Source organism: Rathayibacter sp. AY1F8, from assembly GCF_002932165.1.
GTDB lineage: Bacteria > Actinomycetota > Actinomycetes > Actinomycetales > Microbacteriaceae > Rathayibacter.
Genome location: NZ_PSVB01000012.1, coordinates 1 through 92567, shown reverse-complemented (window position 1 = coordinate 92567; position 92567 = coordinate 1). Strand labels below are relative to the sequence as shown.

Sequence of the window (92567 nt, the reverse complement as noted above, 5' to 3'; positions counted from 1 at the left end):
ACCCGGCAGGGGAGGCCCCGCCCTCGTCGCGAAAGCCCTCCGCCGTGTCCGCTCCCGCCCTCCCGTCTCCCGGCGCCCCCGCGCAGAAGCGCCCGAGCACGCTGCAGACCCTGCTGCGCCTCGTCCCCTTCGTCGGCGACTCCCTGCCCCGGCTGGTCGGCGGCATCGCGGTCGCGCTCGTGGCGAGCCTGGTGTCGCTGGTCATCCCGATCGTCCTGCAGCAGCTCGTCGACGGGCCGCTGGGGGACGGAGCGGCCTCCGCCGGCTCCGGCGACCTCGGGCCGCTGATCGGCCCGGTCGCCGTCATCCTCGTGCTCGGCGTCGTCGAGGCCGGTGCCATCGCGCTGCGGCGCCGGATGGTCCTCACCCCCAGCACGCGGATCGAGGCGCGCATGCGCTCGGCGCTCTACAGCCGCCTGCAGGACCTCCCCGTCTCGTTCCACGACCGCTGGCAGAGCGGGCAGCTCCTGTCGCGGGCGATGAGCGACCTCAGCCTCATCCGCCGCTGGATCGCCTTCGGCTTCGTCCTGCTCGTGGTCAACGCGCTGACGATCGTCGTCGGCTTCGGCGTCCTCGTCTACTGGAACCCGATCCTCGGCGTGCTCTTCGTCGTGTGCTCGATCCCGGTCTGGATCTACGGGTTCGCGTTCGAGAAGCGCTACTCGAGCATCGCGCGCCGCAGCCAGGACCAGGCGGGCGACCTCGCCACGACCGTCGAGCAGTCGGTGCACGGCATCCGCGTCCTCAAGGCCTTCGGCCGCCACCAGCACGCGCTGGAGAACTTCGCCGGCCAGGCCGAGAAGCTCCGCGGCACCGAGATCGACAAGGCCCGCGCCATCGCCGGGATCTGGCTCGTCCTGCTGCTGGTGCCGGACATCGCGTTCGCGCTCTGCCTGCTCGGCGGGGTCTGGCTCGCCGCGGCCGGCCAGCTGAGCGTCGGCGAGCTGTTCGCCTTCTTCGCCACCGCGACCGTGCTGCGCTGGCCGGTGGAGTCGATCGGCTTCCTCCTCTCGATGACCTTCGACACCCGCACGGCGGTCGACCGCTACTTCGAGGTGATGGACAGCCGGAACACCATCACCGACCCGGAGGACCCCGACACGATCCTCGAGCCGCGCGGTCGGGTCCGCTTCCGCGACGTCCACTTCCGCTACCAGGACGCCCCCGAGCGCTACCGCGACCTCCTCGACGGCGTCGACCTCGAGGTCGAGCCGGGCGAGACGATGGCACTGGTCGGCATCACCGGCTCCGGGAAGACGACGCTCACCGCGCTGCTCCCGCGCCTCTACGACGTGACCGGCGGAGCCATCGAGCTCGACGGCGTCGACATCCGCCGGCTCCGCCGCGACGAGCTGCGCACGCACGTCGGCATGGCGTTCGAGGACGCGACGCTCTTCTCCATCAGCGTGCGCGAGAACGTCCTCCTCGGCCGACCCGACGCGACCGAGGAGGAGTTGCTCGAGGCCCTCGAGATCGCGCAGGCCGACTTCGTCCACCGCCTCCCCGAGGGCCTGGACACGAAGGTGGGCGAGGAGGGGATGAGCCTCTCCGGCGGCCAGCGCCAGCGCCTGGCCCTCGCCCGCGCGGTGGCCGCGCGTCCGGCGGTGCTCGTCCTCGACGACCCGCTCTCGGCGCTAGACGTCGACACGGAGGCGCGCGTCGAGGCGGGGCTGCGCCGCGTGCTCGGCGACACCACGGCGATCATCGTCGCCCACCGCCCCTCGACGGTGGCGCTCGCCGATCGCGTGGCACTGATGGAGGAGGGCCGCATCACCGCGGTCGGCACCCACAGCGAGCTGCTCGCGAGCAGCCCGCACTACCGCTTCGTCATCTCGAGCCTCGAGGAGGACGAGCTGACCCGGCCCGCCGGGACCGAGCGCATCGGCTCCCGCCCCACGACGACCCACCAGGAGACGCGATCATGAGCACGCTCGGTTCCTCCGAGGAGCGCGACGACCTCAGCAGAGCGGAGTCGGCGGCCCTGCGCCGGCGCTCGCTGCGGCTGCTCGGCTCCCTGCTGCGGCCGCTCCGGCTGCGGCTGGTGCTCACCGCGGTCGTGGTCGTCGTCGCGACCGCTGCCCAGGTCGCGGGACCGGCGCTGATCGCGGCGGGCATCGACAACGGCCTGCCCGCGGTCCTCGCGGGGAACGCGGTCCCGCTGGCGGTCACGGTCGGCGCCTACATCCTCACCGGACTCGTCGGCGCGCTCCTGGTCGCCTGGTACACCGTGCTCTCCGCGCGGGTGAGCCAGGCGATCCTGATCGACCTGCGCAAGCGGGTCTTCCTGCACACCCAGAAGCTGAGCCTGGAGTTCCACGAGAACTACACCTCCGGCCGGATCATCTCGCGCCAGACCAGCGACCTCGACTCCATCCGCGAGCTGCTCGACTCCGGCATCAACCAGCTGGTGCAGGGTGCGCTCTACATGGGCTTCGTCGCGATCGCTCTGGTCTCCCTGGACGGCGTGAGCGGCATCGTGCTCGCCTGCGCCCTGGTGCCGCTCGCGCTGCTCACCCGCTGGTTCCAGAAACGGTCGCAGGCGCTGTTCCGCGGCACTCGCGTCGCCTCGTCGCGGCTCATCGTGCAGTTCGTGGAGTCCATGACCGGCATCCGCGCCGTGCAGACCTTCCGCACGCAGAAGCGCAACGAGTCCGTGTTCGGCGGGGTCGTCGAGCAGTACCGGCTCGCCTACAAGCGCGTCTTCGGGGTGTTCGGCACCTTCGACCCCGGGCTCGTGCTGATCGGCAACGTCACCGTCGCCGTGGTGCTGTTCATCGGCGGCGTCCGCGTGCTCGACGGCGGGCTCGAGATCGGCGCGCTGCTGGCGGTCCTGCTCTACACCCGGCGCTTCTTCGACCCGGTGCAGGAGATGGCGATGTTCTACAACTCCTACCAGTCGGCGGCCGCCGCGCTCGAGAAGATCTCGGGCGTGCTGGCCGAGGAGCCGAGCGTCCCGGATCCGGCCCGCCCGGTCGACCTGCGCCAGGCGCGGGGCCGCCTCGGCTTCGAGGGCGTCCGCTTCGCCTACACCGCCGACCGCGAGGTGCTGCCGCGCTTCGACCTCGACATCCCCGCCGGGCAGACCATCGCCCTCGTCGGGTCCACGGGCGCCGGCAAGACGACGCTCGCCAAGCTGATCTCGCGCTTCTACGACCCGAGCGACGGCGTGGTGACCCTCGACGGCGTGGACCTGCGGCAGCTGCACCCGAAGGACCTGCGGCGCGCGATCGTGATGGTCACCCAGGAGGCGTACCTCTTCTCCGGATCCGTCGCCGACAACATCGCGATCGGGCGGCCGACCGCGTCCTACGACGAGATCGTCCGGGCCGCGCAGGCGGTCGGCGCGCACGAGTTCATCCAGGCGCTGCCGGACGGCTACGACACCGATGTGAACAAGCGCGGCGGCCGCGTCTCGGCCGGTCAGCGCCAGCTGATCTCGTTCGCCCGCGCGTTCCTGGCCGACCCGGCGGTGCTGATCCTGGACGAGGCGACCTCCTCCCTCGACATCCCGAGCGAGCGCCTGGTGCAGCAGGGCCTGCAGACGCTCCTGGCGGACCGCACGGCGGTCATCATCGCGCACCGCCTCTCGACGGTCGCGATCGCCGACCGGGTGCTGGTGATGGAGCACGGCCGCATCGTCGAGGACGGCACTCCGGAGGCGCTCATCGCCGGCGAGGGCCGCTTCGCCACCCTGCACGCGGCCTGGCGGGACTCGCTCGTCTGAGCGGCTGCCGCTCGCGACTGACGCACTTGAGCCGATCCCGGCTCAGGGGCGCCAGCGTGCGCTGCGCACGTCGACGCGCCAGCCGCCCGGCGTGACGACGAGGGGCGTGCCCTCGCGCTCGTACTCCCGGCGGGCGCGCTCCTCGTGGCCGACCGGGGGCGCTCCTCCCGCGCGGACGACGCGCCACCAGGCGGTGTCGGAGCCGTAGCGGGCCATCACCGTGCCGACCGCGCGTGCCGCACGCGTGCCGAGGACCGCGGCGATCTCGCCGTAGGCCATCACGCGGCCGGGCGGGATGGAGGCGACCACCTCGAGGACGGCGGAGACGAAGTCGGCCGGCTCCGCTGCCTCCGGCGCCGCGCTCAGAGCGTCAGCGCCCCGATGTTCTCGCCGTACTGCGTCTCGCCGACGACCTCGAAGCCGATCCAGCGGAAGAACTGCTCCGGGCCGTCCTCGCCGGACTCCCAGATCACCGTGAGGGTGTCGAAGCCGCGGGCGCGCGCCTCGTCGGCGGTGGCGCGGACGGCGAAGGTGCCCACGCCGCGGCCCTGCTTCGCCGCGTCGATGTTGATGCGCCAGATGCAGCTGCGGAACTCCTCCGCCGCCTCCGGGTCGAAGTGCGCGTGGATGAAGCCGACCAGCTCGTCGCCGTCCATCACGGCCCGCTGCCAGGAGGCGCCCGGGTCGATCACCGCGGCGGCGGCGGAGTAGGAGACCGGCGCGATGAACTGCTCCTGGCCGGGTTTGAGGCTCAGACCGTTCACGGCGGAGATGTTCGAGGCGGACAGCTCTTCCAGGCGGAGGTCACTCATGCCGTCACTGTACCGGCGGCGCAGGACGGCGGGCATCCTCCTGTCGGGCGACGTGCGCCGGCCCCGGCGCGGACGATCGAGAACTGTCTCGACATCGAGACAGTTCGGGCCTCGGGTAGGCTGGCGGAGGCCATCCGGAGCGGTGCAGAGCCGCCCGTCCCGCACAGGTGCGGGGTCATCGACACCATGGGAGAGCAATGTCCAAGATCAAGGTTGAGGGAACGGTCGTCGAGCTCGACGGCGACGAGATGACGCGCATCATCTGGCAGAAGATCAAGGACACCCTCATCCACCCGTACCTCGACGTGAACCTCGAGTACTACGACCTCGGCATCGAGTACCGCGACGAGACGGACGACCAGGTCACGATCGACGCGGCGCACGCCATCCAGAAGCACGGCGTCGGCGTGAAGTGCGCGACCATCACCCCCGACGAGGCCCGCGTCGAGGAGTTCGGCCTCAAGAAGATGTGGAAGTCGCCCAACGGCACGATCCGCAACATCCTCGGCGGCGTGATCTTCCGCGAGCCCATCATCATCTCGAACATCCCGCGCCTGGTCCCCGGCTGGAACAAGCCGATCATCATCGGCCGCCACGCGTTCGGCGACCAGTACCGCGCCACCGACTTCGTCTTCAAGGGCAAGGGCACGCTGACCGTCGAGTTCACGCCCGAGGACGGCTCCGAGCCGATGAGATTCGAGGTCTACAAGGCCCCGGACGACGGCATCGCGCAGGTCCAGTACAACCAGGACGCGTCGATCCGCGACTTCGCCCGCTCGTCGCTGAACTACGGCCTCTCGCGCAACTACCCGGTCTACCTCTCCACCAAGAACACGATCCTCAAGGCCTACGACGGCCGCTTCAAGGACATCTTCGAGGAGATCTTCGAGACCGAGTTCAAGGAGCGCTTCGACGCCGCGGGCCTCACCTACGAGCACCGCCTCATCGACGACATGGTCGCCTCGGCCATGAAGTGGGAGGGCGGCTACGTCTGGGCCTGCAAGAACTACGACGGCGACGTCCAGTCCGACACCGTCGCGCAGGGCTTCGGCTCGCTGGGCCTGATGACCTCCGTGCTCTCCACGCCCGACGGCAGCGTCGTCGAGGCGGAGGCGGCGCACGGCACCGTCACGCGCCACTACCGCCAGCACCAGGCCGGCAAGCCCACCTCGACGAACCCGATCGCCTCGATCTACGCCTGGACGCGCGGCCTCGCGCACCGCGGCAAGCTCGACGGCAACCAGGAGCTCATCGACTTCTCGCTCACCCTGGAGGACGTGGTCATCAAGACGGTCGAGTCCGGGAAGATGACGAAGGACCTCGCCCTGCTCGTCGGCCCCGAGCAGGGCTGGCAGACGACCGAGGAGTTCCTCGCGACCCTCGATGAGAACCTGAAGGCCCGCATGTCGGCGTGATCTCCGGCTTCAGCAGACGCGTCCGGCCCGCACGATCCACGGATCCTGCGGGCCGGAGGCGTATCCGGGCCCGGTGAGACGCGCCCTTGCCGAGCGCCTCAGAGCGCCCGGGCGAGCTCCTCCATCGCGTGGAGCGGATCGGGCCCCGACGGCATCAGCACGACGCTCGACGCACCGGCCTCGTGCAGCAGGCCGATGCGGCGACGAGCGTCCTCGGGGGTGCCCACGACGGCCAGTTGGTCGACCCAGGCGTCGGGCAGGTCGCGGACGAAGGCGGCGCGGTCGGCGCTCTCGGCCCGCAGGCGGGCGAAGTCCTCCGCGAAGGGGAGCGGCTCGATGTGCGGCGCCCAGTCCGGCTCGCCGATCCACTCGAGTCCCAGCCGGACCGCGTCGCGCGCGGCGGCCGCGTCGTCGTCCACGGCGGCCACGTTGTAGGCGACGATCCGTCCGGTGCCGCCGAGGTGGCCGCGGGCCGCCGCGAGGTACTCCGGAGTGACGGGCTCGGCCAGGACGACCCCGTCGGCGATCCGGCCCGCGAGCGCCAGCGACTTCGGTCCGCGGACGCCGGCCAGCAGCGGCGGCACGACGGCGGGCGGCGACTCCAGGACGAGGCCGTCCACGTGCACGTAGCGGCCGGAGCGGTCGGTGCGCTCGCCGGAGAGCAGCGAGCGGATCGCGTCGAACTGCTCCTCGAGCAGGGTGAGCGGGCTGCGCGGCCAGACGCCGAGGCCGCGCAGCCAGTGCGGCATCCCGTGCCCGATGCCGGCGTGGACGCGGCCGGGGAACAGCTCGGCGAGAGTGCCGAGCTCCATCGCGGTGAAGGCCGCCGTGCGCACGGCGGCGGGCAGGATGCCGATGCCGACGACGATCCGCTCGGTGGCGGCGAGCACCGCGCCGGCCTGGGCGATGCCGCCGCGGAAGCCGAGGTCCTCGACCACCCAGAGCTCGTCGAAGCCGAGCTCCTCGGCGCGGCGGGCGTAGACGAGCACCTCGGAGGCGGGGAGATCGCGGGGGAGCAGGACGCCGACAGCGGTGTCGGAGGAGGAGGCGCGCATCCGGCCAGCGTAGGGCGTGCGGACACGCGGAGGGCCCGCCCGCACGATCGCGGACGGGCCCTCGCTCGTCGTCCTACTCGGCGGCCGCCTCGCCGATCCGCACCTGCTCGGGGCGGGTGGTCGAGACGACCTCGATGCGGCGGGGACGCGCCTTCTCGCTGACCGGGATGGTCACCGAGAGCACGCCGTTGTCGCAGGACGCGGCGATGCGCTCGGTGTCGACGCCCCGGCCGAGGCTCAGCTGGCGGACGAAGGTCGCCGACTGGCGCTCCCGGGTGATCCAGGTGACGTCGTCGCCGCCCGCGACGGTGCGCTGGGCGCGGATGGTGAGGAGCTGCCCGTCGACGTCGACGTCGACGGACCCGGGGTCGATGCCGGGGAGGTCGGCGGTGAGGACGTAGTGGTCGCCGTCCCGGTACAGGTCGATCGGCATCCGGCGGGGCCCCTGGCCGGAGCCGAGGAGGGCGGTGGCGAGGCGGTCCAGCTCGCGGACGGGGTCGTAGGTGACAGCCATGAGATCACTCCATTCAGTCGTGCAACGAAGAGTTCCAAGAGTTGAGCCGACCCGGCTCAATGCGAATAAATTAGCACTCGCGGAGGGAGAGTGCCAACGGATCGGCCCCTTTCGGCGTCAACTTCGTTACCCGTTCGTAACAAAGCTGGGCAATCGAGTTCGTAGGGTCGTTTCTGTGTGGAAACCGATCCGGTTCCCAGCGAATGTGAGTAAGGACATCGATTGCCGATCCACCTGTCCCACCGACCACCCGTCCGCCGCGCTGAGAGGCGCATCCTCGCGGGCCTCGCCGTCCTCGGAGTCGCCGCGACCGCGGCCTTCGCCACCACCGGCGCCAGTGCCGCCCCTCTCGCCGGCAGTGCCTCGCTCGTCGGCGGGCTCTCCGTCGGCCAGAGCTTCGACGACGGCGACTACGTCGTCACCCTCGTCGAGCCCTCCGCGGCCACCTACCAGGGCAGCGATGCCCGTTTCGCCCGCACCGCGCCCGTCGACGGTGCGCAGCTGCAGGCCGCCTCGGCTCCGGTGGAGGACTACTCCGCCCACCTCGAGCAGCGCCAGGAGGACGTCGCCTCCGCGGTCGACGCCGCCATCGGCTACCACTACACCGTCGCCCTCAACGGCTTCTCCGCGACCCTCTCGGGCGAGCAGGCGGGCGAGCTCGCGAGCCGCCGCGACGTCGCGCAGGTCCGCAAGGTCGAGGACCTGAAGGTCGACCGCGCCGCGCAGGCCTCGCCGCTCGCCGCGGCCGCCGCCGGCACCCCGGTGCCCGACACCGGACAGCAGCGCTCCACCGACTTCCTCGGCCTCGAGGGCGAGAACGGCGTCTGGCAGAAGCTGGGCGGCATCGACAAGGCGGGCGAGGGCGTCGTCGTCGGCGTCATCGACTCCGGCATCGCGCCCGAGAACCCCTCCTTCGAGGGCGCGCCCCTGGCGACCTCGCCCGGAGCGGCCCCCTACACGGACGGCACCACCACCTCCTTCGTGAAGTCGGACGGCGGCACCTTCGTCGGGTCCTGCTCGCCGGGGCTCCCCGCCTCCGAGCAGTGGGACGGCGACGAGTGCAACCAGAAGCTCATCGGCGCACGCTGGTTCCTCGCGGACGAGGAGGTCGGCTCGACGGACAACCCCGAGTACCGCTCCCCGCGCGACGCCGACGGACACGGCTCGCACACCGCGAGCACGGCAGCCGGCAACAACGGCGTCGAGGCGAGCGTCGACGGCTACGACTACGGGAAGATCTCCGGAGTCGCCCCGGCCGCCAAGGTCGCCGCGTACAAGGTCTGCTGGAACGGACCCGACGAGGGCACCGACGACGACGACTTCTGCTCCGGAGCGGGCATCCTCGCGGCCATCGACGCCGCGACCAAGGACGGCGTCGACGTCATCAACTTCTCGATCGGCGGCGGCTCGGCCACCTCGACCCTGACCGCGATCGACGAGGCGTTCCTCAACGCCGCCGCCGCGGGCGTCTTCGTCGCGGCCTCGGCCGGCAACTCGGGTGCGGGCGCCTCCACGCTCGACCACGCGTCGCCCTGGTACACCACGGTCGCCGCGTCCTCCATCCCGACCTACACCGCGACCGCCGCTCTCGGCGACGGCCAGAAGTTCGTCGGAGGATCCATCTCGGTCCACGAGGACGTCACCGGACCGCTGGTGAACAGCGCCGACGTCGTCCGCTCGGGCGCCGAGAACCCCGCCATCTGCGAGACCGGCACCCTCGACCCCGACAAGGTGAAGGGCACGATCGTCGCCTGCACCGCGGGCGTCACCGCGCGCGTCTCCAAGTCGGCCGAGGTCGAGCGGGCCGGCGGCATCGGCATGCTGCTGCTCAACCCGACCCCGAATGCCCTGCACGTCGACGACCACTCGGTCCCGAGCATCCAGATCGACTCGCAGGCCTACCAGGCGATCACGACCTACGCCGGTACCGCCGGTGCGACCGTGACCCTCTCCGAGGGCAACTCGTCCGGAGCCTCCATCCCCGTCCCGCAGGTCGCCGGCTTCTCGTCGCGCGGACCCGCTGAGGCGGACGGCGCCGACGTGCTGAAGCCCGACCTCACGGCGCCCGGCGTAGCGATCCTCGCCGACAGCTTCAACGCCGAGGGCGACGACCCCGCCTTCGCGTTCGAGTCCGGCACCTCGATGTCGTCGCCGCACGTGGCGGGCCTCGGCGCGCTGATCCTCGGCGCGACCCCGAAGGCCTCGCCGTCCGCGGTGAAGTCGGCCATGATGACCTCCGCCTACGACAGCGTCGACCAGTCGGGCGCCGCGTCCGAGGACGTCTTCGCCCAGGGCGCCGGACACGTCGACCCGGCCGCGTTCCTCGACCCCGGACTGCTCTACCAGAGCGGCACGGAGGACTGGATCGCGTTCCTCAAGGGTGCGGGCTACGTCTTCACCTCGAACCCGGTGATCGACCCGATCGCCGCGATCGACCCGTCCGACCTCAACCAGGCCTCGATCGCGATCGGCGCCCTCGCGGGCACGCAGACCGTGACCCGCACGGTCACCTCGACCGGCGCGGGCACCTACACCGCCTCGGTCGACGGCCTCGCCGGGATCGACACCGTCGTCTCGCCCTCGACCCTCTCCTTCACGGGTGCGGGCCAGACGGCGGAGTACACGGTCTCCTTCACCACCGGCTCGGCGGCGCTCAACCAGTTCGCCACCGGCTACCTGACCTGGGCGAGCGCGGAGCACGACGTCCGCAGCCCGATCGCGGTGCGCCCCGTCCTGCTGGACGCGCCCTACGAGGTCTCCGGCACCGGCTCGACCGGCACCGGCACGGTGACGGTCACGCCCGGCATCACCGGCGCGCTGCCGCTCACCGCGAGCGGTCTCGCCGAGGGCGTCCTCGCCGAGGACGCCACTGCCGCTGACGGCCACTCGGCGACGCTCCCCACGGGGAAGTCGCTGACGACCACCGTCGTGGTGCCGGAGGGCGCCGAGTTCGCCCGCTTCGATCTCGACTCGCTCGACGACGCGGCCGACCTCGACCTCACCGTCACCAGCGAGAGCACCGACAAGGTCTTCACCTCGGCGACCGGCTCGGCCGACGAGCGCGTCGACATCGCCGACCCCGCTCCGGGCGAGTACACGGTCCAGGCCGATGTCTACTCGACCGCTCCGGGATCCTCGACCGTCACGTTCGACTTCCGCAGCTTCGTCATCACTCCGGAGAACGGTCTCGGCTCGCTGAGCACCGACCCCGCCGTGGTCGACGCCGTGCAGGGCGAGCCGATCGCGTACGCGGTCTCCTGGTCGAACCTGGCGGGCCCGGCCCGCTACCTCGGCCGTGTCGCCTACACCGATTCGGGACTCGCGACGCTCGTGAGCGTCGACGTCACCGAGGCGGTCACCCCCACCCCGACGCCGACCGCGACTCCGGAGCCCACGGGCACCCCGGAGCCGACCGCGACGCCGACGGCCGGCCCCACCGCCGGACCGGGGGAGCCCACCTCCACGCCGACCGCCGGACCGGGCGCGCCCGGCCACGGCGCCGGCGGCCTCCCGTCGACGGGCTTCGACGGCGGTCTCCTCGGAGCCGCCGCCCTCGCCCTCCTCGGTGCAGGTGCTGTGATCACCGGCCTCCGACGCCGCGCCCTGGCGCAGCGTGAGGCGGGCGCCGCGGAGTAGTCCTCCGCGACCGCCGCGAACGGCCGTCCCCCTGCTCCTCCAGGAGCGGCGGGGGCGGCCGTTCGCCGTTCCCGGGCCGGGGAGGCGGAGACGGGGCGGCTCGTGGTGCGTGCCGGGAGCAGGACCGGCCGGGCTGCGTGGGGAACGGCTCGAGAGGGAAGGCGGGAGGGGGTCGGGGGAGAGAGCGGCGATCAGGCGGGGCGGAGCACCTTCGACTGCGGGCCCGGCGGCGCGATCGGCCCTGGATCCCGCTGCGGTAGCGCATCGACGGCGGCGCATCGACGGGAGAGCGCAGTGGCGACAAGCGGCTGCGAGCCTGGACGACGCGTTCGGTTCCGCTCCGGGGCCGCGGCGAGCGCATGGGGACAGTGGTGCCCGCTCGGGGACAGCGGTGCCCGCTCGGGGACAGCGGTGCCCGCTCGGGGACAGCGGTGCCCGCTCGGGGACAGCGGTGCACGGCTCCGGGCGAGCGCCCCTCGGCCTGAGCGGCCGCCGTCAGGATCAGAGGGAGCGGCGTCCCGCGATGACGCCGGAGACGACGGCGAGGACGCCGAAGACGATCGCGACGACCGGCTGGCCGAGGTCCAGCCACGCCAGCGCGGCGGCGCCCATCACGAGCAGCTCGATCAGCGAGCGGCCGTAGACGTCGATCGCGAGGACCGCGCGCGGCGAGAGGAAGAGCGCCCAGATCAGCGCGGCGACCACCGGAGCGCCGATGCCGAGGACGATGTTCCACGGGAGGTCCCACGACGCGAAGCCCCAGAGGGTGAAGGTCGCCAGCGCGACGAGCTCCAGGAGGAACCGGAGGATCGCGTTCGGGCCGATCCTGATGTCGGTGCCCGCGGTGTCCGCTCCTGCTCGATTCACGCCGACCATGCTAGCCGCCGGAGGTCAGCGGAAGATGATGGTGCGGGCCCCGTCGAGGAGCACCCGGTCCTCCGCGAACCACTTGACCGCCTGCGTGAGCGTACGGCTCTCCTCGTCCTGCCCGATCGCCACGAGCTGGGCGACCGAGTGCGAGTGGTCCACGCGCACCACGTTCTGCTCGATGATCGGCCCCTCGTCGAGGTCGCTGGTGACGAAGTGCGCGGTCGCCCCGATCAGCTTGACGCCGCGGGCGTGCGCCTGCTTGTAGGGGTTCGCGCCCTTGAAGCCCGGCAGGAACGAGTGGTGGATGTTGATGGCGCGGCCGGCCAGTCGCGCGCAGAGCTCGGGGGAGAGGATCTGCATGTAGCGCGCCAGGACCACGAGCTCGACGTCGTGCTCCTCGACGACCTCCAGCACGCGCTCCTCGAACCCGCGCTTCGACTCCGGCGAGACCACGGGTCGCGACTCGAAGGGCACGCCGTAGAACTCGGCGAGGTCGCGAAGGCTGCCGTGATTGGACAGGATCATCGGGATGTCCACCGCGAGCTGCCCGGCGCGCTGGCGGAAGAGCAGGTCGTTGACGCAGTGCGCGGCGGTGGAGGCGAGGACGAGGGTGCGCAGCGGCCGGCCGACGACGTCGAGGCGCCAGGTCATCCCGTAGTGCTCCGTGATCGGCAGCAGGGCGGCGGCGAACTCCTCGCGGCTGATGGGCGACTCCACCTGCAGGCGCATGAAGAAGCGGCCGGTGTCGGCGCTCGAGAACTGCTGGCTCTCGGTGATGTTGCCGCGGGCCTGGACGACGGCACCGGACACGGCGTGCACGATGCCCGGCTGGTCGGGGCAGGCGAAGGTCAGGGTCCAGTGGTTTCCCGCGGGCCGGGCGCCGGACCACGCGGCGTCGCTGCCCGTCGGACGGGTGCTCACGGGGGCGGGCCGGGGAGTCGCGGACGCGGCGGGTTCGGGCTGCATCCGCCCAGGATAACGGTGGGGCACGGGGCGGTCCGCGCGCCTCAGCCCGCATCGACGGACACGGCGGCGACGGGTCCCGTCCGCCCGTCCGGGGAGGAGTAGCGGACGCCGATCGTGTGCCTCCCGGGACCGACCTCCAGGGTCGCGGCGAGGACGGGGGCTCCGGGAGCGAGGGACCGCACCTGCTCGCCGTCGACCAGGAGGTCGAGGCCGTCCGCGTCGGGGTCGGCGAGCACGAGCACGCCGACCGCGCCCCCGCTCGACGCGGCCCGGGCGAGGAGCACCGGAGCGCGCAGGTCGACCGTCTCGGGGGCGCTGACTCCTGCGGCGGTGCGCGCCAGCACCGTGGTCGTGCCCGCGGGGAGGGGGAGCGCCGGCGCGGTCCAGGAGCCGTCGGCGTTGGCGGTGGCGGAGCCCACGCGGCGTCCGTCGGAGGCGTCCTCGAGGAGCACCGCGGCGCCGGGCGCGGCGGTGCCCCGGGCATCGGGCAGCAGCCGGCCGTCGGTGTCGAGCGCGAGGGTCGGTGCGGCCGGAGCGGGAGGTGCGGCCGGAGTGGGGGTCGTGACCGGCGCGGGAGTCGAGACCGGAGCGGAGGTGCTCGGCGCCCCTGTAGGGACCGGCGCCGGAGTGCTCGGTGCGTGCGTCGCTGCCGGAGCCGGAGTGTCCGGTGGGGGAGTCACGGTCGGAACAGGAACAGGAACAGGAACCGTGACCGGAGTGCTGGGTGCGGGGGTCGGGACCGGAACGGAGGGCAGGCCCGGGCCGTTGCCGATCGGGCCCGGCGCGGAGCTCCCGGTCGTGGTCCCCGGCGGCCCGGAGGGGGCCGGAGCCTCGGTGACGGCAGGGGAGGGCGCCGGTGCGGGGCTGCCGGTCACGGCAGGGCGGGACGGGGCGGGCTCGGCGGCAGGAGTCGGGGAGGCGGTCGCCTCGATCCCTCTCGACGCCGGTGCGCCGACGGGATCGTGGGACGGCTCCTGTTGCGGCGGGCGTCCCGTCCTCCCGGGGGTCGCGCGCGTCGCTCCGGCATCGTCCGACGCGGCCCGTCCGGCCACGGCCGGCACCGTGCTCCTCGGAGCGGCGCCGGAACCCCTGGACCGCCCCGCCGGATCGCCGTCCGCTGCACTCGTCCGGTCCGCGGCCTCCGGGTCCGTCTCCGGTCGGTCGGCGCTCGCCGTCGCTCCTCCGCTCGACGCCGGCGCAGCCGCCTCGGCCGTTGCGCGCTCGTCCACCCGCGCGGAGGCGTCCTCCGCCGCCACGAGCGCGCCGCCCCCGTTCCCGGACAGCAGCACCACCGCGCCGACGACTCCCGCGACCGCGAGTGCCGCCGCAGCGGACGCGGCGACGACTACTCCTGTTCCGCTGCCCGCTCTCGACGCTCGGACCGCTCTCGACGCTCGAACCGCGCTCGACGCCCGGACCGCGCTCGGCAGCGGACCGGAGGCCGCGCCAGAGCCCCCGCCCGCCGCCCAGGCTGCCGCACCGCTCACGCCGGCCGAGAGCGGCAGCAGCACCGACGCGAGGCGGCGCGCAGTGCTCTCGGCCTCCGCCAGCGCCTCCCGGCAGGAGAGGCACCCGTCCAGGTGCCGGTCGATGCGGTGCCTGTCCCGGACGGGGGCTCGTCCTCGCGCGTACGTCCCCGCCCGCTCGAGCACCCACTCGCACTCGCCCGTCGCCGAGGCGTCCGCCACGTGCTCCCGGATCCACGCGGAGCGCAGCCCCTCCCGCGCCCGCACCCCGAGCGCTGCGACCGCGTTGGGCCGCAGGCCCATCAGCGGTGCGGCGGCGGCGGGGGACAGGCCCTCCACCTCCGTGTACCAGAGCACCTCCTGCCAGCGCGGCGGCAGCGCCCGGAACGCGCGCGCGCCCAGGTCGCGCTCGAGGGCGGCGAGGGCGTGCGCCTCGGGATCGGGGCCGGCAGAGGGGAGGGCGCGGTCGGCCTCGTCGAACGGCCGCTCGTGCCGGTCCCGCCGGGCCCAGGATCCCGCGACGTTGCGGACGGTGGTGAAGAAGTAGGGGCGGAAGGCGCCCTCGGGTCCGCCGCCGCGCTCGATCGCCCGCAGGACGCGGAGGAACGCCTCCGAGACCAGGTCGTCGGGGTCGGAGCTGCTCGCCCACGCCCGGGCCACGGTGCGCCCGGCCGAGGAGTGGCGGCGCCAGAGCTCGGAGACCGCGTCGGTGCGGCCCTCCCGGACCAGCGCGACGAGCTCCTCGTCGCTGCGGCCGTCGATGCGCTCGGAGCGGCGTCGAGGACCCACGGCGACGCCCTCCCTCCCGGTCCCGCGCCGGGACCGCCCGAGGGATCGTCGCACGATCGCGCGTGCCCGCCCCCGACTGGCGCGACTCCCGCGCCACCCGGCCCGCTTGCTAGAGTGAGCCCGCCGCGACTGGCGTTCGGATGGGTGACCATCAGGGAGCGGCACCTCCTCCGGGGCAGCGCCCCGGACACTTTTCCCGCCGCACGCCTGGGCTGGAACGGATACCGTAGATCGGGTCGCCCGAACGAGCCGTGTCGCGCCGCAGCGACCTGCCGGGCCCCTTCCGTTTCCCAGCCAAGGAGCGTCCGTGTCCTCTTCCCCCGCCAGCCCCGGCGTCGCCGCCTCGTTCGACCAGCCCGTGTCGGTGGTCGACCCCGAGATCGCCGCCGTGCTCCAGCAGGAGCTCGACCGCCAGCGCGGCTACCTCGAGATGATCGCGAGCGAGAACTTCGTGCCGCGCGCGATCCTCGAGTCGCAGGGCTCCGTCCTGACCAACAAGTACGCCGAGGGCTACCCCGGACGCCGCTACTACGGCGGCTGCGAGTACGTCGACATCGCCGAGCAGCTCGCGATCGACCGCGCCAAGGCCCTCTTCGGCGCCGAGTTCGCCAATGTCCAGCCGCACTCCGGAGCCTCCGCCAACGCCGCGGCGCTCGCCGCGCTCGTGCAGCCCGGAGACACCATCCTCGGCCTCGAGCTCGCGCACGGCGGCCACCTGACCCACGGCATGAAGCTGAACTTCTCGGGCAAGCTCTACAACGCGACCGCGTACGGCGTCGACCCGCAGACCTTCCGCATCGACATGGACGCGGTCCGCGAGAAGGCCCTCGAGGTCCGTCCGCAGGTGCTCATCGCCGGCTGGTCCGCCTACCCCCGTCAGCTCGACTTCGAGGCGTTCCGCGCCATCGCCGACGAGGTCGGCGCGAAGCTCTGGGTCGACATGGCCCACTTCGCAGGCCTCGTGGCGGCGGGGCTGCACCCGTCGCCGGTGCCCTACGCCGACGTCGTGACGACCACCGTCCACAAGACGCTGGCCGGCCCGCGCTCGGGGCTCATCCTCGCGAAGCAGGAGTACGCCAAGAAGCTGAACTCGGCCGTCTTCCCCGGCCAGCAGGGCGGCCCGCTCATGCACGTGATCGCCGCGAAGGCGACCGCGTTCAAGCTCGCCGGCGAGCCCGAGTTCGCCGACCGCCAGGCACGCACCATCCGCGGCGCGCAGATCCTCGCCGAGCGCCTCACGGCGGCCGACTCGAAGGCCGAGGGCATCGACGTCCTGACCGGCGGCACGGACGTCCACCTCGTCCTCGCCGACCTGCGCGACTCGCCGCTGGACGGCAAGCAGGCCGAGGACCGCCTCCACGAGGTCGGCATCACGGTCAACCGCAACGCCGTGCCGTTCGACCCCCGCCCGCCGATGGTCACCTCGGGCCTGCGCATCGGCACGCCGGCGCTCGCGACCCGCGGCTTCGGCGACACGGAGTTCACCGAGGTCGCCGACGTCATCGCCGAGGCGCTCAAGCCCTCGGCCGACCTCGAGGCGCTGCGCGGCCGTGTCGCCCGCCTCACCGACGACTTCCCGCTCTACCCCGGGCTGTAGTCGATCCGCTGCACCACCCGCGCGGCGGAGGCCGGGGCACCGTCCCCCTCCGCCGCGCAACGACCGAGGAGCCCGAGATGACGGCACAGGTACTCGACGGCGTCGCGACGGCGACGGCGGTCAAGACGGAGATCGCGGAGCGGGTCGCCGCTCTGCGCGAGCGGGGCGTCGTGCCCGGGCTCGGAACGCTGCTGGTGGGGGACGATCCCGCCTCCCGCTCGTACGTCGCGGGCAAGCACCGCGACTGCGCGGAGGTCGGGATCGAGTCGATCCGCGTGGACCTCCCCGCGACCGCGTCGGCGGACGACATCCGCGCCGCCATCCGGCAGCTCAACGACTCGGAGGCCGTGACCGGGTACATCATCCAGCTCCCGCTGCCGAAGGGCATCGACGAGAACGCGATGCTCGAGCTCATGGATCCGGACAAGGACGCCGACGGCCTGCACCCCACCAACCTCGGCCGCCTGGTTCTCGGCGTCGAGGGCGAGCTGGACAGCCCGCTGCCCTGCACGCCGAACGGGATCGTCGAGATGCTGCAGCGCCACGGCATCCCGACCTCGGGCCGGCATGTCGTCGTCGTGGGCCGCGGGCTCACCGTCGGCCGTCCGCTCGGGCTCCTGCTCACGCGGAAGGGCCTCGACGCCACCGTGACCCTCACCCACTCCCGCACGGCCGATCTCGCCGCGGAGGTGCGCCGCGCCGACATCGTGGTGGCCGCCGTGGGCGTGCCCGGGCTCATCCGCGCCGACTGGGTGAAGCCCGGCGCCGCCGTGCTCGACGTGGGCATCACGCGGGTCGAGAACCCGGAGACGGGCCGCGCGAAGCTGACCGGCGACGTCGCACCGGAGGCGGCGGAGGTCGCGGGCTGGCTGTCGCCCGTGCCCGGCGGAGTCGGCCCGATGACGCGCGCGATGCTCATCCACAACGTGGTGACGGCGGCCGAGCGCGCCCTGCGCTGACCGGTCCCGCGCCACAGGACCCGCGCCGGACCGCGCTCGGGGGCGACGTCCAGTCGCCTGCCGGTAGCGTGGCCCGGCGCTCTCGCGTCCCCCACCCCGTCGGACACGTCCTCGGAGCGCGCCCCGCCCCACGAGGAGAACCCATGCTCACCGTCACCGCCTACGCCGCCCCCTCCGCGACCGAGCCGCTCGTCCCCACCACCATCGAGCGCCGCGACGTCGGACCGCACGACGTGCTCATCGAGATCGCCTACTCCGGCATCTGCCACTCCGACATCCACACCGTCCGCGGCGACTGGGGACCGGTGGCGTACCCGCTGACCGTCGGCCACGAGATCGTCGGCGTCGTCGCCGAGGTCGGCTCCGAGGTCACCAAGCACTCCGTCGGCGACCGCGTCGGCGTCGGCTGCATGGTGAACTCCTGCCGCGAGTGCGAGAACTGCCTCGCGGGCGAGGAGCAGTACTGCCTGAAGGGCAACACCGGCACCTACGCCTCCGTCGACCGCGACGGCACCATCACCCAGGGCGGCTACTCCACGCACGTCGTCGTCGTCGAGGACTTCGTGCTCCGCGTGCCGGAGTCGATCCCCTACGAGGCCGCCGCTCCGCTGCTGTGCGCGGGCATCACGACCTACTCGCCGCTCTCGCACTGGGAGGCGGGCCCCGGCAAGCGCGTGGCCGTCGTCGGCCTCGGCGGGCTCGGCCACATGGCCGTCAAGTTCGCGCACGCGATGGGCGCCGAGGTCACCGTGCTCTCGCAGACCCTCAGCAAGAAGGAGGACGGCCTCCGCCTGGGCGCCGACCACTACTACGCGACGCGCGACGAGGCGACCTTCACCGATCTCGCGAACACCTTCGACCTGATCGTCAACACGGTCAGCGCGCCCCTCGACCTCGACGCCTACCTGGGGCTCCTGCGCCGCAACGGCACGATGGTGAACGTGGGCGCTCCGGCCGAGGCGCTGCCGCTGCACGTCTTCACGCTCTTCGGCGCCCGTCGCTCCTTCGCGGGCTCGGGCATCGGCGGCATCCGCGAGACCCAGGAGATGCTCGACTTCTGCGCCGAGAAGGGCATCGCGAGCGAGGTCGAGGTCGTCTCGGCGTCGCAGATCAACGAGGCCTACGAGCGCGTCCTCGCCTCGGACGTCCGCTACCGCTTCGTGATCGACGCCTCCACGTTCGAGAAGTGAGGGCGGCCGGGGCGCTAGCCTCGGCGGCATGAGCGAACGGAGCCACCCGGCCGTCGACCGCGTCCTCGCCGACCTCGACCGGCACGGCGTGCACCCGACCGTGCGCTGGCTCGATTCGGCCGCGTCGACGGCGGCACTGGCGGCCGAGGCGCTGGGCGTCGACGTCGGCCAGATCGCCAACTCGCTCGTGTTCCTGATCGACGGTGCGCCGCTGCTGGTCCTGACCAGCGGCGGCCACCGCGTCGACACCGCCTGGCTGGGCGTGCAGCTGGGCGGATCGATCACCCGGGCGCCGGCCGCGGAGGTGAAGTCCGCGACGGGCCAGACGATCGGCGGGATCGCGCCGGTGGGCCATCCCGCGCCGCTGCGCACCGTGGTCGACACGGCCCTCGCCGCCTACGACGTGGTCTGGGCTGCGGCCGGGCACGCGCACACCGTCTACCCGACGAGCTTCGCCGAGCTGGTTCGGGTCACCGGGGGAGAAGGGCGCGCCGTCGTTCCGCCGGATCCGGCGCCGTAGCGGCTGGACGAGGAACGCCCCCTGCGACGCGAGGTCGCAGGGGGCGTCGACGGAAGCAGAGGTCAGAGCACCCGACCCGCGCCGTCGGCGGCCGTGACCAGGAAGAGCTCCGGAGTCGTGAAGCCCTTCTCGGCGAAGGCGGCGAGGACCGCGGCGCGGACCTCCTCCTCCTTCTCCACCGGGGTGAGGGCGATCGCGGAGCCGCCGAAGCCGCCGCCGGTCATCCGGGCGCCGATCGCTCCGGCGCCGCGCGCCGCCTCGACGGCGGTGTCGAGCTCGGGCACCGAGATCTCGAAGTCGTCGCGGAGGGAGACGTGGCCGGCGTCGAGCAGATCGCCGATCGCCCGGGGACCGTGCTCGCGCAGGGTGCGGACGGTCTCGAGCACGCGGACGTCCTCGGTCACGACGTGCTTCACGCGCCGGTAGGTGACGTCGTCGAGGAGCTCCTGGGCGCGCGGCAGGTCGTCGACCGTCAGCTCGCGGAGCGACGGCACGCCGAGGGTCGCGGCGCCGAGCTCGCAGGAGGCGCGCCGCTCGGCGTAGCCGCCGGTGGCGTGCGCGTGCTCGACGCGCGTGTCGACGACGAGCAGGACGAGGCCGGCCTCCTCGAAGCCGAGGGGGACGACCTCGGTGTCGAGGCTGCGGCAGTCCAGGAACACCGCGGCGTCGCGCTTCCCGAAGAGGGAGGCGGACTCGTCCATGATCCCGGTGGGGGCGCCGACCGCGACGTTCTCGGCGCGACGGCCGACGCGGGCCATCGTCGCGCGGTCGAAGCCGAGGTCCCAGAGCTCGTCGAGGGCGACGGCCATCGCGCACATCAGCGCCGCCGAGCTCGAGAGCCCCGCGCCGACCGGCACGTCGGAGTCGACGTACGCGTCGAAGCCCGAGCGGGAGCCCAGGTCGACGCCGTACTCGGTGAGCGCCCAGACCACGCCGAGCGGGTAGGCCGACCAGCCGGTCACGGCGCCGGGGCCGAGCTCGTCGAGAGCGACCTCGACCACCTCGGGGGAGAAGGCGCTGCTGATCCGGATCAGGCGGTCCTCCCTCGGAGCGACGGCCATCGCCGTGGCGCGGTCGATCGCGAAGGGGAAGACGAAGCCGTCGTTGTAGTCGGTGTGCTCGCCGATCAGGTTCACGCGGCCGGGGCCGGCCCAGACGCCCGCGGCGGGGCGGCCGAAGGTGCGCTCGAAGGCGGCGGCCGCGCTCTCGGCGACGGCGGTCAGGGATGCGGGAGCGGCGGTCATCGGTTCTCCTCGGCGATGTCGGCGGCGGTGGTGGCGGGAGTGGCGGCGCCGCCGGGAAGCGAGTCGTCGCTGTGCGCGGCGACCGGCAGCGCCGCGTCGGGGCGCTGTGCGATCCCGGCCTCGAGCACGGCCGCTTCGGCCCGCTCGATCGCCGCGCGCAGGGCCGCGGCGCTCGTCTCGGGGGCGATGTCGCCGATCCAGGCGCCCATCGCGGCCTCGCTCCCCGCGAGGTACTTGAGCTTCGTCTCGGCGCGGCGGGGCGAGGTGATCTGGAGCATCAGGCGCACCTCGTCGCGGCGCTCGTGCACCGGGGCCTGGTGCCAGGCGGCGATGTAGGGCGTCGGGGTGTCGTAGAGGGCGTCGATGCCGCGGAGCAGGCGCTGGTACATCACAGCCAGCTCGTCGCGCTCCTCCGGGGTCGTCGCCGCCAGGTCCGGGACGTGGCGGTGCGGCAGGAGGTGCACCTCGACGGGCCAGCGCGCGGCGAACGGCACGAACGCGGTGAAGTGCTCGCCGCGGAGTAGGACGCGCTCGCCGGCCTGCTCGAAGGCGAGGACGTCGGCGAACATCGACGGCCCGTAGCTGTCGAGCGAGGCGAGCAGGCGGGTCGTGCGCGGCGTGACGTAGGGGTAGGAGTAGATCTGCCCGTGGGGATGGTGCAGCGTGACGCCGATCGCCTCGCCGCGGTTCTCGAACGGGAAGACCTGCTGCACGCCGGGAAGGGCCGAGAGGGCGCCCACGCGGTCGGCCCAGGCCTCGACCACGGTCCGGGCTCGGGAGGCGCTGAGCGTGGCGAACGAGCCCTCGTGCTCGGGGCTGAAGCAGACGACCTCGCAGCGGCCGACGCTGGTCAGCGTCCGGCCGAGCCCGAGAGTGCGCAGGTCCTCCAGGGAGGCGGGCGCGTCCGCGTCCTCGAGGAGCGGGCCGAAGGAGGGGGAGCGGTTCTCGAAGACGGCGACGTCGTAGCGGCTGGGCACCTCCGACGGGTTCGTCGGCGACGCCGGGGCGAGCGGATCGAGCTCGGCCGGCGGCAGGAACACGCGGTTCTGGCGCGACGCGGCGATGGAGACCCACTCGCCGGTCAGCACGTCCTGGCGCATCCGCGCGGTGGCAGGGCGGGGGTCGAGGTGGCGGGCGTCGGCGGCGCGCTCCGGGGGGAGGGTCGTGTCGGCGTCGTCGAAGTAGAGGAGCTCGCGGCCGTCGGCCAGCGTGTGCGGGCGCTTGACGACGCCGGCGGAGAGTGTGATCGCTTCGTTCATGGCAGGAGTCAGACTAGGGCCGCACCTTCGAAAAGGAAAGCTCGTTTTCCCTTTGACAAGTCCACCGGCCCGCGGGCACGATGGGCGGATGAGGACGGACGGCGAGCAGGAGTCCACGTCGGCGATCGAGCGCCGGCTGCGGCTGCGTCTGGCCGCCGAGAGCTCGGGCTTCGTCGGGGTCGCCCCGATGGCCGACATGCTCGGGGTCTCGGTCGTCACGGTCCGCTCCGATCTCGCCCTGCTCGCGAGCGAGGGCGTCCTCCAGCGGGTGCGCGGAGGGGCGATCCCGGCGCCGAGGCCCACCGGTGAGCGCTCGCTCGAGGAGGGCCTGAGCGCCGCCTCCGACGAGAAGGCCGCGATCGGCGAGGAGGCCGCCGCCTCCGTCTCCTCCGGGCAGAGCATCGTGCTCGACGTGGGCACCACCCCGCTCGCCATCGCGCACGCGCTCGTGGCGCGGGAGGAGCTGCGCGACGTCACGGTGATCACGAACGGCCTCTCCACGGCGCTGGCGCTCGAGCCGGCCATCCCGCGCTTCACGGTCGTCGTCACCGGGGGCACTCTGCGGCCGCTGCAGCACTCGCTGGTCGAGCCGCTCGCGTCCGAGCTGCTCGAGCGGATCCGCGCCGACATCGCCTTCATCGGCTGCACCGGCGTGCACCCCGATGCCGGCGTCACCAACGTCAACCTCCCGGAGGCGACCCTGAAGCGCCGGATGCTGCAGGCGGCGACCCGCCGGGTCGTGGTCGCGGACTCCTCGAAGCTCGGAGTGGTCGACCTCGGCCGGGTCGCCGCTCCCGACGAGTTCGACCGTCTGCTCACGGGGGCGGGCGCCGCCGACGGACTCATCGCCGCTCTGGAGGAGGCGGGGCTCGCGGTCACCCGCTGCCGGACGCTCGGCGAGCGCGTCAGTCCGTAGGATCGAGGAATGGCCGACTTCACCCCCGCCCCCGCCACCGGGCGCCAGTTCTCGCTCGACCTCACCGCCGAGGGACGCACCCTGCACGCCGTCGTGACGGAGGTGGCCGCAGCGCTGCGCCACCTCTCGGTCGACGGAGTGGAGATCACCGCCTCCTACCCGGAGAGCACCGTCCCGCCGTTCGGCTCGGGCATCGTCCTGATGCCCTGGCCCAACCGCGTCAAGGACGGGCGCTGGCACCACCGCGGCGAGACGCTCCAGCTCGCGATCACCGAGCCGAAGTACCACAACGCCATCCACGGCCTCCTGGTGAGCACCCCGTACCGCCTCGTCGACCAGGGCCCGTCCTTCGTCGAGCTGGCCGCGCCGGTCGTGCCGCAGGCGGGCTACCCGTTCCACCTCGAGACCTCGGTCCGCTACGAGCTGCAGGCCGACGGGCTGAAGGTCGTCCACCGCGTCGTCAACGTCGGAGCCGACGAGGCGCCCGTCGCCATCGGCACGCACCCCTTCCTCGCCATCGGCGACGTCCCGACCGACGAGCTCGAGATCACCGTCGACGCGGCGGTGCACATCGAGGTCGACGAGCGCCTCAACCCCACCGTGCAGAACCCGGTCGAGGGCACCGAGTGGGACCTCCGCTCCGGCCGCCGCATCGGCGACCTCGAGCTCGACGACGCCTGGGCCGACGTCCGGATGGTCGACGGCGAGAGCGTGCACGGCCTCCGCGCCGCGGACGGCCGCCGCGTGCTCCTCTGGGCCGACGCCTCGCACAACTTCATCCAGGTCTTCATCACCCGGATCTTCCCCGACGGCGACGACGTGAAGACCGCGATCGCCGTGGAGCCGATGACCGCTCCCGCCGAGGCGTTCAACAGCGGGCAGGGCCTGCGCTGGCTCGAGCCGGGCGAGGAGTGGACCGTCGCGTGGGGCATCCGCCACGAGGGGTTCCCCACCGCGTCATGACCACCCTCGCGGCGGTCGGGCGCGACGACGAGGCCAAGCGCGTCGCTCTCGTCCGGATGAAGCGGCTCGCCACGGGCCTGCTCGTGGTGATGGCCGTCGTCTTCGCCGTGTCGTTCGCCCTGCAGGAGCGCTACCCGTGGCTGCAGTGGGTCCGGGCCGCGAGCGAGGGCGGGATGGTCGGCGCGCTCGCCGACTGGTTCGCCGTGACCGCGCTGTTCCGGCGGCCGCTGGGCCTGCCGATCCCGCACACCGCGATCATCCCGACCAAGAAGGACGAGATCGGCGCGAGCCTCGCGCAGTTCGTCGAGGAGAACTTCCTCCGCGGCGCCATCGTGCGCGAGAAGCTCGACTCCTTCGGGATCGCCCGGCGGGCGGGGCTGTGGCTCGCCGAGCCGGAGAACGCGCACCGGGTCGGCGGCGAGAGCGCCGCGGCCGTCCGCTCGGCGATCGCCCTGCTGGACGACTCCGACGTGCAGCGCGTGATCGAGGCGCTGGCACGGCGCCACCTCCTCGACCCGCAGTGGGGCCCGCCGCTGGGCTCGCTGGTGGGAAGCGTGGTCGAGGCCGGCCACCACCGGCGCCTCGTGGACACGCTGGTGGAGCAGGCGGAGGCGTGGCTGACCGCGAACCCGCAGAGCTTCACCCGCATGGTCAGCGGCCGCCTGCCGAGCTGGCTGCCCTCCGCGGTCAGCCGAGCGGTGGACGAGCGGCTGTACCGCGAGGCGCTCGTCTTCGTCGCCGCGGTGCGCGAGGACCAGGTTCACCCGTTCCGGATCGCGATCGACGGCTACCTCGCCACGCTGGCGCAGGATCTGGGCACAGACCCCGACCTGATCGCCCGGGTCGAGGAGATCAAGAACCGCGCCTTCGACAGCCCGCGCGTCCGCGAGCTCGCCGGGGACGCCTGGGAGGCGACGAAGGCCTCCCTCCTCGGCGCGATGGACGACCCGTCGAGCCCCCTCCGCGGCAGCATCGAGTCGATCGTGGTCGATCTGGGCCGCCGGCTCTCGACCGACGCCGGTCTCGCGGCGACCGTCGACTCCTGGATCGGATCGGTCGCGGCCAACCTGGTCGACCGCTACCGCACCGACATCGCCAGCATCATCGGCGACACCATCCACCGCTGGGACCCGCGCGAGACGTCCGAGAAGCTCGAGCTGCAGGTCGGGAAGGACCTCCAGTTCATCCGGATCAACGGCACCGTCGTGGGCTCCCTGGCCGGGCTGGTCATCTTCACCGTCGCGCACGCGCTGCTCGGCTCGTGAAGCGGGGCGCCCGGGCCCGCTCCGCAAGCCCTCGTCGGCGTCGGTGGTCGGGCGTACGGTCGCACCATGAGCGATGACAACACCACCGATCCCGATGTCAAGACCGAGGGCGACGTCCTCGGCGCCCGTGCCGACGACGGCAGCGACACCAGCGCCAGCAAGGACCCGTCCGACTGGGTCACCGGCGACGAGCCGATGACCGGCCCGCAGCGCAGCTACCTCGACACCCTCGCGCGCGAGGCGGGCGAGACCCTGCCCGCCGACCTCACCAAGGCCCAGGCCTCCGAGCACATCGACCGCCTGCAGTCCTCCACGGGCCGTGGCGACGGCAGCAACGGGCACGACTGATCCCGCCGGGGCGCCCCGGGGCTGAGCATCAGTCCCCGTCGGCGCCCCCGTCCGGGGCGCGCACACCGCGCCCCGGCGTCCCTAGGGTTCCGTCATGGCGATCTCCCGCACCACGCGCAACGCCCTCGACCTCATCGACGCGATCCGGATCCCCGGCCGCATCGATCCCCGTCTGGCCCGGCAGGTGACCCTGTCCCTCCGCCAGCTCCTCGAATCCGGAGCCTTCGGCCCGAGCGAGCGGCTCCTCCGCCGCCGCGCGAGGAGGCTCCGCTCCCGCACCCGCGAAGCGGCCGCGTTCCGGCAGACGCGCTCGGCCGGCTGCACCGTCCAGCCCTGAGTCCGCTGAACGGAGCCGCTCCGCTGTGACCGGCGACGGGACAGACACCGTTCGCGCGGTCGTCTAGAGTTCCTGGCATCCGGTCCGCCGGATGCCCGCCGCAGTCTCCCGGCCGGTCGACAACGGAGTCGTCCCGGTGCGGGTCATCCCCCCGTTCGCGCGTCGAACGCCCCGCTGGTTCCAGCACCCCGCTCCCTCCTCGAGAAGGGACTCCCGCGATGACGACTCGCGTCTCGCACACCGCGACGACCGTCCGCCTCGTCCGCTGGTACCGGATCGACTCCGACTGGCTCTCGGAGGTCGTCACCGGCCGCCTGCTCGAGCACCAGGACGGCCGCTGGCGCCTGCTCGTCGGCGAGAAGGTCCGCGACTACCCGGACGAGGTGTGGTCGCTCTGCCACGAGTGACGCCGTCGCGGAGCACCGCGGCCCGGACGAGCCGTCAGAGGTAGAGGTAGTACGTCTTCGCGCAGTCCATCGAGCAGAACGGGTCACGGCGGCGGGCCGGCCGGAAGCGGCACGCCTCGCACAGCCGAGGCCGGCGCAGGAGGACGCGGAGGACGGTCAGCACCTCTGCACGGTAGTGCGGCGACGTGGCTGCGCCCTGGCACTGTCCGGAAAGCGCGACCAGGCGGTCGTGTGGTGGGCCCCGTCGGGCTCGAACCGACGACCCGCGGATTAAAAGTCCGCTGCTCTGCCAACTGAGCTAGAGGCCCGCGCGCTCCAGGGTAGCGGGCCGTCGACGCCCCCGGAGCAGGTGCGGCCCGGAGCAGGTGCGGCCCGGAGCGCGGACGATCCCGGAGCGGACCGCGTCCTCCGCGCGGGCATACCCGCCCAGCCGCGGGCGTTACCCTCCTCGAACCCCCTACGGAGCGCGAGCGCGAGAGCGTCCGCGCGCACGACCGCGGAAGGCGGCCCCATGACAGACGGCTTCCACAAGCCGACCAAGTTCCCCTCCCACGTCTTCGAGGCGTTCCAGGGAGGAGAGGACCCGGCGCAGATCAGCCGCGTCGCCCACGAGACCGCGATCGCGCTGCTGAGCCGTGTCCGGAACGACCCCGACCCGGTGGTCATCGACCGCCTGGTCGAGTACACCGACCACAACGGCATCGACGCGCTGGCCGAGCTCTGGGCGCGCTCCAGCGCGGCGAGCCTGCCGGGCGCCCTCTGGCGGATCTACCTGCTGCGGCTGGTCATCCGGCAGGACCCGGAGAGCACGAGCTTCCTCTACCAGCGCGGAGTCGAGCTGTCCGCCACGATCGACCCGGTGGTCGCCGGAGCCAGCACTCCCACGGGGCCGGCCGAGATCACCGAGCTGGCCGACCGGATCCTCCGCGGCGTCTTCGACGGCGACTTCGCGGTGGCACTGGACCGCGCCGCGGCGTTCTGCCGCGTGAGCGCCTCCGGAGCCGTCTCGGTCGCCGACGACGTGGAGCCGGTGAACCCCGCCCGGGCGAGCGAGCTGACCACCCGCGCCCTGCGCCTCTCGACCACCGCGGCCGAGCTCGTGAGCTGCGCGCGGCTGTGGCGGAGCGACTCCTTGGAGTGACGCGCAACCCGCGTTCACCCACTGCGAACGCCGCTCGCCGCCACCGCGGAGGCCTTTGGTAGACTGGCGGAAGCCGGATCGCAGTAACCCCGGGCTCCACTTATAGCCGCTTCGAGCGGCCTCGCGCCGAGAGGCGTTCCTGCGGTCCGGCCCCTTCTCTGCTCGCATCGCCGCCACGGTGCGCGAGGCGAGGGCCCAGGAGGAGTCGATCCTCGCCCGAGTCCCCACAGACAGGCGCCAGCGGAATGAAGAACAGCAGAGCTCTCCGGATCGGCGCGCGCGTCTGGGCGGGGGCGGGGCTGCTGGTCGTCGCCGCCCTCTACCTCCTCGCCGCCCCGAGCGTCGACGACGCGGAGGGCGCCCAGTTCGCCGCGGGGGTCTCGCTCTCGCAGGGCACGGTGATGCGCGTCCTCGCGGTCCTCGACGTGCTCGCCGGGCTCTGGGTCCTCATCCGCCCGCGCAGCTATCCGGGCATCACCGCTGCGGCGGTGGCCGTGATCTCGCTCTGGCTGGCCCCCCGGCTGGGCGACCCCGCGCTCGTGCCGATCGGCACGTTGGCGCTGGATGTCCGATTCGTGACGCATCCGATCGAGGTGTCGGTCGTCGTTGCAGGCCTGGCCGTGACAGCCTTCTGGATGACGCGGAATCTTTCAGCCCGGGCGCGGGCGAGGCGGGGCTGATGACGGACGACACCACAGCGGAGGCGGCTGTCCTCCTCGAGCGCATCGCCGGGGGAGAGCAGGCCGCGTTCGCCGCGCTCTACGACCAGATGGCCGGCCGGGTCCTCGGCCTGATCATCCGCGTCCTCGTCGACCGCTCCCAGTCCGAGGAGGTAGCCCAGGAGGTCTTCCTCGAGATCTGGCAAACCGCTGGGCGTTTCGCTCCGAATAAAGGAAGCGCGACGACCTGGATCCTCACGATGGCACACCGCAGGGCCATCGACAGGGTCCGCGCGGCTCAAGCCGGCCGTGATCGGGACATGCGCATCGGAATCCGAGACCTCGGACGCGACTACGACCAGGTCTCCGAGCAGGCGGAGGTGTCCCTCGAGCACGAGAAGGTCGCGGCCGCCATGGGCCGCCTGACGGAACTGCAGCGGCAGGCGCTGCAGCTCGCTTACTACGGCGGATACTCGCACAGCGAGATCGCGGGGATCCTGCAGTGCCCCGTGGGAACCGTCAAGACGCGCCTGCGTGACGGAATGATCAGACTTCGAGAAGAGATGGGGGTGGCCCTGTGAACGATGTGCGACTCCCCGACGGGATGGACGATCCGCGCGATCTCGCGGCGGGTCACGCACTGGGCATCCTGACGCCCGAGGAGCAGGAGCGCTACGAGCGCTTCCTCTCCGAGCACCCGGAGGCGCGCGGCGAGGCCGACGCGTTCGCCGAGGTGGCGGAGGCGCTGGTCGCCGACGCACCCGCCGTGGAGCCCTCGCCGGGCTTCAAGGCCGACCTGATGGCGCTCATCGCCACCACTCCGCAGCTGCCGCTGGAGGAGCCCGACGAGGACCACGAGGCGCCCGCCGCGCCCCGTCTGGTCCCCGTCGCCTCCGAGGGCGAGCGGAGCGGTCCGACGGCTCGCCGGGACGGTGGCGGCAGCGCCGCGAACCGCGCCCGGAGCCGCTGGTTTGCCCGCCCCGCGGTCTACCTCTCGGCGGCCGCGGCCGCCGCGGTGATCGTGGTCGGCGGAGTGACCCTTCCGCCGCTGCTCTCGTCCGGCCCCGGCCAGACGCAGCAGCAGACGGCTCTGGAGCAGATCCGCAGCGCCCCCGACGCGCAGGAGACGACCGGCACGGTCGCCACCGGCGAGCAGGCGACGCTGGTCTGGTCGAGCTCGCTCGGCCGCTCCGCCCTCGTGGTGGACGACCTGGCGCCGCTGCCGGAGGACAAGACCTACGAGCTCTGGTACATCGGCTCGTCCGGTCCGGTCGCCGCAGGGACGTTCGATGGGGGAGAGGGCAGCACCGTGGCCCCGCTCGAGGGGAGCCTGACCGAGGGCGGAGTCGTCGCCGTGACGGTCGAGGACGCCGGCGGCTCGCCGACTCCGACCACCGATCCGATACTGGCGATCGACATCGCCTGACGGCCCGAGCACGAGAAGAGCCGCACTCCCCTCACGGAGTGCGGCTCTTCTCGTTCCCGGAGGGCACGCGGTGGAACGAGAGCGAGCCGCGACCCCGGAGGGACGCGGCTCGCTCTCGCCTGCGGCGGATCAGCCGAAGCGGCCCGAGACGTAGTCCTCGGTCGCCTGGACGGACGGGCGCGAGAACATCGTCGCGGTGTCGTCGTACTCGATGAGCTTGCCCGGCTTGCCGGTGCCCGCGATGTTGAAGAACGCGGTGCGGTCCGAGACGCGCGAGGCCTGCTGCATGTTGTGGGTCACGATGACGATCGTGTAGTCGTTCTTGAGCTCCTCGATGAGGTCCTCGATCGCGAGGGTCGAGATCGGGTCGAGGGCCGAGCAGGGCTCGTCCATCAGGAGGACGTCGGGGGAGACGGCGATCGCGCGGGCGATGCACAGACGCTGCTGCTGGCCGCCGGAGAGACCGGAGCCCGGCTTGTCGAGGCGGTCCTTCACCTCGTTCCAGAGGTTCGCGCCCTGGAGCGAGCGCTCGACGAGCGCGTCCGCGTCCGACTTCGAGATGCGGCGGTTGTTGAGCTTCACGCCGGCCAGCACGTTGTCCCGGATGGACATCGTCGGGAACGGGTTGGGGCGCTGGAAGACCATGCCCACCTGCCGACGGACCTGCACCGGATCGACGCCCGGGCCGTACAGGTTGTTGCCGTCGATCAGGACCTCGCCCTCGACGTGCGCGCCGGGGATGACCTCGTGCATGCGGTTGAGCGTGCGGAGGAAGGTCGACTTGCCGCAGCCGGACGGGCCGATGAAGGCGGTGACCGTGCGGGGCTCGATGGCGAGCGAGACGCCCTCCACCGCGAGGAACTGGCTGTAGTAGACGTTGAGGTCGTTGACCTCGATGCGCTTGGACATTGCTTCCTTCGGGGATTCCGGCCGGAGCCGAGTGGTGGGTGTCAGCGGCCGAGCTTGGGGGCGAAGATCTTCGCGATCAGGCGGGCGACCAGGTTCAGCGCCATGACGATCAGGATGAGGGCCAGCGCGCCGGTCCAGGCCCGGTTGAGGAACGCCTCGGCGTCGGGGCCCTGGTTCGCGTACTGCGTGTAGACGAAGACCGGGAGGGTCATCATCCGCTCGCTGAAGAGGTCGTAGTTCATCGACGCGGTGAAGCCGGCGACGATGAGCAGCGGGGCGGTCTCGCCGATGACGCGGGCGATCGCGAGGGTGATGCCCGTCGTGATGCCGGCGATGGAGGTCGGCAGCACGATCTTGACGATGGTCAGCCACTTCGGCACGCCGAGGGCGTAGGACGCCTCGCGCAGCTCGTTCGGGACCAGCTTCAGCATCTCCTCCGACGAGCGGACGACCACGGGGATCATCAGCACGGCGAGGGCGATCGAGCCGGCGAAGCCCATCCGGACGCCGGGGCCGAGGAGCAGCGCGAAGAGCGCGTAGGCGAACAGGCCCGCGACGATGGAGGGGATGCCCGTCATCACGTCGACGAAGAAGGTGATCGCCCGGGCGAGGTGGCCGCGGCCGTACTCGACGAGGTAGATCGAGGTGAGCAGGCCGATCGGCACCGAGATCAGCGCGGCCATGGCCGTGATCTCGAGCGTGCCGATGATCGCGTGGAGGGCGCCGCCGCCCGCGTCGATGACGTTGCGCATCGACGAGGAGAAGAAGAGCGGATCGAACCGCGCGACTCCGTTGGAGACGACCGTGTAGAGCAGGGAGATCAGCGGGAGCAGCGCGATGATGAACGCGGTCGCGACCAGCGAGGTCACGAGGCGGTCGACAGCCTTGCGGCCGCCCTCGACCAGGCGCGAGACCACGTAGATGGCGACGTCGAAGAGGACGGTGCCCCAGAAGATCGCGCCGACGAGGCTGAAGTCATTCATCATGCCGGCCGCCTGGAGGATCAGGAAGACGGCGGCGAACACGACCCAGCTGCCGACGAGCAGCATCCAGGGGGTGCCCTTGGGCAGCTTGCCCGCCTGCAGCGAGAAGGGCATCGACGAGGTGGCGGCGGACATCAGTTGGCTCCCGAGAAGGCCTTGCGGCGGTTGACGATGAACCGCGCGACCGAGTTCACGACGAGGGTGATGACGAAGAGGATGAGGCCCGAGGCGACGAGGACGTTGACGCCGACTCCGCTCGCCTCCGGGAACTGCAGCGCGATGTTCGCGGCGATGGTGTTCGAGTTCTGCGAGGTGAGCAGGAGGAAGGAGACGACCGTCGCAGGCGAGAGCACCATCGCGACGGCGAGCGTCTCGCCGAGGGCCCGGCCGAGGCCGAGCATGGCGGCCGAGACGATGCCCGGGGCGCCGAAGGGCAGGACGGCCATGCGGATCATCTCCCAGCGGGTCGCGCCGAGCGCGAGCGCCGCCTCCTCGTGCAGGCGCGGGGCCTGGAGGAAGATCTCGCGGCAGACCGCGGTGATGATCGGGATGACCATGACGGCCAGCACCACCGAGGCGGTGAGGATCGTCTTGCCGGTGCCCGACGCCTGGCCGCCGAAGAGCGGGAACCAGCCGATGTTCACGTTGAGGAAGAGGTAGAAGGGCTGCACCATCGGCGCCAGCACGGTCGCGCCCCAGAGGCCGAAGACCACCGAGGGGACGGCGGCGAGGAGGTCGACCACGTAGCCGAGGGCCATCGCGATGCGGCGCGGCGCGTAGTGCGAGATGAAGAGGGCGATCGCGATCGAGAGCGGCAGGGCGATCACCAGGGCGATCACCGCTGACCAGACCGTGCCGAACACCAGGGGGCCGACGTAGGCCCAGAAGCTCGTCGCGTCGCCGGGGAGGCTGCCGGCCGGCGCGGTGAACGCGGGGATCGACTGCGCGATGAGGAAGATCGCGACGGCGGCGAGGACGAGGAGGATGAGGGAGCCGGCGGCGACGGTCGAGATCGAGAAGACCCGATCTCCGACACGCACCTTCGCCTTCGGGCGGACGACGGTCTCAGTTGCCATTCCAGGGGACTCTCTTCAGACGAGGGGGTTCGGCGGGGCGCACAGGGAGATGCTAGGGCTCGGAGGGGCGTCCGGTGGGTCGAGCCCGGCACAGGCGGGGCCCGTCCCGCGGATCGTGCTGCGAGACGGGCCCTGCCGGTGGGACTACTTGATCGACTCGATCGCGGTGGCGACGGTCGAGGCGAGCTCGGAGCTCAGGGGAGCGGAGCCGGCCTGAGCGGCGGCGGCCTCCTGGCCATCCTCGCTCGCGACGTAGGAGGCGAAGGACTTGACGACCTCGCCCTTGTCGGCGTCCGCGTACTCCTGGCACACGATGAGGTAGCTGACCAGGACCATCGGCCAGGCGTCCGCCTCGGTGCCGGTGCGGTCGATCTTGATCGCGAGGTCGTTGTCCTCGCGGCCGTCGGCGATGGGCGAGGCGGCGACGACCGCCGCGGCTCCGTCGGCCGAGATGGTCGAGAACGCGTCGCCGACCTTCAGCTGGGCCATGTCCATGCCCTGGGCGCCGGACTCGTCGGCGTAGCCGATCGTGTTGGTGCCGTTCTTGACCGCGTCGACGACACCCGAGGTGCCCTTGGCGCCGTCACCGCTCTGGTACGGGAAGGTCTGCGCGGCGGGAGCGTCCCAGACGTCGCTCGCGGTGGCCGCGAGATAGTCGGTGAAGTTCTGCGTGGTGCCCGAGTCGTCCGAGCGGTGCACGGAGGTGATGTTCGCCGACGGGAGGGTCGCGTCGGGGTTCAGGGCCTTGATCTCCGGGGCGTCCCAGGAGGTGATGGTGCCCTTGAAGATGCCAGCGATGGTGGCCGCGTCGAGCTTGAGCTCGTCGACGCCCTCCACGTTGAAGATGACCGCGATCGGCGAGATGTAGACCGGGAGGTCGATCGCCTTGGTGTCGGGGGCGCAGGCGGCGAAGGTGCCCGCGAGCTCCTCGTCCTTGAGCGCGGAGTCGGAGCCGGCGTAGTCGGCGGCGCCGTCGATGAAGTTGGTGCGGCCGGCGCCGGAGCCCTGCGGGTCGTAGTTGACCGTGACCTCGGGGTTCGCGGTCTGGAACGCGGCGGCCCAGGTGGTCTGCGCGGTGCCCTGAGCGGACGAGCCGATCCCGGTGATGGTGCCGGAGAGCGTGGAGGTGGTGGCGGAGCCGGAGCTGCCGCCTGCGGCCGGTGCCTCGTTGGCAGCGCAGGAGGTCAGCGTGATCGCTGCGACGGCGGCGACGACGGCCGCCTGGCCGAGACGCGAGAATCTCACAAGTATCCCTTTCGGGTAGGAAAGCGTGGAAAACAGAACAGGGCCTGGTGCAGCCCGCGAGCGAGAGTACGGAGGGGTCGTGTCCTGGCACCGACCGCTCGGTGAACGCGCGGTGAACGGGTCCGCCTCGGGGATTGCGGAGCGACGGGGCGGCGGGGAAGGCGCGGTGCGTCGGGCGCGTCCCGGCGGCGCGACCGGCCCGGTCCGGAGGGACCCGTCGAGCCGGCCGCGCAGCGCCCGGGCGGGTCAGGCCAGCGGCGTGTGCGTCTCGATCGCGACGATGCCGGAGCCGGGGTGACCGGTGGAGAGGTGCACCACGGCGAAGCCGCCGGTCGGGAGCGCTGCCGCCTCGTCGAGGTAGGCGCCGAGAGGGGTCGCCGTGGCGAGGGCGATCTCGCGCAGGATCTCGGGGATCACCGGTCGGTGGCTGCAGAGGACGGCGGTGCGGCGGGCGCGGACCCGCTTGCCGACGAGGGCGCGGACGTCGGCGGTGCCCTGCTCGTGCGCCTCCTGGCTGAGGTCGTCGCGCAGCTTGACCGGCTTCCTGACCAGACCGGACAGCGGGGCGATGGTCGACCGGCAGCGCTTGGCGGTGCTCGAGACGAGGCGGCGCGGGCGCCAGGCGGCCACGGCCTGAGCGGCGGCAGCGGCCTCGACCCGGCCGCGCCCGGTGAGGCGGCGGGTGGAGTCGCGGCCGTCCCAGGAGGAGGCGGGCACCGCCTTCGCGTGCCGCAGGACCACGATCGCGAAGGTCTCGAGCGCACCGCGTGCGGCTATCCGGGCGAACTCGTCGACGATCGTCACGTCGTGCGGATAGGTCAGGTAGCTCCGGGCCCGCTTGAGCGTCACCCACTCGAGCGCCTCGACCTCGTCGTTCGGGAGGAAGTCGGACGCCAGGACGGCCTTCTCGGTCACCTGCGCCGCCCAGTAGTAGACGGCCTTCGGGCGCCCACTCGGCAGCGTGTACTCGGTGCACCCCAGCGGCACCCCGAGCGCCACCGAGAGCCCGGTCTCCTCGCGGATCTCGCGCACCGCGGTCTCCGGGAGGGACTCGCCCGCGTCGACCTTGCCCTTGGGCAGGCTGACGTCCCGGCGGTGCGGCCGGTGGATCACGAGGATGTGCGGGCGGCCCTCGATGATCCGCCAGCACACCGCTCCTGCTGCGTAGACGGTGCCCGTCACGGGCGTCAGCGGCTGGAGGCCCGGTTGGCGGACCGTGTCGCCGCGCGCTTGCGATGGGTGATGTGCTGCATCAGCTGGTTCTGCAGGTCGGCGAGCGGAGCGCCCTCCTCATCGAGGTGGTGCCGCGTCCAGTCGCCGTCCGGGCCGAGCCACCAGGAGGCGGTCCGCTCGTCCATCGCCCGCTCGAACATGTCGTCGATCTCGCTGAGGTGCGCCGGCTCGACGATCCGCACCAGAGCCTCGACGCGGCGGTCGAGGTTGCGGTGCATCATGTCGGCGCTGCCGATGAAGACGTCCGGCTCGCCGCCGTTGACGAAGCTGAAGATGCGGGAGTGCTCGAGGTAGCGGCCGAGGATCGAGCGCACGCGGATGGTCTCGGAGAGCCCCTCCTGGCCGGGCTTCAGCCCGCAGATGCCGCGCACCCACACGTCGACCGGCACGCCGGCCTGGCTGGCGCGGTAGAGCGCGTCGATCACGGACTCGTCGACGATCGAGTTGACCTTGATCCGGATGCCCGAGGGGCGCCCCGCGCGGGCGTTCTCGGTCTCGGCGGCGATCCGCTTGAGCAGGCCCTTCCGCAGGTGGCGCGGCGCGACCAGCAGGCGCTTGAACTTCTTCTCGATCGCGTAGCCCGAGAGCTCGTTGAACAGACGCGTGAGGTCCTTGCCGACCTCGGGGTCGGCCGTCAGGAGTCCGAGGTCCTCGTAGATGCGCGAGGTCTTCGGGTTGTAGTTGCCGGTGCCGATGTGGGAGTAGTGGCGGAGCACTCCGCCCTTCTCCTGGCGGATGACGAGCGCGAGCTTGCAGTGGGTCTTCAGCCCGACGAGCCCGTAGACCACGTGCACGCCCGCCTTCTCGAGCTTGCGCGCCCACGAGATGTTCGCCTGCTCGTCGAAGCGCGCCTTGATCTCGACCAGGGCGAGCACCTGCTTGCCCGACTCGGCCGCGTCGATGAGCGCCTCGACGATGGGGGAGTCGCCCGAGGTGCGGTAGAGCGTCTGCTTGATCGCGAGCACGTCCGGATCGGCCGCCGCCTGCTCGAGGAACGACTGCACGCTCGTCGCGAAGGACTCGTAGGGGTGGTGAAGGAGCACGTCGCCGCGGGAGACGGCCTTGAAGACGTCCTGCCGCTGGTTGGGCTCGCTGGGCGAGAGCTGCACCGCCGTCGTCGGGACGTGATTGGGGTACTTCAGGTCCGGGCGGTCGATCTTCTGCAGGCTGAAGAGCCCGCTGAGGTCGAGCGGGGCCGGGAGCTTGTAGACCTCCTGCGTCGTGATGTCGAGCTCGCGGACCAGCAGGCCCAGCGTCTCGTCGTCCATGTCGTCGGTGACCTCGAGGCGGATGGGCGGGCCGAACCGGCGGCGCAGCAGCTCCTTCTCGAGGGCCTTGATCAGGTTCTCGGTCTCGTCCTCGTCGACCTCGACGTCCTCGTTGCGCGTCACCCGGAACACGTGGTGGTCGAGGATCTCCATGCCGGGGAACAGGTCGTCCAGCTGGTTGGCGATCAGGTCCTCGAGCGAGATGAACCGCATCGGCTCGCCCGGCGCCGCGACGCCGGCGATCCGCACGAAGCGGGGGAGCATCTGCGGCACCTTGAGGCGCGCGAACTCGACCTTCTGCGTCTTCGGGTTCCGCACCCGCACCGAGAGGTTGAGCGAGAGGCCGGAGATGTAGGGGAACGGGTGCGCCGGGTCGACCGCGAGCGGCATCAGCACCGGGAACACCTGGGCCGAGAAGTAGTCGTCCAGCACGGTGCGCTCGGCGTCGCTCAGCTCGTCCCAGCGGACGAGGTCGATGCCGCCGTCGCGCAGGGCGGGCTCGACGAGCTCCTTGAACGCTCGGGAGTGGCGCTGCTGCAGCAGGTGCGCCTTCTCCGAGATGTCGGTCAGCACGTCGACCGGCACGCGCCCGATGTTCGTCGGCAGGGCGAGCCCCGTGAGGATGCGGCGCTTGAGGCCGGCGACCCGGACCATGAAGAACTCGTCGAGGTTGGACGAGAAGATCGCGAGGAAGTTCGCCCGCTCGAGCGCCGGAACCAGCGGATCCTCCGCGAGCTCGAGCACGCGCTGGTTGAACGCCAGCCAGCTCAGCTCCCGGTCGAGGTAGCGGTTGTCGGGGAGGAGCGGGTCCGAGTGCTCCTCCTCGTCGTCGAAGTCGTCGTCGAGGTCATCGCTGAGACCGTCTTCGAGAAGCAGGTTGTCGCCGTCCATGCGACCATCCTGGCACCGCGTCCGTCCGCTCCGCGCCGCCGCTCGTGAATGCCGGATGAACGGGGCCGGGGGATGCCCTGTGGAGGAGTGCCGGTTCAGCGCAGCGGCGCAGCCCGCTGCAGGTACTGCACGTCGACGGAGGCGTCCGTGAACCCGAGCGAGCGGTAGAGCGCCACCGCCGACCGGTTCTCGGCCTCGACGTAGAGGTCGGCCGTGGTGCAGCCGCGCTCGAGCATCCGCGCGAGCCCGGCGTTCAGCAGGGTGCGGCCGAGTCCCCGTCCGGCCGCCTCGGGGGCGACCCCGAGGACGTAGATCTCGCCGGTCGTCGATCCGGGCTCGATCTTGAGCCAGTCGTAGCCGAGGAGCGTGCCGTCGGCGTCGCGGAGCAGGAGGAAGTCGCCCTCGTCGAACCACGGCTCGGCGCGGCGGGCCGCCAGGTCCTCCTCCGTCATCCGCCCCTGCTCGGGGTGCGCGGCGAAGATCCGCGCGTTCAGGGCGATCCACTCGGCCGGAGCGAGGTCGCGGGCGTCCGAGAGGACGACGCCCTCGGGGACGCGGACCTCGGGGGCGGCGAGCGGCTCGAGCTCGAGGTGCAGGAGGGTGCGAACCGGTGCGAAGCCGTGGGAGGCCGCGAGGGCCCGGGCGGCGGGGTGGTCGCCGTGCGCCCAGGCGAGCAGGCCCGTCCGGCCGCTCGCGAGGACCTGCTCCAGGGTCGCGGTGCCGAAGCCGACCCCGCGCCACTCCGGATCGACGACGAACTCCAGCTCGCCCTGCCCGAGGATCGCCGCCGCCACGACCACGTCGGCGCGCAGCCCCACGAGGAGGGTGCGCGAGCCGGCCCGGGCGTCGACGAGCGTCTGGTCGCTGAAGGGGGGCTGGTGGTCGAACCAGGCGGCGCGCCCGATCAGGTGCTCGAGGCCGGCCGCCACCGCGGGATCGGCCAGGTCCTCAACGGACAGGTTGAGCGACTCGCTCATTGTCCTCTTCGTACACGTTGAAGCGGTATCCGACGTTGCGGACCGTGCCGATCAGCGACTCCAGGTCGCCGAGCTTCGCGCGGAGGCGCCGCACGTGCACGTCGACCGTGCGGGTGCCGCCGAAGTAGTCGTAGCCCCACACCTCGCTCAGCAGCTGCTCGCGGGTGAAGACGCGCGAGGGGTGCGTGGCGAAGAAGCGGAGGAGCTCGAACTCCTTGAAGGTGAGGTCGAGCGGGCGCCCGTGCACCTTGGCGGAGTAGCTGGCCTCGTCGATCACGACGCCCGACGCCTGGATGCGCGAGGTCGACTGCTCCTGCGCCAGTCGGCCGATCACCAGGCGGATGCGGGCGTCGACCTCGGCGGGGCCGGCCGAGTCGAGGATGACGTCGTTGACGCCCCAGTCGGCCGAGACGGCCGTGAGCCCGCCCTCCGTGAGAATCAGGATGAGGGGGACGTTGATGCCCGTGGTCGTGAGGATCTTGCAGAGCGACTTGGCGCTGGCGAGGTCCTGCCGCGCGTCGACCAGGATCAGATCGCAGCTCGGGGCGTTCACGAGCTGGGCGGGCTCCGCGGGGATCTGCCGGGTCCGGTGGCTGAGGAGCCCCAGTGCGGGGAGCACCTCGGCGCCTCCCGCCGAGGTCAGTATCAACAACTGCGCCACGGATCCTCCAGAACTGGTCTGCCCGCAATACTAGCGGCGGGCCGGGAGGGGCGTCCGCCTGGGGCACAATTGTCGGATGGGCAGGGATCGGGTGGGCATCGGAGTCGTCTGGGCGCTCGCACTCGCGGGCTCCGTGCTGACGCTGGCGATCGCCGCTCCGGAGTCCCGGCAGCTCTGGCTCGCGCTGACGTTCGGCGGCTGCCTGCTCGCGACCTTCGCGGTGCAGCTCGCCGTGGCCCGCGCCGAGGGGTACCTCCTCCGCGCGATGACGAGCATCGTCGGAGCGATGGCCGTGGTCGCGGTCGCGAGCGGGATCGCCCTCCTCCTCCCCGCCTGAGCAGTCGCGCCCTCCCGTCCCGAGCGCCCGGATCCGCACCGCCTGAGCGGTCGCGTCCGCCCCGCCCCTGCGTCGGAGGCGGCGGGTAGGATGAGCGCATGCTTCTCGCCCTGGAACTCTTCTACCTCGGTCTGCTCGGGCTCGCCTCCCTCGCCATCGCGTGGGTCTCCGGCGTGGTCGTCTACAAGCTCTACCGCGGCCAGCGCTAGCCGCCGCCGGAGCCCGAGTGATCTCGCTTCCGTCGGGCCTGCCGCCCGAGCTCGTCCCCCTGTCCTGGCTGCTCGGCGTCTGGGAGGGCTCGGGCGTCATCGACTACACGATCGGCGACGACTCCGTCCAGGCCGAGTTCGGCCATCGCATCAGCTTCAGCTACGACGGCCTCCCGTACCTCAACTACAACTCCTACACGTGGCTGATCGAGGAGGGCGCCGAGGAGGCGCCCCGGCCGCTGGTCACCGAGACCGGCTACTGGCGCCTCAGCCGCGCTCTGACCGACTCCGACGCCGGCCCGGGAATGCTGCCCGGCCGCGGCGCACCCGCCTTCCCCGACGCGGAGTCCGTCGAGACGCTGCGCAACGCCGCCGGCGGGTTCGACATCGAGGTCTCGCTCGTGCACCCGGACGGGGTCAGCGAGCTCTACCTCGGCCAGGTCAAGGGGCCGCGGATCGACCTCGCGACCGACGCGGTGATGCGCACCGCCGCGGCGAAGGACTACGCCGCCGCCACGCGCCTCTACGGCCTGGTCGACGACCACCTGCTGTGGGCGTGGGACATCGCCGCGCTCGGCCAGGGCCTGCGGACCCACTCCTCCGGACGGCTCGCCCGTGTCGACTGACGCGCTCTCCCCGCTCCTGGCCGCCCCGGGCGCCGTCGCGACGACGAGCGCCGCCGAGCCCGGCGTCGCCGCCCACTACGGCGAGCCCTTCCGCGAGCAGCGCGCTCTCGCCGCGGGCACCGCGCTCGTCGACCTCTCCGGCCGCGGCGTCGTGACCGTCACGGGGCCGGACCGCCTCACCTGGATCGACTCGCTCACCAGCCAGGCCGTCTCGCGCCTCGCTCCCGGCGCGTCCGCCGAGACGCTCCTGCTCGACCCGACCGGCCGGATCGAGCACGTCATCCGCCTCGTCGACGACGGCGAGACCGCCTGGCTCCTGCTCGACCGCGACGAGACGGCCGGCCTGGCCGCCTGGCTCGACCGGATGCGCTTCATGCTCCGCGTCGAGGTCGCCGACCGCACCGACGACTTCGCGACCCTCGCCGCCCTCGGCGACGGGCCGGCCCTGACGCTCGCCCTGTCCCTGGCCGAGGAGCCCGTCGTCTGGAGCGACCCGTGGTCGCAGGTCCAGCCGGGCGGCTGGCAGTATGCGCTGACCACAGAGCACCCCGGGGCCTCCTGGGAGCTCCGCGAGGTCCTGGTCCCGCGAGCGGCCCTCGAGGCCCTCGCGGAGACGGCCGTCGGGGTGGGAGTGGCCCTCGCGGGAGTCGACGCCCTCGAGGCGCTGCGCATCGCCGCCTGGCGCCCGCGCCACGCGACCGAGGTCGACGAGCGGTCCATCCCGCACGAGCTCGACCTCCTCCGCTCGAGCGTGCACCTCGCCAAGGGCTGCTACCGGGGCCAGGAGACGGTGGCGAAGGTGCACAATCTCGGCCACCCGCCCCGGCGCCTGGTCCTGCTGCAGCTCGACGGCTCCGACTCGGTCCTCCCCGCCCACGGCGACGTCGTCACGGCGCTCAAGGGCGGCGAGCCGGTCGACGTCGGCACGGTCACCTCCAGCGCCTGGCACTACGAGGACGGACCGGTCGCTCTCGCGGTCGTCAAGCGGAGCGTCCCGGTGGATCTCGAGCTGACCGTGCTGGCCGGCGACTCGCGCGTGGCCGCGGCCCAGGAGGTCGTGGTCCCGCCCGGAGCCGGAGCGGAGGCGGGAGTGCCCCGCCTGCCCCGCCTCGGGGCGACGACCAGGTAGGCCACGCCGTGGTGGCCGCACGTCCCGCCGAGCGGGGCCGGGCGGCCGAGCGGCTGCGCGATCTCGTCCGGACCCCCGAGCTGAGTCCCGCGCGCGCCCTCGCCCGCGCGGGGGCGTCGCTCCCCGCCGTGCTGCAGATCGTGCTCGCGGCGACCCTCGCCTACTCCGTCGCGCACTTCCTCCTCGGGCACCCCGCGCCGGTGCTGGCGCTGACGGCCACGATCTCGAGCCTCGGCATCGCGCGCGACACCCGCCCCAAGCAGGTGGCCGAGACAGCGACGGGGATGCTCATCGGCATCACGGCCAGCGAGGTCCTGCTCCTGCTGTGGGGGAGCGGCGTCTGGCAGCTCGCCGTCGTCCTCGCGATCGTCTTCACGCTCGGCCGGGCCCTCTCGCCCTCGCCGGGGTTCGCGGTGGCCGCCGGGACCCAGGCGATGCTGGTGATGGTCCTCCCTGCGCCGGACGGAGGCGTCTTCACCCGGAGCGTCGACGGCCTGATCGGCGGGCTCGCGGCGCTGCTCTGCACGGCGATCGTGCCCCGCCCGCCGCTGCGCACAGCGCGGGCCGAGGCGCACCGGCTCCTCACCGCGCTCAGCCGGACCGTGGAGGAGCTGGCCGAGGCGCTCCGCCGGGGCGACTCCTCGGCGTCCACCGCAGCCCTCGAGCGGATCCGCGGGACGCAGCCGGTCATCGACGGCTGGACCGCGGCGCTCGACTCCGCGACCGGCGTCGCCCGGATCTCGCCGTTCGTCCGCCGGCACCGCGGCGAGCTCTCCCGCCAGGCCGTGATGCTGTCCGCGCTGGACCTCGCGACCCGCAACCTGCGCATCGTCGCGCGCCGCACCGACTTCCTCGTCCGGGACGGCGCCCCGCGGCCGGAGCTCGCCGGAGCGGTCGCCGCCCTCGGCCCGGGCATCGCGCTGCTCGGCCGCGCGGTCGCCGATCCGTCGGTGCTCGCCCTGGCGCGTCAGGACCTCGTGCTGCTCGCGACCACGCTCGACCCCCAGCGGCTGATCCCGGAGGCGCGCCTCGCCGAGAAGACGGTGCTCGTCCTGCTCCGCCCGCTCGTCGTCGACCTGCTCACGGCGACCGGCGCCGCTCCCGCCGAGGCGCGGGCCGCCCTGCCCCCGCTCGCCTAGGGCTCAGGAGGTCCGGTGCTCAGGTCCGGTGCTCAGGCCCGGTGCTCAGGCCCGGCGCTCAGGAGGAGGGGGCGACCGCCTCCCACGCGACCGTCACCTCGCCCAGGCGCCAGCGCCGCGGCCCGCCGAGGACCGGCCACTCCGGCCGGAGGTCCCGGACCGCCGCGATCCAGCGCTGACCCGGACCGTAGACGGCGAGAGGGGCGTTCAGCGTCCACGCCCGCTCGAGGGAGGAGAGGAAGGCGTGCACGCCCTCGCCGGGCACGTTGCGGTGGATGAGGGCCTTCGGCAGGCGCTCGGCCGCCGTCATCGGCGAGGGGATCGCCGCGAGCCGGAGCGAGAGGGTCAGCGAGCGCGGGCCCTCCCGGCCGACCTCGATCCAGGTGCAGATGCGGCCGATCTCGTCGCAGGTGCCCTCGACCAGGACGCCGTCGGGCTGCAGACGGTCCGTCATCGTCGCCCAGGCTCCCTCCACCGCGTCCTCGTCGTACTGGCGGAGCACGTTGAAGGCGCGGATGACGCCCGCCCGCCGCCCCGCGGGCAGGGGCACCTCGAAGCCGCCGCGCTCGAAGCGCACGCGCGCGTCCGCGGGGAACGGCGTGCCGCCCTCCCTCACCCGGGCGAGCTGGCGTCGAGCGGTGTCGACTCGGGCGGGCTCGATCTCGAGGCCGAGCACCTCGACGTCGGGCGCGGCCCGGACGAGCCGGCGGTGCAGCTCGAGCGTGGTGACCGCGCTCGCCCCGAAGCCGAGATCGACGACGAGCGGGGAGGCGGTGCTGCGCACTACGGGCAGCTCGGCGAGCCGGCGGTCGACCCGGCGGAGGCGGTTCGTGCCCGTCGTTCCGCGGGTGACGGCTCCGATGGGCATGCTCTCCAGCGTATCCGCGGGCGAGGGGGCCGCCTCTAAGCTGGACGCATGTCCGAGACCTACACCCTCATCCTCGTGCGCCACGGCAACAGCGAGTGGAACCAGAAGAACCTCTTCACCGGCTGGGTCGACGTGCGCCTGACCGAGCAGGGAGTCGCGGAGGCCACCCGCGCCGGCGAGCTGCTGACCGACGCGGGCCTGCACCCCGACATCGTCTACACGTCGCGCCAGACGCGCGCGATCCAGACCGCCAACATCGCCCTCGAGGTCGCCGACCGCCTGTGGATCGACGTCAAGCGCTCCTGGCGCCTCAACGAGCGCCACTACGGCGCCCTGCAGGGCAAGGACAAGGCGCAGACCCTCGCCGAGTACGGCCCCGAGCAGTTCCAGACCTGGCGCCGCTCCTTCGACGTGCCGCCGCCCCCGCTCGACGACGACGACCAGTACTCGCAGGCGCACGACGAGCGCTACGCGGACCTCGGCGACGCCCTGCCCCGCACCGAGTCGCTGAAGCTCGTGATCGAGCGGATGCTGCCCTACTGGGAGTCCGACATCAAGCCGGACCTCGCCTCGGGCAAGACCGTCATGATCACCGCGCACGGCAACTCCCTCCGCGCGCTGGTGAAGACGCTCGACGGCATCTCGGACTCGGACATCGCGGAGCTCAACATCCCGACCGGGATCCCGCTCGTCTACGAGCTGAACGAGGACTTCGAGCCCATCGGGGAGGCGCGCTACCTCGACCCGGAGGCCGCGGCCGCCGGTGCCGCCGCCGTCGCCGCCCAGGGCGCCAAGAAGTAGCACCGACCCGCACGCGCGAACGGCCCGCCCGAGTCCTCGACTCCGGCGGGCCGTTCCCGTCCGCAGCTCCGACGGGGACGGCACGGACACGTCCGGCCCGCAGGAGACGATCGTTCCTGCGGGCCGGACGGTGAGACGGGCCGGAGCCCGCGGTGTCGACTAGGAGTAGTCGCCCGAGATCAGGTACTGGACCTTCTTGGCGATCGACACGGCGTGGTCGGCGAAGCGCTCGTGGTAGCGGCTGGCGAGGGTCGCGTCGACGGTGTCGGCGGCCTGGCCCTTCCACGCCTCGCTGAGCACCTTGTCGAAGACGCTGACGTGCAGCTCGTCGATCTTGTCGTCCTCGTCGCGGATCTCCTCGGCGATGCGCGGGTCCTGCGAGCGGAGCAGGTCGGTCAGCTTGTGCGCGACGACCACGTCGAGGCGGCCCATCTCGACGAACGTCGGACGCAGGCTCTTGGGGACCACTTTGTCGGGGAAGCGGTAGCGCGAGAGCTGGGCGATGTGCTCGGCGATGTCGCCCATCCGCTCGAGCGACGCGCTGATGCGCAGCGCCGAGACGACGATCCGCAGGTCGCGGGCGACCGGGTTCTGCCGGGCGAGGATGTCGATCGCGAGCTCGTCGAGGCTGATGGCCAGCTCGTCGATGCGCGCGTCGCTCGCGATGACCTCCTCCGCGAGGGTGACGTCGGAGTGGTTGAACGCCTGGGTCGCCTTCTCGATGGCGATCTCGACGAGTCCGGAGATCTCGACGAGTCGTTCCTGGACCTCGGCCAGCTCCTGCTGGAAAACTTCGCGCATCTGTGTTCGACCCTCTCTACGGCGCGCGCGGACGACGGCGCCGGATCTGCGGCGAGCACCTCGCACGCCGCTGCGACTGCACTCCGTGGGCGCAGGCGCAGTCATGATGACCACGGCAGGTTAACGAACGGTGCCGGGCGTTTGAACAGTACTCGACCCCCGGAGGATCGACGGGCGTCCGGTAGGGGGACGCCCGGTGGATGGTTAGCCTGGGTCCGTGGATTCGGGCTTGATCGTGGTTCTGTCGCTCGTTCTCGGTGTCGCGATCGGGATCCTTCTGACGACCGTGCTCACGCTCGCCGCCCGCCAGGGCCGCATCGCGCAGGACGTGATCTCGGTCGGGCTCCCCGAGGGGATCGAGGCGATCATCGACGCCGTCGGCTCGCCCGCCTTCGTGACCGACCCGTCGCACAACGTGCTGAAGGCGTCCACCCGCGCCGTCGCGCTCGGCCTGGTCTCGCAGGACACGCTGCTCCACCCCGACCTCGCCGCCATCGTCGACCGCGTCCGCCGCTTCGGCGACGACATCGTCCAGGACCTCGAGCTCGCGACCAGCCCGCTCTCCGACGCCGCCGTGACGCTCGTCGTCCACGCGACCCGCCTGGGCTCCCGCTACGTCCTCGTCATCGCCGAGGACCACACCGAGGCGCGCCGGCTCGAGGCCGTCCGCCGGGACTTCGTCGCCAACATCTCCCACGAGCTGAAGACCCCGATCGGCGCCGTCGGCCTGCTCGCCGAGGCCCTCGACTCCGCCGCCGACGACCCCCAGCAGGTGCGCCGCTTCGCGCACCGGCTGACCCAGGAGTCGCACCGCCTCGCGAAGATCACCCGCGAGATCATCGAGCTCTCCCGCCTCCAGGCCGCCGACGTCGCCGGCTCCGCCGAGATCATCCGCGTCGACGACGTCGTCACGGCGGCGCTCGAGACCACCCACGTCATGGCGGAGTCGCACGACGTCACCCTGGTCAAGGGCGGGATGAAGAAGGCCTACGTCGTGGGGCAGGAGAAGATGCTCGTCTCGGCGCTGCACAACCTCCTCGCCAACGCCATCCAGTACTCGCCCGCCGGCTCCCGCGTGGGCATCGGCGTCCGCTCCACCGGCGGCGTCGTCGAGATCGCCGTCACCGACCAGGGCATCGGCATCCCTGAGGAGGACCTCGACCGGGTGTTCGAGCGGTTCTACCGCGTCGACCAGGCCCGCTCCCGCCACACCGGCGGCACCGGCCTCGGCCTCAGCATCGTCAAGCACGCCGTGCAGAACCACGGCGGCGACGTCCGCGTCTGGTCCAAGCCCGGCCGCGGCTCCACCTTCACCATCCGGCTCCCCGAAGCCGACCCCGCCCGGACGCCCTTCGCGGCGACCGCCCCGATAGGAGAACACGCGTGACCAGCATCCTGCTCGTCGAGGACGAGAGCGCCCTCAGCGAGCCCCTCAGCTACCTGCTCGAACGCGAGGGCTACGACGTCACCGTCGCCGAGGACGGCAACCGCGCCGTCGCCGCCTTCGACGAGGGCGACTACGACCTGATCCTCCTCGACCTCATGCTGCCCGGCATGCCCGGCACCGAGGTCTGCCGCGAGATCCGCACCCGCTCCTCCGTCCCGATCATCATGGTCACCGCCAAGGACTCCGAAGTGGACATCGTCGTCGGCCTGGAGCTCGGCGCGGACGACTACGTCACCAAGCCCTACTCCACCCGCGAACTGCTCGCCCGCATCCGCGCCGTCCTCCGACGCCGCACCGAGGAGCCCGGCGAGGAGCGGATCGTCGTCGCCGGCCCCGTCCGCATGGACATCGAACGCCACACGGTCGAAGTCGACGGCGTCGAGACCCCGATGCCCCTCAAGGAGTTCGAGCTCCTCGAGATGCTGCTCCGCAATGCGGGCCGCGTCCTCACCCGCGGCCAGCTCATCGACCGCGTCTGGGGCAGCGACTACTTCGGCGACACGAAGACCCTCGACGTCCACGTCAAGCGCATCCGCTCGAAGATCGAGAAGACGCCGAAGGAGCCGGTGCTCCTGGTTACTGTCCGCGGCCTCGGCTACCGCTTCGACGCTTGATCGCGGGCCCTGGCGGGGCGATCTGCGGCGTTGTCGTCGGTTGCGATACCGCTGGTATCGCGCCCTCCTCCGCCTTGCAGCTCACCCCGCCAGGACCCGCGATCAACCCTGTGCTGGAGGGGTGAAGTGCGGGGCCGTCGCTGCGCGACGAGCCGCGGGGTGGGGCCGTCGCTGCGCGACGAGCCGTCGATGGTGGGGCCGTCGCTTCGCGACGAGCCGGGCGGGGGCGTCGCTCAGGGCGTGGTGCTCGAGTGGTCGGCGTATCAAGACCCGCGCAGCCGGACGTCGCCCGCCTGGTGGTCGAGTAGCCGGCGGAGCGGGTGTGTCGAGACCTGCGGGGACGACGAAGGGCCGCCCGCCGGGGCGGACGGCCCTCGAGGGCGGAGGGGGCTACTCCGCGGTGGGAGCGTCGACACCGGGCTCGGCGGTCGGAGTGGGGAGCGCGGTCCGGGCGGGGTCGGCCGTCGGGGTGACGGTCGGCGTCGCGGAGGGCGCGGGGGTCAGCGTCGAGTAGGCCTCGAGGGCGTTCGTCAGGACGGGGACGAGGAGCTCCTTGCCCTGCTCCGAGCCGTACTGGAAGTAGACGGGGAGCAGGCCGCCGGGAATCGTGTCGATGTCGTCCATCTGGACGGCCTCGGTGCTGTCGGGGCGGACCTCGGTGCGGCCGGGGACGGCGTCGACGGTGTCGCTGGTGCGGCCCGCGGAGCCCTCGTACTGCACCTCGACGCTCAGCGCCTCATCGGTGGAGTTCACGAGCGTCACGATCAGAGTGCCTGCCTCGCCGTCGTCCGAGACGATCATCGCGTTGCGGATGGCGAGATCGCCGATCGTCGCGCCGACTCCGTCGCTCGGGTCGTAGATCTTGCGCGTCGCCTGCGGGGCGACGAGGTTGCAGCCGGCGGTAGCGAGGGCGACGCCGACCGCGAGAACGACGGATGCAGCGATACGCGCCTTCACAGGAACCTCCAGATCGTCGGCCCCGCTCGCCCCGGACAGGGCGACTTCACTGTGCACGAGCCGACACCAGGCTAGCGTAGCGAGCACCGCGGCTCCGCCCGTCCGGACTCCCGTCCCGCTCGGCGCGCATGGTAATCTTTCCGCCGCTGAAAGGACGTCGCATGCAGTTCGAGGTCGGAGAGACGGTCGTCTACCCCCATCACGGAGCCGCCACGATCGCCGAGGTGAAGACCCGGACGATCAAGGGCCAGGAGAAGACGTACCTGAAGCTCCGCGTCGCGCAGGGCGACCTCGTCATCGAGGTGCCCGCCGACAACGTCGACCTGGTCGGCGTCCGCGACGTCATCGGCCGCGAGGGCGTCGAGCGCGTGTTCGAGGTCCTGCGCGCCGAGGTCGTCGAGGAGCCGACCAACTGGTCGCGCCGCTACAAGGCCAACCTCGAGAAGCTCGGGTCCGGCGACGTCGTCAAGGTCTCCGAGGTCGTCCGCGACCTCACCCGCCGCGACCGCGACCGCGGCCTCTCGGCGGGGGAGAAGAGCATGCTCGCCAAGGCCCGCCAGATCCTCGTCTCCGAGCTCGCCCTGGCCGAGAAGACCGACGAGGACGCCGCCTCCGTGCTCCTCGACGAGGTCCTCGCATCCTGAACGGTCCGGCCGGCGCGCCGACCGCGGCCGTCGTCGTCGTCGCCGCCGGCAGTGGCACGAGGCTCGGCCGCGAGCGCCCCAAGGCCTACGTCGACTGCGCGGGGCGGACGATCCTCGAGCGCAGCCTGCGCACGGTGCTGCTGCTCGCGGAGCCGGTCCAGATCGTCGTCGTGGCTCCCGCCGCCCTCCTCGAGGAGACGGCCGCTCTCGCGCACGCCGCCGGCGCCCCGGACGGCTCCGTCAGCGTCGTCGCCGGAGGCGCCAGCCGCCAGGAGTCGGTCGCTCGGGGGCTCCGGGCGCTCGGCCCGGCCGTGGAGACGGTGCTCGTGCACGACGCCGCCCGCGCCCTCACGCCCGTCGACCAGTTCGAGCGGGTGATCGCGGCGGTCCGGGAGACGCGCGGTGGAGTGATCCCGGGTCTGCCGGTCACCGACACGATCAAGCGCATCCGCGCCGACGGCGGGATCCTCGGCACGGTGGACCGCTCCGAGCTCGCCGCGGTGCAGACGCCGCAGGGCTTCCCGCGCGCGCTCCTCGACGAGGCCTACGCCTCGGCGGAGGAGGACTTCACCGACGACGCGGCGCTCCTCGCCTCGCGCGGCGGCCCCTCGATCGTCGTCGCCGGCGATCCGCTCGCCTTCAAGATCACCACCCCCTGGGACCTGGCCCGCGCCGAGCAGGTGCTCGCACCGCCGCCCGTCGTCGTCGTGCCGCGCGTCGGCATCGGCACGGACGTGCACGCCTTCGACGACGCGTCGCCGCTCTGGCTCGCCGGGCTGCACTGGCCGGGGGAGCGGGGCCTGTCCGGGCACAGCGACGGCGATCCGGTCGCCCACGCGATCTGCGACGCGCTCCTGGCGGCGGCGGGTCTCGGCGACATCGGCTCCCGCTTCGGCACGGCCGACCCGCGCTTCGCGGACGCCCACGGCGAGGTCTTCCTCCGCGCGACCCGCGAGCTGGTGGAGGCCGCCGGCTTCGCCATCGGCAACGTCTCGGTGCAGCTCATCGGCAACCGCCCGAAGTTCTCGCCGCGGCGCGAGGAGGCGCAGAGGCTGCTCTCGGACCTGCTCGGCGCACCGGTCAGCGTCGCCGCCACCACCTCGGACGCGCTGGGCTTCACCGGCCGGGGCGAAGGGGTCGCCGCGACCGCGACGGCACTCGTCCTCCCCACCCCCGCTGTCGCCCGGTAGTCCCCGGGCAGAGCCGCCGACCCGGCCGGGAGCGGTCCGCCCGGTAAACTCGCCCGCGTGACTCTGCGACTGCATGACTCGAAGGCCCAGGCCCTCGTCGATTTCGTCCCCCTCCGCGAGAACGAGGTCGGGATGTACGTCTGCGGACCCACCGTGCAGTCCTCTCCCCACATCGGGCACCTGCGCTCCGCCCTCGCCTACGACCAGCTGCGCCGCTGGCTGGCGTACCGCGGCTTCCAGGTCACCCTGGTGCGCAACGTCACCGACATCGACGACAAGATCCTCGCCATCGCCGAGGACGCGCGGCGTCGGGTGCCCGAGGGCGCGCCGGTCGAGCAGTGGTGGGCCCTCGCCTACCGCGTGGAGCTCGAGTTCACCGCCGCGTACACGGCCCTCGGCATCCTCCCGCCGACCTACGAGCCGCGCGCGACCGCGAGCATCGCCGAGATGATCACGCTCATCCAGACCCTGATCGAGCGCGGTCACGCCTACCCGGCGCCCGACGACTCCGGCGACGTCTACTTCGACACGCGGTCCTGGCCGGACTACGGCTCACTCACCCACCAGCGCCTCGAGAGCATGGAGGCGGCGACCGACGCCGACCCGCGCGGCAAGCGCGACCCGCACGACTTCGCTCTCTGGAAGGGCGCCAAGCCGGAGGAGCCCGAGTCGGCCGCCTGGGCCTCGCCGTGGGGCGCCGGCCGCCCCGGCTGGCACATCGAGTGCTCCGCGATGTCGACGAAGTACCTCGGCACCCAGTTCGACATCCACGGCGGCGGGCTCGACCTGCGCTTCCCCCACCACGAGAACGAGCTCGCCCAGTCCAGCGCCGCCGGCCACGCCTTCGCCAGCTACTGGCTGCACAACGGTCTCGTGTCCGTCATCGGCCAGAAGATGAGCAAGTCGCTCGGCAACTCGGTGTTCGCCTCCGAGCTGCTCGAGGCGGCCCGCCCGCTCGTCGTCCGCTACTACCTCGGCTCGGCCCACTACCGCTCCACCCTCGAGTTCCACGACGGGGCCCTCGAGGAGGCCGAAGCGGCGCTGGAGCGGATCGAGGGCTTCCTCGAGCGCTCCCGCCGCCGCCTCGACGGCACGCGGTTCGCCGCGCTCGGCGAGCCGGTGGTCCCGGAGGAGTTCGCCGAGGCGATGGACGACGACCTGTCCGTCCCGCAGGCCATCGGCGTCCTGCACGAGACCGTGCGCGCCGGCAACGCCGCCCTCGACGCCGAGGACCTCGGCTCCGTCTCGGCCCTGCGCACCCAGGTGCTCGCGATGGCGGCCGTGCTCGGCATCGACCCGGAGGCGCCCGAGTGGGCGCGCTCCGACGACGAACCCTCGTACCGCGCGCTCAGCGTGCTGGTCGACCGCCTGGTCGCCGAACGCCAGACCGCGCGCGAGCAGCGCGACTGGGCGAGCGCCGACCGCATCCGAACCGATCTCGCCGCGGCGGGAATCACGATCGAAGACACCCAGACGGGTGCGCATTGGAGTCTCGATGGCGAATAAGCCCGGCCGCCCCGGAGCGGTCCGAAAGAAGAGCAAGGGCAAGGCCGTCGGTTCCGGCGGTCAGGGCCGTCAGGCCCTCGAGGGCAAGAAGCCCACGCCCAAGGCCGAGGACCGGCCCTACCACCCCGCAGGCAAGGCGAAGCTCGCGCGCGAGCGCTTCGTCGCCGCAGGCGGCAAGGGCCGCCCCGGCGGAGCCCTCTCCGCGGCCGCCCGCGGACAGGGGCGCCCCGCTCCGTCGCGCAAGCCCAAGAGCGGCGACGACTTCGAGATGGTGACGGGCCGGAACTCGGTCCTCGAGGCGTTGCGCGCCAGCATCCCGGCCACCACCCTCTACCTCGCGACCCGCATCGAGATGGACGACCGGGTCAAGGAGGCGCTCAAGATCGCCACCGCCCGCGGCCTTCCCGTGCTCGAGGTCATGCGCCCGGAGCTCGACCGCCTCGCCGGCCCCGACTCCGTGCACCAGGGCCTCGTGCTGAAGGTGCCGCCCTACGAGTACGCCCACCCGAGCGACCTGCTCGAGCGCAGCGTCTCCCGCGGAGCGGTCCCCCTCCTCGTCGCCCTCGACGGCATCACCGACCCGCGCAACCTCGGAGCGATCATCCGCTCCGTCGCCGCGTTCGGCGGCCAGGGCGTCATCGTCCCGCAGCGCCGCTCCGTGGGCCTCAACTCCGCCGCCTGGAAGACCTCCGCCGGAGCCGCCGCGCGCATCCCCGTCGCGATGGCGTCCAACCTCACCGCCATGATCAAGGACTTCAAGCGCGCCGGCGTCTTCGTCATCGGACTCGACGGCGACGGCGACGTGATGCTGCCCGGCCTCGAACTCGCCGACCGGCCGCTCCTCGTCGTCGTCGGCAGCGAGGGCAAGGGCCTCTCCCGCCTCGTCACCGAGCAGTGCGACGCCGTCGTCTCCATTCCGATCAGCTCCGCCACCGAATCCCTCAACGCCGGGATCGCGGCGTCGGTCGCGCTCTACGAGATCTCCAAACTCCGCTCCGCCTCCGAGTAGCGCGGGCGCTGGCACGGCGATCTGCGGCGTTGTCGTCGGGCGCGATACCGCCGGTATCGCTTCCTCCTCCGCCTTGCAGCTCACCGCGCGGGCGCCGGCGCGGCGATCTGCCGCGTTGTCGTCGGGCGCGATACCGCCGGTATCGCTTCCTCCTCCGCCTTGCAGCTCACCACGCCGGCACCCGCGCTACGGGTCTGGATGTCAGGGGCGCCGCCTGCGGCGAGCGAGCCGGGGGAATGCGAAAAGGGCCCGTGCTGATGGCACGGGCCCTCTTGCGGTGGTGGGGGGTCAGACGTTCTTGGTCCAGTCGACGTCGGCGTCCTCGTCGGTGAGCTCGGCGTCGCCGGACTCGTCGAGGACGAGGTTCGGGAGGGTCAGCGCCTCGGTGGGAGGAGCGATGACCGTCGCCTCGTCGCGGCGGTGACGCAGGATGTCGTTCACGTAGGCGGTGACCGCCTCCGCCAGGGGGACGTCGCGCGCCTGCTGCTGCGACATGAACCATCGGTGCTCGAGCAGCTGGTGGAACATCTCGGCCGGCTCCAGGCGGCCCTTGAGATCACGGGGGATCGAGCGGATGACCGGCTCGAACACCTGCGCCAGCCACTCGTGCGCCACCATCTCCTCGTCCAGGCCCTGCTTGTCGTAGGTCGCCGTGTACGAGTCGAGGTCGTTGAGCAGGCGCCGCGCCTGGTTCTCCTGCGCGTCCAGCCCGGTGAGACGGAGCAGCCGCCGCTGGTGGTGGCCGGCGTCGACCACCTTCGGCTGGATCCGCACCGTGGACCCGGCCTCGTCGGTCTTGATCGCGAGCTCCTCGATGTCGAAGCCCAGCTCGTTCAGCCGGTTCACGCGGTCGTTGATCCGCCAGCGCTCCGAGGTCGCGAACGACTCGGCACCGGTCAGCTCCTTCCAGAGGCTGCGGTACGCCGCGACGATGCCGTCGGAGACCGTGATCGGATCGAGGTCGTCGTCGACGCGACCGCCGGCCTCGAGGTCGAGCAGCTCGCCGGCGATGTTGACGCGGGCGATCTCCAGATCGTTCTCGCGCTGGCCGTTCGAGAGGCCGCCCGAGTAGAGCTGCCCGGTCTCCGCATCGACCAGGTAGGCGGCGAAGGCGCCGGCATCGCGCCGGAAGAGGGTGTTCGAAAGGGACACGTCGCCCCAGAAGAAGCCGATCACGTGCAGGCGGACCAGGAGGAGCGCCAGCGCGTCGACCAGACGGGTCGCCGTGTCCGGCCGCAGCGTCTGCGAGAAGAGCGCCCGGTAGGGGAGCGAGAACTTGAGGTGACGGGTGACCAGCACGGCGGGCAGGGCCTCGCCCTCGTCGTCGGTGCGGTTCGTGATCACCGCGCCCGGCACCACGCACGGCACGTCGAGGCGCTGCAGCGTCTTCAGCATCTCGTACTCGCGCCGCGACATCTCGGCGGTCGTCTCCTTGACGGCGACGACGTGACCGGAGAGGTGGGCGAAACGGACCGTGTGCCGCGAGATGCCCTTCGGCAGGGCGGCGATGTACTCGTCGGGCCAGTCGTCGAGCCGCAGGTTCCACGGCAGGTCGAGCAGGGCCGGGTCGACGGTGGCCGAGGTGATGTTCAGGGAGCCGGACATGGTGCGCCGTTCGTGTCGCGTGTCGGACGGTGGGGGAGCCGCAGACGACGCTGCCGCCGCCCTGGAGGGGACGGCGGCAGCGTGCGGTGCAGGAGGAGGCTCAGGAGAGGCGCTCGCCCGACTCCGCGTCGAAGATGTGCACGCGGTGGTTCGCGGTCACGTACACGCGGTCGCCCGCGGTCGGGTGCACGCGGCCGTCGACGCGCGCGACGATGTCGGTGCGGCGGCCCTCGACCTCGGTGTGGCCGTAGAGGTAGCCGTCCGAGCCGAGCTCCTCGATGAGGTCGACCTCGATCGGCAGTCCGCCGGGCTGGGTCGAGACGGTGACGTCCTCCGGGCGCACGCCGAGCGTGACGACCTTCTGGCTCGTCTTCGCGAGCGCCTCGCGGGCGATCGGGAGGACGGTGTCGCCGAACTTGACGCCGCCGTCGGTGACGTCCGCGTGGAAGAGGTTCATCGCGGGCGAGCCGATGAAGCCGGCCACGAAGACGTTGTTCGGGTTCTCGTACAGGTCGCGGGGCGAGCCGACCTGCTGGAGGAGGCCGTCCTTGAGGACCGCGATGCGGTCGCCCATGGTGAGCGCCTCGGTCTGGTCGTGGGTGACGTAGACCGTGGTGATGCCCAGGCGGCGCTGCAGCGTGCCGATCTGGGTGCGGGTGGACACGCGGAGCTTGGCGTCGAGGTTCGACAGCGGCTCGTCCATGAGGAAGACCTGGGGCTTGCGGACGATGGCGCGGCCCATCGCGACGCGCTGGCGCTGGCCACCGGAGAGCGCCTTCGGCTTGCGGTTCAGGTAGGGCTCGAGGTCGAGCATCTTCGCGGCCTCGAGGACCCGCGCGGCGCGCTCGTCCTTGTTGACGCCGGCGATCTTGAGCGCGAAGCCCATGTTCTCGGCGACCGACATGTGCGGGTACAGCGCGTAGTTCTGGAAGACCATCGCGATGTCGCGGTCCTTCGGCGGAACGTCCGTGACGTTGCGGTCGCCGATGAGGATGCGGCCCTCGTTGACCTCCTCGAGGCCGGCGAGCATGCGCAGGGAGGTGGACTTGCCGCAGCCGGAGGGGCCGACGAGGACGAGGAACTCGCCGTCGCCCACCTCGAGGTTGAGCTTGTCGACGGAGGCACGAGTGGCCCCGGGGTAGACGCGGGACGCGTGGTCGAAAGTTACGGACGCCATTGTTCTTGCTCCTTCACCGGCAGGTACGTGCCGGACGATCCGAGTGAATGGAAGTGATGGTCATCATCGCGTGGGCGACTCCGACCAACCGTCACAGTATGCCACGGGGCCGACAGTCGTCGGTCGGGCACCGCGTATCCGTCGTTTGGAGGTTTCCCAGGGCTCGCGCGTAGGATTCCGGCGAGTCGCGCCCGGCGACCCCCTTCTTCCCCCTCTCTCATTCGGAGCGTTCTTGTCATGACCACCGGCGGAGCCAATGACCGTCTCTCGAAGAACCAGCGACGAGAGGCCGCCCGAGAGAAGGCGCGCCGCCTGCGCGAGCAGCAGAAGCGCCGCGACCGCGTGAGCCGCTTCGCCCTGCAGGGCGGGCTCGCCGCCGTCGTGATCGCGGTCGTCGTGATCGTGGTCTTCGCCGTCACCTCGAGCATCCGCCCCGCGGGCCCGGGCCCGGCGAACATGGCGAGCGACGGTGTCGTCATCGGCGAGAACATGGTCGCGCAGACGAGCGGCGCCGTCGCCGCCGACGGGACGCCCACCCCCAGCGCGCTCGACACCTCGGCCGGCACGGTCGACATCCGGGTCTACCTCGACTACCTCTGCCCCTACTGCGGCCAGTTCGAGAAGACCAACGGCGACCAGATCAAGGAGTGGGTGACCAGCGGTGCCGCGACGGTCGAGATCCACCCGATCGCCATCCTCACGACCCGCTCCAACGGCACCAAGTACTCGGAGCGCTCGGCCAACGCCGCCGCGTGCGTCGCGGACCGCTCGCCCGACTCGTTCTTCGACTTCAACTCCCTGCTCTTCGCCAACCAGCCGGCGGAGGGGACCGACGGACTCTCGGACGACCAGTTGAAGGATTACGCCTCGCAGGCCGGCGTCGAGGACACGGCGGCCGTGAACACCTGCATCGACGACCAGAGCTTCGTGAGCTGGGTCCGCGCCGCGACCGAGCGCGCCACCTCGGGTCCGCTGCCCGGCACGGACGTGCCCGCAGTCACGGGCACCCCGACCGTCCTGGTCAACGGCGAGGCGTACTCGGGCTCGCTGACCGACCCGGACGCCTTCAGCTCCTTCGTGCTCTCGGCCGCCGCCGACTCCTACTCGTCGGCGACTCCCGCGCCCACCTCCTCCGAGACCCCGGCGCCGAGCGACACGCCCGCCTCGACCGAGGCCCCCGCGTCGACCGAGACGCCCGCGTCGACCGAGACCCCCGCTCCCAGCGACGCCCCGGTCTCCACCGAGGCTCCGGCCTCCTCCGAGCCCACTCCGGCCGCCGCGGGCTGAGCCCCGGACGCGCAAGAACCCCGCGCATGCAGAAGGCCCCGACCGCACACAGCGGTCGGGGCCTTCTTCTCTCCTGAGCCGACGACGGGACTTGAACCCGTAACCGCCCGATTACAAGTCGGGTGCGCTACCAATTGCGCCACGTCGGCAGGTGCGCTCGCGCGCCCGGCCACCCTATCGCGGGCCCCGGATCCGCCCGGATCGGGGCCCGCCGCGTCTCACGGTTCGAGGATGCTGAGGTGCCGCTCGGCGGGAGCGGGACGCTTGGGGCCGCCGATCTTCCCGTCGGGACGGCCGACGTAGAGCCAGCCGAGCAGCTCCTCGCCCTTCTCGAGGCGATGCGCCTTCCGCACGGCCTTGTCGCGCGTGTAGGAGCCGGTGCGCCAGAAGACACCCCAGCCCGCCTCGTCGAGCAGCAGGCTCAGGAGGTGGGCGACGCCCGAGGCGACGGCCTCCTGCTCCCAGGCCGGCACCTTCGACTTCTTGACGCTGACCACGACGGCCAGCAGCAGGGAGGCGCGGTGCGTCTTCTCGATGTACTTCCGCGGGTCCTTCTTCGCCCCCGAGGCGACCGCGAAGCTGCGGCCGACCCGGTCGCGGGCGGCGCCGCGGATCTCGATGACCCGCCACGGGCGCAGCGAGCTGTGATCGGCGAGACGCGACGCCGCCGAGACGAACGCCGCGATCTCGTCGTGCCCCGGAGCCTCCGGCGTCACCTTCGAGCGCGATCGGCGCGCGAGGACGGCCTCGAGCACGGGGGAGGAGGACACGGTCACTCGCCCTCGGCCTGGAAGTTCAGGGCGATCGAGTTCATGCAGTAGCGGTCGCCGGTGGGCGTGCCGAAGCCGTCGGGGAAGACGTGTCCCAGGTGGGATCCGCAGTTCGCGCAGCGGACCTCGGTGCGGACCATGCCGAGGGTGCTGTCCTCGATCAGCTGGACCGCGTCCGGGTTCACGGACTCGTAGAAGCTCGGCCAGCCGCAGCCGGAGTCGAACTTGGTGCCGCTCTTGAAGAGCTCGGCGTTGCAGGCGGCACAGGTGTAGAGGCCGGAGCGGTGCTCGTCGAGCAGCTCGCCGGTCCACGGGCGCTCGGTGGCCGCTTCGCGCAGGACCGCGTACTGGTCGCGGTCGAGCTCCTCGCGCCACTCGGCGTCGGACTTGTTCACGGAATACGACGACATGGGTCTCCCTCGGAATCCTCGTCAGTGTACGGGGGCGGTCGCGCCCCTCCACCTGGTCCAACCCCCGGGACGACGGCTCCATTCCGCCTCCACGGGCTCTGGAGGAGACTCCCCGCCGGCACGCCGCGACGCGGTCACGAGCCGTTCGGAGCGCCTCCCCGGCGGCGGCCGTGGGCCTGCCTACCCTGGAGGGATGAGCAGGACGACGGACCCGAGACCGGGCACCGGTCTGTCCGAGCGCGAGCTGCGGGTGCTCGCCTTCGAGCGCGAGTGGACGGCCCGCTCCGGGGACAAGGACGACGCGATCCGCTCCCAGTTCGGACTGTCGGCGCCCCGCTACTATCAGGTGCTCAGCGCGGTGCTCGCCTCTCCGGCCGCTCTCGCGCACGACCCGATGCTCGTCACGCGGCTGCAGCGCATCCGCGACCAGCGCGCCGGCGCCCGCGCCTCGCGACGCCTCGGGCGCCTCGAGTAGACGAGCTGCTCGAGTCCACCAACGGAAGGCCGGCCGTACCCCCGATGTCGAACACGCACCCGAGAGACCGCTTCGACGAGGTCCCGGCGACGGAGGCGCGCGTCGGCGCCCACCGCCGGCCGCCGGCCCCTCACGCCCGCGCGGTCGCCCTCGCCTGGGCCGCGCTCGCCACCGGAGTCATCGTCCTGCTCGGCTTCATCGGGCTGCTGGTCATCGACGACCGGGTGCAGTTCACGGACGTCTTCACTCCGCCGACCGCGACCGCGGAGGCGACCCCGACCGCCGCCGCGACGCTCGATCCCGATCTCGCCGTCGCCGTCCTCAACGGCACCGCCACCGTCGGACTCGCCGCCAGCGCCGGCGACGCCCTGACGACGGCCGGATGGAGCGTCCCGACCGTCGCGAACGCGAACACCGAGGACATCGCCGCCACGACCGTCTACTACACTGACCCGGCGCTCGAGGGAGCGGCCCTCGGGCTCGTCGACTCGCTCGGAACGGGGACCGTCCTGCTCTCGCAGGACTTCGTCGAGACGGGCTCCGTCGTCGTGGTCCTGGGGGCCGATTACGCCTCCGAGCAGGGCTGATCGGGGCCCTCTGTTACGGGCACGTTTCCTCCGTGTTGAATCCCGGGCAACTCTTCCCCGCGAGGCCCTCTCCCGCCCCTCCCGGGGCCGATAGCCGGATTAGTATTCCTGACCAGGCGCCAGCACATCGCTCGTGCCGCGGGCATCACAGCACTGGGGAGTACAGAGATGGCGAACGGAACCGTCAAGTGGTTCAACGCTGAGAAGGGCTACGGCTTCATCACGGTCGACGGCGGCGGACAGGACGTCTTCGTCCACTACTCCGCGATCGACATGTCGGGGTACAAGGTCCTCGAGGAGGGGCAGCAGGTCGCGTTCGAGGTCGGCACGGGGTCGAAGGGCCCCCAGGCCGAATCGGTCCGCCCGGCCTGACCGCCGAGCCTCCCGGGAGCCGTCGTCCGCCTCGTGCGGGCGGCGGCTCCTTCGTGTCGGAGCGCGTGCCGGTCGCTTGCACTCGTCCACCGCGAGTGCCAGAATCGACCTTGGCACTCGCTCCGGTCGAGTGCCAGCACAGACATTTCACGACGTCCGGGAGGGACGAGAAACACACATGGCCAAGATCATTGCTTTTGACGAAGAAGCCCGCCGCGGCCTCGAGCGTGGACTCAACACTCTGGCCGACGCGGTCAAGGTGACCCTCGGCCCGCGCGGCCGCAACGTCGTCCTCGAGAAGAAGTGGGGCGCTCCCACCATCACGAACGACGGCGTCTCCATCGCCAAGGAGATCGAGCTCGACGAGCCGTACGAGAAGATCGGCGCCGAGCTCGTCAAGGAGGTTGCCAAGAAGACCGACGACGTCGCCGGCGACGGAACCACCACCGCGACCGTCCTCGCTCAGGCGCTCGTCCGCGAGGGCCTGCGCAACGTCGCGGCCGGCGCCGACCCGATCAGCCTCAAGAAGGGCATCGAGAAGGCCGTCAAGGCCGTCACCGCCGAGCTCATCGCCGGCGCGAAGGCGATCGAGACCAAGGAGGAGATCGCGGCGACCGCCTCCATCTCCGCCGCGGACCCCGAGATCGGCGCGATCATCGCCGAGGCGATCGACAAGGTCGGCAAGGAGGGCGTCGTCACCGTCGAGGAGTCGAACACCTTCGGCACCGAGCTCGAGCTCACCGAGGGCATGCGCTTCGACAAGGGCTACCTGTCGCAGTACTTCGTGACCGACCCCGACCGTCAGGAGGCGGTGTTCGAGGACCCCTACATCCTCATCGTCAACTCCAAGGTCTCGAACATCAAGGACCTGCTCCCGGTCGTCGACAAGGTGATCCAGGCGGGCAAGCAGCTGCTGATCATCGCCGAGGACGTCGACGGCGAGGCGCTGGCGACCCTGGTCGTCAACAAGATCCGCGGCATCTTCAAGTCGGTCGCCGTCAAGGCCCCCGGCTTCGGCGACCGTCGCAAGGCGCAGCTCCAGGACATCGCGATCCTCACCGGCGGCCAGGTCATCTCCGAGGAGGTCGGCCTCAAGCTCGAGAACGTCACCCTCGACCTGCTCGGCTCGGCCCGCAAGGTCGTCATCACCAAGGACGAGACCACGATCGTCGAGGGTGCCGGCGACGCCGAGGCCATCGCCGGCCGCGTCGCCCAGATCCGCGGCGAGATCGAGAACACCGACAGCGACTACGACCGCGAGAAGCTCCAGGAGCGCCTCGCGAAGCTCGCCGGCGGCGTCGCGGTCATCAAGGCCGGAGCGGCGACCGAGGTCGAGCTCAAGGAGCGCAAGCACCGCATCGAGGACGCCGTCCGCAACGCGAAGGCCGCCGTCGAGGAGGGCATCGTCGCCGGTGGTGGCGTCGCCCTCATCCAGGCCGGCAAGCTCGCCTTCGAGAAGCTCGAGCTCGTCGGAGACGAGGCGACCGGCGCGAACATCGTCAAGGTCGCCATCGACGCCCCGCTCAAGCAGATCGCCCTCAACGCGGGCATGGAGCCCGGCGTCGTCGCTGCGAAGGTCCGCGAGCTGCCCACCGGACACGGCCTCAACGCCGCGACCGGCGAGTACGTCGACCTCATCGCCGCGGGCATCATCGACCCGGTCAAGGTCACGCGCTCCGCTCTGCAGAACGCGGCGTCGATCGCCGGTCTCTTCCTCACCACGGAGGCCGTCGTCGCCGACAAGCCCGAGAAGAACCCGGTCGCCGCGGGCGGCGACCCCACCGGAGGCATGGACTTCTAGTCCGTCCCCCCACCACGCAGAAGGCGGTTCCCCTCCGGGGGAGCCGCCTTCGGCGTTTCCGGAGGCATCTGAGCGAGCAGCAGGCGACCGGACCGGCAGGTGGTTCTGAATCCGCTCCGCGACCATAACGGCGGTTCTCCTGCGGTGGCACCGCTCTCCGCGCCGCCTCGGTCGCCTCAGCGGACACCGGCACCGGAAGCGCGTGGAAGGCGCCGGTGCGGGTCGCGACGTCCGGGGTCAGGGCGGAGATGTCGTCGGCCGAACGGATGCGGACGGCGATGCCGCAGGATCCGGTGACGCGGCATCCGTCGAGCGTCGGGTCTCATCTCCAGCGGTCTGGGCGGGCTCGCCGCCCGTTGGTCCCCAAGAGGAGAGAGTGAGCCGTGCGCGGCCGTGCGGGCCGGGTCGGCGAGGTCACGGTCGCTCGAGCGGATCGATCTGTGCCGCTCGCGGACGTCGACGGGAGAGCTCGGACCGAAGAGCCCCCCGATGGGAGACGGGCGGCGGTGCGGATCAGACCGAGGCGGGGGAGGTCTCGCCGTTCTGGCCGACCGTCAAGAGCGGCAGCGCGACGCGGAAGGTCGCGCCTCCGCCCGGCGTCTCGACGACGTCCACGCGGCCCTTGTGCGCGGCGACGATCGAGGACACGATCGCCAGCCCGAGGCCGCTGCCGCCGGTCTCGCGGGTCCGCGAGGTGTCCGCGCGCCAGAAGCGCTGGAAGATCTTCTCGCGGATCTGCGGCGGGATGCCCTCGCCGTGATCGATGACCTCCAGCAGGGCGAGGCGGCGGGAGCGGTCGACGGCGACGCCGATCTCGATCGGAGTGTCCTCGGGCGTGTAGCGGACGGCGTTGCCGATCAGGTTCGTCAGGACCTGGCGGATCTTGTTCTCCTCCGCCATCACCATCGCCGGCACGCCCGGCTCCTCGGGGGCGGTGGCGGTGCCGGCGGCGATCTCCTCGGCGTTGACCCGGCGCGGACGCCGGCGGAATCGGGCGAGCCTCGCTCCTGCCGCGGCGATCGGGCCGGTGAGCCCGGGGTTCGTCAGCTCCATGGTCTGCGTGGCGGAGGCGCCGGCCTCGTCGGGCTCGAGCGCGGGCGTCTCCACGGGGGTGTCGTCGCGGGTCTCGACGCCGAAGTCGCGGTCGGGCCAGGAGGCCATCGCGTCCATCGCGGCGTCGCGGGCGAGCGGCATCAGATCGACGGGCGCGAGTGCGAGAGGCTTCGTCTCGTCGAGGCGGGCGAGCTCGAGGAGGTCCTCGACCAGGCCGCCCATCCGGATCGCCTCCTTCTCGATGCGCTCCATCGCCTGGCCGACGGCCTCGGGCGTCTGCAGAGCGCCCATCCGGTACAGCTCGGCGTAGCCGCGGACCGAGACCAGCGGCGTGCGCAGCTCGTGGCTGGCGTCGCCGACGAAGCGGCGCATCTGGTCGATCGTGCGGGCGCGGTCGCGGAAGGCGGAGTCGATCCGCCCGAGCATCGCGTTCAGGGAGCGGTTGAGACGTCCGACCTCGGTGTTGGGTGTCGTGCCGTCCAGGCGCTGGCTGAAGTCGCCGTCGGCGATGGCGGCGGCGGTCTGCTCGACCTCGCGCAGCGGGGCGAAGGTGGTGGTGACCAGCAGGCGGGTGAGGAGTGCGCCGATCACGACGATCGCGACTCCGAAGCCGAGGAAGATCGTGAGGTACGTCGTCATGATGACGTCGACGCTGCGGGTCGACACCGCGAGCAGGAGCGTCTGGTACTCGGTGCCCCTCGTGAACACCGTCGACATGACGTGGTACTCGACCTTGCCGTTGGAGCTCCAGATCTCCATCGGCTTGTCGCCGCCCTGCAGCGCCTGCTCGAGGGTGAAGGTCTGCGGGAAGGCGGGGTCGGCCGCGCCGGACGCGTTCGTGTTGTCGAGCGTGCCGTACTGGTCGTAGACGGCGCCGAAATCGGCCTTGGACTCGTCGATCGCGGCCAAGTCGTTAACGGAGAGGTCGCTCGCCGTCCGCTGGACCTGGTCGGCCAGCTGCGCGTCGAGCTGGGCGACGAGCTGCGGCTTCAGCATCGTCATCGTCCCGATCCCGGAGACGAGGAGTCCCAGCGTGAGCAGGAGGACCGTGACCGCGGTGATCTTCGTGCGCAACGAGATGGAGTTCCACCGCTCGGCCAGACCCTGGTGCATGGCGGTGGAACTCCCTCGGGATCGGCGGGCGCCGCGCCTCCGGCGGGAGGTGGCGCCGAGGTGGCGGAGGCTAGGCCTTCGCGACCTTCAGCATGTATCCGAATCCTCGCTTGGTCTGGATGAGCGATTCCTCCGAATGCGTGTCGAGCTTACGTCGCAGGTACGAGATGTAGGACTCGACGATGCCCGCATCGCCGTTGAAGTCGTACTCCCACACGTGGTCGAGGATCTGCGCCTTGCTGAGCACCCGGTTCGGGTTGAGCATCAGGTAGCGGAGCAGCTTGAACTCGGTGGGGCTGAGCTCCACCGGCTCGTCGCCGACGAGGACCTCGTGCGTGTCCTGGTCCATGGTCAGCTCGCCGGCCCGGATGACCGCGTCCTCCTCGGCGTGCATGGTGCGGCGGAGGATCGCCTTGATGCGCGCGACGATCTCGTCGAGGCTGAACGGCTTCGTGACGTAGTCGTCACCGCCGACGGTGAGGCCCGTGATCTTGTCCTCGGTGTCGTCCTTCGCCGTGAGGAAGAGGATGGGGGAGGTGTATCCGGCCGAGCGGAGGCGCTTGGTCACGCCGAATCCGTTCATGTCCGGGAGCATCACGTCGAGGATGATCAGGTCCGGCTCCTCCTCGAGAACCGCCGAGATCGCCTGGGCCCCGTTGCCGACCGCGCGCACGGCGAAGCCGGCGAAGCGGAGGCTCGTGGTGAGCAGGTCTCTGATGTTGGGCTCGTCGTCGACGATGAGAATGCGGGGTCCGTCCATGCAGGACAGTATCTGGCCGTCGACTGTACGGAGTCTGGGAGTCGGTTGTCCGGGCGCTCGGTGCCGGCTCGGCGGCGGGGAACGCCGGATCGGAGGCGGTGCGGCAGGAGGAGAGCGCGTCCGATCAGGACTGCGCGCGGCGGCGCCGGACCCCCACGATGAGCATCGCGATCATCATGAGGAACGCGATGGGCAGGCCCACCAGCGGCACGGCGAAGACGAACTGCCAGAACGGGCCGATCTTCTGTACCCCGAGCACCAAGGCAACAAGGATCGCGAGGAACGCGAGGACCGTCACGACGATGATCGCGATGAACATGTAGGCGAGCGTGCGCTCCGCGCGTCCGACGCCCGCCGGCTCCTGTGGCTTCACCCGTCAAGGATAGGGCGGCCCCGGTCGACTAAACTGATGGCTGCTTCATTTCCAGGAGGGGTCTGCATGCCTACCGGCAAGGTCAAGTTCTACGACGAGGAGAAGGGCTTCGGCTTCATCAGCACTGATGACGGCCAGGAGGTCTTCCTGCACGCTTCCGCGCTGCCCTCCGGGACCGCGGTCAAGGCCGGCACCCGCCTCGAGTTCGGCATCGCCGACGGCAAGCGCGGGGCGCAGGCGCTCGCGGCGCGCGTCCTCGACGCTCCGCCGAGCCTGGTGAAGCTCAACCGGAAGTCCGCGGACGACATGTCCGTGATCGTGGAGGACACGGTCAAGCTGCTCGACGGGATCGGCGCCGGGCTCAAGCGCGGCCGCTACCCCGACAAGGCGCACGGGCGCACGATCGCGGCGCTCCTGCGCCGGGTTGCGGACGAGCTGGATGCCTGACGCCGACGGCACGACCGACGAGCAGGGCCCGGTCGAGGAGACCGTCGCCGCTCCGACCACGGAGGACGCTCGCGTGGAGCAGTCCTCGGAAGAGGGTGACTCCGGCGCCGAGCCGGACGCGATTCCCGCCGATTCTGACTCCTCCGCTGAGGACGCGCGCGGAGCCGACGAGGATATCGACGCTGACCAGGCGGCTCCTGTCGACGAGGCGCCCTCCGGCGAGGGTGAGAGCGACGCGGCCCTCCCGGTGGCCGAGGCTTCTGCCGAGGACTCCGCCTCTGCGGAGGAGACTCTTCCGGCCGACGACGTCGCCGCGGAGGCGGGAGTCTCCGGCTCGGGCACGGCTTCTGCTGCAGTGCCGGCTCCTGCTGAGGACGCGGCCACTGCTGACGATGCGGTTCCTGCTGACGATGCGGTTCCTGCTGACGACGCGGGAACATCTGAGGACTCGGCTCCTGCTCAGGACATGGTTCCTGCTGACGACTCGGCTCCTGCTGAGGATGCGGCTCCTGCTGACGACTCGGCTCCTGCTGAGGATGCGGCTCCTGCTGAGGATGCGGCTCCTGCTGAGGATGCGACTTCTGCTGAGGATTCCGCCCCCGTCGCCGACGACCGTTCCGAGGCCGACGACGACGCTTCAACGGAGGAGGCGGACGAGGCCGCCGCGGACGAGGCTCTCGAGCCCGTCTACGAGGCGGACGCCGTGCTTGCCGGGTCTCTCGATGTCGCGCGCGCCGCGCTCGCCGAGATCGCCCCCGAGGGGACGATCGGCGAGCTGGTCACGACTCTGGCGCAGGGCGAGCACGTCGTGTCGCTGCAGTTCGCGAACCTCATGCGCGGGTACCCGGGTTGGCTGTGGACGGCGACGCTGTCCCGGATCGACGAGACCGAGGACGTGAACGTCCTGGAGGTCGAGCTGCTGCCGGGCGAGGGCGCGGTCCTCGCTCCGGACTGGGTGCCGTGGTCCGTGCGTCTCGCCGACTACCAGACCGCGCAGGACGCGCTCGGCGAGGAGGTCGAGGACGCGGACGGCGACGAGCTCGAGGACGCCGAGGAAGACGACCTCGACGACGAGTCGGACGACGACTCCGACGAGGACGAGGACGACTCGGACGACGACGATCCGGTCGACGACGACGACGACTCGGACGACGATTCCGACGGCGACGACTCGGACGACGAGGACTCGGACTCGGACGACTCCGACGACGACGACCCGGACGACGACTCGGACGACGAGGACTCCGACGACGTCGAGCCCGAACCCGCTCCCGCCCCCGCCACCCGTCGCCGTCGCCGTCGCCGCTGATCCGGTCCGGCGCCGCCCGATGAGCATCGACTCCGACACCCGCATCGCCTATCCCGACGGCACCGTGCGCTCCTCCGGGCGCGTGCAGCACGTGGGCCGGCTGCAGGACGGCCGCTTGGCGGTCGTCCTCGATGCGACCTCCGCTCACCCCGTCGACCCGACCTGGCCCGACCAGGGGCCCGACCGCGGTGCGCTGGTCGTGGCGCGGGAGCGGCTTCCCCTCATCGACTGCCTCATCGGGGCGTGGCAGGGCGGCGAGCTGCACGTCGGCGAGCGGCTCCCGGCGCGGCTCGGCACTCCGGAGTGGAGCTTCGTCGTCGTCCACATCGTCGACGACGCCTCCTCACTCCACGTGGACGACGAGGTCGACGTCGAGGTCGACACGGAGCACCGGCACGAGCTCTCCCGTGGGCACACCGCCTGCCACCTCGCCTCCCTCGCCCTGAACGCCGCTCTGGCCTCGTTCTGGTCGAAGCCGGCGCGCACCGACGCTCTCGGGAACCCGGACTTCGACCAGGCGGCGATCCAGACCTCGCGGATCCGCGAGTCCGGCTCCACCGACGTTTACCGCCTCGGCAAGTCCCTCCGACGCAGCGGGATGGACACCGCCCGCCTGCTGGCGGAGATCCTCGAGGTGCAGGAGCGGGTGAACGCCCTCCTCGCCGAGTGGATCGCCTCGGACGCGGAGGTGCGCATCGAGCGCGACGACGACCTCCTCAGCACGCGGCGGACCTGGCGTTGCACCCTCCCCGCGGGGGACGCCGCGATCGCTTGCGGCGGCACCCACGTCGAGCGCCTCGGCGAGTTCACCGGCCTGCGCGTCCGTCTCGAGCCCGAGGCCGACGGCACCGGACTCCGGATGGAGACCGACGCGGTCTAGCGGCGGTTGCGGCTGTAGAACAGCCCGATCGTGCCGAGGACCAGTCCGATCACGACGGTCGACAGAACGACCGGCTCGATGACGGCTCCGACGGCCGTCGCCACGAGCACGGCCACGAGCGCGACCGCCCAGACGGCGCACCCGACCAGCAGAGCCGTCGCGTCGTCGCTCGCGTAGGGCGGCGGCGCGGGCCGCCGCTCCTCCTCGCGCAGCCACAGCCGCATGGCGTGCCTCAGACCGCCAGGCGCTCGAGGACGTGGTCGATGCAGCCGAGCAGCGAGCGGACGTCGTCCGGCTCGATCGCGACGAACGTCGCCACGCGCAGCTGGTTGCGGCCGAGCTTGCGGTACGGCTCCGTGTCGACGATCCCGTTCGCGCGGAGGATCTTCGCGACGAGAGCGGCATCGACGGAGGCGTCGAAGTCGACGGTCGCGACGACCTGGGAGCGGTGCTCGGGCACCTCGACGAACGGGGTGGCGAGGCTCGAGGCCTCGGCCCAGTCGTAGATCGTGGAGGAGGACTCAGCCGTGCGCGCCGACGCCCAGGCCAGGCCGCCCGAGGCGTTCATCCACTCGAGCTGCGACTCCATCAGCAGGAGGGTCGAGAGCGCCGGAGTGTTCAGCGTCTGGTTCAGGCGCGAGTTGTCGACGGCGTTCTTGAGGCTCAGGAACTCGGGGATGTAGCGGCCGCTCGCCGCGATGCGCTCGATCCGCTCGATCGCGGCGGGGGAGAAGAGGCCGAACCAGAGTCCGCCGTCGGAGGCGAAGTTCTTCTGCGGGGCGAAGTAGTAGACGTCGGCCTCGGCGATGTCGACGTCGATGCCGCCCGCCGCGCTGGTGGCATCGATGACGGTGAGCGCGCCCTCGTCGCCGCGGACCCGGCGGACCGGGGCCATCACTCCGGTGCTCGTCTCGTTGTGGGGCCACGCGTACACGTCGATCCCCTCGACGATCTCGACCTCGCTCCGGGACCCAGCGGGGGCGGAGACGACGTGGGCCGGCTCGAGGAACGGCGCGGAGGCGGCGGCCGCGAACTTCTGGCCGAACTCGCCGAACGTGAGGTTCTCGGCGCGGCGCTCGATGAGGGAGAAGGCGGCGGCGTCCCAGAAGGCGGTCGAGCCGCCGTTGCCCAGCAGGACCTCGTAGCCGTCGGGGATGCGGAACAGCGTGGCGAGGTGCTCGCGCACGCGCCCGACGAGGTCCTTGACGGGCGCCTGGCGGTGCGAGGTCCCGAGGAGGTGCGCGCCCTGCGTCGCGAGGTGGGCGAGCTGGTCGTGCCGCACCTTGGACGGGCCGCAGCCGAACCGTCCGTCGTGGGGGAGCAGCTCGCGAGGAATGGTGAGGTCCGGCATGCGTTAATACTAGGGTTCCCGGCCCGCACCCCTCCTCCGAGCGACGGAGGCCTGCGTCGCGCCGCAGCGCCGATGCTGCGTCGAGGCGACCACTAGGGTGGAGCGCGCCGAGACGGGAAGGCTGAGATGACGGATCTGATCGACACCACCGAGATGTACCTGCGCACCATCCTCGAGCTCGAGGAGGAGAACATCATCCCGCTGCGCGCGCGCATCTCGGAGCGGCTCAGCCACTCCGGGCCGACCGTGTCGCAGACCGTCGGTCGCATGGAGCGCGACGGCCTCGTCGTCGTCTCGGGCGACCGCCACCTCGAGCTCACCTCCGACGGCCGCCGCAAGGCGATCCACGTCATGCGCAAGCACCGCCTCGCCGAGCGGCTCCTCCACGACGTCATCAAGCTCGACTGGGAGTTCGTGCACGAGGAGGCCTGCCGCTGGGAGCACGTGATGAGCGAGCAGGTCGAGCGCCGTCTCCTCGAGATGCTCGACCACCCGACGGAGTCGCCCTACGGCAATCCGATCCCGGGCCTGGACGAGCTCGGCGACACCCCCGCCTCCCGCTTCGCCGACGGCGTCATCAGCCTGCCGCGCTTCGTCGCGGGGTCGAGCGAGCCCCGCCGCGGCGTCGTCCGACGCCTCGGCGAGCCGGCGCAGGTCGATCCGGAGCTCCTCCTCCAGCTCAAGCAGGCCGGCGTCGTCCCCGGTGCCGAGGGCGAGTTCTCGGCCCTCAACGGCTACGTGCTCGCTCGCATCGACGGCGCCGAGGCGGGCATCGAGCTGCCGAACGAGGTCGCGGCGCACATCTTCCTCGTCGTCTGACCCGCGTCTCCCTGGGAGCGGCCCGTACGGCCCCCTTACCGCATCCGGTGACCGGAGGCGAACGGGAGAGCGGTCTCTTCCCGCCGAGAAGGTGACAAATCGGTAACGGTCGCTTACGCTCTGTGGAGCCCTGCGGCCGAGCCTCGGTCCCAGGGCGCGGGATCCGACGCCCCCACACCCGTCTCGGATCCTGTGCACACCGATGCTTCGTGCATGAGACGGGACAGCTGCCTGGGCTGAGGGGACGTCGGAGGATCTCCCCCTTGCCCCAGAACCCCCTCACCCCGAACGAGGACGCCGGCTCACCCGACCGGTTCCGCTCCAACCACCCCGACCGCTCCGGCGACGCGACCTTCGAGAACCGGCCCCCGGTCATCCGCGCCCGGATCCACGGGGACGCACCCGTCTCCCGTCGCGCCGTTCCCGTAGCTCCTGCCCGCCGCGCGGACATCACCGACTTCGTGCCGTCGCCGGCCGGGACCCCGCGCAAGCGCCGGGGCCGTGTCGTCGGCAAGGTCGCGATGGTCGGCTTCGCCGGCGCGCTGGTCGCGACCATGGCGCTCCCTGCCTACGCCTTCACTCCGGGCAGCCAGGACGACGGCCTGTTCGCGGCGTCGCGAGCCGACCTCCTCCGCCAGGGCTCCGCGCAGACCGTCGCCGTCGACGGCGGAGTGGTGCAGGCCGCGATCGCCCGCGACGGCTTCTCGGCCGAGGCGGCGCCCCCGCCGCCCGCACCGGAGCCCGAGCCCGTCGTGGTGGCCGAGCCCGTCGTCGACACGAGCGACGTCGCGGAGGCGCGCGCCGAGACCGCCGAGGAGTTCAACTCCTACTCCGGCGCCTCGGCCAGCGAGATCGCGGCCGCCGCCCCGACCACCAGCTACAGCCTCCCGGCGGTGTTCGATACGGCGATGCAGTACCAGGGCGTGCCCTACGTCTTCGGTGGAGCCGACCCGAGCGGCTTCGACTGCTCCGGCTTCGTGATGTACGTCTTCGCCCAGTACGGCATCTCGATGCCGCACTCGGCTGCGGGCCAGGGCGCCATGGGCACCCCCGTCTCGCTCGCCGACGCGCAGCCCGGCGACCTCGTCATCATGGACGGCCACGACGGCTTCTACGCGGGCAACGGCAACATCCTGCACGCGCCGTACGAGGGCGCGAGCGTCCGCGTGCAGCCGCTGTGGACCTCCGACTACCGGATCGTGCGCATCAACGGCTGACCCGGTCGATCCGCTCGAGAGCCCGTCCCCTCCTGGAGGGGGCGGGCTCTCGTCGTCCCGCCGTGTGAACGCCGCGTGACGAATCCGGACCGACCCCTGGTGTTCCGGGCGTGAAGGGTTAACCTGAACCCCAGTCCGCTCGCGTGGCGAGCGGATCGATTCGTCGAGGGACGGAGTGCCGGGATGGCCGAGCGGAGCGGGCGCCACAGCGTGGGGCTGCGCTCGCGCGTGCGGCCGGCCGATTCGATACGCGCGCGGGTCCTCACCGCGGCGGTGCACTCCTCCGACACGCGGATACGACTCCACGTCATCGCGCGGCACTCCGCCGCGGCCTCGCAGGGCGCCGTCATCACGACGGCGCCCTTGCTCGTGGTCGCGGCGCTTTCGCGTGACGGCGTGCGACAGCACGGAGGTCACTGATGCGCACTCTGGTTCTCAACGCCGGCTACGAGCCGCTCGCGGTGGTGTCGTTCAAGCGGGCCCTGGTCCTGCTGATGACGGAGAAGGCGACCGTGATCGCCGCGGACGAGGGCAATCCGGTGCACAGCGCGCACGGCGACCACGTGCGGCCCTCGGTGATCGTGCTGACCCGGTACGTGCGCATCCCGAGCGGCCGGAGTGTGCCGGTATCGCGCCGGGGCGTGCTCCGCCGGGACAACCACCGCTGCGGCTACTGCGGTCAGCACGCGGCGACGATCGACCACATCCAGCCCAAGTCGCGCGGGGGCCGGGACACGTGGGAGAACCTCGTCGCCTGCTGCCAGCGCTGCAACAACGTCAAGAGCGACCGCACCCCGCACGAGATGGGATGGCGTCTGCGCACCGTCCCCCGGATGCCGCGCGCCGGCTCCTGGCTCGTGCGCGGCGCGGAGCGGACGCAGCCCGACTGGGACGACTACCTGGCTCCCGCCGCCTGACGGGCCGCGGTCGCGCCGCTGGCGGCGTTGTCGTCGGGCGCGATACCGCCGGTATCGCTTCCTCCTCCGCCTTGCCAGCGACACGACCGCGACCCGTCAGTGGAGGGCGTGGTGCGCGACCCGGCGCTATTCGTTGTCGTTGCCGGTGCTCTGGCTGGCGTTGCCGGAGCGCTCGCCGGCCCAGGTCCAGTTCGCGACCTCGGGGATGTCCTCGCCGTGCTCGCGGGTGTAGGCGCGGGCGCGGATGCGGGCGTCCTGCATCTCCTGGCGGAGACCGGCGGCGCGGGCGCCGAGGCCGGGGGTCCGGTCGATGACGTCGATCACCAGCGAGTAACGGTCGAGGTCGTTGAGCATCACCATGTCGAAGGGAGTGGTGGTGGTGCCGTTCTCCTTGTACCCGCGCACGTGCAGGTTGCCGTGGCCGGTCCGCTTGTAGGTCAGGCGGTGGATCAGCCACGGATAGCCGTGGTACGCGAACACGATCGGGCGGTCGGGGGTGAAGACCGCATCGAACTCGCGGTCGGAGAGGCCGTGCGGGTGCTCCGACTCCGACATCAGACGCATCAGATCGACCACGTTGACCGTGCGGATCGCAAGGTCCGGCAGCGTCTCGCGGAGGATGCTCACCGCCGCGAGGGTCTCGAGGGTCGGCACGTCGCCCGCGCAGGCGAGCACGACGTCCGGGGACTCGCCCTGCCGCTCGCTGCTCGCCCACTCCAGGATGCCGAGGCCCCGCGTGCAGTGCGCGACCGCCTCCGCCATCGTGAGCCACTGGGGCGAGGGCTGCTTGCCGGCGACGACCACGTTGACGTAGTCCACGCTCCGGAGGCAGTGGTCGTAGGTCGAGAGGAGCGTGTTCGCGTCGAAGGGCAGGTAGACGCGCACGACCTCGGGCTTCTTGTTGACGACGTGGTCGATGAAGCCCGGGTCCTGGTGGCTGAAGCCGTTGTGGTCCTGGCGCCAGACGTGGCTCGAGAGCAGGTAGTTGAGGCTCGCGATCGGGCGGCGCCACTCGATGTCGCGGGTGCCGTCCAGCCACTTCGCGTGCTGGTTGAACATCGAGTCGATGATGTGGATGAACGCCTCGTAGCAGGTGAAGAGCCCGTGGCGGCCGGTGAGCAGGTAGCCCTCCAGCCACCCCTGGCACTGGTGCTCCGAGAGCACCTCCATGACCCGCCCGGCGCGAGCCAGGTGGTCGTCGAGGGGGCTGAGCTCGGCGTCCCACTGCTTGTCGGTGGCGGCGTAGACGGACTGCAACCGGTTGCTCGCGACCTCGTCCGGCCCGAAGAGGCGGAAGTTGGTCGGGTTGGCGCGGATGACGTCGGCGAGCCATTCGCCGAGCACCTTGGTCGCCTCCGCGACGGTGCCACCCGGCTGCTCCACGACGACCTCGTAGCGGCGGAAGTCGGGCAGGTCGAGAGTCTGCCGCAGCAGCCCGCCGTTCGCGTGCGGGGTCGCGCTCATCCGCAGCTCGCCCTCGGGGGCCAGCGAGCGGACGCGGTCGACCACGCCGCCCTCCTCGGTGAAGAGCTCCTCGGGCCGGTAGGAGCGGAGCCAGTCCTCGAGGAGCCGGGTGTGCGCCTCGGTGTCGCGGGCGTTGGGCAGCGGAACCTGGTGCGAGCGGTAGGTGCCCTCCACCTGGACGCCGTCGATCTCGGTCGGACAGGTCCAGCCCTTCGGGGTCTTCAGCACGATCATCGGCCAGGCCGGGCGTGAGAGGTCGCCGGCGGCGGCGCGCTCCTTGATCGCCGCGATGCGGTCGAGCACCGTGTCCAGGACGTCGGCGAACCGCTCGTGCACGCGCATCGGGTCCTCGCCGTCGAAGCCGCCCTCGACGAGGAACGGCTCGTGGCCGTACCCGCGGAGGAGGCTGTCGAGCTCCTCCTGCGGGATGCGGGCGAGGACGGTCGGGTTCGCGATCTTCCAGCCGTTGAGGTGCAGGATCGGCAGGACAACGCCGTCGGTGAGCGGGTTCACGAACTTGTTGGAGTGCCAGCTGGTGGCGAGCGGGCCGGTCTCGGCCTCGCCGTCGCCGACGACCGCCGCGACCAGGAGGTCCGGGTTGTCGAAGGCCGCTCCGTACGCGTGGCTCAGCGCGTACCCGAGCTCTCCGCCCTCGTGGATGCTGCCCGGAGTCTCGGGGGCGGCGTGGCTGGGGATGCCCCCGGGGAAGCTGAACTGGCGGAAGAGGCGGCGCAGCCCCTCCTCCGACTCGTCGATGTGGGAGTAGATCTCGCTGTAGGTGCCGTCGAGGTAGGCGTTGGCGACCATGCCCGGTCCGCCGTGGCCGGGACCGGTGATGTAGAGGGTCGGCTGGCGGCGCTCGCGGATCGCGCGGTTCAGGTGCGCGTAGATCAGGTTGAGGCCGGGGGTCGTGCCCCAGTGGCCGAGCAGGCGGGGCTTGATGTCCTCCCGGCTCAACGGGGTCTTCAGGAGCGGGTTCGCGAGCAGGTAGATCTGTCCGACCGCGAGGTAGTTCGCGGCGCGCCACCAGGCGTCGACCGTGTCGAGAGTGTCCTGGGTCAGCTCGGCGTCGGCGGGTCGCGCGATCCAGCTGTGCTCGGGGACGGGCAGGAGGGACGGAGCGGGGGAGTCGGCCATGTGCCCACGCTGGCATCCGGACGCCCGGGGCGGAAGGGCCTTGCAGGCCCGGTTCCGGAGGGGGTCAGCCGCGCGGCGTCGCCCGGCGGAGGACCAGCGAGCCGACCGCCGTCAGGAGCGCGGCGGGGACGAGGAGCAGAGCGGCGGCTCCGGCGGTGCCCGCGCTCTCGAGGACGTCCACCACGACCGGCCGGCCCCCGGCGAGAGCGACGACGACGACCACCGCGAGTGCCACCGCTCCGAGGGCGAGGAGGAAGGCCGTCACTCCGCGCTCCCGCCAGCGGAGGAAGACCGCGCCCGCTGCTCCGCCGAGGGCGAAGGCGGCGAGGAGCGAGCAGAGCAGGACGACGAAGCGCTCGTGCCACGGACCGTCGAGGGGGGAGGCGAGGAAGAGCGCGCCACCCAGCCACCAGCCCCCGGTCGCCTCCTCGAGCACCCCGAGGGCCACGACGATCGCGGACCAGAGCACGGACAGTGCCGCGAAGGCGAGGGCGCTGCCGAGGACGTGGTCGCGCCGGGTCGCTCCGTAGCTCAGCGCCAGCCCGAAGGTGGCGGTCGTGGCCTGGATGGAGCCGATGAAGAGGAAGACGACGATCAGCATCCCCGGCCCCACGAGCAGGATGCCCGAGTCGCCGCCGCCCCGCTCGGCCCCGATCCCGCGGAGGACGAGCCACCAGATCACGAGGTTGCCGGCGAGGACGGCGAGCAGGACGAGCAGCGGCCAGCCGAGGACCGTCCCGGGGTGGGCGAGGTGGAGCCTCAGGACGGAGAGGATCCTCCGCGGGGAGGCGGAGCGGCGGGCGGGGGCGGTCATGGTCGGTCCTCTCGGATCGGTGGCGGTGGTGTCAGCTGCTGCGCGGGGTGGCGCGGCGGAGGATCGCCCAGCCCGCGACTCCGGCGATCGCGGTCGGGATGAGCGAGAGGGCGTAGCCGCCCGCGTATCCGACGCTGCCGAAGAAGGAGCCGACGGCGGGCCAGTTCTCGGTGAGCGTGAGGAGGGTGATCACGGCCAGCAGGAGGGCGCCGAGGATCCCGAAGAAGAGCAGCATCCCGCGCTGGCGCCAGCGCACGTAGACCGCCGCCGTCGCCGCTCCGATGAAGAAGAAGAAGAGCAGGGCGCAGAGCACCGCGACAGCCTGCTCGCCCACGGAGTCCCCGCCGAAGTAGATCGAGCGGAAGAAGCTGCCGCCGAAGCCCCAGCCGTCGGTCGCCCGCTCCACGATCCCGAGGACCACGAAGACGCCGGTGTAGAAGACCGAGAGGGCGACGAAGGTGAGGGCCGTGCCGAGGGAGAAGTCGCGGCGGGTGGCGCCGTAGCCGAGGGCGAGGCCGAAGGTGACGTTCACCGACTGGACGGCCACGACCATCATGTAGACGAAGAGGAAGAAGGACGCGCCGGAGTAGGTCATCCCCTCCTGCGCCTCGAGGCGCTCGCCGGAGTCGAGCCCGCGGAGGATCAGCCACCAGACGACCAGGTTGCCCGCCAGGATGACGGCCGTGATGATCAGCGGCGTATAGAGGATGGTGGCGGGGTTCGCGAAGTGCAGGCGGACGATGCTGCCGAGGCGGCCGGCGGCGGTGTCGTGGCGCGCGGGGGCGCCGGTGAGGGCGGTCATTCCGAGGCCTTCCCGGTGGTGAGCTGGACGACGAGCTGCTGGAGGGGGACGGACTCGAGTTCGAGCCCGTGGCGGGCGGCGGAGGCGCGGCCGGCGTCGTCGAGCCGGGGGAGCGTGGCCGAGGCGCGGCTGCCGAGAGCGGAGCGGGCGATGACCTCGCGGCCGGCGGTGAACGACTCGACGGCCTGCCGGGGTCCGATGACCGTCGCCGCGGCACCCCGCAGCTCCTCCGCGTCGCTGTCCACGACGAGGCGGCCCTGGTCGATGACGAGGACGTGCTCGAGCAGGCTGCTGACCTCGTCGATGAGGTGGGTGGAGAGGACGACCGTGCGCGGGTGCTCGGCGAAGTCCTGGAGGAGGCGGTCGTAGAACAGCTGCCGGGCGACGGCGTCCAGCCCCAGGTACGGCTCGTCGAAGAACGTGAGCGGGGCGCGGGAGGCGAGACCGACGATCACTCCGATCGCCGAGAGCTGTCCGCGGGAGAGCTTCTTGATCTTGCGGTCGACCGGGAGGCGGAAGTCCTCGACGAGCTCGCGGGCGAACGCCTCGTCCCAGCCGTCGAAGAACCAGGGAGCGCTGCGCAGGACGTGCTTCACCTTGAAGTCGTCGGGGTACTTCTGGCTCTCCTTGATGAAGCAGGTGCGGGAGAGGACGGCGGCGTTCTCCACAGGCGACTGCCCGAAGACGCGGATCTCGCCCGAGCTGGCGAACTCCTGGCCGGTGAGCAGCGACATCAGTGTCGTCTTGCCCGCGCCGTTGCGGCCGAGGAGGCCGTGGATGCGGTTCTCCTCCAGCGCGAAGCCGATGCCGTCGACGGCGCGCATGCGTCCGTAGTTCTTGGTGAGGTCGTGGACCTCGATGACCGCGCTCATCGCGATCCCCCTTCTGTGATCATGTCGGCGAGCTGCTCGGTGCTGAGGCCGAGCTTGGCGGCCTCGGCGAGCAGCGGAGCGACGAACTGGTCGCGGAACTGCGTGCGGCGCTTCTCGACCAGCCGGTCGCGCGCCCCCTCGGCGACGAACATGCCGATCCCCCTCTTCTTGTAGAGCACCCCGTCGTCGACGAGCAGGTTCACGCCCTTGCCGGCGGTGGCCGGGTTGATGCGGTGGAACGCGGCGAACTCGTTGGTCGACGGGACCTGCGACTCCTCCGGCAGCGCGCCGTCGATGATGTCGTTCTCGATCTGCTCGGCGATCTGCAGGAAGAGCGGGCGGGAGTCGTCCACGCGGGCTCCTTCGGTGCTGGGTTGGGTGGTTAGTTGGTGTTGTAACTAACCATGGAGGCGGGAGGCCTTCGTGTCAAGAGGGGTGTGCCGCGCAGTCGCCGCGACGAGGGCCGTGGCGTGCTTCGCTGGCGTTGTGGTGCGGCCTTGTCGTCGCTTCGCGGGGGGCGGGGCACGGCGGGTACACTGGCTCGGCCAGCCTCTGTAGCTCAATGGAAGAGCGACTCCGTCCTAAGGAGCAGGTTGGGGGTTCGAGTCCCTCCAGGGGCACCACAGTGTCGTCACCAAGACCCTTGCCAGAGAAAAACGCCGAGACGGCGCCGATCTCGGCTTCCAGGAAGCTGCTGAGGCTCCGAGCACCACTCTTTCGAGTGGTGCTTTTTTCGTGTGCTGCGAGCTGAATGGCGGTCGAGGCGATCGTCGCGAACGGCTCGTTCAACTCGACGGTGATGGTCTCGTCCGCATGAACGAGAACACGCTCGAGGAAGACTTGATTGAAGAGCCTCTTCACATGGTCCGGTGCCCCGCCGTATGCGCTGGCACACTCCGCGGTCACATTGAGGGCGAGCCGGATCGCGTGCTCGACATCGGCCACGTCCTGGGTGAGCCTCGCTTCGTCCCGCTCGGCGATCGTCCGCTCAGCGCGGATGCGGTCCTGCTCCTTCTTGAACAGGTCGAGCGAGATCGCGTCTGCGTAGTGAGCCTGAAGGAGCCGCAGCTGCTCGCGTTCGAGACGCTCTAAGTCCGTCTTGATCTGTGCTTGTTGGCGCTCGGCGTCGCCTCGGGTGGCCACGAGCTCGTCGTGGAACAGTCGCTCGAGGTCGTCTCGGGGCATGCGGTCGAGCCGGAGACTCTTCTTGTACTCCTCGACGATCTTCTCCTCCACGACGTGGATGAGGACGGCCTTCTGCGTACAGTCGTTCCGCTTCGCCTGACGTGCTGAGCAGTAGAAGTAAGGGTAGATCTCGCCCGACTTCGACCGCGTCATCTGCACGATCAGCCGGTTGTGGCAGTTCCCGCAGTACACGGTGCTCTTGAGGTAGTGGTCGTGGCGACGTCGGCGCTCGCCGGAGCGACGCGACTGCAGCGCGTCCTGCACCTTGTCCCACGTCTCTTGATCGATCAGGGGCTCGTGCTTGCCGGCGTAGGTCGCGCCCGAGAACGAGACCAGGCCGAGGTAGTACGAGTTGATCAGGATCTTGTGGAGGTCCGTGTCGGTGAGCGCTCGTGACGGTACCGGCGGAGGTCGTCGAGTGGTGAGTCCCCGCTGAGCGAGTTCGAGGGCGAGCTGCGACAGGCTGACGCTCGGCTCGGTGTAACGGTGGAAGGCCCAGGTGATGAGCGGAGCTCGGTCGGCGTCTGGGCGAACGGTTCGGCTCTCGCGTCCGTCGCTGTCGAACTCGCGGACGTTCAGGTACCCGAGCGGAGCCCGGCCTGGGGTCCCGCCCTTCTGTACCTTCTGCGTCATGCCCTTGGTGACCTCGTGCGCGAGGTTGCGCGAGTAGAACTCGGCGATCGAGGACATGATGCCGTGAAGGAGCGCACCTGACGGCGATTGGTCGATGCTCTCCGTGGCCGAGATTAAGGCGACGTTCGCGGCGGTCAACTGCTTCATGATCTCGACGTCGTCCTCCCGGTTGCGCGCGAGGCGGTCGACCTTGTGCACAACGACGTAGTCCACGGAGTGCTCGCGGATATACGCGTGCTCTTCTGTCGGCCAAGATGCCTAAGAGATTGACCTTCTGACGCAAAGCCTCCGGAAGGTTCGCGCAACGTTCCGCCCATCATGTTGCGACCGAGGATCCCGACCCGGAGAGGTCGCCGGCACCGCCGAAACAAGCTCGTCCTCAAGACGACCGGCGCCGGGCAGGTCTGGTCCTGAGACATCACCGACCTGTACTCCTGATGTCTGGGTGAGGGTCTAAAGCCTTACAAGATCACCGACTTCTACTTCCGGAAGGTCGAGGACCGCGAGGCGGATCATCTCGCTATCAATATGTTCGCCATCGCGATCGCCGAGCACGGCTCGACCCAGATAGCGCACGTCCATTACGGCGCAGCAATTAGCTCGAACCTGCTCAGCGACCACCTCAACAAGCGCGGCATACTTCTCCTCCACGTTCGTCCGATCGACGCTCGACGGACGTGCATGGGAGGAAGATTCGTCGATCCGCGTTAGTGGCTACGGCGTCGGCCTGATCCGACGCCTCGTTGATCTCCGCCGACGACGTCTGTACGACGTCTGGCAGCTGCACGAGGCACCGCCTGCGGAGTCCGTCAGGATCGTGCACGAGCAGCGCCGGTCGAAGATCAGATGGGTTCCGTCGTGGGCTGGTCCGAGCCCGCAGACGGCGGCCAGTGCGAAGTAGTCTCGGACTACGGCCCAGCGGGCGTAGAGCAGCAGCGAACGCCGGCGTGCGGGTGGCACGGCAGGTTCGTGCGCCGGGAGAATGTTGCACCGGACGGGGTGCCATCGGACGCACCAGCTCGACCAATCGTGCATCCAGACTGAACATCACAGGATCTTCGAAGTGTCGTCCAGATCAAGCTCCGGGCCGTCCAAGACTGCGCCCTACCATTCACGCACGACCTCTCGCCGCCGACGAAGGCCCCTTCACGCCCCCCTAACGAGGGCCATATTAGGTAGGGAATCCTCAGCTCGACCCGAGACGCAAGCAAGCGATCCGACACGCGACTCGTACGTACCTTCGAACGGAGAAGTCTACTAATCTGAACGACATCGCTGGCCGACCCCGAACGGCCACGGCCCATACTGATGTTATAAACACCATATCTAGATGGTTATTGATCTGCCATCATATATATATATATGGAAAACCCACATCGATCTTCACCCGACTTAGTAAAAGAGGAAATAATGGCACAAGTGCTCGAACAGCCAGCGTTTGACTTCAGCATTCCTCTGTCGCACCTTGATCGTCGCGATCGCACCGAACGCATTGCATATCTTGCCGAACAGGTAGAGAGAGTAGCCGTCTCGGGAATCGCATCAGGCGAGTTGCTCAAACGAATTTCAGCAGAATACAAAATACTTCCCGACCAAGTTAATGCCGCAATCATGGTAGCAATTCGTTCGGGAAAGATTGTTATCGAAGGCGATATTTTCCGGTCAAGCGAGAAGTAGAAAACTTCTGGGTGGGGGGGGGTTTATGTCCAAGCAGACCAAGCCGGAAAAGCTTTTAGTTCTTCCTGACGGTTCTCTTTATAAGAAGGAATCTTACAAGTCTCGCTACTCGCGGGTTTCGGAAGAGGTAAAATCTCTTCAACACGATGCTCGAACGGAAACTGAAAAAGACCGTGGTCGCGTTGCGTACTCATCGTACGTTCGGCGGCTTTCCGGTGTAACTCAAGTAACCTCACCAACGCTAAACTCGTCACGTTTGCATACGCGAGAATCTCATAGTCAAAAAGTGTCCCTAGTCTCTCGAGAGATTGCAGAAGGTATTGCACGATCAGCCTTGGCCAATCCCTCGTCAGAGGCTTATGCAACAATTCTCGAACATGGTGGGCTCGATCTGGCCGCTTGCGAGACGGCCGGACTTGCGCACGACCTCGGACATCCGCCATTCGGACACGGCGGCGAGGTTGCATTAAATGAATCTCTGCGGCGGAGAGGTGTCATCGACGGGTTTGAGGGCAATCCTCAGACTTTCCGAATACTTACTAAGCTTGAGTTGCGGAAATTGTTGCTCAAAGATACAAACGTGGGGCTTGATCTCACATATGTAACTCTTGCTGCAGTTCTCAAATATCCGAGAGAATGTCCTGAAGATCAACGAACTCCTAAAGATGGTTACGGTCAGGGGTCGATACCGAGGCCGCCAAAATTTGGGTTTTTCGGAAGCGAGGATGAGGATCGCCGTGCATTCGACGGAGCTACGGCTCTATTGAAAAAAGGTGCAAACGGGCAATATCGACAGACGCTTGAAGCCTCAATTATGGACCTCGCGGACGACATATCGTACGCGACGCATGATCTAGAAGATCTTTACCGGGAAGGGCGTATCGACTTCTATCGAGTCGACGCGGACCTCGGAGTCGCGATTGAAAAGCTCGAGGGCGGGTTGCCGGCAAGATCTGAAGAGTTAGATCTCAACGCGTTTATTAAAATTGCTCATACCTTGAGTGAGGATTATCAAGGGCTTTTTAGCGTGGGTTCCTATAATGCCGCATTATCAGAGGTCCTGCGAATGATAAGAATTAGCAAAATGGGCTATCAGTACGATGGTGATGTTGATCAAACTTCAAGAGTTTCTGCTTTCACGTCATCGATGGTAGAGGCAGTGTTTGCATCTATTACTGTCACCCGTCAGCCAGCTTGGAAGTCGACGTCAAAGGTCTGGAATGAAGGACCTAGTGTTTACGCAACCGGCGACGGTTGGCACCGGATGCAAGTGCTAAAAACGATAACAAAAAGGTACGTTATCGCAACATCTCGAATGAGTGTAGTCGAACGGGCTCAGTCGAAGGTCGTAAATTCCTTGTTCACCGAGCTGGCAACTTGGGTGGAAGAATGCAAGACAATATCTGATATCCAGTCGTTGCCGGAACCTTTGGCGTCGTTCATTACCGCCGAGGGGTGGGGCAACGGAGAGATGCGGAGCGAGTACTATCGCGCCGTTGCCGACTACATTTGCGGCCTTTCTGACGAAGAATGCTTGCTGCGCGCAAAGTGGCTACAGGGGCTCACCGTGCCAGAGTTCGGTTCAGTTCGATAGAGTGCGGATTACTTCAGCTTCTAGCCTGTTGTAAGGTCGGCGTTCGCGTGTTTGTTACTTCCAATCCCACGGTGAACTTGCTTTCCAGTCATCCGTTTCCCATTTCGAAACTGGCAAGTACGCGAGTTCATCGTTGTTGAACTTGTCGATGTTTGTAATTTCTTTAAGTGCCCACTGGGGTACTGAGACGTCTCGAATGTCCTGACCTTCCAATTCGGCAATCCATAAGCCGAGGTTCTCTTCGAGAAACTCGTCGATTTCCCATGTGTTGGCGTCAAGGACGAGTTCGTACCGACGCTTAACAATGACGTTGTCACATCTTCTGATAAATTCGGCCGCCAGTGCAGGATCCATGTCAGCTTCGTATTCGTCGCGCTCATCGCCGATCCGCGGGCCTTTCGCCGTCATTCGGGCATCGATGTAGCGGAACGCACCGCTTCGGTCCGTCGGCGCCTGTCGCGTACGGACGCGAAGTGCGTAACCGTCCTTCGCAAAGAAATAGCCCTGCACGATTAAGGTCCAGCTGGCGCCGCGCACAATCGACTGTTCGGCGACAAGAAAACGGCGCTCCCGCTCGCGCTGAACCTCATACTCTCCAAGTGTACTCAACTTACGCTTCCTTTCTTCCGATAATTTGCTTGCGCGGCTCTGTGATTGCGTCTTCCTGACGTCGACCACCGTTGATGCGCGGCCTGTGGTGTAATACCCAACAGCTCGCCGATCTGGCGCCAGGAAGCACCAGCATCCCGGACGACCACAACCGCACGATCAAGATTGCGTTGCGCTTGAGCTAGTTCTATAGCTGCAAGCTCGAGTTGGCGGAGCGGTGGGGCGATGTCGTGTTGCCGTAGGGGCGCGTGAGCCGACCTCTGCGCGGACACGTCTGGTCGGCGGCCGATGGTGTTAGCAGAGCTCGTCGCGGCCGCGGGCTGGTCGCTCGGCGCCTGATTCTTTGCCGTGAGGGGCAACTGTTGTCCTCCGTTCGGTCGCCTGATATCGTCACCGTATCACCATCAACGGTGATTGACGAGAGGAGAAAGCGGGTGGAGGAGCGGGTCTGCTGCGGCGGAGAGTGGCTGGTCGTGATCCTCGAGAAGGTCCTGTTCGAAGACCTGGTGAAGCCGGAATACACCAGGCCGCTGAACGGCAAGACTCCCGTTTACAGTGCGGACGGTTCCATCGACGAGGTGCTCACGTACGGACGGTTCATCGATTAGTGCCGGAGGGGCCGATCTGAGGGCGTCAGATCGGCCCCTTCTTCGCAAAAAGATCACACGTCAAGTGTTGGCCGTTTCTTTGAAACTCTTCTCATTCTGCACCAGTTCGTGCATAATGAAGAACAGCTGTGCGGCCATTTTTGTATGAAGCTGTTTACAATCCGAAGGTCGTGATTGTCGCGGTCCTAGTCGCTCGGCGGCCGAGGCAGCGTTCCGTGGGATCTCGCGGGACTCCGGCTACTCGGTCGGCGACGCCGTCTCGGACCCTGTCCATCAGCGGATGCTCATCGAACTCCTCGAGCGTCACCCGGAGCACGCCCAAAAGACTGGCCCGGGCGTCAAGGAGTTCTTCATCGGCCGAACTCGCGATGCGAGTGGCGCGTTCGTAGGGGCCAATGTAATCGGTATCTGGATCCGCCGCGTCGATGGGGAGGAGGTAGATTCCAGTTACCTCACCGCGATTCGCCAGCACTCGGCGAAGTCCGACGCCAAAGAAGCGCTGCGGACAGAAGTGGACGACCGGCGACAGGCGTACCGCGAGGCGCGCTTCGCTTCGCGCGACGAGGTCCGGAGCGAGCTGTCTGGAGATCGGATCGACAACCTTCACGACGCCCAAGTCATTTACATAAGTCCGACCTGCGGACAGCTCACCTATCGATTCGCGGAGAGCGAGGGCGGCTGGGGCGAAGTGGCCGTAACCCCAACGGCGAGCGGGATGGCAGCCGTCGGATCACGGCTCGCCGACCGGAACCAGGCTGGCCGGTGGCTGGTGTTTCACGCGCGCTACACAAATCTAGCTCTCGCGACCGCGTCCGAAGCCGCCCGCCGCCGCCAGGTGAGCGATCTCGACTGGATGCCTCTCGACCCGAACGACTAGTCAGTCTCTGGTGCTGTCTCGGAGCGCCGAGTCGCCACCTCGATCAAGTCGCGGATCTCGCGCTGGAGGAGCACCGGCACGCCGAGCCCATCGAGGTTCTGAGCAGCGAGCCATTCCAGGGCCTCCACTCGGGACCACTCGCCGACTCCGATAAAGTCGGACAGGGCAACGGTCGCTGTTCGGGACAGGCCCAGCGACATGAGCACGACCTCGCTCGTGCGGGAGACGCCGAGCTCGAGCATCATCGCGTAATCAGGTCGAGCGGTAGTCTCCAACCCGAGCTCCGCCGAGTACACCTCGAGCAGATCGGCGTAGCAGGCGAGGTACTTCGGCGCATGGAACCTTGCGATCGATTCGATGTCTCGCATGACGTCTCGGATCGCCCTCGCGGAGGTGAGGGATGCATTGAACGAGAGCCTCTGATCGATCAGCCGAGCGAGGGGCATGCCCTTCATCCAGTTGACGACGAGGTTGCCGAGCTGCCACTTGCGGCGATCCTCCCCGGAGCGGGGCGCGCCGAAGACGCTCGTCATCGTCGCACCGATCCGTACGAGCGCCTCTTGGAATCGGGCACGAGCATCGGGCTCCTCGGGGAGTGGCAATTCGAGCTCCGTCGGCGTCATCCCGGATCGCCGAAAGCTCTCGAGGAGTCGCTCCATCGAGATGGGCGCGATTCCAGTGTGCCGAGTCACAATCTCGACGGGGATCGTCAGATCGGTCGCGGCCCGCACGACCGCGGACTCGACCTCGCTTCGTTCCGACTCCAGAGGAATACGATTGAGAAGGGGCTGGATGGACTGGCCGGCAAGGTGCCGCGAGCACAGGTACGCGAAGAGGCTTTCAGCGGCACTGTCGTCGTGCACTTCATCGGCGGAGCGCACGAAAGCGAGCAGCCCCGACGCGTCGTCGAGCCCCGTGCTGACGGCTCGGGTGATCTGTGACCGCTTTCGCACTCGCGGCAGGTTGGGCCACAGGCTTTCAACGTCAGTGTCGATGCACACCACGTTGCCTGCGAATTCCTTGCCCCAGCGCCCCGCGCGTCCCGCCAGGTTCCAGAAGTCGCCTTCGCGGAGCGGATTTCCGGGCCCTTTTTGAGGGTTGCGCATGAAGATCGTCCGACACGGGAGATTGACGCCCTCGAGCAGCGTCGATGTGCAGATCAGGTAGTGGATCTTGCCTTCTCCGAAGAGGCGCTCGATCTCTATTCGCACCACCAGCGGCATGTTCCCGTAATGGAAGGCCACGCGCCGGGCGAGCACGTCGGCGAGCAAGTACTTGCTGTGCACCGCGGTCTTGATCAGATCCCGCAGATCGTCGATCTCCGTGTCAGCCTCCGCCAAGGTCGGGAGCTGCTCATAGACCGCCTTTGCGACCTTCTCGGCTTCGCTCGGGCCGTTGACGTAGATGACGTTCCCGGGGGTGTTCCCGGCCATCGCATGCGCCACCAGCGCGATGCGCATGGGCACGGTTGTCGCGCGTTGCGCGAGCGTGAGTTCGCCGACTTTGTAGCTGTTTCCATCCGACACCAGGGATACGGCTCTGCGCTGAGGCTTCCGGTTGATGTGCTCGACCCATAGGAGGTTCTGGTCGACGGTGACCGTCTCGGAGACGAACGAGTCGGAACGCCGGTCGGCGGGCGCGTCTTCGACCAGAAGTTCCGGGTTGGAGCTCAAGGGGCTAGCGAAGAGCACTTGCGCATCAGGGCTGCGCCGAATGGTGCGCTCGATCGCGTGCTGGAGAAGAATGCCCCGTGCGTCGCCGGCGAGCGATTGCGCTTCATCGACGAAGAGGAGGTCCACGTTGAGCGACGGCAGGAGCTCCAGCACCAGGTGAAGCCTCTCCTGCGTGACGACCAAGACCGTCCGAGACGACTCCGCGAGATCGGGGTCCCACGGCATCGTGAAGACGTCAACGTCCGAGGGCACCTCACGCCGGAGATCACGCGAGACTTCCTCGATCAGGGCGCGCGTCGGCACGAGATAGACGAGCGCCAGAGGACCCGCCTGGCGCGCGACCTCCAAGAAGTGCTCTCTGATGATCCGGGACTTCCCAGCGGAGGTCGGAGCCGACACGCTCAGCCAGTCATTCGCCTCTACTGCTTCCCAGAACTTCCCCTGAAACGGATTGACTGGCAGCACACGGCCGTCGGAGAGGCGGACGGAGTAGTCAATACGGCTTCGGACGACCTCCATCCGGAGCGCACCCGGCAGACGTCGCCAGGCGTCGGCCGGCAGCCGGTCCCGAGACTCCGCCAGTTCCACGGCCATGTGGTTGCCACTGCGTTCGAGGAGCGCGGCAGCAGCGGCCTTGTGAGCGTCCTCCGCGTCCGAGGACAGCATGCACGCCGTGGCGATTCGGAGGACCGCGGACTGCGCACGCTCTGACTGAGCCGACGTGATCGCGCTGGCGTAGAGGAGGGCGAACCCCCAGTCAATCGAAGGGGTCTCTTCGTTCCATTGCACCGCCGCGAACTCCGAACGGACCGTCAGCTTTCGAGCGGCCTCGAGCACGTCTCTGAACTTGTGCGAGGCGAACACGATTTCCTCTAGCGCCGTGCTGGTGGTCACTTGGCCCCCATCTGCTTTAGGACCCGAGAACGCAGATCGGCGACGTCGGGCATCGGGATGCAAAAGAGATCGACGTTCACGCCGACGATCTCGAACTCCTCGACACGGGTCCCGACCGTCTTGTGCCACCGGCCGACTGCCTTCGACACCGCCTTCTGCTGGGCCTCGTCGAGGGCTGCGATGTTCGGATACTTGTCGTGGTCGAAGCCGACCAGGCAGACCCCGTTCCAACGCACTTTCAACGTCTTGGGGTTCGTCTCGTCGAAGTACTCGAGCAGGTGAGCCGCCAGCTCGGCCTGAGGGACGTTGAGGTGATCGCGTACCAGTAGCAGGTCCTGCCTCCGGCGCTCGTCTCCGTCGGGCCGCAGGTACGGGGCGATGCTCTCGAAGCAGTCTCGGAAAGCGTCCGAGCTCGACTTGTAGAGCTTCGATTCGCCCCAGTAGATGTCGAGAACCCCGTCATCCGCCAAGCTCGCGTGGATGCCGTCCGAGCCGTGTACGTGCACCTCGGTGTTCGTCTTCAGCGCCATCTTCGAGATCAACTGCGGTCGCTGCAGCACACGTTCCATGAGCAGGAACAGGAGGAGCTCGCCGCCTTCTCCCGAGCTCTCCGATTTCACGAACAAGTCTCGTGCCTGTTGCTCCAAGCTCACTATTGCTGTGGTCGCTCGAGTTGCCTCGTAGTCTGCGAGCGCTCGTTCGATCTTTGAACGCGGTACGCAGAAGTCCATGGTCGCGGACGCCATCGCCCTTGCGAGGTGCTCCACAGCTGGCGTCCCGTTGACATCGTGCGCGAGGAAGTGCGTCCGCACGAGAGTCGACGTTCCCGGAACTGTGACGGCCTTCTCGAACGCTGGCAGGAAGCTGATCAGCTCGCTACCGGTGCCCCGAGCCAGCTCGAGGAATTGTTCGACGACCGCATCTTCATCTACCATCACGCACCCTTCATCGCGTACCTCGTCCGCCCGTGCACGAGAAACACCGAGCCCGCGTTCTTGACCTCGGCTGCCATACCGTCCCCGATCGACTTGTGCTGGTTGCGTTCAACCACGTTCTCGAAGCTTAGGCTCGGCGTCCGAGTCAGGGCCGGGAGCGCGGCGCTGGTAGACCGTTCCTCGGTAAAGCAGCGCCGACAGGCGTCTCGGTCTTCGATGCGGACTGCGTAATCTAGAAGCGGCGGAGATGCCCTCACGCGAGTGCAGCTCCTTCGGTCGCGCAGCAGATCGACGAGACGTAGTTCTGTTGAGCCCTGCCTGAACCCTGTGGTGCCGCTTACTGTACTCAGATTCTCACGCTCGAGCCTGGAGCCTCGCCTTCATCGTCTTCGGGTCGACGCCGTAGAGCGCACCCAGCTGGTTCAGCGACCAGCCCCGCGTCTTCAGCGACGCCACATCCTGCAGCTGCTTCTCCGTCAGTACAACCTGACGCACCGGAATGTGCTGCTGCTTGAGTGCTGAGCGCACTGCTTCACGGCTCACGCCCCACAACGAGGCGAGCTGGCGGATGTTCCCACCGGCTTCATACTCAGCGGCCAGCTTGGCCTTCTGCTCCTCGCACAGCCGCACCTGGCGCTGACGGAGAGCCTGCACGCCGACCGGGGGAGCGGCCGGTTCTGGCTCCTCACCCCTGTTCATTCCAGTCCTGGCGGTCACCAGCGCGCGCTCCCATCTTTTTTGATCAGTTGCAGATAGGTGCACCACCGTGTCGTTACTAAAACCCTTGCCGGAGAAAACGCCGGAACGGCGCCGATCTCGGCCTCCAGGAAGCTGGTGAGGGTCCGAGCACCACTCTTTCGAGTGGTGCCTTCTTCGTGTGCTGCGAGCTGAACCGCGGTCGAGGCGATCGTGGCGAACGGCTCGTTCAACTCGACGGTGATGGTCTCGTCCGCATGAACGAGAACACGCGCGAGGAAGACTTGATCGAAGAGCCTCTTCACGTGGTCGAGCGCCCCGCCGTAAGCGCTGGCGCACTCCGCGGTCGACGCACGCCGGGCGAACGGTCCTGATAGTGGCTGGTCCTGCGTGCGGCAGCTTCGGTGCCCCGGGCCGCCGGTCCTTCTGGCCGCCCGTGTCGGGAAGCAGGGCCTGCGCTAGCGTCGCTCCATGACTTCACGTGAGTTGCGCGACGAGCTCGCCGCGTTCGTCGCCGAGCGGGAGTGGGCGCAGTTCCACTCGGAGGAGAACCTGGCGAAGAGCATCGCCATCGAGGCGGGGGAACTGCTCGAATGCTTCCAGTGGGGCCCCGACGCCGACCGGGATGCCGTCCGTTCCGAGCTGGCGGACGTCCTCACCTATTGCCTGCTGCTCGTGGACAGGATCGGCGCCGACCCCGAGGACCTGGTGCGGTCGAAGCTCGTGCGGACGCGCGAGAAGTACCCGGTGGACAAGGCTCGGGGAAGCAGCGCCCGGTATGACGCCCTCTGACATCGAGCGGATCGTCTTCGACGGGCCGTCCGTCAAGGTCTGGGCGATGACGGACGACCGCCGCTCGAACTGGCCGGTCGTCTACGTCCTGGACGAGGGCAAGCGCCGCGCGAGGCGGCTCCCGCGGGTCTACGTCGGAGAGACGAGAAGCGCGGCGAGCCGGCTGCGGCAGCACCTGGGCTCGGTCGACAAGGTCGACCTCCAGACGGCGCGCGTGATCGTCGATCCGAGGTTCAACAAGTCGGTCTGCCTCGATCTCGAGTCCTTCCTGATCAAGCTGCTCTTCGCGGAAGGTCGATTCGCTGTCCTCAATCGCAACGAGGGGATCGTCGACTCCGACTACTACGACCGGGCGGCGTACCAGGACCGTTTCGCCGAGATCTTCGAGCAGCTGCGCCTGGAAGGCCTGTTCACGCGGAGCATCGCCGAGATCGAGAACAGCGACCTCTTCAAACTGTCGCCCTTCAAGACGCTCACCTCCGAGCAGGCGGCGGCGGTCGTCGGAATCGTCGACGCGCTCGTCGAGGACCTCGGGAAGCAGACACAGTCCACGTCGATCGTTCAGGGGGAGCCGGGGACGGGCAAGACGATCGTCGCCGTCTACCTCCTCAAGCTCCTCGCGGACGTCCGGCTGTTCGCGGAGAGGATCGACAGAGCCGAGGAGGCTCCCGGCGAGGACCGGCTGGACGACCTCGTCGAGGGCGACTCCGTCTTCTCGGACTTCTTCTTCGCCGACACCCGCGAACTGCTGCGCGGGCTGCGCATCGGGATCGTCGTGCCGCAGCAGTCTCTGCGCTCCTCGATCAAGAAGGTCTTCGCCAAGACCACAGGGCTCGACGAGAAGATGGTGCTCACTCCCTTCCAGGTCGGCGAGGACCCGGGACGCTGGGACCTCCTCGTCGTCGACGAGTCGCACCGCCTCAACCAGCGGGCCAACCAGCCGTCGGGCTCCCTCAACAAGAAGTTCACGGACATCACCACTGCGCTGTTCGGCTCCGACGATCACGCCCGGACTCAGCTCGACTGGATCCGCGCGAAGAGCGATCACCAGATCCTCCTTCTCGACGCGGCGCAGTCGGTCCGACCGGCAGACCTTCCGCGGCCCGCGATCGACGCGTTGATTCGATCCGCTCAGGAGGACGGCCGCCTGCACCGTCTGACCTCGCAGATGCGAGTGCGCGCCGGAACGGACTACGTCGGCTGGGTGCGCGCCGTCCTCGATCCGACGGCAGCAGACCTCCCCCGGCGACCGGACCTCGGGGAGTACGACCTCCGCTTCTATGACGACTTCGGAGCCCTGCGGCGCGACCTGCGGCAGCGGGAGGAGGAGACCGGTCTGGCGCGGCTGGTCGCCGGCTACGCGTGGCGCTGGACGTCGCGGAAGGATCCGTCAGCCGCCGACATCGAGATCCAGGGAGAGCGGCTCCGCTGGAACAGCACGCAGGTCGACTGGATCGCGTCGCCCGGCTCCGCCGATGAGATGGGCTCGATCCACACCGTGCAGGGGTACGACCTGAACTACGCGGGCGTGGTCATCGGCCCGGACCTGAGGTGGGACAGCGAGAAGGGCCGGCTGAGGGTCTCCCGCTCGGATTACCACGATAAGAAGGGCAAGGAGAACAACCCGGGACGGATGGGCCGCGACTACACGGACGACGAGCTCCTGCAGTACATCGTCAACATCTACGCGGTGCTGCTGACCCGCGGGATGCTCGGCACGTACGTGTACGTCTGCGACGACGCCCTCCGGGAAAGACTCCGGACGGCCTTCGCCCGACCGCTCACGGCCTTCTGAGGGCGTCTCGCGGGCCTTCGCTCAGGCGGCGCCGCCATGATCGAGGCTGGTACTCGACGGAAGGTTCTCTGTGAGCATGTTCAAGCGCGTTCTCGGCATGGCGTCGAAGGCGCTCGATTCGAAGAGTGGCTCGGGCTCGTCCTCGAGCGGGACGACCGATTGGCGCGAGCTCGTGCGCTCCGCCGCCGACAAGGTGACGGGCGACTCGCGGAGCGGGCAGGCCCAGCCGCCTCAGCAGTACGGCTCGCCGGAGCGACCCTCCGCGCGCCCGCAGGACGCCCGGCCCGGGCAGCAGCCGGTGGTCACGCAGGAGGACCGCGCGGCGATCGCGCGCTACGACTACCTCCTCCGCACCGCCGACCCGGAGCAGCTCGAGCAGGTGCACCGCGAAGCGTTCGCGAAGCTGTCGCCGGCGCAGCGCGCCCAGGTCGAGGCGCGGCTCCGCGACGAGCTGCCCGCGAACGAGCAGCCGCGGTCCTCAGCCCCGGACGACCTGGCGCGCGCGGCGACGCGCGGCGAGGCGAACGACCCGGGGTTCCTCAAGAAGATGTTCTCGAAGCCGGGGACCCGCGGCGCCCTCGCGGGTGCTGGCGTCGGAGCGGCGGCGGGCATCGGGCTCGGCGCGGCGGGCGGACTGCTCGCGGCGGTCGCGGGCGGCGCCGTGATCAGCAGCGTCGCCGGTCCGCTGCTCGCGCAGGCGTCCGGCCTCGGCGTGGACTTCGAGAACCTCGCCGGCGGGTTCGGCGATCTGGGCGACTTCGGTGACATCACGGGCGGCGCGGGAGAGTTCGTCTCCGGTGCGGGTGAGCACGTGTCCGGGCTGGGGGAGCAGGTGTCGGAGTTCGGCTCCGACTTCCAGCTGCCGGGGCTCGGCGACCTCGGGAACCTCTTCGACCGCTAGACGGACGGGACCGGAGCGCGCCGGCGGAGGAGCGGCGACGCGATCGCGAGTGCCGCGCCGACGACGAGCAGCACGGCCCCCACGATCGCGACGGCGGTCGTCGACCAGTCGGGGAGGTCGACCACCGTCGTGCCGTCGAGCAGCGTCCATTCGCAGGCCGCGCCCAGCGGCCACCACGACCAGAAGCCGCGGACCAGGTCGCCTGCCTCGGGTGGGACGCCGCCCAGGCTGACGCTGCAGACGTCGTCGAAGCCCTGACGGTCGATGTTCGCGTAATGCAGCGGTACGAGCGCGAGGGCCGCGAGTCCGGCGACGGCGAGGGCGAGGCCGGCGAGCAGGGCGAGACGCGCGGCGGTCAGGCGCTTCCTCGCCGGCGTCGAGGCGGGGGCGGGCGGCGTCTCGGTCATCGTCCGATGGTGGCACGCGTTCGTGGGGAGCAGGCGTGTGCCCGGGATCGGCGCCGAACAGCGCGGAGGCACGGGGCGGATCCGTCGGAGCCGCTCCTGGACCGCACACGGACCGGACGCCGGCCGGCACAGCGGCGACGGGGCGCCCTCGGCGTCGTACCCTCGACTGCATGGGGTTCGTCTTCTCGCTGGTGATCATCGTCCTGACCGTGCTCGCGCTGGTCGACGTCGTACGGCAGCCGGACAACGTCATCAAGAACCTGCCCAAGATCGTGTGGATCCTGCTGATCTTCTTCCTCCCGCTCATCGGCGTCTCGCTGTGGTTCCTGCTCGGGCACGACTGGAAGCGCGGCGACGGCGGATCCTTCGTGCCGGGCGGCCGAGTGCCCCGCCGCCGGACGCAGGCGCCGCCGACGGTGGTGGTGCGGCCCGCTCCGAAGAGCACCGAGGAGCAGCTCGCCGACCTCGAGCGCGAGGAGGCGCACTACGCGCGGCTCGCGGAGGAGCAGCGTCGCCGCCGCGAGGGGGAGCGGCCGCTCGACGCGTGAGCGGCCGCTCCGGAGGCCGCTACTTCGAGAAGTTCGACGCCGCCCACTGGATCGAGGCGATCTTCGCCTGACCCGCGACGCTCGGGTGGAAGTAGTCGGTGGTCCCGATCAGGCCCTTGGTGACGGGGGTCGCGGTGAGCGCTCCTCCGTCCCAGTCGCAGAGCTGACCGGCGGCGCTGCACGCCGTCTGCAGCGCGGTGTTGTACTGCGTCGTCCGCGTCTTCGCGGCAGCGGCGGAGGCGGCCGCGGCGGTGCTGCTGAGCCTGCGGCCGGTGGAGCTGACGCCGCGCGTGGTCCGGCAGAGGTCGCCGCCCGCCCAGACGAGCGCGCCGACTCCGGTCTTGACGACCGACCACTCGGAGGCCACGTTCGGCATCGACGAGAGGACGATGCGGGCGGAGGGCCACGTGGTGCGGATCTTCGTGATCGCGGCGGAGGCTCCGGTGCGGAACGTGCTCGCCGGGGTCATCGTGTAGCCGTCGGAGGCGACGCTGTTGTCGGGCGAGCAGAGGTCGTTGCCGCCGATGAGCAGGGTGACGACGTCCGGCCGCACGCCGGCGGCGACCGCGGCGTCGATCCGCGAGGGGACCTGCGCGACGACGTCGCCGGTGGTGGCGAAGTTCGCGGTCGTGACGGTGGTGCCGGGGAGCGCGGTCCGCAGGCGCGAGGCGAAGGAGTTCACCGAGGAGCTGGTGCCGGTGGACCAGTTGTTGCGGGGGCAGTCCGCGAAGGAGCCGCAGGTCCCGTAGGCCTGGGTGATGGAGTCGCCGAGGCTCAGCACCGAGAGGGTGGCGGGAGTGGCGGCGGCGGCGGCCTGCGCCGGGAGCAGCGCGGCGGCGAGGGCGAGCGCGGCTCCGACGGCGAGGGCGCGGACGCGGCGGCTCGGGGTCGGCGGGCGGGAGGGGGAGAGGCTCAGGGGGGACCGTTCTCGAG

The 92567-nt window shown here is 70.4% G+C and carries 92 protein-coding genes, 3 tRNA genes and 1 pseudogene; 50 read left to right on the top strand and 46 right to left on the bottom strand.

The annotated features are described in order from the left end of the window. The first annotated feature begins 44 nt into the window (after positions 1 to 44). Positions 45 to 1925, top strand: coding sequence for an ABC transporter ATP-binding protein (locus C5C35_RS10650; RefSeq protein ID WP_104263074.1), 1881 nt, complete (start codon positions 45 to 47; stop codon positions 1923 to 1925). Beyond that, positions 1922 to 3724 (top strand): ABC transporter ATP-binding protein, encoded by a 1803-nt coding sequence (locus C5C35_RS10645; RefSeq protein ID WP_104258297.1) that lies wholly within the window; start codon positions 1922 to 1924, stop codon positions 3722 to 3724. Before C5C35_RS10650 ends, C5C35_RS10645 begins: the two co-directional genes overlap by 4 nt. 42 nt (positions 3725 to 3766) lie before the next feature. On the opposite strand, the gene C5C35_RS10640 is transcribed toward C5C35_RS10645, so the two are convergent. Next, positions 3767 to 4090: an MGMT family protein gene (locus tag C5C35_RS10640; protein ID WP_104238475.1), complete on the bottom strand. Its 324-nt coding sequence runs from the start codon at positions 4088 to 4090 to the stop codon at positions 3767 to 3769. Continuing rightward, on the bottom strand, positions 4087 to 4536 hold the full coding sequence (locus C5C35_RS10635; protein WP_104224946.1) for a GNAT family N-acetyltransferase: 450 nt from the start codon (positions 4534 to 4536) through the stop codon (positions 4087 to 4089). Before C5C35_RS10635 ends, C5C35_RS10640 begins: the two co-directional genes overlap by 4 nt. A 197-nt stretch (positions 4537 to 4733) precedes the next feature. Here C5C35_RS10635 and C5C35_RS10630 point away from each other — a divergent pair, with 197 nt between their 5' ends. Then, positions 4734 to 5951 carry an NADP-dependent isocitrate dehydrogenase gene (locus tag C5C35_RS10630; protein ID WP_104224939.1) on the top strand — a complete coding sequence of 406 codons (1218 nt, stop codon included), beginning with the start codon at positions 4734 to 4736 and terminating at the stop codon, positions 5949 to 5951. 98 nt (positions 5952 to 6049) lie between these two features. Here C5C35_RS10630 and C5C35_RS10625 read toward each other — a convergent pair whose 3' ends face one another. Together C5C35_RS10625 and C5C35_RS10620 are read right to left on the bottom strand one after the other, a co-directional pair. Beyond that, complete coding sequence (locus C5C35_RS10625; RefSeq protein ID WP_104263073.1) at positions 6050 to 7006, bottom strand: LLM class flavin-dependent oxidoreductase; 957 nt, start codon at positions 7004 to 7006, stop codon at positions 6050 to 6052. Positions 7007 to 7079: 73 nt separating this feature from the next. Further along, on the bottom strand, positions 7080 to 7520 hold the full coding sequence (locus C5C35_RS10620) for an Hsp20/alpha crystallin family protein (protein WP_104263072.1): 441 nt from the start codon (positions 7518 to 7520) through the stop codon (positions 7080 to 7082). Between the two features lie 222 nt (positions 7521 to 7742). Between C5C35_RS10620 and C5C35_RS10615 the strand changes: the two genes are divergently transcribed. Beyond that, on the top strand, positions 7743 to 11156 hold the full coding sequence (locus C5C35_RS10615; protein WP_104263071.1) for a S8 family serine peptidase: 3414 nt from the start codon (positions 7743 to 7745) through the stop codon (positions 11154 to 11156). A gap of 501 nt (positions 11157 to 11657) precedes the next feature. On the opposite strand, the gene C5C35_RS10610 is transcribed toward C5C35_RS10615, so the two are convergent. The 3 genes from C5C35_RS10610 to C5C35_RS10600 are packed head-to-tail and all read right to left on the bottom strand — an operon-like array spanning position 11658 to position 15247. Beyond that, on the bottom strand, positions 11658 to 12023 hold the full coding sequence (locus C5C35_RS10610) for a YrdB family protein (protein ID WP_258069036.1): 366 nt from the start codon (positions 12021 to 12023) through the stop codon (positions 11658 to 11660). Positions 12024 to 12047: 24 nt separating this feature from the next. After that, a complete protein-coding gene (gene purU, locus C5C35_RS10605) occupies positions 12048 to 12992 on the bottom strand; it encodes a formyltetrahydrofolate deformylase (protein WP_104247704.1) in 945 nt (314 codons plus the stop codon). 41 nt (positions 12993 to 13033) lie between these two features. Then, positions 13034 to 15247: a sigma-70 family RNA polymerase sigma factor gene (locus tag C5C35_RS10600; RefSeq protein ID WP_146084589.1), complete on the bottom strand. Its 2214-nt coding sequence runs from the start codon at positions 15245 to 15247 to the stop codon at positions 13034 to 13036. A 307-nt stretch (positions 15248 to 15554) separates the two neighbouring features. Between C5C35_RS10600 and glyA the strand changes: the two genes are divergently transcribed. The 4 genes from glyA (at position 15555) to C5C35_RS10580 (ending at position 19513) form a co-directional block, all read left to right on the top strand. Beyond that, complete coding sequence (glyA, locus tag C5C35_RS10595; protein WP_104224723.1) at positions 15555 to 16844, top strand: serine hydroxymethyltransferase; 1290 nt, start codon at positions 15555 to 15557, stop codon at positions 16842 to 16844. A 77-nt stretch (positions 16845 to 16921) separates the two neighbouring features. Continuing rightward, positions 16922 to 17803, top strand: coding sequence for a bifunctional methylenetetrahydrofolate dehydrogenase/methenyltetrahydrofolate cyclohydrolase (locus C5C35_RS10590; protein ID WP_104247702.1), 882 nt, complete (start codon positions 16922 to 16924; stop codon positions 17801 to 17803). A gap of 143 nt (positions 17804 to 17946) precedes the next feature. Beyond that, positions 17947 to 18993 (top strand): NAD(P)-dependent alcohol dehydrogenase, encoded by a 1047-nt coding sequence (locus C5C35_RS10585; protein ID WP_104233905.1) that lies wholly within the window; start codon positions 17947 to 17949, stop codon positions 18991 to 18993. Positions 18994 to 19021: 28 nt separating this feature from the next. After that, entirely contained in the window at positions 19022 to 19513 is a 492-nt protein-coding gene (locus C5C35_RS10580) for a YbaK/EbsC family protein (RefSeq protein WP_104227277.1), read from the top strand. A gap of 62 nt (positions 19514 to 19575) precedes the next feature. Here C5C35_RS10580 and galK read toward each other — a convergent pair whose 3' ends face one another. Together galK and galT are read right to left on the bottom strand one after the other, a co-directional pair. Then, positions 19576 to 20757 (bottom strand): galactokinase, encoded by a 1182-nt coding sequence (galK, locus tag C5C35_RS10575; RefSeq protein ID WP_104224719.1) that lies wholly within the window; start codon positions 20755 to 20757, stop codon positions 19576 to 19578. Continuing rightward, the gene (galT, locus tag C5C35_RS10570; RefSeq protein ID WP_104263068.1) at positions 20754 to 22016 is read right to left on the bottom strand and encodes a galactose-1-phosphate uridylyltransferase; all 1263 of its coding nucleotides are present in this window, start codon (positions 22014 to 22016) and stop codon (positions 20754 to 20756) included. The genes galK and galT overlap by 4 nt, the downstream gene beginning before the upstream one ends. An 88-nt stretch (positions 22017 to 22104) precedes the next feature. Here galT and C5C35_RS10565 point away from each other — a divergent pair, with 88 nt between their 5' ends. The 6 genes from C5C35_RS10565 to C5C35_RS10540 all read left to right on the top strand — a co-directional run bounded on the left by C5C35_RS10565 (position 22105) and on the right by C5C35_RS10540 (position 26252). Further along, positions 22105 to 22932, top strand: coding sequence for a DeoR/GlpR family DNA-binding transcription regulator (locus C5C35_RS10565; RefSeq protein ID WP_104263067.1), 828 nt, complete (start codon positions 22105 to 22107; stop codon positions 22930 to 22932). 9 nt (positions 22933 to 22941) lie between these two features. After that, positions 22942 to 23895, top strand: a complete 954-nt coding sequence (locus C5C35_RS10560; protein ID WP_104263066.1) for an aldose 1-epimerase family protein — start codon at positions 22942 to 22944, stop codon at positions 23893 to 23895. Then, positions 23892 to 25160: a DUF445 domain-containing protein gene (locus C5C35_RS10555; RefSeq protein WP_104224715.1), complete on the top strand. Its 1269-nt coding sequence runs from the start codon at positions 23892 to 23894 to the stop codon at positions 25158 to 25160. Before C5C35_RS10560 ends, C5C35_RS10555 begins: the two co-directional genes overlap by 4 nt. Positions 25161 to 25226: 66 nt before the next feature. After that, the gene (locus C5C35_RS10550) at positions 25227 to 25508 is read left to right on the top strand and encodes a DUF3072 domain-containing protein (protein WP_104224714.1); all 282 of its coding nucleotides are present in this window, start codon (positions 25227 to 25229) and stop codon (positions 25506 to 25508) included. Between the two features lie 94 nt (positions 25509 to 25602). After that, a complete protein-coding gene (locus C5C35_RS10545; RefSeq protein ID WP_104224713.1) occupies positions 25603 to 25845 on the top strand; it encodes a hypothetical protein in 243 nt (80 codons plus the stop codon). 218 nt (positions 25846 to 26063) lie between these two features. Further along, positions 26064 to 26252 carry a hypothetical protein gene (locus tag C5C35_RS10540; RefSeq protein ID WP_104224712.1) on the top strand — a complete coding sequence of 63 codons (189 nt, stop codon included), beginning with the start codon at positions 26064 to 26066 and terminating at the stop codon, positions 26250 to 26252. A gap of 34 nt (positions 26253 to 26286) precedes the next feature. Here the strand turns inward: C5C35_RS10540 and C5C35_RS17260 are convergent, their stop codons facing one another. Beyond that, on the bottom strand, positions 26287 to 26415 hold the full coding sequence (locus tag C5C35_RS17260; RefSeq protein ID WP_258069034.1) for a hypothetical protein: 129 nt from the start codon (positions 26413 to 26415) through the stop codon (positions 26287 to 26289). Between the two features lie 69 nt (positions 26416 to 26484). Beyond that, positions 26485 to 26560 (bottom strand) — tRNA-Lys (locus C5C35_RS10535). A 203-nt stretch (positions 26561 to 26763) separates the two neighbouring features. Between C5C35_RS10535 and C5C35_RS10530 the strand changes: the two genes are divergently transcribed. The 4 genes from C5C35_RS10530 (at position 26764) to C5C35_RS10520 (ending at position 29478) form a co-directional block, all read left to right on the top strand. Beyond that, positions 26764 to 27393, top strand: coding sequence for a DNA-directed RNA polymerase subunit beta (locus tag C5C35_RS10530; protein WP_104227273.1), 630 nt, complete (start codon positions 26764 to 26766; stop codon positions 27391 to 27393). Positions 27394 to 27638: 245 nt separating this feature from the next. Further along, entirely contained in the window at positions 27639 to 28073 is a 435-nt protein-coding gene (locus C5C35_RS16990) for a hypothetical protein (protein ID WP_104224710.1), read from the top strand. Continuing rightward, positions 28073 to 28633 carry an ECF RNA polymerase sigma factor SigK gene (sigK, locus tag C5C35_RS10525; protein WP_104224709.1) on the top strand — a complete coding sequence of 187 codons (561 nt, stop codon included), beginning with the start codon at positions 28073 to 28075 and terminating at the stop codon, positions 28631 to 28633. Before C5C35_RS16990 ends, sigK begins: the two co-directional genes overlap by 1 nt. Next, positions 28630 to 29478 carry an anti-sigma factor domain-containing protein gene (locus C5C35_RS10520; protein WP_146076502.1) on the top strand — a complete coding sequence of 283 codons (849 nt, stop codon included), beginning with the start codon at positions 28630 to 28632 and terminating at the stop codon, positions 29476 to 29478. The genes sigK and C5C35_RS10520 overlap by 4 nt, the downstream gene beginning before the upstream one ends. A gap of 129 nt (positions 29479 to 29607) precedes the next feature. Here C5C35_RS10520 and pstB read toward each other — a convergent pair whose 3' ends face one another. The 8 genes from pstB to C5C35_RS10480 form a co-directional block, all read right to left on the bottom strand. Next, the gene (gene pstB, locus C5C35_RS10515) at positions 29608 to 30387 is read right to left on the bottom strand and encodes a phosphate ABC transporter ATP-binding protein PstB (protein ID WP_104224707.1); all 780 of its coding nucleotides are present in this window, start codon (positions 30385 to 30387) and stop codon (positions 29608 to 29610) included. Positions 30388 to 30428: 41 nt separating this feature from the next. Beyond that, the gene (gene pstA / locus C5C35_RS10510; RefSeq protein WP_104224706.1) at positions 30429 to 31505 is read right to left on the bottom strand and encodes a phosphate ABC transporter permease PstA; all 1077 of its coding nucleotides are present in this window, start codon (positions 31503 to 31505) and stop codon (positions 30429 to 30431) included. Further along, entirely contained in the window at positions 31505 to 32446 is a 942-nt protein-coding gene (pstC, locus tag C5C35_RS10505; RefSeq protein ID WP_104227270.1) for a phosphate ABC transporter permease subunit PstC, read from the bottom strand. The genes pstA and pstC overlap by 1 nt, the downstream gene beginning before the upstream one ends. 144 nt (positions 32447 to 32590) lie before the next feature. After that, positions 32591 to 33691 (bottom strand): phosphate ABC transporter substrate-binding protein PstS, encoded by a 1101-nt coding sequence (gene pstS, locus C5C35_RS10500; protein ID WP_104263065.1) that lies wholly within the window; start codon positions 33689 to 33691, stop codon positions 32591 to 32593. 246 nt (positions 33692 to 33937) lie between these two features. Continuing rightward, positions 33938 to 34873, bottom strand: a complete 936-nt coding sequence (locus tag C5C35_RS10495; protein ID WP_104224703.1) for an NUDIX domain-containing protein — start codon at positions 34871 to 34873, stop codon at positions 33938 to 33940. A 5-nt stretch (positions 34874 to 34878) separates the two neighbouring features. Further along, entirely contained in the window at positions 34879 to 37083 is a 2205-nt protein-coding gene (locus C5C35_RS10490; protein WP_104224702.1) for an RNA degradosome polyphosphate kinase, read from the bottom strand. 95 nt (positions 37084 to 37178) lie between these two features. Further along, entirely contained in the window at positions 37179 to 38060 is an 882-nt protein-coding gene (mshD, locus tag C5C35_RS10485) for a mycothiol synthase (protein ID WP_104249369.1), read from the bottom strand. Beyond that, positions 38032 to 38721, bottom strand: a complete 690-nt coding sequence (locus C5C35_RS10480; RefSeq protein WP_104224700.1) for a winged helix-turn-helix domain-containing protein — start codon at positions 38719 to 38721, stop codon at positions 38032 to 38034. Before C5C35_RS10480 ends, mshD begins: the two co-directional genes overlap by 29 nt. A 76-nt stretch (positions 38722 to 38797) precedes the next feature. Here C5C35_RS10480 and C5C35_RS10475 point away from each other — a divergent pair, with 76 nt between their 5' ends. From C5C35_RS10475 to C5C35_RS10460, 4 genes are all read left to right on the top strand, one after another. Next, positions 38798 to 39058 carry a hypothetical protein gene (locus C5C35_RS10475; RefSeq protein ID WP_146084588.1) on the top strand — a complete coding sequence of 87 codons (261 nt, stop codon included), beginning with the start codon at positions 38798 to 38800 and terminating at the stop codon, positions 39056 to 39058. A gap of 226 nt (positions 39059 to 39284) precedes the next feature. After that, positions 39285 to 39893 carry an FABP family protein gene (locus C5C35_RS10470; protein WP_104224698.1) on the top strand — a complete coding sequence of 203 codons (609 nt, stop codon included), beginning with the start codon at positions 39285 to 39287 and terminating at the stop codon, positions 39891 to 39893. Continuing rightward, positions 39883 to 41022: a folate-binding protein YgfZ gene (locus tag C5C35_RS10465; protein WP_104263063.1), complete on the top strand. Its 1140-nt coding sequence runs from the start codon at positions 39883 to 39885 to the stop codon at positions 41020 to 41022. The genes C5C35_RS10470 and C5C35_RS10465 overlap by 11 nt, the downstream gene beginning before the upstream one ends. A gap of 8 nt (positions 41023 to 41030) precedes the next feature. Beyond that, complete coding sequence (locus C5C35_RS10460; protein ID WP_104263062.1) at positions 41031 to 42161, top strand: aromatic acid exporter family protein; 1131 nt, start codon at positions 41031 to 41033, stop codon at positions 42159 to 42161. 58 nt (positions 42162 to 42219) lie between these two features. On the opposite strand, the gene C5C35_RS10455 is transcribed toward C5C35_RS10460, so the two are convergent. Then, positions 42220 to 43029 (bottom strand): class I SAM-dependent methyltransferase, encoded by an 810-nt coding sequence (locus tag C5C35_RS10455; RefSeq protein ID WP_104263061.1) that lies wholly within the window; start codon positions 43027 to 43029, stop codon positions 42220 to 42222. A gap of 48 nt (positions 43030 to 43077) precedes the next feature. On the opposite strand from C5C35_RS10455, the gene C5C35_RS10450 reads away from it, so the two are divergent. Further along, positions 43078 to 43830, top strand: a complete 753-nt coding sequence (locus C5C35_RS10450; protein WP_104263060.1) for a phosphoglyceromutase — start codon at positions 43078 to 43080, stop codon at positions 43828 to 43830. Between the two features lie 159 nt (positions 43831 to 43989). Here the strand turns inward: C5C35_RS10450 and phoU are convergent, their stop codons facing one another. Next, positions 43990 to 44631 (bottom strand): phosphate signaling complex protein PhoU, encoded by a 642-nt coding sequence (gene phoU / locus C5C35_RS10445; protein WP_104224693.1) that lies wholly within the window; start codon positions 44629 to 44631, stop codon positions 43990 to 43992. A gap of 217 nt (positions 44632 to 44848) precedes the next feature. Here phoU and C5C35_RS10440 point away from each other — a divergent pair, with 217 nt between their 5' ends. Further along, a complete protein-coding gene (locus C5C35_RS10440; RefSeq protein WP_104224692.1) occupies positions 44849 to 46018 on the top strand; it encodes a cell wall metabolism sensor histidine kinase WalK in 1170 nt (389 codons plus the stop codon). Then, positions 46015 to 46692, top strand: coding sequence for a response regulator transcription factor (locus C5C35_RS10435; protein WP_104227263.1), 678 nt, complete (start codon positions 46015 to 46017; stop codon positions 46690 to 46692). The genes C5C35_RS10440 and C5C35_RS10435 overlap by 4 nt, the downstream gene beginning before the upstream one ends. A 390-nt stretch (positions 46693 to 47082) precedes the next feature. On the opposite strand, the gene C5C35_RS10430 is transcribed toward C5C35_RS10435, so the two are convergent. Next, the gene (locus C5C35_RS10430; RefSeq protein ID WP_146076504.1) at positions 47083 to 47706 is read right to left on the bottom strand and encodes a hypothetical protein; all 624 of its coding nucleotides are present in this window, start codon (positions 47704 to 47706) and stop codon (positions 47083 to 47085) included. A 104-nt stretch (positions 47707 to 47810) separates the two neighbouring features. Here C5C35_RS10430 and C5C35_RS10425 point away from each other — a divergent pair, with 104 nt between their 5' ends. The 4 genes from C5C35_RS10425 to rlmB are packed head-to-tail and all read left to right on the top strand — an operon-like array spanning position 47811 to position 51998. Then, positions 47811 to 48293, top strand: a complete 483-nt coding sequence (locus C5C35_RS10425; protein WP_104224589.1) for a CarD family transcriptional regulator — start codon at positions 47811 to 47813, stop codon at positions 48291 to 48293. Further along, positions 48287 to 49483, top strand: coding sequence for a 2-C-methyl-D-erythritol 4-phosphate cytidylyltransferase (gene ispD / locus C5C35_RS10420; RefSeq protein ID WP_104261017.1), 1197 nt, complete (start codon positions 48287 to 48289; stop codon positions 49481 to 49483). Before C5C35_RS10425 ends, ispD begins: the two co-directional genes overlap by 7 nt. A gap of 57 nt (positions 49484 to 49540) precedes the next feature. After that, positions 49541 to 50989 carry a cysteine--tRNA ligase gene (gene cysS, locus C5C35_RS10415; RefSeq protein WP_104258202.1) on the top strand — a complete coding sequence of 483 codons (1449 nt, stop codon included), beginning with the start codon at positions 49541 to 49543 and terminating at the stop codon, positions 50987 to 50989. Beyond that, complete coding sequence (gene rlmB, locus C5C35_RS10410) at positions 50979 to 51998, top strand: 23S rRNA (guanosine(2251)-2'-O)-methyltransferase RlmB (protein ID WP_104224591.1); 1020 nt, start codon at positions 50979 to 50981, stop codon at positions 51996 to 51998. The genes cysS and rlmB overlap by 11 nt, the downstream gene beginning before the upstream one ends. 288 nt (positions 51999 to 52286) lie before the next feature. On the opposite strand, the gene C5C35_RS10405 is transcribed toward rlmB, so the two are convergent. After that, positions 52287 to 53603 carry a DUF4032 domain-containing protein gene (locus C5C35_RS10405; RefSeq protein ID WP_104226481.1) on the bottom strand — a complete coding sequence of 439 codons (1317 nt, stop codon included), beginning with the start codon at positions 53601 to 53603 and terminating at the stop codon, positions 52287 to 52289. 100 nt (positions 53604 to 53703) lie between these two features. Continuing rightward, a complete protein-coding gene (locus C5C35_RS10400) occupies positions 53704 to 54780 on the bottom strand; it encodes an ABC transporter ATP-binding protein (RefSeq protein ID WP_104224593.1) in 1077 nt (358 codons plus the stop codon). 237 nt (positions 54781 to 55017) lie between these two features. Between C5C35_RS10400 and C5C35_RS10395 the strand changes: the two genes are divergently transcribed. Beyond that, a complete protein-coding gene (locus C5C35_RS10395; RefSeq protein WP_104224594.1) occupies positions 55018 to 56067 on the top strand; it encodes a thioredoxin domain-containing protein in 1050 nt (349 codons plus the stop codon). 76 nt (positions 56068 to 56143) lie between these two features. On the opposite strand, the gene C5C35_RS10390 is transcribed toward C5C35_RS10395, so the two are convergent. The 3 genes from C5C35_RS10390 to msrB form a co-directional block, all read right to left on the bottom strand. Then, positions 56144 to 56216: transfer RNA gene (locus C5C35_RS10390), tRNA-Thr, on the bottom strand. A gap of 69 nt (positions 56217 to 56285) precedes the next feature. Then, a complete protein-coding gene (locus tag C5C35_RS10385; protein ID WP_104226480.1) occupies positions 56286 to 56843 on the bottom strand; it encodes a nitroreductase family protein in 558 nt (185 codons plus the stop codon). Then, positions 56840 to 57247, bottom strand: a complete 408-nt coding sequence (msrB, locus tag C5C35_RS10380; protein WP_104255437.1) for a peptide-methionine (R)-S-oxide reductase MsrB — start codon at positions 57245 to 57247, stop codon at positions 56840 to 56842. The genes C5C35_RS10385 and msrB overlap by 4 nt, the downstream gene beginning before the upstream one ends. A 193-nt stretch (positions 57248 to 57440) precedes the next feature. Here msrB and C5C35_RS10375 point away from each other — a divergent pair, with 193 nt between their 5' ends. From C5C35_RS10375 to groL, 4 genes are all read left to right on the top strand, one after another. After that, positions 57441 to 57722: a DUF3263 domain-containing protein gene (locus C5C35_RS10375; RefSeq protein ID WP_104263059.1), complete on the top strand. Its 282-nt coding sequence runs from the start codon at positions 57441 to 57443 to the stop codon at positions 57720 to 57722. Positions 57723 to 57766: 44 nt separating this feature from the next. Then, the gene (locus C5C35_RS10370) at positions 57767 to 58309 is read left to right on the top strand and encodes a LytR C-terminal domain-containing protein (protein ID WP_104224598.1); all 543 of its coding nucleotides are present in this window, start codon (positions 57767 to 57769) and stop codon (positions 58307 to 58309) included. A 168-nt stretch (positions 58310 to 58477) separates the two neighbouring features. Further along, positions 58478 to 58681, top strand: a complete 204-nt coding sequence (locus C5C35_RS10365) for a cold-shock protein (protein WP_104224599.1) — start codon at positions 58478 to 58480, stop codon at positions 58679 to 58681. A gap of 178 nt (positions 58682 to 58859) precedes the next feature. After that, positions 58860 to 60482 carry a chaperonin GroEL gene (groL, locus tag C5C35_RS10360; protein WP_104224600.1) on the top strand — a complete coding sequence of 541 codons (1623 nt, stop codon included), beginning with the start codon at positions 58860 to 58862 and terminating at the stop codon, positions 60480 to 60482. Positions 60483 to 60995: 513 nt separating this feature from the next. Here groL and C5C35_RS10355 read toward each other — a convergent pair. The 3 genes from C5C35_RS10355 to C5C35_RS10345 form a co-directional block, all read right to left on the bottom strand. After that, entirely contained in the window at positions 60996 to 62648 is a 1653-nt protein-coding gene (locus C5C35_RS10355; RefSeq protein WP_104224601.1) for a HAMP domain-containing sensor histidine kinase, read from the bottom strand. Positions 62649 to 62718: 70 nt separating this feature from the next. After that, the gene (locus C5C35_RS10350; RefSeq protein WP_055787731.1) at positions 62719 to 63408 is read right to left on the bottom strand and encodes a response regulator transcription factor; all 690 of its coding nucleotides are present in this window, start codon (positions 63406 to 63408) and stop codon (positions 62719 to 62721) included. A gap of 124 nt (positions 63409 to 63532) precedes the next feature. Beyond that, complete coding sequence (locus C5C35_RS10345) at positions 63533 to 63781, bottom strand: hypothetical protein (RefSeq protein WP_258062351.1); 249 nt, start codon at positions 63779 to 63781, stop codon at positions 63533 to 63535. A 66-nt stretch (positions 63782 to 63847) separates the two neighbouring features. Between C5C35_RS10345 and C5C35_RS10340 the strand changes: the two genes are divergently transcribed. The 3 genes from C5C35_RS10340 to C5C35_RS10330 are packed head-to-tail and all read left to right on the top strand — an operon-like array spanning position 63848 to position 66417. After that, positions 63848 to 64228, top strand: coding sequence for a cold-shock protein (locus C5C35_RS10340; protein ID WP_104263058.1), 381 nt, complete (start codon positions 63848 to 63850; stop codon positions 64226 to 64228). After that, positions 64221 to 65537: a DUF3027 domain-containing protein gene (locus tag C5C35_RS17255; protein ID WP_258069032.1), complete on the top strand. Its 1317-nt coding sequence runs from the start codon at positions 64221 to 64223 to the stop codon at positions 65535 to 65537. The genes C5C35_RS10340 and C5C35_RS17255 overlap by 8 nt, the downstream gene beginning before the upstream one ends. A gap of 19 nt (positions 65538 to 65556) precedes the next feature. Beyond that, the gene (locus C5C35_RS10330) at positions 65557 to 66417 is read left to right on the top strand and encodes a metal-dependent hydrolase (RefSeq protein ID WP_104263057.1); all 861 of its coding nucleotides are present in this window, start codon (positions 65557 to 65559) and stop codon (positions 66415 to 66417) included. Here the strand turns inward: C5C35_RS10330 and C5C35_RS10325 are convergent. Together C5C35_RS10325 and serC are read right to left on the bottom strand one after the other, a co-directional pair. Further along, positions 66414 to 66641 (bottom strand): DUF2530 domain-containing protein, encoded by a 228-nt coding sequence (locus C5C35_RS10325; protein ID WP_104263056.1) that lies wholly within the window; start codon positions 66639 to 66641, stop codon positions 66414 to 66416. The genes C5C35_RS10330 and C5C35_RS10325 overlap by 4 nt on opposite strands. A gap of 8 nt (positions 66642 to 66649) precedes the next feature. After that, the gene (gene serC, locus C5C35_RS10320) at positions 66650 to 67768 is read right to left on the bottom strand and encodes a phosphoserine transaminase (RefSeq protein ID WP_104263055.1); all 1119 of its coding nucleotides are present in this window, start codon (positions 67766 to 67768) and stop codon (positions 66650 to 66652) included. A 126-nt stretch (positions 67769 to 67894) separates the two neighbouring features. Here serC and C5C35_RS10315 point away from each other — a divergent pair, with 126 nt between their 5' ends. The 3 genes from C5C35_RS10315 (at position 67895) to C5C35_RS10300 (ending at position 70721) form a co-directional block, all read left to right on the top strand. After that, positions 67895 to 68587 (top strand): metal-dependent transcriptional regulator, encoded by a 693-nt coding sequence (locus C5C35_RS10315; RefSeq protein WP_104224606.1) that lies wholly within the window; start codon positions 67895 to 67897, stop codon positions 68585 to 68587. 263 nt (positions 68588 to 68850) lie between these two features. Further along, on the top strand, positions 68851 to 69804 hold the full coding sequence (locus C5C35_RS16985; protein WP_258069031.1) for a C40 family peptidase: 954 nt from the start codon (positions 68851 to 68853) through the stop codon (positions 69802 to 69804). A gap of 419 nt (positions 69805 to 70223) precedes the next feature. Then, the gene (locus C5C35_RS10300; protein WP_104224608.1) at positions 70224 to 70721 is read left to right on the top strand and encodes an HNH endonuclease; all 498 of its coding nucleotides are present in this window, start codon (positions 70224 to 70226) and stop codon (positions 70719 to 70721) included. A gap of 126 nt (positions 70722 to 70847) precedes the next feature. Here the strand turns inward: C5C35_RS10300 and C5C35_RS10295 are convergent, their stop codons facing one another. The 5 genes from C5C35_RS10295 to C5C35_RS10275 form a co-directional block, all read right to left on the bottom strand. Further along, the gene (locus C5C35_RS10295; RefSeq protein WP_104255433.1) at positions 70848 to 73322 is read right to left on the bottom strand and encodes a phosphoketolase; all 2475 of its coding nucleotides are present in this window, start codon (positions 73320 to 73322) and stop codon (positions 70848 to 70850) included. Positions 73323 to 73386: 64 nt separating this feature from the next. Beyond that, positions 73387 to 74136 (bottom strand): hypothetical protein, encoded by a 750-nt coding sequence (locus tag C5C35_RS10290; protein WP_104263054.1) that lies wholly within the window; start codon positions 74134 to 74136, stop codon positions 73387 to 73389. Positions 74137 to 74167: 31 nt separating this feature from the next. Next, a complete protein-coding gene (locus tag C5C35_RS10285) occupies positions 74168 to 74938 on the bottom strand; it encodes an ABC transporter permease (protein ID WP_104233881.1) in 771 nt (256 codons plus the stop codon). Continuing rightward, a complete protein-coding gene (locus C5C35_RS10280; protein ID WP_104261710.1) occupies positions 74935 to 75810 on the bottom strand; it encodes an ABC transporter ATP-binding protein in 876 nt (291 codons plus the stop codon). The genes C5C35_RS10285 and C5C35_RS10280 overlap by 4 nt, the downstream gene beginning before the upstream one ends. Then, entirely contained in the window at positions 75807 to 76163 is a 357-nt protein-coding gene (locus C5C35_RS10275) for a GntR family transcriptional regulator (RefSeq protein WP_104224613.1), read from the bottom strand. Before C5C35_RS10275 ends, C5C35_RS10280 begins: the two co-directional genes overlap by 4 nt. Before the next feature lie 195 nt (positions 76164 to 76358). Between C5C35_RS10275 and C5C35_RS10270 the strand changes: the two genes are divergently transcribed. Beyond that, a tRNA-Arg gene (locus C5C35_RS10270) sits at positions 76359 to 76433 on the top strand. A gap of 190 nt (positions 76434 to 76623) precedes the next feature. Beyond that, a complete protein-coding gene (locus C5C35_RS10265; protein WP_104263053.1) occupies positions 76624 to 76902 on the top strand; it encodes a hypothetical protein in 279 nt (92 codons plus the stop codon). A gap of 129 nt (positions 76903 to 77031) precedes the next feature. Here the strand turns inward: C5C35_RS10265 and C5C35_RS17415 are convergent. Continuing rightward, positions 77032 to 77856, bottom strand: a pseudogene (locus C5C35_RS17415) (recombinase family protein); the annotation flags it as partial. Between the two features lie 225 nt (positions 77857 to 78081). Further along, positions 78082 to 78279 carry a hypothetical protein gene (locus C5C35_RS16720; RefSeq protein WP_146084587.1) on the bottom strand — a complete coding sequence of 66 codons (198 nt, stop codon included), beginning with the start codon at positions 78277 to 78279 and terminating at the stop codon, positions 78082 to 78084. A 759-nt stretch (positions 78280 to 79038) separates the two neighbouring features. Here C5C35_RS16720 and C5C35_RS16715 point away from each other — a divergent pair. Continuing rightward, positions 79039 to 79305, top strand: a complete 267-nt coding sequence (locus C5C35_RS16715; protein WP_146084586.1) for a hypothetical protein — start codon at positions 79039 to 79041, stop codon at positions 79303 to 79305. 25 nt (positions 79306 to 79330) lie between these two features. After that, positions 79331 to 80899: a dGTP triphosphohydrolase gene (dgt, locus tag C5C35_RS10245; RefSeq protein ID WP_104263075.1), complete on the top strand. Its 1569-nt coding sequence runs from the start codon at positions 79331 to 79333 to the stop codon at positions 80897 to 80899. Between the two features lie 54 nt (positions 80900 to 80953). Here dgt and C5C35_RS16710 read toward each other — a convergent pair whose 3' ends face one another. Beyond that, on the bottom strand, positions 80954 to 81577 hold the full coding sequence (locus C5C35_RS16710; RefSeq protein WP_146084585.1) for a hypothetical protein: 624 nt from the start codon (positions 81575 to 81577) through the stop codon (positions 80954 to 80956). Positions 81578 to 81918: 341 nt separating this feature from the next. On the opposite strand from C5C35_RS16710, the gene C5C35_RS16705 reads away from it, so the two are divergent. Both C5C35_RS16705 and C5C35_RS10240 read left to right on the top strand, forming a co-directional pair. After that, the gene (locus tag C5C35_RS16705) at positions 81919 to 82116 is read left to right on the top strand and encodes a hypothetical protein (RefSeq protein ID WP_146084584.1); all 198 of its coding nucleotides are present in this window, start codon (positions 81919 to 81921) and stop codon (positions 82114 to 82116) included. A gap of 220 nt (positions 82117 to 82336) precedes the next feature. Beyond that, positions 82337 to 82993 (top strand): DCL family protein, encoded by a 657-nt coding sequence (locus C5C35_RS10240; RefSeq protein WP_258069037.1) that lies wholly within the window; start codon positions 82337 to 82339, stop codon positions 82991 to 82993. On the opposite strand, the gene C5C35_RS10235 is transcribed toward C5C35_RS10240, so the two are convergent. The 4 genes from C5C35_RS10235 to C5C35_RS10215 form a co-directional block, all read right to left on the bottom strand. After that, positions 82990 to 85560: a DEAD/DEAH box helicase gene (locus C5C35_RS10235; RefSeq protein ID WP_104263050.1), complete on the bottom strand. Its 2571-nt coding sequence runs from the start codon at positions 85558 to 85560 to the stop codon at positions 82990 to 82992. The two genes, C5C35_RS10240 and C5C35_RS10235, sit on opposite strands and share 4 nt — an antisense overlap. Continuing rightward, on the bottom strand, positions 85557 to 86495 hold the full coding sequence (locus tag C5C35_RS10230) for a DUF1837 domain-containing protein (protein WP_146084583.1): 939 nt from the start codon (positions 86493 to 86495) through the stop codon (positions 85557 to 85559). Before C5C35_RS10230 ends, C5C35_RS10235 begins: the two co-directional genes overlap by 4 nt. A 354-nt stretch (positions 86496 to 86849) precedes the next feature. Then, entirely contained in the window at positions 86850 to 87194 is a 345-nt protein-coding gene (locus C5C35_RS10220; RefSeq protein WP_146084582.1) for a hypothetical protein, read from the bottom strand. A 14-nt stretch (positions 87195 to 87208) separates the two neighbouring features. After that, the gene (locus C5C35_RS10215; RefSeq protein ID WP_104263046.1) at positions 87209 to 87496 is read right to left on the bottom strand and encodes a hypothetical protein; all 288 of its coding nucleotides are present in this window, start codon (positions 87494 to 87496) and stop codon (positions 87209 to 87211) included. A gap of 166 nt (positions 87497 to 87662) precedes the next feature. On the opposite strand from C5C35_RS10215, the gene C5C35_RS10210 reads away from it, so the two are divergent. The 3 genes from C5C35_RS10210 (at position 87663) to C5C35_RS10200 (ending at position 90679) form a co-directional block, all read left to right on the top strand. Continuing rightward, positions 87663 to 87983, top strand: coding sequence for a nucleotide pyrophosphohydrolase (locus tag C5C35_RS10210; RefSeq protein ID WP_104263045.1), 321 nt, complete (start codon positions 87663 to 87665; stop codon positions 87981 to 87983). Next, positions 87970 to 89778, top strand: a complete 1809-nt coding sequence (locus C5C35_RS10205; protein WP_104263044.1) for a DUF2075 domain-containing protein — start codon at positions 87970 to 87972, stop codon at positions 89776 to 89778. The genes C5C35_RS10210 and C5C35_RS10205 overlap by 14 nt, the downstream gene beginning before the upstream one ends. Positions 89779 to 89854: 76 nt before the next feature. Next, positions 89855 to 90679: a hypothetical protein gene (locus tag C5C35_RS10200; RefSeq protein WP_258069029.1), complete on the top strand. Its 825-nt coding sequence runs from the start codon at positions 89855 to 89857 to the stop codon at positions 90677 to 90679. Here C5C35_RS10200 and C5C35_RS10195 read toward each other — a convergent pair. Next, positions 90676 to 91086, bottom strand: coding sequence for a hypothetical protein (locus C5C35_RS10195; RefSeq protein WP_104263042.1), 411 nt, complete (start codon positions 91084 to 91086; stop codon positions 90676 to 90678). The two genes, C5C35_RS10200 and C5C35_RS10195, sit on opposite strands and share 4 nt — an antisense overlap. A gap of 170 nt (positions 91087 to 91256) precedes the next feature. Here C5C35_RS10195 and C5C35_RS10190 point away from each other — a divergent pair, with 170 nt between their 5' ends. Next, positions 91257 to 91634 carry a PLD nuclease N-terminal domain-containing protein gene (locus C5C35_RS10190; RefSeq protein WP_104263041.1) on the top strand — a complete coding sequence of 126 codons (378 nt, stop codon included), beginning with the start codon at positions 91257 to 91259 and terminating at the stop codon, positions 91632 to 91634. Between the two features lie 19 nt (positions 91635 to 91653). On the opposite strand, the gene C5C35_RS10185 is transcribed toward C5C35_RS10190, so the two are convergent. After that, positions 91654 to 92567: GDSL-type esterase/lipase family protein (locus tag C5C35_RS10185; protein ID WP_104263040.1), on the bottom strand; the 914-nt coding region annotated here is incomplete at its 5' end.

What these genes read in the sequence shown, in the direction of transcription:
- C5C35_RS10645 (WP_104258297.1), top strand. Translation starts at nt 1,922, where the DNA reads ATGAGCACGCTCGGTTCCTCCGAGGAGCGCGACGACCTCAGCAGAGCG.
- C5C35_RS10635 (WP_104224946.1), bottom strand. Translation starts at nt 4,536, where the DNA reads ATGAGTGACCTCCGCCTGGAAGAGCTGTCCGCCTCGAACATCTCCGCC.
- C5C35_RS10630 (WP_104224939.1), top strand. Translation starts at nt 4,734, where the DNA reads ATGTCCAAGATCAAGGTTGAGGGAACGGTCGTCGAGCTCGACGGCGAC.
- C5C35_RS10625 (WP_104263073.1), bottom strand. Translation starts at nt 7,006, where the DNA reads ATGCGCGCCTCCTCCTCCGACACCGCTGTCGGCGTCCTGCTCCCCCGC.
- C5C35_RS10620 (WP_104263072.1), bottom strand. Translation starts at nt 7,520, where the DNA reads ATGGCTGTCACCTACGACCCCGTCCGCGAGCTGGACCGCCTCGCCACC.
- purU (WP_104247704.1), bottom strand. Translation starts at nt 12,992, where the DNA reads ATGCAGCCCGAACCCGCCGCGTCCGCGACTCCCCGGCCCGCCCCCGTG.
- C5C35_RS10590 (WP_104247702.1), top strand. Translation starts at nt 16,922, where the DNA reads ATGACGGCACAGGTACTCGACGGCGTCGCGACGGCGACGGCGGTCAAG.
- C5C35_RS10585 (WP_104233905.1), top strand. Translation starts at nt 17,947, where the DNA reads ATGCTCACCGTCACCGCCTACGCCGCCCCCTCCGCGACCGAGCCGCTC.
- C5C35_RS10580 (WP_104227277.1), top strand. Translation starts at nt 19,022, where the DNA reads ATGAGCGAACGGAGCCACCCGGCCGTCGACCGCGTCCTCGCCGACCTC.
- galK (WP_104224719.1), bottom strand. Translation starts at nt 20,757, where the DNA reads ATGACCGCCGCTCCCGCATCCCTGACCGCCGTCGCCGAGAGCGCGGCC.
- galT (WP_104263068.1), bottom strand. Translation starts at nt 22,016, where the DNA reads ATGAACGAAGCGATCACACTCTCCGCCGGCGTCGTCAAGCGCCCGCAC.
- C5C35_RS10565 (WP_104263067.1), top strand. Translation starts at nt 22,105, where the DNA reads ATGAGGACGGACGGCGAGCAGGAGTCCACGTCGGCGATCGAGCGCCGG.
- C5C35_RS10560 (WP_104263066.1), top strand. Translation starts at nt 22,942, where the DNA reads ATGGCCGACTTCACCCCCGCCCCCGCCACCGGGCGCCAGTTCTCGCTC.
- C5C35_RS10555 (WP_104224715.1), top strand. Translation starts at nt 23,892, where the DNA reads ATGACCACCCTCGCGGCGGTCGGGCGCGACGACGAGGCCAAGCGCGTC.
- C5C35_RS10550 (WP_104224714.1), top strand. Translation starts at nt 25,227, where the DNA reads ATGAGCGATGACAACACCACCGATCCCGATGTCAAGACCGAGGGCGAC.
- C5C35_RS10545 (WP_104224713.1), top strand. Translation starts at nt 25,603, where the DNA reads ATGGCGATCTCCCGCACCACGCGCAACGCCCTCGACCTCATCGACGCG.
- C5C35_RS10540 (WP_104224712.1), top strand. Translation starts at nt 26,064, where the DNA reads ATGACGACTCGCGTCTCGCACACCGCGACGACCGTCCGCCTCGTCCGC.
- C5C35_RS10530 (WP_104227273.1), top strand. Translation starts at nt 26,764, where the DNA reads ATGACAGACGGCTTCCACAAGCCGACCAAGTTCCCCTCCCACGTCTTC.
- C5C35_RS16990 (WP_104224710.1), top strand. Translation starts at nt 27,639, where the DNA reads ATGAAGAACAGCAGAGCTCTCCGGATCGGCGCGCGCGTCTGGGCGGGG.
- sigK (WP_104224709.1), top strand. Translation starts at nt 28,073, where the DNA reads ATGACGGACGACACCACAGCGGAGGCGGCTGTCCTCCTCGAGCGCATC.
- pstB (WP_104224707.1), bottom strand. Translation starts at nt 30,387, where the DNA reads ATGTCCAAGCGCATCGAGGTCAACGACCTCAACGTCTACTACAGCCAG.
- pstA (WP_104224706.1), bottom strand. Translation starts at nt 31,505, where the DNA reads ATGTCCGCCGCCACCTCGTCGATGCCCTTCTCGCTGCAGGCGGGCAAG.
- pstC (WP_104227270.1), bottom strand. Translation starts at nt 32,446, where the DNA reads ATGGCAACTGAGACCGTCGTCCGCCCGAAGGCGAAGGTGCGTGTCGGA.
- C5C35_RS10490 (WP_104224702.1), bottom strand. Translation starts at nt 37,083, where the DNA reads ATGGACGGCGACAACCTGCTTCTCGAAGACGGTCTCAGCGATGACCTC.
- mshD (WP_104249369.1), bottom strand. Translation starts at nt 38,060, where the DNA reads ATGAGCGAGTCGCTCAACCTGTCCGTTGAGGACCTGGCCGATCCCGCG.
- C5C35_RS10475 (WP_146084588.1), top strand. Translation starts at nt 38,798, where the DNA reads ATGGGCAGGGATCGGGTGGGCATCGGAGTCGTCTGGGCGCTCGCACTC.
- C5C35_RS10455 (WP_104263061.1), bottom strand. Translation starts at nt 43,029, where the DNA reads ATGCCCATCGGAGCCGTCACCCGCGGAACGACGGGCACGAACCGCCTC.
- C5C35_RS10450 (WP_104263060.1), top strand. Translation starts at nt 43,078, where the DNA reads ATGTCCGAGACCTACACCCTCATCCTCGTGCGCCACGGCAACAGCGAG.
- phoU (WP_104224693.1), bottom strand. Translation starts at nt 44,631, where the DNA reads ATGCGCGAAGTTTTCCAGCAGGAGCTGGCCGAGGTCCAGGAACGACTC.
- C5C35_RS10425 (WP_104224589.1), top strand. Translation starts at nt 47,811, where the DNA reads ATGCAGTTCGAGGTCGGAGAGACGGTCGTCTACCCCCATCACGGAGCC.
- rlmB (WP_104224591.1), top strand. Translation starts at nt 50,979, where the DNA reads ATGGCGAATAAGCCCGGCCGCCCCGGAGCGGTCCGAAAGAAGAGCAAG.
- C5C35_RS10405 (WP_104226481.1), bottom strand. Translation starts at nt 53,603, where the DNA reads ATGTCCGGCTCCCTGAACATCACCTCGGCCACCGTCGACCCGGCCCTG.
- C5C35_RS10400 (WP_104224593.1), bottom strand. Translation starts at nt 54,780, where the DNA reads ATGGCGTCCGTAACTTTCGACCACGCGTCCCGCGTCTACCCCGGGGCC.
- C5C35_RS10395 (WP_104224594.1), top strand. Translation starts at nt 55,018, where the DNA reads ATGACCACCGGCGGAGCCAATGACCGTCTCTCGAAGAACCAGCGACGA.
- msrB (WP_104255437.1), bottom strand. Translation starts at nt 57,247, where the DNA reads ATGTCGTCGTATTCCGTGAACAAGTCCGACGCCGAGTGGCGCGAGGAG.
- C5C35_RS10375 (WP_104263059.1), top strand. Translation starts at nt 57,441, where the DNA reads ATGAGCAGGACGACGGACCCGAGACCGGGCACCGGTCTGTCCGAGCGC.
- C5C35_RS10370 (WP_104224598.1), top strand. Translation starts at nt 57,767, where the DNA reads ATGTCGAACACGCACCCGAGAGACCGCTTCGACGAGGTCCCGGCGACG.
- C5C35_RS10365 (WP_104224599.1), top strand. Translation starts at nt 58,478, where the DNA reads ATGGCGAACGGAACCGTCAAGTGGTTCAACGCTGAGAAGGGCTACGGC.
- groL (WP_104224600.1), top strand. Translation starts at nt 58,860, where the DNA reads ATGGCCAAGATCATTGCTTTTGACGAAGAAGCCCGCCGCGGCCTCGAG.
- C5C35_RS10355 (WP_104224601.1), bottom strand. Translation starts at nt 62,648, where the DNA reads ATGCACCAGGGTCTGGCCGAGCGGTGGAACTCCATCTCGTTGCGCACG.
- C5C35_RS10350 (WP_055787731.1), bottom strand. Translation starts at nt 63,408, where the DNA reads ATGGACGGACCCCGCATTCTCATCGTCGACGACGAGCCCAACATCAGA.
- C5C35_RS10340 (WP_104263058.1), top strand. Translation starts at nt 63,848, where the DNA reads ATGCCTACCGGCAAGGTCAAGTTCTACGACGAGGAGAAGGGCTTCGGC.
- C5C35_RS17255 (WP_258069032.1), top strand. Translation starts at nt 64,221, where the DNA reads ATGCCTGACGCCGACGGCACGACCGACGAGCAGGGCCCGGTCGAGGAG.
- C5C35_RS10330 (WP_104263057.1), top strand. Translation starts at nt 65,557, where the DNA reads ATGAGCATCGACTCCGACACCCGCATCGCCTATCCCGACGGCACCGTG.
- C5C35_RS10325 (WP_104263056.1), bottom strand. Translation starts at nt 66,641, where the DNA reads ATGCGGCTGTGGCTGCGCGAGGAGGAGCGGCGGCCCGCGCCGCCGCCC.
- serC (WP_104263055.1), bottom strand. Translation starts at nt 67,768, where the DNA reads ATGCCGGACCTCACCATTCCTCGCGAGCTGCTCCCCCACGACGGACGG.
- C5C35_RS10315 (WP_104224606.1), top strand. Translation starts at nt 67,895, where the DNA reads ATGACGGATCTGATCGACACCACCGAGATGTACCTGCGCACCATCCTC.
- C5C35_RS10300 (WP_104224608.1), top strand. Translation starts at nt 70,224, where the DNA reads ATGCGCACTCTGGTTCTCAACGCCGGCTACGAGCCGCTCGCGGTGGTG.
- C5C35_RS10295 (WP_104255433.1), bottom strand. Translation starts at nt 73,322, where the DNA reads ATGGCCGACTCCCCCGCTCCGTCCCTCCTGCCCGTCCCCGAGCACAGC.
- C5C35_RS10290 (WP_104263054.1), bottom strand. Translation starts at nt 74,136, where the DNA reads ATGACCGCCCCCGCCCGCCGCTCCGCCTCCCCGCGGAGGATCCTCTCC.
- C5C35_RS10285 (WP_104233881.1), bottom strand. Translation starts at nt 74,938, where the DNA reads ATGACCGCCCTCACCGGCGCCCCCGCGCGCCACGACACCGCCGCCGGC.
- C5C35_RS10280 (WP_104261710.1), bottom strand. Translation starts at nt 75,810, where the DNA reads ATGAGCGCGGTCATCGAGGTCCACGACCTCACCAAGAACTACGGACGC.
- C5C35_RS10265 (WP_104263053.1), top strand. Translation starts at nt 76,624, where the DNA reads ATGAACGAGAACACGCTCGAGGAAGACTTGATTGAAGAGCCTCTTCAC.
- C5C35_RS16715 (WP_146084586.1), top strand. Translation starts at nt 79,039, where the DNA reads ATGGCACAAGTGCTCGAACAGCCAGCGTTTGACTTCAGCATTCCTCTG.
- dgt (WP_104263075.1), top strand. Translation starts at nt 79,331, where the DNA reads ATGTCCAAGCAGACCAAGCCGGAAAAGCTTTTAGTTCTTCCTGACGGT.
- C5C35_RS10230 (WP_146084583.1), bottom strand. Translation starts at nt 86,495, where the DNA reads ATGGTAGATGAAGATGCGGTCGTCGAACAATTCCTCGAGCTGGCTCGG.
- C5C35_RS10220 (WP_146084582.1), bottom strand. Translation starts at nt 87,194, where the DNA reads ATGAACAGGGGTGAGGAGCCAGAACCGGCCGCTCCCCCGGTCGGCGTG.
- C5C35_RS10210 (WP_104263045.1), top strand. Translation starts at nt 87,663, where the DNA reads ATGACTTCACGTGAGTTGCGCGACGAGCTCGCCGCGTTCGTCGCCGAG.
- C5C35_RS10205 (WP_104263044.1), top strand. Translation starts at nt 87,970, where the DNA reads ATGACGCCCTCTGACATCGAGCGGATCGTCTTCGACGGGCCGTCCGTC.
- C5C35_RS10200 (WP_258069029.1), top strand. Translation starts at nt 89,855, where the DNA reads ATGTTCAAGCGCGTTCTCGGCATGGCGTCGAAGGCGCTCGATTCGAAG.
- C5C35_RS10195 (WP_104263042.1), bottom strand. Translation starts at nt 91,086, where the DNA reads ATGACCGAGACGCCGCCCGCCCCCGCCTCGACGCCGGCGAGGAAGCGC.
- C5C35_RS10190 (WP_104263041.1), top strand. Translation starts at nt 91,257, where the DNA reads ATGGGGTTCGTCTTCTCGCTGGTGATCATCGTCCTGACCGTGCTCGCG.